Annotated in this window: 77 protein-coding genes, 3 tRNA genes, 1 other RNA gene and 2 pseudogenes; 54 read left to right on the top strand and 29 right to left on the bottom strand. The window is 57.8% G+C overall.

Annotated features, from left to right (window positions below; translation table 11 throughout):
• The 8 genes from BMY49_RS03825 to BMY49_RS03790 all read left to right on the top strand — a co-directional run.
• Positions 1-450, top strand: a 450-nt coding sequence (locus tag BMY49_RS03825) for an RNA-guided endonuclease InsQ/TnpB family protein (protein ID WP_143058109.1), incomplete at its 5' end; no start/stop codon positions are given.
• 32 nt (positions 451-482) lie between these two features.
• Positions 483-1976 carry a putative bifunctional diguanylate cyclase/phosphodiesterase gene (locus tag BMY49_RS03820; RefSeq protein WP_244154908.1) on the top strand — a complete coding sequence of 498 codons (1494 nt, stop codon included), beginning with the start codon at positions 483-485 and terminating at the stop codon, positions 1974-1976.
• Between the two features lie 9 nt (positions 1977-1985).
• The gene (locus tag BMY49_RS03815) at positions 1986-2258 is read left to right on the top strand and encodes a GIY-YIG nuclease family protein (RefSeq protein ID WP_054641749.1); all 273 of its coding nucleotides are present in this window, start codon (positions 1986-1988) and stop codon (positions 2256-2258) included.
• Between the two features lie 13 nt (positions 2259-2271).
• Positions 2272-3315 carry a histone deacetylase family protein gene (locus BMY49_RS03810; protein WP_062372969.1) on the top strand — a complete coding sequence of 348 codons (1044 nt, stop codon included), beginning with the start codon at positions 2272-2274 and terminating at the stop codon, positions 3313-3315.
• Between the two features lie 109 nt (positions 3316-3424).
• On the top strand, positions 3425-3811 hold the full coding sequence (locus BMY49_RS03805; RefSeq protein WP_074211161.1) for a hypothetical protein: 387 nt from the start codon (positions 3425-3427) through the stop codon (positions 3809-3811).
• Between the two features lie 32 nt (positions 3812-3843).
• Positions 3844-5523: a VRR-NUC domain-containing protein gene (locus tag BMY49_RS03800; RefSeq protein WP_089674897.1), complete on the top strand. Its 1680-nt coding sequence runs from the start codon at positions 3844-3846 to the stop codon at positions 5521-5523.
• On the top strand, positions 5520-7781 hold the full coding sequence (locus BMY49_RS03795; protein ID WP_089674908.1) for an ATP-dependent DNA helicase: 2262 nt from the start codon (positions 5520-5522) through the stop codon (positions 7779-7781). The genes BMY49_RS03800 and BMY49_RS03795 overlap by 4 nt, the downstream gene beginning before the upstream one ends.
• Positions 7782-7812: 31 nt before the next feature.
• A complete protein-coding gene (locus BMY49_RS03790) occupies positions 7813-8592 on the top strand; it encodes a sulfite exporter TauE/SafE family protein (RefSeq protein ID WP_054641746.1) in 780 nt (259 codons plus the stop codon).
• A 63-nt stretch (positions 8593-8655) separates the two neighbouring features.
• Here the strand turns inward: BMY49_RS03790 and BMY49_RS03785 are convergent.
• Positions 8656-8732, bottom strand: a tRNA-Pro gene (locus BMY49_RS03785).
• 111 nt (positions 8733-8843) lie between these two features.
• Entirely contained in the window at positions 8844-9848 is a 1005-nt protein-coding gene (gene ispB / locus BMY49_RS03780) for an octaprenyl diphosphate synthase (RefSeq protein WP_062360498.1), read from the bottom strand.
• A gap of 293 nt (positions 9849-10141) precedes the next feature.
• Here ispB and rplU point away from each other — a divergent pair, with 293 nt between their 5' ends.
• From rplU to proB, 4 genes are all read left to right on the top strand, one after another.
• Complete coding sequence (rplU, locus tag BMY49_RS03775; RefSeq protein ID WP_016915863.1) at positions 10142-10453, top strand: 50S ribosomal protein L21; 312 nt, start codon at positions 10142-10144, stop codon at positions 10451-10453.
• Positions 10454-10483: 30 nt separating this feature from the next.
• Complete coding sequence (gene rpmA, locus BMY49_RS03770; RefSeq protein ID WP_030071394.1) at positions 10484-10741, top strand: 50S ribosomal protein L27; 258 nt, start codon at positions 10484-10486, stop codon at positions 10739-10741.
• Between the two features lie 169 nt (positions 10742-10910).
• On the top strand, positions 10911-12101 hold the full coding sequence (gene cgtA, locus BMY49_RS03765) for an Obg family GTPase CgtA (RefSeq protein WP_089674895.1): 1191 nt from the start codon (positions 10911-10913) through the stop codon (positions 12099-12101).
• A 39-nt stretch (positions 12102-12140) separates the two neighbouring features.
• Positions 12141-13301, top strand: coding sequence for a glutamate 5-kinase (gene proB / locus BMY49_RS03760; protein WP_232068304.1), 1161 nt, complete (start codon positions 12141-12143; stop codon positions 13299-13301).
• 8 nt (positions 13302-13309) lie between these two features.
• Here proB and BMY49_RS03755 read toward each other — a convergent pair whose 3' ends face one another.
• Together BMY49_RS03755 and BMY49_RS03750 are read right to left on the bottom strand one after the other, a co-directional pair.
• Complete coding sequence (locus tag BMY49_RS03755) at positions 13310-14341, bottom strand: DUF1853 family protein (RefSeq protein ID WP_062360502.1); 1032 nt, start codon at positions 14339-14341, stop codon at positions 13310-13312.
• Positions 14342-14557: 216 nt separating this feature from the next.
• The gene (locus BMY49_RS03750; protein WP_044628767.1) at positions 14558-15034 is read right to left on the bottom strand and encodes a PepSY domain-containing protein; all 477 of its coding nucleotides are present in this window, start codon (positions 15032-15034) and stop codon (positions 14558-14560) included.
• 157 nt (positions 15035-15191) lie between these two features.
• On the opposite strand from BMY49_RS03750, the gene BMY49_RS03745 reads away from it, so the two are divergent.
• The 9 genes and pseudogenes from BMY49_RS03745 to BMY49_RS03705 all read left to right on the top strand — a co-directional run bounded on the left by BMY49_RS03745 (position 15192) and on the right by BMY49_RS03705 (position 26448).
• Positions 15192-15557: a PepSY domain-containing protein gene (locus tag BMY49_RS03745; RefSeq protein ID WP_044628766.1), complete on the top strand. Its 366-nt coding sequence runs from the start codon at positions 15192-15194 to the stop codon at positions 15555-15557.
• A gap of 62 nt (positions 15558-15619) precedes the next feature.
• Positions 15620-16294, top strand: coding sequence for a winged helix-turn-helix domain-containing protein (locus tag BMY49_RS03740; RefSeq protein WP_062360506.1), 675 nt, complete (start codon positions 15620-15622; stop codon positions 16292-16294).
• Positions 16291-17655 carry a sensor histidine kinase gene (locus BMY49_RS03735; protein ID WP_089674892.1) on the top strand — a complete coding sequence of 455 codons (1365 nt, stop codon included), beginning with the start codon at positions 16291-16293 and terminating at the stop codon, positions 17653-17655. Before BMY49_RS03740 ends, BMY49_RS03735 begins: the two co-directional genes overlap by 4 nt.
• A 42-nt stretch (positions 17656-17697) precedes the next feature.
• Positions 17698-19620, top strand: coding sequence for an alkaline phosphatase D family protein (locus BMY49_RS03730; protein WP_062360508.1), 1923 nt, complete (start codon positions 17698-17700; stop codon positions 19618-19620).
• Between the two features lie 119 nt (positions 19621-19739).
• On the top strand, positions 19740-21494 hold the full coding sequence (locus BMY49_RS03725; protein ID WP_089674890.1) for a bifunctional diguanylate cyclase/phosphodiesterase: 1755 nt from the start codon (positions 19740-19742) through the stop codon (positions 21492-21494).
• Positions 21495-21598: 104 nt separating this feature from the next.
• Positions 21599-21757 (top strand): annotated as a pseudogene (locus BMY49_RS03720) (histidine phosphatase family protein); the annotation flags it as partial.
• A 73-nt stretch (positions 21758-21830) separates the two neighbouring features.
• Positions 21831-22310 carry a C40 family peptidase gene (locus BMY49_RS03715; protein WP_062360512.1) on the top strand — a complete coding sequence of 160 codons (480 nt, stop codon included), beginning with the start codon at positions 21831-21833 and terminating at the stop codon, positions 22308-22310.
• Positions 22311-22534: 224 nt separating this feature from the next.
• Positions 22535-24451: a methyl-accepting chemotaxis protein gene (locus BMY49_RS03710; RefSeq protein WP_089674903.1), complete on the top strand. Its 1917-nt coding sequence runs from the start codon at positions 22535-22537 to the stop codon at positions 24449-24451.
• A gap of 284 nt (positions 24452-24735) precedes the next feature.
• Complete coding sequence (locus tag BMY49_RS03705; protein WP_244154906.1) at positions 24736-26448, top strand: putative bifunctional diguanylate cyclase/phosphodiesterase; 1713 nt, start codon at positions 24736-24738, stop codon at positions 26446-26448.
• A gap of 20 nt (positions 26449-26468) precedes the next feature.
• Here BMY49_RS03705 and BMY49_RS03700 read toward each other — a convergent pair whose 3' ends face one another.
• Complete coding sequence (locus tag BMY49_RS03700; RefSeq protein ID WP_062360516.1) at positions 26469-27095, bottom strand: putative metalloprotease CJM1_0395 family protein; 627 nt, start codon at positions 27093-27095, stop codon at positions 26469-26471.
• A 72-nt stretch (positions 27096-27167) separates the two neighbouring features.
• Here BMY49_RS03700 and BMY49_RS03695 point away from each other — a divergent pair, with 72 nt between their 5' ends.
• The 3 genes from BMY49_RS03695 (at position 27168) to BMY49_RS03685 (ending at position 28482) form a co-directional block, all read left to right on the top strand.
• A complete protein-coding gene (locus tag BMY49_RS03695; RefSeq protein ID WP_074211151.1) occupies positions 27168-27395 on the top strand; it encodes a DUF2835 family protein in 228 nt (75 codons plus the stop codon).
• 29 nt (positions 27396-27424) lie between these two features.
• Positions 27425-27787, top strand: coding sequence for a hypothetical protein (locus BMY49_RS03690; protein WP_228168860.1), 363 nt, complete (start codon positions 27425-27427; stop codon positions 27785-27787).
• Between the two features lie 116 nt (positions 27788-27903).
• Entirely contained in the window at positions 27904-28482 is a 579-nt protein-coding gene (locus BMY49_RS03685) for an antibiotic biosynthesis monooxygenase (RefSeq protein WP_062360521.1), read from the top strand.
• Between the two features lie 167 nt (positions 28483-28649).
• On the opposite strand, the gene nhaD is transcribed toward BMY49_RS03685, so the two are convergent.
• The 3 genes from nhaD to smpB form a co-directional block, all read right to left on the bottom strand.
• The gene (gene nhaD, locus BMY49_RS03680; protein WP_062360524.1) at positions 28650-30128 is read right to left on the bottom strand and encodes a sodium:proton antiporter NhaD; all 1479 of its coding nucleotides are present in this window, start codon (positions 30126-30128) and stop codon (positions 28650-28652) included.
• A gap of 486 nt (positions 30129-30614) precedes the next feature.
• Positions 30615-30994, bottom strand: a transfer-messenger RNA (tmRNA) gene (gene ssrA / locus BMY49_RS03675).
• A 44-nt stretch (positions 30995-31038) separates the two neighbouring features.
• Positions 31039-31530 (bottom strand): SsrA-binding protein SmpB, encoded by a 492-nt coding sequence (gene smpB / locus BMY49_RS03670; RefSeq protein WP_062360527.1) that lies wholly within the window; start codon positions 31528-31530, stop codon positions 31039-31041.
• Between the two features lie 127 nt (positions 31531-31657).
• On the opposite strand from smpB, the gene BMY49_RS03665 reads away from it, so the two are divergent.
• Positions 31658-32092 carry a type II toxin-antitoxin system RatA family toxin gene (locus BMY49_RS03665; RefSeq protein WP_062360530.1) on the top strand — a complete coding sequence of 145 codons (435 nt, stop codon included), beginning with the start codon at positions 31658-31660 and terminating at the stop codon, positions 32090-32092.
• On the top strand, positions 32082-32393 hold the full coding sequence (locus BMY49_RS03660) for an RnfH family protein (RefSeq protein ID WP_089674886.1): 312 nt from the start codon (positions 32082-32084) through the stop codon (positions 32391-32393). The genes BMY49_RS03665 and BMY49_RS03660 overlap by 11 nt, the downstream gene beginning before the upstream one ends.
• Positions 32394-32401: 8 nt before the next feature.
• On the opposite strand, the gene BMY49_RS03655 is transcribed toward BMY49_RS03660, so the two are convergent.
• Positions 32402-32866, bottom strand: coding sequence for an outer membrane protein assembly factor BamE (locus tag BMY49_RS03655; protein ID WP_089674884.1), 465 nt, complete (start codon positions 32864-32866; stop codon positions 32402-32404).
• A gap of 72 nt (positions 32867-32938) precedes the next feature.
• Here BMY49_RS03655 and fur point away from each other — a divergent pair, with 72 nt between their 5' ends.
• Positions 32939-33391 carry a ferric iron uptake transcriptional regulator gene (gene fur / locus BMY49_RS03650; RefSeq protein ID WP_016915905.1) on the top strand — a complete coding sequence of 151 codons (453 nt, stop codon included), beginning with the start codon at positions 32939-32941 and terminating at the stop codon, positions 33389-33391.
• A gap of 150 nt (positions 33392-33541) precedes the next feature.
• Here fur and recN read toward each other — a convergent pair whose 3' ends face one another.
• Entirely contained in the window at positions 33542-35215 is a 1674-nt protein-coding gene (gene recN / locus BMY49_RS03645) for a DNA repair protein RecN (RefSeq protein WP_089674882.1), read from the bottom strand.
• Between the two features lie 199 nt (positions 35216-35414).
• Between recN and grpE the strand changes: the two genes are divergently transcribed.
• The 8 genes from grpE to greA all read left to right on the top strand — a co-directional run bounded on the left by grpE (position 35415) and on the right by greA (position 46069).
• Complete coding sequence (gene grpE, locus BMY49_RS03640; RefSeq protein ID WP_089674880.1) at positions 35415-36044, top strand: nucleotide exchange factor GrpE; 630 nt, start codon at positions 35415-35417, stop codon at positions 36042-36044.
• 145 nt (positions 36045-36189) lie between these two features.
• Positions 36190-38121 (top strand): molecular chaperone DnaK, encoded by a 1932-nt coding sequence (dnaK, locus tag BMY49_RS03635; RefSeq protein WP_062360542.1) that lies wholly within the window; start codon positions 36190-36192, stop codon positions 38119-38121.
• Between the two features lie 109 nt (positions 38122-38230).
• Positions 38231-39370, top strand: a complete 1140-nt coding sequence (gene dnaJ / locus BMY49_RS03630) for a molecular chaperone DnaJ (RefSeq protein WP_044629463.1) — start codon at positions 38231-38233, stop codon at positions 39368-39370.
• 188 nt (positions 39371-39558) lie between these two features.
• Complete coding sequence (locus tag BMY49_RS03625) at positions 39559-39840, top strand: DUF2218 domain-containing protein (protein WP_044629464.1); 282 nt, start codon at positions 39559-39561, stop codon at positions 39838-39840.
• A 113-nt stretch (positions 39841-39953) separates the two neighbouring features.
• Positions 39954-40760 carry a 4-hydroxy-tetrahydrodipicolinate reductase gene (dapB, locus tag BMY49_RS03620; RefSeq protein WP_062372920.1) on the top strand — a complete coding sequence of 269 codons (807 nt, stop codon included), beginning with the start codon at positions 39954-39956 and terminating at the stop codon, positions 40758-40760.
• 384 nt (positions 40761-41144) lie between these two features.
• On the top strand, positions 41145-42290 hold the full coding sequence (gene carA, locus BMY49_RS03615) for a glutamine-hydrolyzing carbamoyl-phosphate synthase small subunit (RefSeq protein ID WP_208596166.1): 1146 nt from the start codon (positions 41145-41147) through the stop codon (positions 42288-42290).
• Between the two features lie 75 nt (positions 42291-42365).
• Complete coding sequence (gene carB, locus BMY49_RS03610) at positions 42366-45596, top strand: carbamoyl-phosphate synthase large subunit (RefSeq protein WP_089674878.1); 3231 nt, start codon at positions 42366-42368, stop codon at positions 45594-45596.
• A complete protein-coding gene (gene greA / locus BMY49_RS03605; protein WP_044629467.1) occupies positions 45593-46069 on the top strand; it encodes a transcription elongation factor GreA in 477 nt (158 codons plus the stop codon). Before carB ends, greA begins: the two co-directional genes overlap by 4 nt.
• Positions 46070-46171: 102 nt before the next feature.
• Here greA and yhbY read toward each other — a convergent pair whose 3' ends face one another.
• Positions 46172-46498 carry a ribosome assembly RNA-binding protein YhbY gene (gene yhbY / locus BMY49_RS03600; RefSeq protein WP_016915916.1) on the bottom strand — a complete coding sequence of 109 codons (327 nt, stop codon included), beginning with the start codon at positions 46496-46498 and terminating at the stop codon, positions 46172-46174.
• Between the two features lie 114 nt (positions 46499-46612).
• Between yhbY and rlmE the strand changes: the two genes are divergently transcribed.
• The 16 genes from rlmE to BMY49_RS03520 all read left to right on the top strand — a co-directional run bounded on the left by rlmE (position 46613) and on the right by BMY49_RS03520 (position 63660).
• Positions 46613-47260 carry a 23S rRNA (uridine(2552)-2'-O)-methyltransferase RlmE gene (gene rlmE / locus BMY49_RS03595; RefSeq protein ID WP_089674876.1) on the top strand — a complete coding sequence of 216 codons (648 nt, stop codon included), beginning with the start codon at positions 46613-46615 and terminating at the stop codon, positions 47258-47260.
• Between the two features lie 213 nt (positions 47261-47473).
• On the top strand, positions 47474-49471 hold the full coding sequence (ftsH, locus tag BMY49_RS03590; RefSeq protein ID WP_089674874.1) for an ATP-dependent zinc metalloprotease FtsH: 1998 nt from the start codon (positions 47474-47476) through the stop codon (positions 49469-49471).
• A 107-nt stretch (positions 49472-49578) separates the two neighbouring features.
• Positions 49579-50496 carry a dihydropteroate synthase gene (gene folP, locus BMY49_RS03585; RefSeq protein WP_089674899.1) on the top strand — a complete coding sequence of 306 codons (918 nt, stop codon included), beginning with the start codon at positions 49579-49581 and terminating at the stop codon, positions 50494-50496.
• The gene (glmM, locus tag BMY49_RS03580; RefSeq protein ID WP_044629470.1) at positions 50493-51842 is read left to right on the top strand and encodes a phosphoglucosamine mutase; all 1350 of its coding nucleotides are present in this window, start codon (positions 50493-50495) and stop codon (positions 51840-51842) included. Before folP ends, glmM begins: the two co-directional genes overlap by 4 nt.
• Positions 51843-51971: 129 nt before the next feature.
• The gene (gene tpiA, locus BMY49_RS03575; protein WP_074211096.1) at positions 51972-52721 is read left to right on the top strand and encodes a triose-phosphate isomerase; all 750 of its coding nucleotides are present in this window, start codon (positions 51972-51974) and stop codon (positions 52719-52721) included.
• 4 nt (positions 52722-52725) lie between these two features.
• Entirely contained in the window at positions 52726-53085 is a 360-nt protein-coding gene (secG, locus tag BMY49_RS03570) for a preprotein translocase subunit SecG (RefSeq protein WP_044629472.1), read from the top strand.
• 34 nt (positions 53086-53119) lie between these two features.
• Positions 53120-53206: transfer RNA gene (locus BMY49_RS03565), tRNA-Leu, on the top strand.
• Positions 53207-53353: 147 nt separating this feature from the next.
• Positions 53354-53430, top strand: a tRNA-Met gene (locus BMY49_RS03560).
• A 325-nt stretch (positions 53431-53755) separates the two neighbouring features.
• Positions 53756-54217 (top strand): ribosome maturation factor RimP, encoded by a 462-nt coding sequence (rimP, locus tag BMY49_RS03555; RefSeq protein ID WP_074211094.1) that lies wholly within the window; start codon positions 53756-53758, stop codon positions 54215-54217.
• Between the two features lie 70 nt (positions 54218-54287).
• Positions 54288-55802, top strand: a complete 1515-nt coding sequence (nusA, locus tag BMY49_RS18225) for a transcription termination factor NusA (protein ID WP_089674872.1) — start codon at positions 54288-54290, stop codon at positions 55800-55802.
• Between the two features lie 27 nt (positions 55803-55829).
• Complete coding sequence (gene infB, locus BMY49_RS03545; RefSeq protein ID WP_062372898.1) at positions 55830-58370, top strand: translation initiation factor IF-2; 2541 nt, start codon at positions 55830-55832, stop codon at positions 58368-58370.
• A gap of 19 nt (positions 58371-58389) precedes the next feature.
• The gene (gene rbfA / locus BMY49_RS03540) at positions 58390-58803 is read left to right on the top strand and encodes a 30S ribosome-binding factor RbfA (RefSeq protein ID WP_044629476.1); all 414 of its coding nucleotides are present in this window, start codon (positions 58390-58392) and stop codon (positions 58801-58803) included.
• Positions 58803-59723, top strand: coding sequence for a tRNA pseudouridine(55) synthase TruB (gene truB, locus BMY49_RS03535; RefSeq protein ID WP_089674870.1), 921 nt, complete (start codon positions 58803-58805; stop codon positions 59721-59723). Before rbfA ends, truB begins: the two co-directional genes overlap by 1 nt.
• A gap of 106 nt (positions 59724-59829) precedes the next feature.
• Positions 59830-60099, top strand: a complete 270-nt coding sequence (gene rpsO / locus BMY49_RS03530; RefSeq protein WP_009723734.1) for a 30S ribosomal protein S15 — start codon at positions 59830-59832, stop codon at positions 60097-60099.
• A 136-nt stretch (positions 60100-60235) separates the two neighbouring features.
• Complete coding sequence (gene pnp, locus BMY49_RS03525) at positions 60236-62401, top strand: polyribonucleotide nucleotidyltransferase (protein ID WP_054645008.1); 2166 nt, start codon at positions 60236-60238, stop codon at positions 62399-62401.
• Between the two features lie 89 nt (positions 62402-62490).
• Positions 62491-63660, top strand: a complete 1170-nt coding sequence (locus BMY49_RS03520) for an MFS transporter (RefSeq protein WP_089674868.1) — start codon at positions 62491-62493, stop codon at positions 63658-63660.
• Positions 63661-63734: 74 nt separating this feature from the next.
• Here BMY49_RS03520 and BMY49_RS03515 read toward each other — a convergent pair whose 3' ends face one another.
• The 11 genes from BMY49_RS03515 to dksA form a co-directional block, all read right to left on the bottom strand.
• A complete protein-coding gene (locus tag BMY49_RS03515) occupies positions 63735-64913 on the bottom strand; it encodes an acetyl-CoA C-acetyltransferase (RefSeq protein WP_089674866.1) in 1179 nt (392 codons plus the stop codon).
• A 212-nt stretch (positions 64914-65125) separates the two neighbouring features.
• On the bottom strand, positions 65126-65506 hold the full coding sequence (gene panD, locus BMY49_RS03510) for an aspartate 1-decarboxylase (protein ID WP_009723730.1): 381 nt from the start codon (positions 65504-65506) through the stop codon (positions 65126-65128).
• Between the two features lie 33 nt (positions 65507-65539).
• Complete coding sequence (panC, locus tag BMY49_RS03505; protein WP_089674864.1) at positions 65540-66400, bottom strand: pantoate--beta-alanine ligase; 861 nt, start codon at positions 66398-66400, stop codon at positions 65540-65542.
• A 21-nt stretch (positions 66401-66421) separates the two neighbouring features.
• The gene (gene panB / locus BMY49_RS03500) at positions 66422-67213 is read right to left on the bottom strand and encodes a 3-methyl-2-oxobutanoate hydroxymethyltransferase (RefSeq protein ID WP_062360564.1); all 792 of its coding nucleotides are present in this window, start codon (positions 67211-67213) and stop codon (positions 66422-66424) included.
• A 154-nt stretch (positions 67214-67367) separates the two neighbouring features.
• A complete protein-coding gene (folK, locus tag BMY49_RS03495; protein ID WP_062360566.1) occupies positions 67368-67895 on the bottom strand; it encodes a 2-amino-4-hydroxy-6-hydroxymethyldihydropteridine diphosphokinase in 528 nt (175 codons plus the stop codon).
• Complete coding sequence (gene pcnB / locus BMY49_RS03490; protein ID WP_089674860.1) at positions 67888-69276, bottom strand: polynucleotide adenylyltransferase PcnB; 1389 nt, start codon at positions 69274-69276, stop codon at positions 67888-67890. The genes folK and pcnB overlap by 8 nt, the downstream gene beginning before the upstream one ends.
• Before the next feature lie 897 nt (positions 69277-70173).
• Entirely contained in the window at positions 70174-71556 is a 1383-nt protein-coding gene (locus tag BMY49_RS03485) for a sigma-54-dependent transcriptional regulator (RefSeq protein WP_089674858.1), read from the bottom strand.
• Positions 71534-74479: an ATP-binding protein gene (locus BMY49_RS03480; RefSeq protein WP_089674856.1), complete on the bottom strand. Its 2946-nt coding sequence runs from the start codon at positions 74477-74479 to the stop codon at positions 71534-71536. Before BMY49_RS03480 ends, BMY49_RS03485 begins: the two co-directional genes overlap by 23 nt.
• Complete coding sequence (locus BMY49_RS17375) at positions 74469-74645, bottom strand: hypothetical protein (protein ID WP_044629487.1); 177 nt, start codon at positions 74643-74645, stop codon at positions 74469-74471. The genes BMY49_RS03480 and BMY49_RS17375 overlap by 11 nt, the downstream gene beginning before the upstream one ends.
• A 1-nt stretch (position 74646) precedes the next feature.
• Positions 74647-75546 carry a tRNA glutamyl-Q(34) synthetase GluQRS gene (gene gluQRS, locus BMY49_RS03475; RefSeq protein WP_089674854.1) on the bottom strand — a complete coding sequence of 300 codons (900 nt, stop codon included), beginning with the start codon at positions 75544-75546 and terminating at the stop codon, positions 74647-74649.
• A gap of 118 nt (positions 75547-75664) precedes the next feature.
• Entirely contained in the window at positions 75665-76102 is a 438-nt protein-coding gene (gene dksA, locus BMY49_RS03470) for an RNA polymerase-binding protein DksA (protein WP_044629489.1), read from the bottom strand.
• 186 nt (positions 76103-76288) lie between these two features.
• Between dksA and BMY49_RS03465 the strand changes: the two genes are divergently transcribed.
• Both BMY49_RS03465 and sfsA read left to right on the top strand, forming a co-directional pair.
• Entirely contained in the window at positions 76289-77449 is a 1161-nt protein-coding gene (locus tag BMY49_RS03465) for an aminotransferase class I/II-fold pyridoxal phosphate-dependent enzyme (protein WP_089674851.1), read from the top strand.
• A complete protein-coding gene (gene sfsA / locus BMY49_RS03460; protein WP_089674850.1) occupies positions 77446-78174 on the top strand; it encodes a DNA/RNA nuclease SfsA in 729 nt (242 codons plus the stop codon). The genes BMY49_RS03465 and sfsA overlap by 4 nt, the downstream gene beginning before the upstream one ends.
• Here the strand turns inward: sfsA and BMY49_RS03455 are convergent.
• From BMY49_RS03455 to BMY49_RS03430, 6 genes are all read right to left on the bottom strand, one after another.
• Positions 78171-78632: a DUF4426 domain-containing protein gene (locus BMY49_RS03455; RefSeq protein ID WP_044629492.1), complete on the bottom strand. Its 462-nt coding sequence runs from the start codon at positions 78630-78632 to the stop codon at positions 78171-78173. The two genes, sfsA and BMY49_RS03455, sit on opposite strands and share 4 nt — an antisense overlap.
• A gap of 36 nt (positions 78633-78668) precedes the next feature.
• Positions 78669-79265 carry a methionine biosynthesis protein MetW gene (gene metW, locus BMY49_RS03450; protein WP_044629493.1) on the bottom strand — a complete coding sequence of 199 codons (597 nt, stop codon included), beginning with the start codon at positions 79263-79265 and terminating at the stop codon, positions 78669-78671.
• A complete protein-coding gene (gene metX / locus BMY49_RS03445) occupies positions 79265-80461 on the bottom strand; it encodes a homoserine O-succinyltransferase MetX (RefSeq protein WP_062360578.1) in 1197 nt (398 codons plus the stop codon). The genes metW and metX overlap by 1 nt, the downstream gene beginning before the upstream one ends.
• 73 nt (positions 80462-80534) lie before the next feature.
• Positions 80535-81128 (bottom strand): YggT family protein, encoded by a 594-nt coding sequence (locus BMY49_RS03440; RefSeq protein WP_058578303.1) that lies wholly within the window; start codon positions 81126-81128, stop codon positions 80535-80537.
• Between the two features lie 100 nt (positions 81129-81228).
• Entirely contained in the window at positions 81229-82056 is an 828-nt protein-coding gene (gene proC / locus BMY49_RS03435) for a pyrroline-5-carboxylate reductase (RefSeq protein ID WP_074211081.1), read from the bottom strand.
• Between the two features lie 88 nt (positions 82057-82144).
• Entirely contained in the window at positions 82145-82843 is a 699-nt protein-coding gene (locus tag BMY49_RS03430) for a YggS family pyridoxal phosphate-dependent enzyme (RefSeq protein ID WP_074211080.1), read from the bottom strand.
• Positions 82844-82876: 33 nt separating this feature from the next.
• On the opposite strand from BMY49_RS03430, the pseudogene BMY49_RS03425 reads away from it, so the two are divergent.
• Positions 82877-83077, top strand: a pseudogene (locus BMY49_RS03425) (twitching motility protein PilT); the annotation flags it as partial.
• A 167-nt stretch (positions 83078-83244) separates the two neighbouring features.
• Here the strand turns inward: BMY49_RS03425 and BMY49_RS03420 are convergent.
• A partial coding sequence (locus tag BMY49_RS03420; protein WP_143058108.1) for a transposase occupies positions 83245-83378 on the bottom strand: 134 nt, incomplete at its 5' end.

The following is an 83378-nucleotide window of genomic DNA, read 5'->3' as shown; positions in this document are numbered from 1 at the left end:
CACCGCCGGAAAGTGGCACGGCTACATGCCAAGATCGCCGACTGTCGCCGTGACGCTACCCACAAAGCGACCCGCGCACTCATTAACGAAAACCAAGTCCTGTGCGTCGAGTCACTTAATATCATTGGTATGATCAAGAATAGACGGCTTTCTAAATCCATTAGCGATGCCGGGTGGGGTGAGTTCGTCCGGCAACTGGAATACAAGGCCGCCTGGGCGGGGCGCCAACTGGTGAAAGTGAGCCAGTGGTTCCCCAGCAGCAAGCGGTGTCATGGCTGTGGCTACAAGGTTGAGAAACTGCCGCTGTCGCAACGTCACTGGCACTGCGAAAGCTGCGGCTATCCCATTGACCGCGACATCAACGCGGCCAGGAATATACAAACCGCCGGGCTGGCGGGGTTAGCCTGTGGAGCGACCGGAGCGGAGGGCAGCGGCCTAGCTGCTATCTAGTGAAGGCGTGTGGAAGCAGGAAGGTTCTGGGGGTGATCTCAGAACCCTCGCCCAAAGCGCGAAGCGCGGCGGGCGGGGAGTGTCAGCGCAAAGATGGCACGCCGTTCTGGAACGACTTATATGTGTCTCCAGTGCGGGATGACCAAGGGCATATCACCCACTTTGTAGGTGTACAGCACGATATCTCACAGCATAAAGCTTATGAGGCACGCCTTGCTTATCATGCCACCCACGATGACCTCACTCGCTTACCCAACCGTATGCAGTTTGAAGAAAAGCTGCATCAACGGTTCGCCCATGCCCAAGAAAGTGGTGAGCGCATTAGCGTGTTGTTTGTAGATCTAGATGATTTCAAGCCAATCAATGACACGCTAGGGCACGCAGTGGGCGACCAAGTATTGATAGAGGTCGCTAAGCGCCTGCATGCTGCCCTGCGGCAAGCGGATACGGTTGCCCGGCTAGGGGGCGATGAATTTGTACTACTGCTTACTAATATCGTTGATAAAGGGCAAGTGATTGACGTGGCGGAGCGTTTATTGCCAGCGCTCGCTAAGCCTTACTGTATTGCTGGCCATGAGCTGTATTTGACCGCCAGCGTGGGTATTGCCATGAGCCAGCCCGATACTCCCCAGCCGCAAACCCTGATTCAGCAAGCGGATATGGCGATGTACAAAGCGAAGCAGCAAGGCCGTAACGCCTATGCGTGGTTCAGCCACGACATCAACGAAGTGGCCAACGAGCGGGTCAGCCTGCGTAACGACCTGCAGGAAGCCATCGACCACCAAGGCTTTGAATTGCATTATCAGCCGCTGTTTAACCGGCATGGGCGAATCGACAGCGTGGAGGCGCTGCTGCGCTGGCCGCACCCTATTAAAGGTTATATTTCCCCTGCCCGCTTTATTTCCTTGGCGGAGGCTACTGGGCAAATTATGCCCATCAGCGAATGGGTGCTGCAGCGGGCCTGTAAGGATATGCTCAAGTTACAGCGCAGCGGGTTGGGGGAGCTGCGGGTCGCGGTGAATCTTTCGCCTTTGCAGTTCCACCGTGACAGCTTTCTAGCCACGCTGCGTCAAACGTTATTGGATACTGGATTGCCAGCAGAGCAGTTGGCCCTAGAGTTGACCGAAGGCATCCTGATGGATAATACCGACGCAGCAATCAATATTCTTAATGAGTTACACACTATGCAGGTCAGTGTGTCGATTGATGACTTTGGTACTGGCTACTCAAGTTTGAGCTATCTCAAGCACTTGCCGATCAGCACGATCAAAATTGATCGCAGTTTTATCAGTGAGATCACCAACAGCGACGGTGATTCAGCTATTGTGCAGGGGGTGATCTCCATGGCTCATCACCTAGGCCTTAATGTGGTGGCTGAAGGCGTGGAAACCAACGAGCAGCATCAGCGACTGTTGGCGTACCGCTGTGATTTATTCCAAGGTTTTGGGCTAGCGAAACCCATGCCGCTGGCAGAGCTTGAGCGTTTAATGGCCGAACAGGAAGTGTCTACCTCTACGAACAGCTAACGAGCCGCTATGGAAAACACAGCCACTTCTCCATGGTATTTGTACCTGCTTGAGTGTAGGCGCGGTACCTATGTAGGGATTACTAACAACCTCGCCAAACGCTACCAAGCCCATGCAGCGGGTAAAGGCGCGCGTTATACCCGGGCAAACCCGCCGCTGGCGCTTCTGGGCGCGCAACCCTTTGCCGACCGTGCCGCTGCCAGCCGTGCTGAGTATCAGTTAAAGCAGCAGACCCCAGCCCAAAAGCGTCGCTGGGCAGCTGACTGGCCGTATCACGCATAAATAAGGAAACCGCATGCTAACGTTTTTTTCCGAAGGTAGCCGCCAGCGCCAAGCCCGTAGCGAACTCCACGATGGCGCTTTAGTTACCCCCTTTGAGCGCCCCGAGCGGATGGATTTGGTATTGGCTGCCTTGAGCAAAGCCGCGTTTGAAGTTCGTTCGCCCAGTGACTACGGCCTTGCGCCCGTACTGGCGGTTCACGATGCTGATTACGTCGCGTTCTTGGAAAACTGCTGGCAGGCATGGCAAGCGGCGGGCCACGCGGGCGAGGCCATCCCCAATATCTGGCCAGCCCGTACGATGCGCGGTGACCGTATTCCCCAGTCGGTGAGCGGCCAGTTGGGCTACTACGCCCTTGCTGCTGAAACCTCAATTACGGAAGGCACCTTTGCCGCTGCCTTGGCAAGTAAAGATACCGCGCTGGCGGCAATCGATCATACCCTCGCCACTGGCGAGCCGACCTTCGGCCTGTGCCGTCCGCCGGGCCACCACGCAGCGGTGGATCAATTTGGCGGCTACTGCTTTTTTAATAATGCCGCCATCGCTGCCCAGCGCGCGCTGGACGCTGGCAAGCGCCGTGTCGCGATTCTCGACGTGGATTTTCATCACGGTAACGGCACCCAGCAGATCTTCTATCGCCGTGACGACGTGCTGTTCGCCTCGCTCCACGGCGACCCTGACGTGACCTTCCCCTACTTTTCGGGCTACACCGACGAAACCGGCGAAGGAGTAGGTGAAGGCTTCACGATCAATTACCCGCTGCCGCCGGGCACCTCCGTTGCGACGTGGATGGCCGCGTTGGATGAGGCGCTGGCGCATATCCATAGAGCAGAGTGTGAATTGCTGGTGGTATCGCTGGGTGTGGATATTTTTGAAGGTGACCCGATCAGCGCGTTTACCTTTCAGCACGTCGACTTTATTGCCCTTGGGCAACGTCTCGCGGCCGCTGGGCTACCCTGCGTGTTTTTAATGGAAGGGGGCTACGCCGTTGAGGATATCGGGGTCAACGTGGTGAACGTCTTACAAGGGTTTGAGGAGGTCACGCAGGGCGTGAAATAAGGCATTAAGGTGACAGTTGCACGAAATTCGGGCAGTCTTATGCCTTTTTGGCCTATCCTGTAGGCGGTTATCTCTTTTTCACCTTATCGTTCAACGTGGGGAGCGGCGCGTGGCAGTTTACGGCGGTATTCAGGCACATGAAGTGGAGCGTTGGCTAAATGCCCTCACCAACGCGGCCTACGACCGACGCTGCCCGCTCTCTAAAGTGCACGGGGGCAACGCCCGTGCTCGCACGGCCCGCCAGGATTTACTTCATCTTGCGACCGCGTTTCGCGGCGGTGAGCGCAGCCGCGAAACGGTAGCGGATGGTTTAAGCCGCTGGTGCCAGCACTATCTGACCGAAGCAGAGTGGTACGTGCTGGTAGGCGGACGCCAGCCCGTTGCCCAGGCGAAGCCCACCCCGCGTGTGATGGAGCAACCTACCGAAGTGCCTACAGCCGACGAGCAAGCCGCTGACGATGCCTTGGAAGTGCTTTACCAACACCGCGTGGGTTAACCTACGGACGTTCGTGCTGTTACAATGGATGCATGAACAGTGCCTCTGCCGCTCCGGCGACCGCCTCCCTTGATGATCCTGTCTACTACTTAGCGAATTTTCGCTTCCTGGTCGCGTGGGTGCAGGCGCGCCACGGGGATTTACTCAGTGCCGATGAGCATCACGTTCTTCAGCAGTGGTCGCAGCTGCCTCGCGCTTCTCAAGCGCTATTAGTGCGGATGGTGATGCGTAAAGGCGAGCTGTTTCGTGTGGATAAGCTCAGCTACCCTGAAATTGGCGACACCCATCAGGCGTTGGCGCCGCTACTGGCGCTTGGCTGGGTGGATGACGCGCCGCTGTTAAGTGGGGAGGAGGTGTTTCGGCTGCTGCGCTTAAGCGAGCTGCGCCACGCCTTGCAAGCTCCTATCAGAGCCGCTGGGCTGTCGTCTAATGCCACCAAAACGGCGCTCCAAGCCGCGTTAATGCCGGTGCTTACCGATTCAATACCGCTGCGCCAGTGGTGGCCTGCCGCAACAACGCACATCGTGCGGCTCAACGTCATGGCGCTGTGCGACCGTCTGCGGCTGATGTTTTTTGGCAACCTGCGCCAAGATTGGGCCGAGTTCGTGCTCACCGAGCTTGGCTTGCAGCGTTTTGAACAAGTGCCGCTGACCGCCGAATCACGGGCGTTTCAGCATCGAGACGAGGTGGACACCTACCTAGCACTACACCACCTGCGCGAACGCCTAGAAAACGGTGAGCTGCCTGAACAGCTGGCCACAGAAGTGCCCGCGGCCTCCAACAACCGTTGGCTAGACGCACGCCGCTCGCGGCTGCTGCTGACCCTGGGGCAAACGGCGGAACGCAGCGGTGAAGCAGAACAAGCGCTTTTGTTGTACGCCGAATCGACTAACAGCGAGGCGCGCATTCGTAGGCTGCGGGTGTTAGAGCGGTTAGGCCGTTACCAGGAAGGTTACGAGCTGGCCCAGGCCGCGCTGGGGCAGGCGAGAGAGAGCGAAACCCAAGCGCTTGGGCGCTTGTTGCCGCGCTTGGCGCGCAAGTTGAACCAGCCCGCCCCCCAGGTAGTGAAAGCAGCCGAGGCCCCGACCTACGTGCTGGAGCTTCCTGGCCCTCAATCGGTAGAGCGCGCCGTTGCCGAACACTTATCCACCGCCAGTACTCCGGTGTTCTATGTGGAAAACTGCCTAATCACCGGGCTTTTTGGTCTGCTGCTCTGGCCAGCGATTTTCAAACCGCTGCCGGGGGCGTTTTTTCATCCGTTTCATAGTGGGCCTGCGGATTTGTACCGCGAGGACTTCGTTCGCCAGCGCCAAGCCGAGATCGACGCCTGCCTGGCACAGCTAGACGACGGGCGCTACCGTGAGACGATGCGCGCGACTTGGCACGCCAAGCAGGGCATTACCTCGCCGTTTGTGCACTGGGGTGTTTTGAGCGAACCGCTGTTAACAGCCGCGCTTAGCTGCCTGCCCGCCGCGCATCTGCACGCCTGCTTTACCCGCTTGCTGAGTGACCTAAAGCACAATCGGGCAGGCCTGCCGGATCTTATTCAGCTAATGCCCGATGCGCCCGCCGGGAAGCCTCGCTACCGTATGATCGAAGTGAAAGGCCCCGGTGACCGTCTGCAGGATAACCAGCGCCGCTGGATTGATTTCTTCTGCCGCCACGACATGCCGGTCGAGGTGTGCCACGTGCGCTGGCAGCCAACTTCATGAGCCGCTATCGGGTCGCGGTGCGTACGCTGTGCGATTTCACCGCACGCCAAGGCGACCTCGACCACCGTTTTACCCCCGCGCCCAGCGCCCAAGAGGGCATTGAAGGCCACGCGCTGGTGGCCAAACGGCGGGAAAACATAGCGGGCTACCTGGCCGAATTACCGCTCTCCGGCGAATATCAGGGGCTACGCGTGGTGGGCCGCGCTGATGGCTTTGATGTGGCGGCAAATTGCGTTGAAGAGATCAAAACCCATCGCAGCAGCCTAGCGCGCATGGCGGATAACCAGCGCGCACTGCATTGGGCCCAGGTGAAGGTATACGGCGCGCTGCTCTGCGCTGAGCGCGGGCTTTCATACATCACGCTGGCGCTGGTGTACCTGGATATTGCCAGCGGCCAGGAAACCCGGCTGACGCTTGATGCCCGTGCCGAGGAGCTAGCGGCGTTTTTTGCCGACCAGTGCCAGCGCTTTTTAGCCTGGGCCGAGCAGGAGGCCGCCCACCGCGAGTGCCGCGATGCGTGGCTCGCCACGCTGACCTTTCCCCACGTGGACTTTCGTCCAGGGCAGCGGGCGTTGGCCGAAGATGTGTTTAAAGCCGCCAGCACCGGACGCTGCCTGCTGGCCCAAGCGCCCACCGGCATTGGCAAAACCCTGGGCACGCTGTTTCCCATGCTCTCTGCGATGCCCCGTCAGCGGCTCGACCGCATCGCTTTTCTCACTATGAAAACGCCTGGCCGCCGCCTCGCGCTCGACGCCTTGGTGAGCCTAGAGGCTCCTGCCCAGCCGCTGCGGGTGCTGGAACTCGTCGCCCGCGATAAAGCCTGTGAATACCCCGGCACCGCCTGCCAGGGCGATACCTGCCCTTTAGCAAAAGGGTTTTACGACCGTTTGCCTGCCGCCCGCCAAGCGGCGGTGGAAAAAGGCTGGCTAACGCGCGATGCGCTGCGCGAAGTGGCGCTGGCGCATCAGGTTTGCCCCTACTATTTGGGTCAGGAGCTGGCCCGCTGGGCCGATGTGGCGGTGGGGGATGTAAACCACTGGTTCGATAGCCACGCGCTGCTGCACGGGCTTGCTCAAGCCAACGACTGGCGAGTGGGGCTGCTGGTGGATGAGGCGCATAACCTGGTAGACCGTGCTCGTGGCATGTACAGCGCCGCGCTCTCCCAACAGCGCTTGAGCTTCCTGCGCCGTCACTCCCCGTCCGCCTTAGCCAAGCCGCTGGCCCGCGTAGGCAGGCAGTGGCAGGCGCTCAATAAAGAGGTGGCCGCCCAAGCGCCGGAGCGGCGTTACCACTTGCTAGAAACGCTGCCCACCAAGCTGGTGAGCGCACTGCATACCCTGGCCGGGGCTATCTCGGATTATCTCGTGGAGCACCCCGACGGCGCGAATCAGGCACTCCAGGAACTGCTGTTCGAAGCGCTTGCATTCTGCCGCTTGGCGGAATCGTTCGGCGACCACTCGCTGTGCGATTTGGAGATTCAAGGCAAGGGAAGTGCAGTGCTTGGGCTGCGCAATGTGATTCCGGCGGACTTTCTCGCCCCGCGCTTTAAGCGCGCCCACTGTACGGTGCTGTTTTCCGCCACGCTGTCGCCGTTTCACTACTACCGCGACTTACTGGGGTTACCGGAGTGCAGCGTATGGCGCGAGGTGGAATCTCCCTTCGTGGCGCAGCAGCTAGAGGTCCATGTGCGTAGCGATATCTCTACCCGTTACCATCAGCGCACGGCGTCGGTGCCTCCGATTGTTGCGACACTGGCGGCGCACTATCAGCACAAGCCGGGGCACTACCTGGCGTTTTTCAGCAGTTTTGCTTACCTCGAACAGGTGATGGACGCATTCGAGCAGGCGCACCCTGAGATTCCCGTTTTCGCGCAAACGCGCAGCATGCAGGAGCCTGAGCGTGAGGCGTTTTTGGCGCGCTTTGCCCCCGGCGGTAAAGGCATCGGTTTTGCCGTGTTGGGTGGTGCCTTCGCGGAGGGCATTGACCTGCCCGGTGAGCGATTGATCGGTGCCTTTGTGGCAACACTGGGCTTGCCGCCGTTTAACGACTTTAACGAAGCGCTGAAAGCCCGATTGCAGGCGCGCTTTGGCCGGGGAGGCGACTATACCTACCGTATTCCTGGGGTGATCAAGGTGATACAGGCCGCTGGGCGAGTGATCCGCAGCCCCGACGATGAAGGGGTTGTGGTATTAATGGATGACCGTTTTGCCCATGCCCAGGTGCGCGCACTGCTGCCGCGCTGGTGGCAGTTAGTCTGATCCCATCACTGTAAGGAAACCTATCAACGCTATGGCAGATTTACTTTGGTATCAGTACGTGCTGATTGGGCTTATCTTTGCCTGGAGCGGTTTTGTGCGCACCAGTCTTGGCTTTGGTGGCGCGGTCTTGGCGCTGCCGTTTCTCCTGCTCGTCGTCAACGAACCATTGGTGTTCCTGCCGATTATTGCTATTCATCTGCTGATTTTTTCCAGTTGGATTGCCTGGAATGGGCATCGTCAGCTGCAGCAGGCGGGCAGCAGCGCTGCGGTTCAGAGCAACATCGACTGGGGCTATTTAGGCAAAGCGCTCAAGATCATGATCGTGCCCAAGCTGGTGGGGGTGGTTGGGTTGCTCACCCTGCCCGCCAATGTGATGACCAGTATTATCTTCGGTATCGTGATCATCTACGCCATCGGCTATGTGCTAAATAAGCCGTTTAGAAGTAACAATAAGTACGTGGATTATGTACTGCTGGGGCTGGGGGGCTACGTTAGCGGCACGTCGCTGATTGGCGCACCGCTGATTGTGTCCGTGTTCGCCACTCATGTCGCGAAAGAGCAGTTACGCGACACCATGTTTGTGCTGTGGTTTATTTTGGTCGTGATCAAAATGGTGTCGTTTGTGATTGCGGACGTTGACCTACAGCTCATTCATCAACTGTGGCTGCTGCCCTGTGCCTTTATCGGCCACTTGCTTGGTGAAAAAGCCCACCGCTACTTGCTTAATGCCGATACGGGGCTGTTTTTTCGCGTATTGGGCGCAGTGCTGATTGTGGTCAGTGTGGTAGGGCTGATTCACCCGCCGGGGTAACTTGCACACAAACAAAAACGGCCACTTGCTCTAAAAGCTAAGTGGCCGTTTTCATTGAATTCTTGGTCGGAATAGCAGGATTCGAACCTACGACCTCTGCCTCCCGAAGGCAGCGCTCTACCAAGCTGAGCTATATTCCGAAAGTTGCTGAGGCGTGCTCAACAACGGGACGAATCATACGCAGGCGAAGGGCTTTTTTCAAGCCTCTTTTTTCACGCCCTTTCTTTGTACAACGCGAAAAGCGTTGTCGGTTACGCTTGGCGATCTACGGCTAAGCGGGCAAGTTGAGCCATGCTATCGCGATAAGGGCTAGGGGGCAGGGCATCCAGTTCGGCTAGCGCTTTATCCGCCATCTCTTCTGCCCGTACGCGGGTGTACGCCAGCGCCCCGGTGTCGTGAATAATCGCCAGTACGTCGTCTAGCTGTTCAAGACCGCCTTTGCGAATCACCTGACGAATCAGCTTGGCTTGCTCAGGAGTGCCGCGCTCCATGGCGTGAATGAGCGGTAGCGTGGGCTTGCCTTCGGCCAAGTCGTCGCCAACGTTTTTGCCCATTGCCTCGGCGTCGCCTTGATAGTCCAGCAAGTCGTCAATCAGTTGGAAAGCGAGACCCAGGTAGCGGCCGTAATGCTGCAGGGCGCGCTCCTGCTCCGGCGTAGCTTCGGCGAGCACCGCGCCGCTGTGGGAGGCGGCTTCAAACAGCATCGCGGTTTTACCCTGGATGGTCTCGAAGTAATCCGCCTCGGAAATACTGGGGTTGCCAATGTTGGTCAACTGCAGCACTTCACCTTCTGCGATCACGCAGGTGGCACCGGATAGGATCGCCATGATGCGCATGGAGCCTACGTCCACCATCATCTGGAACGAGCGGGAGTAGAGGAAATCACCCACCAGCACGGAAGGCGCATTGCCCCAGGCGTCGTTGGCGGTTTTTTTGCCCCGGCGCATGTGCGACTCATCCACCACGTCGTCGTGTAACAGAGTGGAGGTATGCATAAACTCGATCAGCGTGGCGAGGGTGATGTGCTTGTCGCCCTCGTAGCCCAACGAGCGGGCTGCCAACAGTACCAGCAGCGGGCGCAGGCGTTTACCGCCGCTTTCGATGATGTACTGGCCGATGGTTTCCACCAGCGGCACGCGAGAATTCAACTGCGTCACAATGGTGCGGTTGACGGCCTCAAAATCGTCGGCCACCACGGCGTGCAGCGGTGAAGGCGAAGGGCTGGCAGGCGGGATTGAGGAGACGTTGGCTGTCATGGGTTCCGTTCATCGCGGCAGGTAAGAGTGGAGCTCATGCTATGGGGCTGCCTGTAAGGCGTCAAGGCATAGCCGCGCTAAGCAGGCCCAGGCCGGCGTTTGGAAGATTGACAAGCCCCGGTGGCCTTGTGGTATGAAGCGATAGTCGTTATAATCCGCGACCCACTCATCATGCTCCCTGTCAGATGGCTGCCAAAAGAGGCGCCACTCGCAGCAGGTCGATAAGAGCGGAAGGCGATGAGCGTTGGTTACGCGGGGCGTAACCGGCATTAACGACAAGTCCGGAGAGCGACATGTACGCAGTTATTAAAAGCGGTGGTAAACAGTACCGCGTTCAAGAAGGTCAAACCCTCAAGCTCGAGAAAATCGAAGTCGCTACCGGCGAAACGATTGAGTTTGATGAAGTGCTGCTGGTTGCAGACGGCGATGACGTAAACATTGGCGCACCTTTCATTAGCGGTGCCAAAGTTTCCGCTGAAATCGTTTCCCACGGCCGTGGCGATAAAGTGACGATCATCAAATTCCGTCGCCGGAAGCACCACATGAAGCGTCAGGGCCACCGTCAGTGGTTCACTGAAGTCAAAATTACCGGAATTTCTGCGTAAGCAGCCAATTCCCTTTAGGAGGATTTTGCAATGGCACATAAAAAGGCAGCCGGCTCCACGCGTAACGGTCGCGATTCCGAATCCAAACGCCTTGGTGTGAAACTCTTCGGTGGCCAAGCGGCAACCGCAGGTAACATCATCGTTCGTCAGCGTGGCACTCGTTTCCACGCAGGCACTGGCGTTGGCCTGGGTCGTGATCACACGCTGTTCGCTCTGAACGACGGCTTCGTGAAGTTCGAGACCAAAGGTCCGAACAACCGTAAATTCGTCAGCATCGTTTCTGCCTAAGCAACCTCGGTTGCTTTGAGTAAGTTGGTTGGTATGACTTACGCAGTGCGAAGATGACGAAAGAAAAGCCCCGCCATGGCGGGGCTTTTTTGTCTTTCGATCCCTTTTGCCCGCATGAGGCGGGTGGGGATAGTGCAGTGAGGGCGGCGGAAGCGGCCGGGAGAATCCAATGCAGTTCGTCGATGAAGCCTCGATTATTGTTGAGGCAGGTAAAGGCGGCAATGGCTGTCTGAGCTTTCGCCGCGAGAAATATGTGCCCAAGGGTGGCCCCGATGGTGGTGATGGCGGCCACGGTGGCAGCGTTTACCTGATTGGTGATGACTCGCTCAACACCTTGATTGATTTCAAGTTTCAGCGCTTCTACAAAGCTGAAAATGGGCAAGGCGGCATGGGCCGCCAGATGAGCGGTAAAGCTGGTGAAGACCTGCACGTCAAAGTGCCGGTAGGCACCACGGTGATTGATGAAGACACCCTTGAGGTGATTGCCGATGTGACCGAAATTGGTCAGGTCGTGCTGGTAGCAGAAGGCGGCCGCCGTGGGTTGGGTAACATTCACTTCAAATCCTCTACCAACCGTGCGCCGCGGCGCACCACGCCGGGCACCGAAGGCGACCGTCGTAACCTGCGCCTGGAAATGAAAGTGATGGCGGATGTGGGCTTGCTAGGCATGCCCAACGCCGGTAAGTCGACGCTGATTCGTTCGGTCTCTGCGGCCAAGCCCAAAGTGGCCAACTACCCGTTCACCACCCTGGTGCCAAACCTGGGCGTGGTGAAGCTGGGGATGCATGAGCACTTTGTAATGGCCGACGTACCGGGGCTGATTGAAGGTGCCTCCGACGGTGCTGGCCTGGGGCTGCGCTTCTTGAAGCACCTGACCCGCACGCGGCTGCTGTTCCACGTGGTTGATGTGGCGCCGTTTGATGAGTCCGACCCGGTGGAAGCCGCGCAGGCGATTATTCACGAGCTTGGTCAGTTCTCTCCGGCGCTCTCCGAGCGGCCCCGCTGGCTGGTGCTGAATAAGTTCGACCTGCTGCCAGAAGAGGAGCGCGAGGCGCGCGCCCAGGCGATCATTGATGCGCTGAACTGGGATGGCCCCGTCTTCCGTATTTCGGCGATCAGCAGTGAAGGCACCGATAAGCTGGTGCAAGCCGCTTACCGCTGGCTCACCGAGCAGCAGCGTCTGGAAAACGAAGACGAAGAGGCCCATGCCCGCGAGCAGGAGATGCGCCGTCGCATGGAAGAGGAGTCGGTGGCCCGTACCGAAGCCCGCCTTGGCCGTCGTCGTAAGCGCGATGATGAAGAAGACGATGACGATTTCGACGACGATGATTACGATGTCGAAGTGGAGTACGCCCCGTAAGCCAGCGGCGTACTAGCTAGGATAAATCGCGTGAGCGCAATGGAGTGGGAGAGTCGCGACGTGGAAAGCAACGAGCAGTTGCCGGGCCGTGAGGCGCTGAGTAGCGCCCGCCGGGTAGTGGTCAAAATTGGCAGCGCGCTGCTCACTAATGATGGTCGTGGGCTGGACGAAGCGGCCATTGGCGGCTGGGTGGATCAAATTGCCGCCCTGCATCAGCAGGGTAAAGAGGTGGTGCTGGTCTCCTCCGGTGCGGTGGCAGCTGGCATGGTGCGCCTGGGCTGGCAGGCACGCCCCAGCGCCGTGCACGAGCTGCAGGCGGCCGCCGCCGTGGGCCAAAATGGCCTGACTCAGTGCTACGAGCAGCACTTTGCGCGCCACGGCATGCTCACCGCGCAGATTCTGCTCACCCACGACGACCTCTCTAACCGCAAGCGCTACCTGAACGCGCTCTCGGCATTGCGCACGCTTGTCGAGATGCGCGTGGTACCGGTGATCAACGAAAACGATACCGTCGTCACCGACGAGATCCGTTTTGGCGATAACGACACCCTCGGCGCGCTGGTGGCGAATCTGCTGGAAGCCGATGCGCTACTGCTGCTCACCGACCAGGAAGGCCTGTTCGATGCCGACCCCCGCCATAACCCTGATGCCACGCTGATTGCTGAGGGGCGTGCTGACGACCCACGCTTGGCCGCCGTGGCAGGCAGCGGCGGGGCGTTGGGCCGGGGGGGGATGAGCACCAAAGTGCGCGCTGCCCAGCTCGCGGCGCGTTCCGGCGCGGTAACTGTGATTGCCAGTGGTCGCCAGCCGGAGGTAATTACTCGGGTAATGAACGGTGAAGCACTCGGCACGCTGCTGCGCCCGGATCAAGCCCCTATGGCAGCGCGCAAGCGCTGGCTAGCGGGTCAGCTTCAGGTGCGCGGTACGCTGGTGCTGGATGCGGGCGCGGTCAACGTGCTGCGTGGTAAAGGCTCTAGCCTGCTGGCCGTTGGCGTGCGTGACGTGCAGGGCAGTTTTAAGCGCGGCGACATGGTGCTGTGTGTGGATGAGCAGGGCACTCGCGTGGCCAAGGGCTTGGTCAACTACGGGGCCGACGAAGCTCGCCAGCTAGCGGGCCAGCCAAGCCACCAGATCGAAGCCATCCTTGGTTACGTGGAAGCCCACGAACTGATCCACCGCGACAACTTGGTAGTGGTTTAAACGGCGGGTTAGCCACGCCGCTTCGGCGGTAGCGGTACCTGGCGCGGCCAGTCATTGGGTACCACCATCAGCCGCGTTAGCGGTCTCTCCTGGCCACTATTTTCCTGGCAACTCTTTTCCCAGTAGTTCTCTTCCCAGCAGTTCTCTTCTCCCTTCGGGTCGTACAGCATCACTTGCTGCGGCCCGTAGCGGTTTACCTGTGCCATCACGGCCTCCATCCGCTCATTGGCGTTGCCAAACGCGTCGAGCGATGGCGGCGCTAACCAGTGGGGCTTTGCTAGCCACGCGACTTTTAGCGCCGTGCTGTAGCGTTCGGCCACGCTAGGCCAGTCGTATTGATGGCACCACCACCCCCGCCGATGCTCGGCCGTTGCCCCGACAGGTGGTGGCAAGTTGGGCTGCCATGGATAAAACAGCACGCCGGGCATGGCAAGCTGCTGGGTCAGCAGGTTGCTTAGCGTGGTCGCTTCGCCCGTATCTCTGGGCGTTAACCAGTGAGCAATATTCGCCTGCGCCGTGCGAGTACGGGAGAGCGGTAGCTGATGATGGAGCAGGTGACTGCACTTCAAGGCCAAACTGTCCAAACCACCGGGGCCAATCCAGCGGCTTTGGCTGTTGGCTTCGCCTGGCCCGTCGGGAAGACCAAGATAGAACTTGATCGCTACTTCCAAATGCACCGGCACTGGGTTTGTCCGCGTGCGATAAAGCATATCCAGCTCGCCCAGCGTTGTGCGGCGTTGAGTAATACGCAGATTATTGGCCAGCAGGCGGGTATTAGGGGCGTTATCCAGTAACAGCTGCCACAGCCGCTCATGGTAGTGGCCCATGCGCGTCGCTAGCTTGCCATTCAGCGCCTCAACGCCGGGCAGTAGAGCGGTCAGCCATGCATGGTGATTGTCTGCAAGGCCCAGCGTTAAGCCTGTGGGCCTCCCAGGATAAGCGCCAAGGGTGACTAAATCGGGGGTTGCTAACAGCCAAGCGAGATCGCGCAGCACTGTATGGCGTATCGCGTCGCTGACACCTTCGGCGGAGGTCGTCAAAAAGTCTCTCCTATTCGCTAGCTTGAGAGGCGGCTGTGCTAACCGCCTGTGGCTACGCTAACGACATTCATGTGGGATGCCAATCAAATCCTAGTGAATGCGTAGGTACAAAAAAGCGGCGAGCCCGAAGGCCCGCCGCAGAGAGTGTATGAATAGAGTGTCTTAACAGAGCGTACTAACAGAATGTACGGCTAGATGTACAAGACGCGAATGCGATTAGTCGCGATCCATCTGGGTGACTTCAAAAGAACCCTGGCGCAGGCTCAGTTCCAGCTCGCGGCCGTTTTGCTCGCGGCCTTCAACATCGATGATGCCGCTTTTATCGATATCGATGCTTTCAAATTCGGTCATACCTTCCTGGCTGGCAGCATTGAGTGCTTGGCGCACGTCATCTTCGCTCATGCCCCAGGCTCCGGTAATCAGGCGCTTACGCTCTTCTTGCAGGGTGTCGCCGTTATCCATGGAGAAGTCCACATCGGCGTACCACTCATCGTCTAACCAGCCTTCTAATTCTACACGGCCACGGTCATCAACATTGATCTCTTCGATGTGGCTGAACCCGTAGTCGGCGGCGTAGGTTAGAATGTCATCGATCCGGTCCATCGGCTGAGTGTCTGCTTGGGCGCTACCTGCAGCAGCGGCAAGCAGAAGAGCAGAAGTTGGGATCAGCAGCATTTTTTTCATAGCGTTCATATCAAATTCCTTCTTTGCTTAGTGAATGCATTGCCGGATGATGCCTAACGAAGGTCAGTTAGCGAATGCGACAGGGTATTTATATCACCGGGGTTCTTTCCTTAACCTGACAAAGCCGTTCATCTAGCGTTCATGTTGCCTTTGGCATCCTACTGTTATGAAAATGACGTCTCTTCTCTCTATTAAGCAGCGCTCCTGGCAACGGCTCCCCTATAAGGGCGGGCTGGTATTGGCGCTGGTCCTCGTATTGATGGGTAGTGCGACCGGTGACCAGCACTGGGAGGCCCTGCACAGCGAAGTGCGGCGAGGCGACGTGGTTCCCCTTGATACCATTCTCGACTGGCTCGACGCCCACTACATCGGCGACGTGTTGGAGGTTGAAATCGAGCGCGATGATGGGCTGGTCGAGTATGAAATCAAGCTGCTAGGCCCCCAAGGGCAGGTGGTGGAGTTTGAGTTCGACGGTCACAGTGGCCAGCTTATGCAAATAGAGGGCGTGCGCATCCGCGAGATGCAGCGTTAAGACGTTTGCCTGCGGTCCCCCATCTTCCTGCCTCCATTGGGTTTATTGATAAGGGGTTTTTGATGAAGTGTTTACTGGTAGAGGATGACCAGGCGCTTGCCCGTGAGCTGAGTCAAGCGTTGCAAGATGGTGACTGGATCGTTGAGCTGGCGGAAAACGGCCAGGAAGCAGATTTTTTGGTGCGCACAGAGGCGTACGATACGGTCATTTTGGATATTGGCCTGCCCGATGGCGATGGCACTCGCTGGCTCTCTTCTTGGCGGGAAGATGGTATTGATCTGCCGGTACTGATCTTAACGGCCCGTGAACGCTGGGCCGATAAAGCCGCTGGCTTTACCGCGGGTGCCGATGACTACGTCACCAAACCCTTCGAACCCGCCGAAGTGCTGTTTCGCCTGCAGGCATTGGTGCGCCGTACCCATGGCCATGCGCACCCGGTGCTTAAAGTGGGCGAGCTTAGCCTGGATACTCACACCCAACATGTCACTTTGGTGGGGCGTCCCGTGAGCTTAACTGCTCAGGAAACCCGCCTATTAAGCTACTTAATGCATGCTGCGCCCAGAGTGGTCAGCCGTAGCGAGCTGTCTGAGCACGTTTACGACCGTGACCACGAGCCCGACTCCAACGTCATTGATGTTCAGGTCAGTCGGTTGCGGCGCAAGCTAGGCGCGTGGCGCATTGCCACGCTGCGCGGTCAGGGGTATCGCCTGTTAGCCGATGAACCGAGCGATTCATGAACGCTAATGTGGTCTCTTGGAGTCAGCGCTGGGCTAGCCGCTCTATCAATCTACGCCTGCTGTTGGCGGTGCTGCTCATGGTGCTGCTGGCGCTGCCGGTTGCTGGTTGGTTATTGGCCCACCATTACCGCACTGCGGCGGTCAATGCGTTTGATGAACGGCTGGAAGCGACCCTCAACGTAGTGATTGCCGGGGTCACTTACGACCCGCTGGCCGGGCAGCTCAACTACGAGCGCGCGCTGGGTGATCCCCGTTTCGATCATGTGTATTCGGGTTGGTATTGGCAGATTACCGACGATGCGAACCACTCGGTCACGTCGCGCTCGTTATGGGATCAGCGCTTGCCGGTACTGGAGAGTGAGCGAGTGACCGCCCGCACGTTACCAGGCCCAAGGGGACAGCAGTTACGTGTCGTTGAACGCGATATTTATCTAGCGCCTTTAGAAACACCGCTGCACGTGAGCGTGGCTGCGCGGGACGATGATTTACGCGAAGATATTCAGGAGTTTCAGCAGATGCTGTGGCTGGGCCTGCTGGGCCTAGGGGCGCTGCTACTGGGCGTACTGGCGCTTCAGGTACGCTGGGGGTTAGCGCCGCTGCGGCGTATGAATGCTAATCTGCGCGAGGTGGAGCAGGGGCGAACAGAGCAGTTAGAAACTCGTTTACCCGACGAGCTGGCCACACTGGCTACATCCATGAACGCCGTGCTGGCTCGCGACCAGCGGCTCATCGAACGGGGTCGTCACACGGCAGGCAACTTGGCCCACGCCCTAAAAACGCCGATTAGCGTGATGCGGCTGTTGGCCAAGCAGCTACCGGGCGAGAGTCGCGATACCTGGGAGGCCGAGCTGTCGCGTATCGATAGCGCCGTGCGCCATCACTTGGCGCGGGCTTCCGCTGCGGGCGAGGGAGTACGCTTTGCTCCGGTGGCCCTCCAAGGCACACTGGCCCCGCTCATCACCGGGCTTGCCCGGCTAGCGCAGCGCCGCCATATTACCCTGCGCCAAACCGTGGATAGCGGCGTGCGGGTGCATATGGACGGTCAGGACCTGCAGGAGATGGTGGGTAATCTACTGGACAACGCCCTGCGCTGGGGCAAAAGCGATGTGCATATCCGCTTGCAGGCTCAAAGCGAGATGCTGTTGCTGGTTGTCAGCGACGACGGCCCCGGTATGACGCCGCAAGAGTGTCAAGCCGCTGTCCAGCGCGGCAAGCGGCTGGATGAGCAGCGTTCAGGCAGCGGATTGGGATTAGCCATCGTCACTGACCTTGTCACACTTTATCATGGCCAGATGCGCCTACAGCGCGCCGAGTCTGGCGGTTTAGAGGTAGTCATTGAACTGCCTGTGGTCGCTACTTAATGATCGTAAGAGCGATGCAACACACAGCACAGAGGGTGTGAAATGACGCAAATCGCCACGACGTTACCCGACGTACTGGTTGGGCCTTTGCTGCGTCGGCTATCGCCGTCGCGGCTCATCTTATGGCTGGTAGCGACCCGTCCGCTGACCATGCAGCTTGTGCTGAACCCCGAGCAAGAGGAGCAGCAAACCCACGCGTTAGATAACGCCCACCAGTGCGTGGCGATTGGTCGGCATGCTTATATTCACTGTATCGACCTTTCGCTGCCCACCGCGCTGCCCACCGACACCCGCATTGCCTACGACCTGCAGGTGCAAAGCACTGACGGCGCGTGGCAGCCCCTGCCGGAGTGGGCGCCGTGGCTATGCCACGATGACTATGACTACCCAGGGTTTGTGTTGGCCTCTCGCCACCACCGTCTGATGCACGGCTCCTGTCGTAAACCCCACCATGACAGCGCCGATGGCTTAGTGCGGGCCGATAACTGGATAGCCGAGCGCCAAGAGTCACCCGCCGAGTGGCCCGCGTGGCTGCTGATGACCGGCGACCAAGTGTACGTGGATGACGTGGCAGGCCCCATGCTGCGGGCGGTTCATGCGCTGATTGCCCGCCTGGGGCTAGTGGATGAACTGCTTGAGGGCGCTACCGTCGATGATAGCCAAGCGCTGTATAACGCCCCGGAAAGCTACTACCACCGGGAAGCGCTGCTGCCGGATGTCACCAGCAACGCGGCGCTGCGTGAGCGCTTTTTTGGTGGCGTAAAAAAGCCGGTATTCACCTCGGCGAACGCCCAGAACCACCTGATGACGCTGGCCGAGATGCTCGCCATGTACTGCCTGGTGTGGTCGCCCGCGCCGTGGCAGGTGATTGCCTATGACGCCCCGGCGTTAGGCGAAAAAGAGGCTGAGGCTTACCGGGAAGAGCAGGCGATCATCGAAGCGTTCGTAGAGGGTCTGCCTCAGTGCGCGCGGCTGATGGCCCACGTGCCCAGCCTGATGATTTTTGATGACCACGACGTGACCGACGACTGGAACTTGACTGCCGACTGGGAGCGCTGTGCCTACGGCCACCCGTTCTCAAAGCGTATTATCGGCAACGCACTGGTGGCGTACCTGCTCTGCCAAGGGTGGGGGAATGCGCCCGATAAACTTAATCCGTTGCTACACCAGGCGATCACCCTGTTCGACGATGTCGGCCCGCTGAAGCCTGACCACCAGGACGCGTTTATCGAGCGGCTGCTGCGCTTTCAGGGCTGGGAGTTTCAGGTGCCGGGCACGCCCGTACTCATCGTGCTGGACACCCGTACGCGCCGCTGGCGCAGCGAGCGCAGCCCCAACCGCCCGTCAGGCTTGATGGATTGGGAGGCGCTGATGGAGATGCAGCAGGCGCTGCTGGGCACTAAAAGCGCGGTGATCGTCTCGCCTGCGCCCATGTTTGGCGTCAAGCTGATCGAAAGTATCCAAAAACTCTTCACCCTGGCGGGCAAACCGCTGGTGGTGGATGCCGAGAACTGGATGGCGCACCGCGGTGCGGCCAACGTGCTGCTGCATATCTGGCGGCACTCCAAAACCCCCGGTAACTACGTGATCCTCTCCGGTGATGTTCACTACTCCTTTGCCTACGATATCGTCGTACGCCGCCAGAAGCGGGCTCCAAAGCTATGGCAAATCACTTCGAGTGGGGTGAAAAATACTTTTCCCAAGCAGTTGCTGAATACCTTCGACCGTTTGAACCGTTGGCTCTACGCGCCGTTATCGCCGCTGAACTGGTTCACCAAGCGGCGCAAGCTTAGCATCTACCCCCGGGACCCAGACCAAGCCAGCGCCGGAGAGCGGCTATGGAACGCCAGCGGCATTGGGCTGGTAAGCCTGGATGAGCAGGGCAACCCGACGGATATTCGCCAGCTCGATGCCAGCGGCGGTGACGTGGTCTTTCCGCCCCCTAAGGTGCCTGTCGACTCGTAGAGAACCGCTGTCTGTCATACAAATGTCATCACAATGACGCACGCTTGCTGCCCTAGAACCTTCCTCATGGAGCGTTACAAATCATAGGGATAGTTTACGTTTGATAGGGCAGCAGGCATATGACCGCACAAGAAGCGCAGTGGCTAAATCAAATTATTGCGGCAGAAGAGCTGCACGTGCTATTCCAACCGATTGTGGACGCCAATCAGCAGGCCATTTATGGCTATGAAGCGCTGATCCGCGGGCCAAAAACGTCCCCGCTTCACTCCCCTCTGCGGCTATTTGATGTGGCGACCCAGGCTGGCCTGCTGGTTGAACTGGACTTGCTGTGTCGGCGGCTCGCCATTCGCCGCTTTGCCGAGCTTGAATTGCCGGGGCTGCTGTTTCTCAACGTGATGCCGTTAACCATCGTGGAGCGTGACTTCCGCGAGGGGCTGACGCTGAGCTTTATTCAAGAGAGCGGCCTGCCCCCTGAGCGCGTGGTCATTGAGTTGACCGAGCACGTGCCGATTCACGACTACGAACTGATGCGTCAAGCGGTGGACCACTACCGCGATATGGGCTTTCAGGTGGCGCTGGATGATTTAGGAGCCGGGCACTCCAGCCTGCGCCACTGGTCAGAGCTGCGGCCCGACTTCGTCAAGTTAGATCGCCACTTTATCTCTGGTATTGATCAAGAGCCTGCCAAGCGCGAGTTTCTGCGCTCCATTTTGGATGTGGCGCGTAGTCTGGATTGCCAGCTCATTGCGGAAGGGGTCGAGACGGCTGCCGAGCATCTCTGCCTATGGGAGCTAGACCGCGGGTTGGCACTGCTGCAGGGGTTTTACTTTGCCCGGCCAAGCCTTCAGCCGCCCATGCAGCTCAATACGCTCCTGCCTGCCACGACCCAGCTTAAAAGTCCGGCGGGTCGCACCGCGCACTCCATTTTACGCCCCATTGAGAGCGTCTCGGCGAGCTGTTTGGTGCCAGCACTGGCCGAGCGCTTTCGCGGGGACCCGCGCTTGCGCTGCGTGGCGGTGATCGAAGAGGGCGTTCCCGTGGCGGTGGTGCGCCGCAATGCCTTCCTCACGCTGTTCACCAATCAGTACAGTCACGCGATGTACGCCAAGCGCTGCGTGCTGGAGATTGCTGACCCTAAAATGATCGTCGCGGATGCGGATCTCTCCCTGGAGGCGCTTAGCCAGCAGCTCACCGACAGCCGCGACATCGAACAGGAAGATTTCGTCATCGTCGATAGCGACGGTCATTACCTCGGCATGGGCAATATCGTCGACCTGCTGCGGGAAATTACCGCGATTCAAGTGCGCCAAGCGCGCCACGCGAACCCGCTCACTGGGCTGCCCGGTAATATTCTGATTAACGAAACCCTAGCCTCCTATTTAGCCCAAGGCAGCGGATTTGCGGCTGGCTATGTGGATTTAGATAACTTCAAAGCGTTTAACGATGCCTACGGCTACGCCCGCGGCGACCACGTGATTATTTCGCTCTCAAGGCTGCTACAGGCCCAGGTAGAGAGTGCGGGTGGCTTTATCGGTCATATCGGCGGCGATGACTTTATGATGCTGCTACCGCTGGGCCATTGGAAAAACGTTTGCCAGCAAATCCTTCACTCTTTTGAAGTGATGGCGCCTGGATTTTACGAAGAAAAAGACCGCCAGCAAGGGGGTATTTCGATAGAGAGCCGTCAGGGAGGCGTGACGTTCTTCCCCTTTGTCAGTGTCTCCATTGCGGTTAAACCGATTACCGACCCCGCCCCTTGCAAGGCGCTGGAGATCGCCGCGCAGCTCTCGGAACTCAAGCACCAGGCCAAGAAAACCGCGGGTAACAGCCTGTTTGTGGAGCGGCGCGGCTGCTGTGTAGGTGGCTGTCGCTAGGTTGTCACGCAGCCGTAATCAAGGCGTCACGAGAGTGTCCTGCCGCTGTCATATCAAAACATCACTATGGCGTTAACACTTCATAACTCGCTTAGGTGATGCATGCACACTTGTTCGTATGCAATGCGCTGCTGCGCCAAGTGCTGGAACAGCCGCTTAGCAATGGCTTAGTGATGGATTTGCCCTATGCGGCGATGAGCCGCCTGCGCCACGAGCGCCATGCACTAGGCGAAAGCACGTTTATCGAGTGGATAGGCCGTTAACGGCGAGTGATGCAGTAGCGGGTCAACGGCGCTTAGGCCATGATAAGAGCAACACGTTTTTTGGAGCGTTGCCATGTCATTGAGTCGCTGTTCATCTCTTTGTGCGCTGCTCATGCTGCTGCTCTTGGCAGGGTGTGCCAGTAAAGACGTAGCTATGACCCCCGCGCCCAGCCTGCCATCGGGCATCTCGATGGAGCGCGCGTTGATTCTCTCCCATGCGCAGCAGGCGATTGGTACTCCTTACCGCTTTGGCGGCAACTCTCCGGATGGCCTGGACTGCTCAGGGTTAGTTGAAATGACCTACCGAGCCGCAGGCATTTGCGTGCCACGCACTGCCGATAGCCAATTTCGTGCGCTTCCCCAAGTAGATGCCCCACGTCCCGGCGACCTGCTGTTTTTCGGCGATGGCCATAAAGCTACCCACGTGGGCATCTACGGCGGTAACCGCCAGATGATTCACGCTCCCGGTAGCGGCTGTGCCGTGGTAAGCGTACCGCTGGATATCGACTATTGGCAGCAACGCTTTTTAGGGGCGGCAGGTCCAGCCTGTTAAGTGAGCTGCCAGGGTGATACAGGTCAAGGTATATTTTTTCTTATCGCTATACACTCGGACTGTTTTGTCAGCTAATCGTATTTAATTGCCCGGCAAAATGCGGCAAACTTGGTAAATAAAGAGTCTATATAGGCCAATAAAAAAACGAGTACGCCGCTTACCTCCCTGAACGATGTAAATTGAGGCTAAGCAACGCGATGAAAGAGATTCTCCACCGCTTACCGATGCGGTTTAAGTTTGCCCTAGTATTGGTGCTGCCTTTGATAGCGCTGGGATGGTTTGCTGCCAGTGGTGCCATTGCCCGGCAGGCAGTGGTTAACGAGCTGTCACGTATGCAAGCACTAACTGCACTGGCTCAACAGGCAGGGGGCTGGGTACATCAAGTGCAGCAGGAGCGCGGCATGACGGCTGGCTTTTTAGGCAGCCAGGGGAAGGTGTTCGGAGATCGGTTGCGCCAGCAGCGTTCAGATACGGATGCTGCTGCGGAAGCTTTTTTCCAACAGCGTGATCAACTTGATGCAACGCTGCTGACCTCCACGATCAGCTCGCAGTTGGCTGCGGTTGAGCAACAATGGCAGCAAAACCAGTCGCTGCGTGACCAGGTAGACCTGCTTAGTGTGGCAACACCGGAAGCGCTAGGCCACTATACAGGGCTTAATAGCTTGCTGATGGTACTCGTTGGCGAGCTTGCCCACCTAACGGGAGAGGGCGCGATTACCCGTCAACTGGCAGCCTATTATAATTTGTTAGAGGCAAAAAATTTGGCAGGTATTGAGCGTGCGCTTCTTTCAAATGTATTTGCTGCCGATGCGATGCCTGAAGCGACCCTGCAGCGTCTCTTGTCATTAATAGGTGAGGAACGTGCATTTCTAGAAACTTTTCGTGCCTTATCTGGTGCTGCTAACCGTGAGGCACTGGAGACAGCTTTGAGTGGCCCGGAGGTTGAGCGCGTGCTGGAGCGGCGCGCACTAGCGATTCAGCAAACGGCAGGCTTCGGGGTAAACCCAGAAGAGTGGTTCGATTGGCAAACAGTAAAAATTGGCCGCTTAAAGGCGCTTGAAGATAGCGTGTCTGCATCTATCGTGAGCACCGCTGATGAGCTTAAGCGCCAAGCACAGCGAGATCTATGGTGGTACTTAGCGATTGCTGTAGTGGCTGCTGTAATTGCCATTGGCATGGCAATACTCATTGTTCGCACCATGACGAGACCGCTTCAGCGAGCGTTGGTAAGCATTGCCGAGCGCGGCGATGACTTGACGCAGCGCCTGCCGGTGCCCGGTAGTGATGAGCTTTCTAGGCTTTATCAAGCGGTAAACGATGCGTCAGCGCAAACAGAACAGTTGATTGCTGAAATGAAGCGCAATGCACAGTCGGTAGCGCTTGCCAGCAATGAAATTGCTCAGGGTAACCAAGATCTTGCTCAGCGCACTGAGGAGCAGTCAGCGTCACTCGTGCAGACAGCTTCCAGTATGGAGCAGATGACCGCCACCGTGCGTCAGAATGCAGATAATGCGCATCAGGCGCAGCGCATGACCGGTGATGTTGCTAACCAGGCACAAGAAGCTACTGAGGTGGCAATGCAGGCCCGGCAGGCAATGCAGCACATTCATCAGGCGAATGAGCAAGTGACAACCATCGTAACGGCCATCGATAATATTGCCTTTCAAACTAACCTATTGGCACTGAACGCATCGGTAGAGGCGGCGCGTGCGGGCGAGCATGGGCGAGGGTTTGCAGTAGTCGCTGATGAGGTACGCAAGTTGGCAAGCCGCAGTGCCGAAGAGGCTAGCCAGATCCGCCACTTGGTCAACAATAACGTAGCGCGTATTAACGAAGGTGAAGCGTTAGTTGCCACGACAAGTGACACACTGGAAAAAATTGCTGCGCGTGTGCAGCAGGTGGCGACACTGGTAGATGAGATTGCGACAGCTAGCCATGAACAGTCAGCGGGAGTTGAGCAGATTAGCCATGCGATGGCACAGCTTGAAGATGTTACCCAGCAGAATGCTTCTTTGGTTGAGCAAGTCGCCACGGCAAGCCGCTCGCTAGATGACCAGGCTGAAGAAATGACCACGCTGGTTAGCCGTTTCCGCGTTGCAGAAATATCGCCACGCCATAGTCAGCAGCTTGCCTACAGTTAATGGCGCTAAGTAAAACGCGAAAAAGGGAACCCGGTGTTCCCTTTTTGTGAGAGAGAGGGGCGTTGGCTTATGTCTGCTGAGGCTAAAGTAGCACGTTGATTTAACGCTATTTAATCTAAAACATCTGTAGCAAGACGGTGTTAATATAACCGAAAGTCATTAAATTTAACCAGCTTATACGAGGAGAGCAGAGACGTATGCGCCCGCCCTTGAACGACTCGAAGGAGCAGTCTTTGCCTCACCCCGCTGCCCAAGCAGTATCTTGGCCGTTTAGCGCCGCCACAATGTCAGTGACCGATTCTAGTACGCTTTTAGCGCCTGCTGAATCGGCATTTCGTTACGCTAATGAGGCCATCATCATTACCGATGCTGATAATCTTGTGGTGGATGCTAATCCAGCCTTCTGCGAATTAACGGGGTTGTCGCTAAGTGAAGTTCGAGGCCGGTCGCCGGAAGCGTTTAGCATTTTGCCACTTGATGATAGTCGCACCACGCGTCTGTTACGCGAGGAGCTTCAACTGCGTGACCGCAGTAAAAGTCAGATTAGTTATCGTAGCCACGACGGGCAGTTTTACCCCGGTATGATGTCAATTAACCGGGTACGGGATGAGCAGGGTCGAATTGATCATCATGTGATTGTGCTGGCAGATCTTTCTGCCATTCCTTCCCACGCCCGTCACTTGAACCGTGAAGTCTATTTTGATGCGTTAACAGGGCTGCCAAACCTGCAGCTGCTGACCCAGCTCATTCAAGAGTCCATCCAGCACGCAGAAAGTCGACAACTGCCGCTGGCGATTTGTTCTCTGGATATTGATCACTTTCACGCCATTAATGCCCGTCTTGGCCCTCCGGTAGGTGATGCTTTGTTATCGGCATTTGCACAACGCATCAGCCATCTACTGTTTGGTGATGATGTACTTGCTCGTATCGGCGGTGATGAGTTTGTACTGCTGCTTCACCATGGTGTCGAGGACTCGTTTTTTGAAAAGCTGTTGGCCTCCATTCGCCAACCGCTAATCGTTGAAGGCCAAGCAATTTACCTGACTGCCAGTTTAGGCGTTACTTCTTACCCAAGCGATCATGCTCAAGGCGATGTGCTTTTGCGCCATGCCAACCAAGCTATGTATCGCGCCAAGCAGCGCGGCCGGGATACCTACCACCTTTTTGATCCTACCCATGACCTTCTGCTTCAGGTACGCCATGAGCAGCGTCAGCGCTTTATGGATGCACTAAAGCATGGCGAACTACGACTTTTCTATCAGCCGCAGGTAGATATGCGCAGCGGCCAGGTTGTGGGTGTTGAGGCATTAATTCGCTGGCAACATCCCGAACGTGGGCTGTTATCTCCTGGGCAGTTTTTGTCAACTATAGATGCCACCCCGCTGGAAGTGGATCTAGGCGAGTGGGTGTTAGAGCATGCGCTACAACAGCTGACTCAGTGGCAAAATGACGGTATTGAAATGCCGATTAACGTCAATATCAGCCCTACGCACCTTTTGGCGAGCAACTTTAGCCAACGCTTAGCAGAGCTGCTTGCCCGCTACCCCACGGTGTCGCCTTCACTGTTAAAGCTGGAAGTATTGGAAAGTGCGGCAATGCATGATGTGAAAGCTGCGCTAAAAAATATGGCTAGTTGCCAAGCGCTAGGAGTCAGTTTTGCCATTGATGATTTTGGTACTGGGTTTTCGTCGTTAACTCATTTACGCCAACTGCCTGTCAATCTAATTAAAATTGATCAAAGCTTTGTGCGCGATATGCTGAGCGACCAGGATGATATGGCCATTGTCGAAAGCGTTATTTATATGGCGAATCGATTTAAACGCCCAATGCTGGCCGAAGGCGTAGAGACGCTTGAGCATGCCAAGGCGCTAATGGCGCTGGGATGTGAGTTAGCCCAAGGGTATGGTATTGCTCGGCCAATGCCACCAGAAGCCGTATCAGAGTGGCTAACACATTGGACCCAGCGTCATGAGTGGCGAGCGTTAGCCACGCTATAGTTGCTCAAATGATTTAGCGTTTAAGCCGCCTGCTCGGGCGGCTCGTCATTGGCAGGCTCACTATCATGCTCGCCACGCGCTTGGTTCATCTCGCTCTGTTTTTGTGCGGCCTCTAGCTTTGCTTCGAGTAAGTACTGCCGTGCTTGAGCGGCAACTTGCAGATCCTTTGGCGATGGATCAGCTGGTGCCATGGCGGCTGCAATCACTGTCTGCATCTTTTCGACTGTAGCTTGTGGATCGCCAGGAACCGGACCGTAATCAATCGGCACCTCACCGGCTACTGCATAGCGTTTGCCGTCTGGGCCGACCTCATAATCGTAAGAGGCACCGCCTGTGTAGGGCCCGCCTGCTGTTTGATGAGCCATTTCATGCTGGCGCACTTCTCGATCTGTCTGCTTTAACTGCTCAAGTTGCTGAATCTCTTCCGGGGCTAACGGAGTGCCATCAGGGCGAGTAGGGCCCGCCGTCTTTTCGCTACTCTCTGTACGCTCGTCTGTCTCTTTGCTTGGCTCAGCGTTGGAAAGCGGGCCGTCGGCCTTAGAGCGTTGACTGCCAGTCTCGTTCCGCTCTACCCGCGGAGTAGGCAGGTTGGAAGCCGACCAAGTCGCAGTGGAGCCGGAAAACGCATTTAAAGCAGAAATATCCATAAGCGATTACCGATGTTTAGGCCATTTCAGTTAGTATGGAGTATCTGCGAGCCAGCCGAATTGCGCAACGTTATGCTCTCAATAGACGTCATTATTCATCTAAGTGTCAACGAATGCCTTGCCCACTATGAAGGGCAGTACGACAATGTGCGTACACGAAGTGTAGATGGTCGCTGGGTTGTTTTCCCTGCTCAAGCGCTTAGACGCGTGGTGGGGGAGGAGGGGGTTCATGGTGTTTTTCGGTTAACGTTTACCGAGCAAGGTCGTTTTCACGATATTGTTCCACTTAATCGCCGCTGAGCCTGCTTATGCCCCAATATAATGCAAAAATGACGCTGAATGAGCTTGTTTACTCCGTCATACCTAATTTAAACACCGCCGAGCGTTTAGTGTGCAACACCTTAGATAGCTTGATTGAGTCTGCAGAAAACCCTCTTGATGTCTTTAAGCGCACCGAACAGCGCCAAGCATTTAATTTAGAGCTACACCGAATCCGCATGAATATTAAGCATTTGCTGGATCGCTATCGCGCCGATGTTGATGAAATAATGCGAAAAAATGGCGGTGTGGATGGCCCGGTGATTGAGCCAGATGCGTTAGAGGCCGATGCCATTCAAAGTGCCATTGATATTTATCAGCATGTTCGAGCGTTTCAGCGTGGCGAGCAGCGTCATCCAATCCCGCGCCGGTGATACATACATGGCATTAATATTGCCTGTATAATGTGGCACATGCTTCAGGACTACCCGCCTGAATGCTTGCAGCTCGCCTACCCGGCAGCAGCTGCTTACACATTAGGAGATTACCCATGTCTGCCTCACCTGTCACATTGATGGTGGCTCGTCGCGTCGCGAATAGTCGCTACCAAGACTTTAACCGTTGGCTAAATGAAGGTCGTGAACTCGCTGCTGACTTTCCTGGCTACTTGGGGTCCGGTGTATTGGCGCCCCCTAAAGAAGATGATGAGTATCAGATCATTTTTCGCTTTGACAGCCAGGAAACCCTTTCTGCTTGGGAGCATTCGGCCTCTCGCCATGCTTGGCTTGAGCGGGGTAAAGGCCTTTACGATGCGCCCCATGAGCACCGGGCAACAGGCTTGGATGCGTGGTTTAAGGTAAGCCCTGGAGCTACCCCACCGCGCTGGAAGCAAGCCGTAGCCGTCTGGCTGGCGTTTTTTCCCATTTCACTACTGTTTCAGTGGGCGTTTGGCAGTGTGTTAGCCGAGTGGCCGCTCATTCCGCGGGTGCTGATGAGTACCATGATGCTGACTCCCGTTATGGTGTTTGTGTTTATCCCGCTTTCAACACGTTTACTAGCGCCGTGGTTACAAGGAAAGTGGTCGCCCATGGATCTTTTTGCCCGCTTTCGACAGCAGCATAGAACGTGAGTGTTTATCAATTAACGCAGCTCGACTGGTTGAAAGGCCACGGTTGCTACCGCTATCAGGGCTATCTATTTGGGCGACCCACGCCCATTGAATATCTTTTCGAAGCGTATTAAAAAGCCCGCCCAGTGCACGAGCGCTGGGCGGGCTAGCGTGTTTACCTACTAAGGCTAGCCAAACAGCGCGAAGCTTTCGGCATTGAGCCACATATGAACCAGGATACTGGCGATATACCCCAGCAAAATCACGGGCGACCAGCGCAAGTGCCCCATAAAGGTATAAGAACCGCGCGCTTGACCCATCACGGCCACGCCAGCGGCTGAGCCAATCGATAGCAGGCTACCACCTACGCCCGCCGTCAACGTGATTAGCAGCCAGTGCCCATGAGACATTTCAGGTTCCATGGTAAGTACGGCGAACATGACCGGGATGTTATCAACCACTGCAGACACTACCCCTAGCGCAATATTCGCCCACGTAGCGTTCCAGCCGGTGTAGAGTGCTTCTGAAAGCAGCCCCAGGTAACCCATAAAGCCAAGGCCACCGACGCACATCACTACCCCGTAGAAAAACAGCAGTGTGTCCCACTCTGCCCGAGCAACGCGGTTGAAGACATCAAACGGCACGACGCCCCCTAGCTGTTCCAGCTTTTTGTTGTCACCCAGGCGGCTATAGCGTTCCCGCTTGCGTTCCAGTGAACGGGGTAGGCTCTGGCGTAGGTAGTAACCAAAAAACTGTAAGTAGCCTAGGCCGGTCATCATGCCCAGCACGGGCGGAAGGTTAAGCAGTGTATGACACAGCACCGCTGTGCCAATGGTCAGCAAGAAGAGCGCAATAATGCGTCGCGCTCCGCGCTTGAGCTGTACATCCTCATATACGCTGCTGGGCTTTTGATCTTTAATAAACAGGCTCATTACCATCGCTGGGATCAGAAAGTTAACCAGCGACGGAATAAACAGGATAAAGAACTCCTGGAATTCAATCAGACCGGCCTGCCATACCATCAGCGTTGTAATATCGCCAAACGGACTAAAAGCACCGCCTGCGTTTGCTGCGACCACAATATTGATACAAGCAAGGTTAATAAAGCGTTTGTCGCCTTCGGCTACTTTAGTGATGACGGCACACATTAGCAGCGCAGTGGTTAAGTTGTCGGCAATCGGAGAAAGAATAAAGGCAAGGCCGCCCGTTAGCCAAAAAAGCGTACGATAGTTAAAGCCTTTGCGCAGCATCCAAGAGCGCAGCGCATCAAATACTCGGCGCTCCTCCATGGCGTTGATATACGTCATGGCGACCAGCAGGAACAACATTAGCTCGGTAAACTCCAGAAGCGTCACGCGAAACGCGTACTCGGACGTATCCGACATGCCGTTCTGGACATATACCCAGCCAATGAGTCCCCAAATAATACCGGCGGCCACCAACACAGGCTTGGATTTGCGCATGTGGATTTTCTCTTCGGCCATGACCAAGGAATAGGCCAGGACAAAGATTGCCACCGCGAAGAACCCTACCGCAGAGGTGGTTAAATCAATCTCACCTGTGACCGCGAAAGCGGCTGGGCTAATAAAAAATAATAAGGCCGCTAACAAAAAAGGCCAGCAACGAGTCACTCGAAGCTGGCCTGGGTCATGATGTAACGTCATCATAGTGTGTTTATCCTTATAATGGTTAAAAGAAGGGGGAATAAGCGACGCTAGTTTAGCAAGCGATATTGCGCTGCAATACGGAATAAAACCGAATGAAAGACTGTGATAAATAAGTTATTGCGTCTTTTTTTTGGAAATTATCCGTTTCGCTAATAGTAAATTTCGCCAGATAATGTAATGAATTTAGGCTGAATTAGTTAGACGATAGTCGGCTATAAGTAACCCTACCATTACCAGTCAATGTGCTAGACACGGCTTATCGGCACAATGAAAGCCACTTCCAGCCGTCTCAGCACTCGTGAGAAATCAAGACGAAGGCCGGTAGGGGGGATCAACACACAGGAGGGGGGCGGCATGCACACAGGCATACACGGTGCGCAATGCTGTATAGAGTGATGCGAAAGCATACAGGCACAAAAAAACCCGCACGGGGCGGGCTTTTCAGCGTCATTCAGACCTATATGGAAGCATCTGAATTTAGGTAGGTGGTGGAGGCGGCGGGAATTGAACCCGCGTCCGCCAGCACGCGCCCATTGGCTCTACATGCTTAGATTCCGTCATTTGCTTTAGCGCGACTGACTCCGACGGTCAGGATTCAGCCACGCGAGCCTTCTAAAGTTTAACGGTTGACGAGAAGACACCGCCAACCGCGGTCCTATCAGCTTTAGCTCATATCCCCGCAGTGATGAATAGGCACATCACCTTGGGGCCAGACAAGAAGCTAGCAGGGTTTAAGCTGCCAGCGCGCCTTGAGCGTAGTTTTCGTCGTTTGCGACTATTTTTCGTGATGTGGTATTTACGAGATACATCACGCTCTCGGCATGCACCGCAGGGTTTGTCACCGGCGTCGAAACCATGTCGCCCCCTTAGTCAGAGCCGCATTCTAACGTGCTCATCGCTAATTGACCAGTTATGCCTTGTTATGTTCCCGCATAATTCGACCTTTTTGGCGATTCCAGTCGCGGTCCTTCTCAGTGGCCCGCTTATCATGGATTTTCTTACCGGTCACCAGCGCCAGCTCGCACTTCACCTTGTTGCGCTTCCAGTAGAGCTTGAGCGGTACACAAGTGTGGCCCTTGTCCTGGGTGACCGAAAAGATTTTGGCGATCTCTTTACGGTGAAGCAGCAGCTTACGAGTTCGCGTGGGGTCAGCAATTTCATGGGTGCTGGCCGTGTTCAGCGGCATAATATGGCTGCCCAGCAGGAACGCTTCGCCGTTGCGAATTAAAATGTAGGTGTCGGTGAGCTGCGCTTTACCAGCGCGAAGGCTTTTCACTTCCCAGCCAGCCAGCGCTAAACCCGCTTCGAAGGTTTCGTCGATATGGTACTCAAACCGTGCCTTCTTGTTCTGGGCAATGACACTGCTGCCGGGGCCCTTACTGTTACCTTTCTTAGTGGCCATGGAACCTCATCGTTGATCTGTCAGTAGCATCCCCCTTCGTTATGCGGGGAGGCGTGATACCATTCAAGGTCTGAAAAAATGTTTCCCATGATACGCTTTGGGCACTGTGAAGTCAGCGGAGAGGTCAATGCCAACCGTTAATCGTACCGCCTTGGTGCGGCACACCCCCCAACAAATGTTCGATTTGGTCAATGACTTCGAACGCTATCCCGAGTTCCTGCCGGGGTGCCGTCGGGCGCGTTTACTTGAGCACGACGCCGACCACCTGATTGGCGAAATGACCCTGGGGCGCGCCGGGGTGGAGCAAACCATTACCACCCGCAACAACCTATTCGCTCCCGAGCGCATCGAGCTGTCGCTGGTAAAGGGGCCATTCAAACAGTTGAAAGGACGCTGGCTGTTTACGCCGATGGGCGAAGATGCCTGCAAGGTAAGCCTGGAAATGGAGTTTGTGTTTGCCAACCGGCTGCTCAGCATGGCGTTTGGCAAGCTGTTTCAGCAAATTGCCGGACAGCTGGTGGATGCCTTTACCAAGCGCGCAGACGAGCTCTATGGCCGATAGCCTATTCAAGGTAGAGGTCGCCTTTGCGCTACCCCATAAACAGCGCATTGTGGCGCTAACGGTGCCGGAAGGCACCACCGCGCGCCAAGCGGTGGAGATGGCGGACTTGCCCAGCCTGTTCCAAGAAGTGCCTAGCGACACCTTTACACAGGCGCCGCTAGGCATCTTTGGCAAAGCCATTCGCCACCCGGAAAAAGAGCCGCTGCGCGAGGGCGACCGTGTGGAGGTGTATCGCCCGCTGCAGATCGACCCGAAGGCGGCCCGCCTAGAGCGGGCCAAGCGTCAGGCCAAAGAGCAGTAGCCTGGCGCTTACTCGCCAGTGATGATCGGCTGCGGCTCGGGGGCGGTTTCCGGCGTGGGTGTTCGCTGGCTGGGCAGTGCATCTAGCGGGTCGGCACCTTCAACGGCCGGCCCCATACCGCGGTCTGTGCTCACCGGCAGGTCGCGGGATAGGTCTCCCTCCTGCTCAATGTTGACCAGTCGGCTCGCATCATCAAACGTGAGCGTGACGCGGCGCTGCTCAACACCTCCATAGGCTTTATCGATGCGGTAAACGTAGTCCCATTCGCGGGAGTCGAAGGGCGCTTCCAGCAGTGGGCGGCCCATTACGTAGGCTACCTGCTCTTGAGTCATGCCCGGTTGGAGCTGGCTGACCATCTCCTGGGTGATCAGGTTGCCCTGGGGGATGTCACGCTTATAAACGCCGACATAGCTACAGCCACTGACAACGGTCAGGGCGACGGAAAGGGTAATGATACGAGTCAATTTTTGCATTTGAGCCTGTTCTTCACTATCGTGGTTTCGGTCGATGATACCCGACCTAACCTGTTACTGCGAAGAGCAACCATGGCCGATCAGAACCATGAACTACGCAAAGCCGGGCTGAAAGTGACCCTGCCGCGCGTCAAGATCCTGCAGATTCTCGAAAATGCTTCGGGCCAACACCACCTTAGCGCAGAAGAAGTGTATAAAACACTGATTGATGCGGGCGAGGATGTTGGCCTGGCAACTGTCTACCGCGTGCTGACTCAGTTTGAATCAGCGGGCCTTGTGATTCGTCACAACTTTGACGGTGGCCATGCAGTATTCGAGATGACCCAAGAAGACCACCACGACCATATGGTGTGTCTGGAAAGCGGTGAGATCATCGAATTTGTCGATGACATCATCGAGCGTCGCCAGCAAGAGATCGCCGAAGAGCACGGCTACGAGCTAGTGGACCATGCTCTGGTGCTGTACGTACGCCCCCGTGGGTCGGACGTTACGCGCCAGGACAGTGGCCCCACGAACCGCAAGTAGTCCGCTGCCACATGAAAACGCCCTTGGGGTGCCAGAGTAGTTCATCTGGCGCCTCAGGGGCGTTTTTGTAGGTCGCGTGATGGCCGAAGCGCTGCCTTCGCCCGGCGAAGGGCAAAGGCTTGGCGTGGGCTTGGTTGAGTTTGGTTGAGCTTAGTGAGGAGGGCGCTGGCTGGCGTGAAGCATCTCACGTGCATGGGCCAGGGTCTGGTCGGAAAGTGTCACGCCGCCCAGCATCCTCGCCAGCTCGCTAATCCGGCCGCGTTCGTCCAGCAGCGCCATGTGGGTGAGCGTGGTGTCTCGCTTGGCGCGCTTTTCGATGTGCAGATGCTGGTGCGCCTGGGCAGCCACTTGAGGCAGGTGGGTCACGGTCATTACCTGGCCGTTTTCGCCTAGTTTACGTAGCAGTTGGCCGACGATTTCCGCCGTTGCCCCAGAAATACCCACGTCCACTTCATCGAAGACCAAGCTCGGAATCGTCGAATGCGACGCCGCTACCACCTGAATGGCCAGGCTGATGCGCGACAGCTCGCCACCGGAAGCGACTTTGGTGAGCGGCCGGGCGGGTTGGCCCGGGTTGGCGCTGATCAGGAATTGCACATGGTCCAAGCCCTCGGGGGAAGGCGTTTCGCGTGGGGTGACGTCCACGTCGAAACGTGCTTTGCCCATGGCCAGGAAGGCCAACTGCTGCTGCACCTCTTTGCCCAAGCGAACAGCAGCCTTTTGGCGTGCTTCGGTGAGCTGTTTGGCTTCGCTGCGGTAACGCTCGCGGTACTCGGCCACTTGACTGCTGAGAGCTTCTAGATCGTCATCGCTGGCTTCGAGCTGCGCCACCTCTTGTTTGAGTTGGGCATGCAGCGCGCAAATCTCTTCGGGAGCGACGTGGTGCTTACGGGCAATGCGGTGTACGTCGCCCATGCGCTCCTCGACCCACGCCAGTCGCTCTGGGTCCAGTTCGGTGGTGCTGGCCAATCGGTGCAGCTCGCTAGCGGCTTCTTCGACTTGAATTCGGGCATCGCTCAACATGGTGAGCGTATTGGCCAGCGTGCCTTTATCGCTGCCGGGCAGCGCACTCAAGTGGGCGTAGGCTTGGTTGAGAAGCGACAGCGCGCCCCCTTCATCGCTTTCGCAGCAGTCGGCGGCAAACTGGGTTTCACGTAGGGTCTCTTCGGCGTGGGCCAGGGTGTGCTGCTCCTCTTCCAAGGTTTGCAGCTCGCCTTCGGCAAGGCCCAACTGGTCCAGCTCCTCGACTTGATAGCGCAGCAGTTGGCGTTTGGCCTCGACTTCGCTGCCCTCTTCACTGAGTTTTTTCAGCCGACGGCGGGCACTGCGCCACTCGCGGAACGTCTCGGCTAGCTGCTGGCTGCGTTCGCGAAGCCCGGCGTAGTCATCCAGTAGCGCCAAGTGCGTCTCTTCCCGCATCAAGGCTTGGTGGGCATGCTGGCCATGAATCTGAATCAGCTGTTCACCCAGAGATTTCAAATCGGCAATGGTCGCTGGGTGGCCATTGATCCACGCCTTGGAGCGCCCGTTGGCAGTAACCACGCGACGCAAGAGGCACTCATCGGCAGGCAGCTCGCGGGCGTCGAGCCACTCGGCTGCTGCGGGCAGGTGCTGGATATCGAAACGGGCGGAGAGGTCGGTTCGCTCGCAGCCGTGGCGCACGCTACCCGCATCGGCGCGCTCGCCCAGGCAGAGCCCCAGAGCACCCAGTAGAATGGATTTACCCGCCCCGGTTTCCCCCGTAATGGCGGTCATGCCACGGGTGAGGTCGAGTTCGAGACGATCAACGATCGCATAGTCTTGGATCGCTAGCTGCGTAAGCATAAGGCCTCCTGAGGCGGTGCGGCACAGAAGCTGGATACTTATCCAATAATTGTTGTTTTATACAGTAGTCGATAACTCACTTCAATGCCCCTCTTGAGATGGCTTTGATGGCCCCCATATAGGCTGCATACGTGGTTAACACCCGCTACTTACCTCAGGTGGCCGCCACCGGCACCGTTACTTATTTCAGGAGCAAGGCATGGCAAAAGAACCGCAAACCCCGTTGGAAGATGAGCTGGCACGCCAAGAGCAGGAAGCAGAGGTCACCGACCAGTCTGCCGAAGAACGGTTGGTGGAAGGCGAACTGGAAGGGTTGATCGATGACGATGCACCGCTGAAAGATAGCGCTAGTAGCCCCGAAGCCGACGTGCTGGCCGCTCAGGTAGAAGAACTCGAGCAGAGCCTGGCGGAAGCCAAAGACCAAGCGCTGCGGGCTGCTGCCGAAGCTCAGAATGTTCGCCGCCGGGCGGAGCAAGAAGCCGAAAAGGCGCGCAAGTTTGCCCTAGAGAAGTTTGTCAAAGAGCTGCTGCCCGTGGTGGATAGCTTGGAGAAAGCGCTGGAAAGCATGCAGGACGATGCGTCCGAGGCGCATCGCGAAGGTGTCTCCATGACCCTCAAGATGCAGCTCGACGTGCTGAGCAAGTTTGGCGTCGAAAGCATCGAGCCTCAGGGCGAGCCCTTCGATCCACAGGTGCATGAAGCCATGGCGATGGTGCCGAACCCAGAGCTCGACCCCAACACCGTGATGGATGTGATGCAGAAAGGCTATCTGTTGAACGGCCGCCTCGTGCGTCCTGCCATGGTCGTGGTCAGCCAAAAAGCGAATTAAGCCGCGTTGACGCATTGCCGCAAAAAAAGCCCTTGAAATGCGGCAAGCGGCCCCCAAATAAAGGTCAACCCCGCGGGATAAGCCCGCAACTTGTTTAAAGAGCAAATTTTTTAGTTTTGTAACAACTGAATTCGAGGTTTTTGCTATGGGACGCATTATTGGAATCGACCTGGGCACCACTAACTCTTGTGTGGCCGTGCTCGATGGTGATAGCGCTAAAGTCATTGAAAACGCCGAAGGCGGTCGTACCACGCCTTCTATCATTGCCTACACCGACGACGGTGAAATCCTGGTAGGCCAGGCCGCCAAGCGCCAGGCCGTGACTAACCCGGAAAACACTCTTTACGCCATCAAGCGTCTGATCGGCCGTCGCTTCAAAGACGACGTCGTTCAAAAAGACATCAAGATGGTGCCCTACAAAATCGCCGAAGCCGACAACGGTGACGCGTGGGTAGAAGTAAAAGGCAAAAAAATGGCGCCGCCGCAGGTGAGCGCGGAAGTGCTGAAGAAGATGAAGAAAACCGCCGAAGATTATCTCGGCGAAGCGGTCACCGAAGCGGTCATCACCGTACCGGCCTACTTCAACGACAGCCAGCGTCAGGCTACTAAAGATGCAGGCCGCATTGCCGGTCTAGACGTCAAGCGTATCATCAACGAGCCGACCGCTGCTGCTCTGGCCTACGGCATGGACAAAGCCCGTGGCGACAAAACCATCGCAGTCTACGACTTGGGTGGTGGTACCTTCGATATTTCCATCATCGAAGTCGCCGACGTGGATGGCGAAACGCAGTTCGAAGTATTGGCAACCAACGGTGACACCTTCCTGGGTGGTGAAGATTTCGACCTCGCGCTGATCAACTATCTGGTCGATCAGTTCAAGTCGGACAGCGGTATCGATTTGTCTGGTGACAATCTGGCCATGCAGCGTCTGAAAGAAGCCGCCGAGAAAGCCAAAATCGAGCTTTCCAGCGCCCAGCAGACCGATGTGAACTTGCCGTACATCACCGCCGACAACACTGGCCCGAAACACCTCAACGTGAAGGTGACTCGTGCCAAACTGGAGTCGCTGGTCGAAGACCTGGTACAGCGTTCGCTCGAGCCGTGCAAAATGGCGCTGAAAGATGCAGGCTTATCCGCTTCTGAAATCGACGAAGTGATCCTGGTCGGCGGTCAGACCCGCATGCCGTTGGTTCAGAAGAAAGCGGCAGACTTCTTCGGTAAAGAAGCCCGTAAAGACGTGAACCCGGATGAAGCGGTTGCCGTGGGCGCTGCGATTCAGGGCGGTGTATTGGGTGGCGACGTAAAAGACGTTCTGCTGCTTGACGTTACCCCGCTGACCCTGGGTATCGAAACCCTGGGTGGCGTGATGACGCCGCTGATCGACAAGAACACCACCATCCCGACCAAGAAGACGCAAACCTTCTCGACCGCGGATGACAACCAGACCGCCGTGACCATTCACGTCGTTCAGGGTGAGCGTAAGCAAGTGTCGCAGAACAAGTCGCTGGGTCGCTTCGACCTCGCCGACATTCCGCCGGCACCGCGCGGTGTGCCGCAGATCGAAGTGGCGTTCGACCTCGATGCCAACGGTATTCTGAACGTGTCTGCCAAAGACAAGGCGACCGGTAAAGAGCAGTCCATCGTCATCAAGGCGTCTAGCGGCCTCTCCGATGAAGAGATCGAGCAAATGGTACGTGATGCCGAAGCCCACGCGGACGAAGACAAAAAGTTTGAAGCGCTGGTGCAGCTGCGTAACCAAGCGGACGGCATGATTCACGCCACCCGTAAGACCGTTCAAGAAGCGGGCGATAAGGCCACCGATGACGAGAAACAGGCCATCGAAAACGCCATCGCCGAACTGGAAGAAGCGGTGAAAACCGATGACCAGGACGACATCCAGAAGAAACTGGATGCGCTGACCGAAGTCTCCGGCCAGCTGGCGCAAAAGATGTACGCCGAACAGGCAGAAGCGGCCCAGGCGGGTGGTGAAGGTGCTGAAGAAGCCAACACCAAGCAGGACGATGACGTGGTTGACGCCGAGTACGAAGAAGTCAACGACGACAAGAAGAAGCAGTAACCCACCTCTTTCTGCCAAGGAAAGTGGTGACGCGGGAGGCAACTCCCGCGTTGCTGTTTCCGCGGCCGAGACGCCTATAGTGTGTAGCTAACCAGGAGGCGTAGGACCCATGTCCAAACGCGATTATTACGAAGTCCTGGGTGTCGAAAAAGGGGCCGATCAGAAAGAGATCAAAAAGGCCTATCGCCGTCTGGCGCAAAAATTCCACCCTGATCGAAACCCGGACGATACCTCCGCAGCGGAAAAATTCCGCGAAGTGTCGGAAGCTTACGAAGTTCTGAGCGATGGTGAGAAGCGCGCGGCCTACGACCAGTTCGGCCATGCCGGTGTGGATGGCCAGGGCGGCGGCTTCGGTGGCGGCGGCGCTGGCGATTTCAGCGATATCTTCGGCGATGTGTTTGGCGATATCTTCGGTGGCGGCGGTGGCCGTCGTCGTGGGCCCAACGCACCTGCACGGGGTTCCGACCTGCGCTACAACCTAGAGCTGGATCTAGAGAGCGCAGTGGCGGGCACCACGGTGGATATTCGCGTCCCGCGTCATATTGAGTGTGACCGCTGTGACGGTGGCGGCGCCGAGCCGGGCTCCACCAAAGAGACCTGCCCGACCTGTCATGGTCACGGCCAAGTACGCATGCAGCAGGGCTTCTTTGCGGTTCAGCAAACCTGCCCGACCTGTCACGGCAGTGGCCAGCACATCAAAGTGCCGTGCCACAAATGTAACGGCGAAGGGCGCGTGCGCGAAACCCGCACCCTCTCGGTGAAGATTCCGCCGGGTGTGGATACGGGAGACCGTATTCGTCTCAACGGCGAAGGCGAGAGCGGCGTGAACGGTGGCCCGGCGGGCGATCTGTACGTTCAGGTGTCCATTAAGCCGCACCACATCTTCAAGCGTGACGGTAAGCACCTGCAGTGCGACGTGCCGATCAACTTTGTTGATGCAGCGTTAGGTGGCGAGCTGGAAGTGCCCACGCTAGATGGTCGCGTGAAGCTGAAGATCCCGCCGGAAACCCAAACCGGCAAACTCTTCCGCCTGCGCGGCAAAGGCGTGAAGCCGGTACGCGGCGGTGCCCCCGGCGACCTGCTGTGCAAAGTAGTGTTGGAAACGCCCGTCAACCTCAACGACGAGCAGAAAGACCTGCTTCGCCAGCTGCAAAAGAGCTTTGATGACAGCAATAGTCATAGCCACTCGCCGAAAAAGACTGGCTTCTTCGACAGCGTGAAGAAGTTCTTTGAAGAGATGAAGCCGTAAGGTCTTTATCTATTTCATACAGTTTGTGTAGCAACGCTAAAAACCAGCATCCATTGGGTGCTGGTTTTTTGTTGCGTGTAGCTAGGTGGCTGCACCGTTGCAACGAATTCTCATGCAACGCTTGGTTCTTATCGCGGTGGGGATTAGGCTAGTGGGTGCTCACCCGCCACCTATATGGAGAGATCTCTATGCCTTTATCCCGAGCAGAAATTGCCACCCCATCCGGCGCGCGGTTGATCAACCGCCTGTGTAAACATTGGGCGCATAAGCTTGAGGTGGAGCACAGTGAGCAGGACGCCAAGATCGTGTTTGCCAGCGGTACTTGCCTGATGCACGCCGAACCTGATCGGCTACTGGTCTCCATCGAAACCCTGGAAGAAGAGCACTTGGACCAGCTAGAGGGCGTGGTCGAGAGCCATCTAATGCGTATGGCGAAAGACGAGTCGCTGGAGATTGTCTGGGAGAATTGAAAGTGCATGAAGGCGCTGCCGTTAGCGCCGCATCGCTAAGGGTGGTCTGCTATAATCGCGGCCACCTTTTTTGTTTCTAGTTGATGCCAAATAGCGCACGCGTAGGAGTTTCCATGACCCGAATTGCCATTGTAGGCGTAGCTGGCCGCATGGGCCGCACGTTAGTTAACGCTGTTGAGCAACAGGCTGATGCCTCGCTTGCAGGCGGTATTGTGGAGCCGGGCAGCTCCCTGGCGGGCGTAGATATCGGCGAGCTGGCAGGTGTGGGTAAGCGTGGTGTGGCCGCCGTGGATTCGCTCGACGCCATTGTGGATGACTTCGACGTGCTGATCGACTTCACTGCGCCCCAAGTCACCTTGGCGAATCTGGCATTCTGCGCCGAGCACGGTAAGTGCATCGTGATCGGCACCACCGGTATGAACGATGAAGAGCTGGCCGAGCTAGATAGTTACCGCGATAAGGTGGCCATGGTGTTTGCTCCCAACATGAGCGTGGGCGTGAACCTGACGCTCAAGCTACTGGAAACGGCGGCCAAGGCGCTGGGTGATGAAGGCTACGATATTGAGGTGATTGAGTCCCACCACCGCCATAAAGTCGATGCGCCTTCCGGTACGGCCATTAAAATGGGTGAAGTGGTGGCCGAAAGCTTGGGGCGTACCTTGAAAGAGCACGGCGTGTTTGAGCGGGTTGGGCAGTGCGGCCCGCGTACTGATAAAGAGATCGGCTTCGCTACCGTGCGGGCGGGCGATATCGTCGGTGAGCATACTGTCATGTTCGCCACCGAAGGCGAGCGCATCGAAATCACTCATAAAGCTTCCAGCCGTATGACCTTCGCCAAAGGGGCCGTGCGGGCGGCGCGCTGGGTGGCCGCTCAGCCGCATGGCCGTTATGACATGCAGGACGTGCTGGCACTGAGCTGAGCCGTGGGCTTGTGTTAGACAAGGTCGGCATAAAGCGCTGGCCCTGGTGCGCTAAATGCTGTAACATTCCAAAAATTTTGGCCCAGTGGCTGCAAAGAGCAGCAAAATATCTACAGTAGTGAAGAGCTGTAGAGAGAGCACCGCGCTTGTTGCACTGGCCGTTAAGTGGGAAAAGTAGTCAGCTAAATGCTGCGCCATGGCTAACACCGTTATGAAGGCCAAGGAAAGAGAACAACAAGCGGGATGAAACCGATTTTTTATTATCGGCTTCGTCCCGCTTTTTTACGACCCGACGTTTGCACGCAAACGCCGACAACCGGATCGCCGAGCCTGCGCCCACAGGCTCCCACCAGCATGGGAGAACTTGTCTTGAATAACCCCGCATTGAGCAAACCCGCGATATTGGCCCTGGAAGATGGCAGTGTGTTTCATGGAACTGCCATTGGCGCGGATGGAGTCACAAGCGGTGAGGTGGTGTTCAATACAGCCATGACCGGCTACCAGGAAATCCTCACCGACCCCTCTTACACCCGCCAAATCGTCACCCTGACTTACCCGCACATCGGCAACACTGGCATTAACTCTGAAGATGTAGAGTCCGCCTCGATTGCGGCAGCTGGCTTGGTAATTCGCGATCTCCCCCTGCTGGCCAGTAGCTTCCGTTCTGAGCAAACCCTCTCTGATTACCTGAAAAGCCAAAACGTGCTGGGTATTGCGGATATCGATACCCGCCGCCTGACGCGTATTTTGCGCGATAAAGGTGCCCAGAACGGTGCGATTCTGGCGGGTGCCGATGCAGAAGGTGAGGATGCCGTCGAGCGGGCGCTGGCGGCGGCGAAGGCATTTCCGGGCTTGAAGGGCATGGATTTAGCCAAGGAAGTCTCCTGCAAAGAGGCTTACGAGTGGTCGGAAGGCGAGTGGGCCTTGGGCGAAGGCTATGCGGATGCGAGCCAGGGCGAGCGCCCTTACCATGTGGTCGCGTTTGATTACGGCGTGAAGTTCAACATCCTGCGTATGCTGGCGGCGCGCGGCTGCCGCTTGACCGTGGTGCCGGCGCAAACGCCTGCGGCAGAGGTGCTGGCGATGAACCCGGATGGCGTGTTCCTGGCTAACGGCCCCGGCGACCCCGAGCCCTGTGACTACGCCATCAAAGCGATCCAGGAAGTGTTGGAAACCGACACGCCGGTGTTCGGCATTTGCTTGGGCCACCAGCTGCTGGCGCTGGCCTCCGGTGCCAAAACCGTCAAGATGGGCCACGGCCACCATGGTGCTAACCATCCGGTACAAGACCTAGATACCGGCACGGTGATGATCACCAGCCAGAACCATGGCTTTGCCGCCGATGAAGCCTCCCTGCCCAGCAACGTACGTGCCACGCACCGCTCGCTGTTCGATGGCACCCTGCAGGGCATTGAGCGTACCGACCGCCCGGCGTTTAGCTTTCAGGGCCACCCGGAAGCCAGCCCTGGCCCGCGCGATGTAGCGCCGCTATTTGATCGCTTTATCGCCATGATGCAGGCGCGCCGCTAAGTTAGCCGCGCTGCCTCTCATTGCCTAGTTACGCCGTTTTGATGCTCATCGTCACCACTTTTTGCGGGAACCGTTATGCCTAAGCGTACCGATATCAATAGCATTCTTATCATTGGCGCTGGTCCGATTGTCATCGGCCAGGCCTGCGAATTCGACTACTCTGGCGCTCAGGCGTGTAAAGCGCTGCGCGAAGAGGGTTACCGGGTTATTTTGGTCAACTCTAATCCGGCCACCATCATGACCGACCCTGCCATGGCCGATGCCACCTACATCGAGCCAATCACCTGGCAGGCGGTTGAGAAAATTATCGAAGTCGAGCGCCCGGACGCCATTCTCCCCACCATGGGCGGCCAAACCGCGCTGAACTGTGCGCTGGATCTTGAAAAACATGGCGTACTTGCTAAGTACAGTGTTGAGATGATCGGCGCCAACGCCGACGCCATTAACATGGCGGAAGACCGCGACCTGTTCGACCAAGCCATGAAGCGCATTGGCCTGGAGTGCCCCAAGGCCAAAGTGGCGCACACCATGGACGAGGCCTGGGAGATTCAGGCGGAGCTGGGCTTCCCGACCATCATCCGTCCTTCCTACACCATGGGCGGCTCCGGCGGCGGCGTGGCGTACAACAAGGAAGAGTTCGAAGAGATCTGTACCCGCGGGTTCGAACTTTCCAACAACCACGAGCTGCTCATCGACGAGTCGCTGCTGGGCTGGAAAGAGTACGAGATGGAAGTGGTGCGTGACCGCAACGACAACTGCATCATCGTCTGCGCCATCGAAAACTTCGACCCCATGGGCGTACACACCGGCGACTCGATTACCGTCGCGCCTGCCCAGACGCTGACCGATAAAGAGTACCAGATCATGCGCGACGCCTCTCTGGCCGTGCTGCGCGAGATCGGCGTGGAAACCGGGGGGTCGAACGTGCAGTTCGGTATGGACCCGAAAACCGGTCGTCTGGTCGTGATCGAGATGAACCCGCGTGTGTCGCGCTCGTCGGCGCTGGCATCGAAGGCCACCGGTTTCCCGATTGCTAAAATCGCCGCGAAGCTGGCGGTGGGTTACACCCTTGACGAGCTGCAGAACGATATTACTGGCGGTCAAACACCAGCGTCGTTTGAGCCGTCCATCGACTATGTCGTGACCAAAATTCCGCGCTTTACGTTCGAGAAATTCCCCCAAGCGAACGACCGCCTGACCACCCAGATGAAGTCGGTGGGTGAAGTGATGGCGATTGGCCGCACGTTCCAAGAGTCGCTGCAAAAAGCGCTGCGCGGTATGGAAACCGGTAACGACGGCCTCGACCCGATCATCACCGAGTTCACCGATGAAACGATGGCCCAGATTAAGGGCGAGCTGCAGGCCGCGGGTGCCGAGCGTATCTTCTTTGTGGCTGATGCTATGCGCGCTGGTATGAGCGTGGAAGAGATCTTTGCGCTGACCAACATCGACCGCTGGTTCCTGGTGCAAATGGAAGACCTGATTCTCACCGAAGCCGCCGTGTCCAAGCGCGCCCTGGCAGAGTTCTCGGCGCGTGAGCTGTTCCAGCTCAAGCGCAAGGGCTTCTCCGATGCGCGGCTGGCGAAGCTGCTGGGCGTCTCCGAGAAGGAGTTCCGCAAGACGCGTCAGGCAGCAGGCATTCGCCCGGTGTACAAGCGCGTGGACACCTGTGCCGCCGAGTTTGCTTCCGATACCGCCTACATGTACTCCACCTATGAAGAGGAGTGCGAAGCGGACGTGTCGGATCGCCAGAAGATCATGGTGCTGGGCGGTGGCCCGAACCGTATCGGTCAGGGTATCGAGTTCGACTACTGCTGTGTGCACGCCGCCTTCGCCATGCGCGACGACGGCTATGAAACCATCATGGTCAACTGCAACCCGGAAACCGTCTCCACCGACTACGACACCTCCGACCGTCTCTACTTCGAGCCGGTGACGCTGGAAGACGTGCTGGAAATCGCCGACAAGGAGAAGCCGGTGGGCGTCATCGTCCAGTTCGGTGGCCAAACCCCGCTGAAGCTGGCTCGCGAGCTGGAAGCCGCAGGCGTGCCGATCATCGGTACCACGCCGGACGCCATCGATCGCGCCGAAGACCGCGAGCGCTTCCAGGTGATGATCGACAAGCTCGACCTGAAGCAGCCGCCCAACGCCACGGCCCGGAGCTTCGAAGAAGCCTTCACCAAGGCCGAGAAGATCGGCTACCCGCTGGTCGTGCGCCCCAGCTACGTACTAGGTGGCCGTGCCATGGAGATCGTCTACGATGCCTCTGAGCTCGAAAACTACATGACCAACGCGGTGAAGGTCTCTAACGACTCTCCGGTACTGCTGGATCACTTCCTGAGCGCGGCGGTGGAAGTGGATATCGATGCGGTCTCTGACGGCCAGCAGGTCGTGATTGGCGGTATCATGCAGCACGTTGAGCAGGCGGGCGTTCACTCCGGTGACTCCGCCTGCGCGCTGCCGCCTTACTCGCTGCCTGCCGACGTGCAGGACGAGATGCGTGAGCAGGTCAAGAAAATGGCCGTGGAGCTGGGCGTCAAAGGCCTGATGAACGTGCAGCTGGCCTGGCAGGAGGGCGAGATCTACGTGATCGAGGTCAACCCTCGTGCATCGCGTACCGTGCCGTTTGTTTCCAAGTGCATCGGCACCTCGCTGGCGCAGATTGCCGCGCGCTGCATGGCTGGTAAGACGCTGGCCGAGCAGGGCTTCGAACGTGAGATAGTGCCGCACTTCTATAGCGTCAAAGAAGCGGTCTTCCCGTTCAACAAGTTCCAGGGCGTTGATCCAATTCTCTCGCCGGAAATGAAATCCACCGGTGAAGTGATGGGCTCGGGCGATACCTTCGCGGAAGCCTTTTTCAAGGCGCAGCTGGGCGCGGGCGAGGCGATCCCGGCGCTGGATGGCGACCGTAAAGCGTTCCTGTCGGTGCGTGAGCCTGATAAGCAGGGGATTATCGAAGTGGCCCGTTCTCTGCTAACATTGGGCTTCACGCTATGTGCAACACGCGGTACCGCTGCGGCCCTCGAAGCCGCCGGGCTGCCCGTGGAGCACGTCAATAAAGTCTACGAAGGCCGTCCCCATATCGTCGATCTGCTGAAGAACGACGAAATCGCCTACATCGTGAATACCACCGAAGGTCGTCAGGCAATCAACGACTCTTCGATCATTCGCCGTACTGCTCTCGCGCGCAAGGTGCCCTATGCGACCACCTTGGCGGGCGCTAATGCTGTTTGCATGGCGCTAGAGTACGGTAGGGAGATTACGGTGCGGCGCCTTCAGGATCTGCATGCAGGAGCAAGTCAATGAACAAGGTCCCGATGACGGTAGCGGGAGAAAAAAGTCTTCGCGAAGAGCTCAACCACTTGAAGGGCGAAGCTCGCCCTCAGGTGATTGCGGCCATCGCTGAAGCGCGTGAACACGGCGATCTCAAGGAGAACGCCGAGTACCACGCCGCCCGTGAACAACAGGGGTTTATTGAAGGCCGTATTCAGGAAATCGAGAGTAAGCTCTCTGGCGCCCAGGTGATTGATGTCACCAAGCTGCCGAAAACCGGCAAGGTGATTTTTGGGGTGACTGTGTCGCTCTTGAACCTGGATAGTGATGCCAGCGTTACCTATCGCATTGTTGGCGAAGATGAAGCCGACATTAAAGCGGGGCGTATTTCGGTCACTTCACCCATTGCGCGCGCGCTGATTGGTAAAGAAGAGGGCGATGTGGTGGTGGTGAAAACGCCCGGCGGCGACGTTGAGTACGAAATTGAGAGTGTTGAACACCTCTAATATTGTGCGGATAGCGCCATAAAAAAGGCCCGATGCAGGTAGCTGCTTCGGGCCTTTTAGCTTAGCGGCGCTTGGCACCGTGTCAGCATAGTACTGTGTGCTTTAGTGCCGCCCGTGATGGTTTTCGAAGCGGGTAACGTTGGAGAGCTTGGGGTTAGCCTTTGGGTTGCGGCGATAAAGCAGCGCCATTTTGCCAATGGTCTGCACCAGCTCGGCCTTGCTGTCAGCCAGCAGCTCGTTGATCATCGCGGCGCGATCATCCCGCTCGGGCAGGGCGAGCTTCACTTTGATCAGCTCGTGGTCGTTGAGCGCGCGGCTGAGTTCTGCGAGCAGGTTTTCGGAGACGCCGTTCTCAGAAACGGTGACCACGGGGTTCAAATGGTGGCCAATGCTACGAAATGCTTTCTTTTGTGCCTGTGACAAGCTCATGGTATCTTGCGGTATCCCGGTTAGCGCTTAACGTTCCATCTTACGGTGAAATGCCGCTAAGTGAAAGCAATCACGTGAACGCACCCATCTCTTATTCCAGTGTCAGATTCCCACATGCAGCAAAAGCCTCCAAGCCGTAAACATTCAGTGAGCAAAACCAGCAACAACTGGAAGAAAGAACATTTCGACGACCAGTACGTAAAACAGAGCTGGCAGGATGGCTACCGCTCCCGGGCGAGCTATAAGCTGCTAGAGCTGGATGAGAAGGATAAACTGTTTCGTAATGGTATGACGATCATTGATCTGGGGGCAGCCCCCGGTGGATGGAGCCAAATCGCCGCCGAAAAAGTCGGGCCAGAGGGCGTGGTCATCGCCTCTGATATTCTGGAGATGGATGCGCTGGCAGGGGTGGACTTTATTCAGGGCGATTTTACCGAGGAGAGCGTACTTAACGCGATTCTTGAGCGCCTGGGAAATCGTCCGGTAGACCTTGTTATGTCGGACATGGCCCCCAATATGAGTGGTATGGCAGCCATCGATCAGCCACAGGCCATGTACCTTGTCGAGCTTGCTCTGGAGCTGGCGCGTGAAACGCTCTCGCCCAAGGGGCGTTTTCTGGTCAAAGTGTTTCAGGGGGAGGGCTTCGACACCTATTTGAAGGAGCTGCGCGGCAGCTTTCAGCGCGTAGTGACCCGTAAGCCGGATGCTTCACGGGCCCGTTCACGAGAAGTCTATTTTCTGGCCGAAGGCTTTCGCGGTTAGCAAGTGACCGCGTGCATGGCCACGATAGCGACGATTTATCACCACGATTGCCAGACAGGCAGGCGTAAGGTGTGTCACATTATGCACATTGGACGAGCGTGACACAGATGGCCCAGGGCGTTATGCGCTTTGGCAATGGTTGAACGTTAAACTCTAGTGTAAGGTCTGAGTACTAACGGTTAACTGACGGATTCTTGTAATGAGGGTAGCCCCTTGAACGATATGGCGAAGAACCTGATTCTGTGGTTGGTCATCGCGGCCGTTCTACTGACAGTGTTCAATAATTTCAGTACGGAAAGCGCACCGCAAACCACTAACTACTCCCAGTTTGTGCAGCAGGTGCAAAATCAGCAGATCCGCAGCGTCACCATCGATGGGTATACCATCACCGGTGAGCGGATCGATGGTTCGCAGTTCCAGACCATCCGCCCTGCCGCAGAAGATCCCAAGCTGATCGACGACCTGCTGAGCAACAATGTCACGGTGGTCGGCAAGGCGCCGGAGCAGCAAAGCATCTGGACGCGGCTACTGATTGCCAGTTTCCCGATCCTGCTCATTCTGGCGATCTTCATGTTCTTCATGCGCCAGATGCAAGGCGGTGCCGGTGGTGGCAAGGGTGGCCCGATGAGCTTTGGCAAATCCAAGGCGAAGCTGCTCTCCCAGGATCAGATCAAAACCACCTTTGCAGATGTCGCAGGCTGCGACGAAGCGAAGGAGGAAGTAGAAGAGCTGGTCGACTTCCTGCGCGACCCGACCAAGTTCCAGCGTCTGGGGGGTACCATTCCCCGCGGCGTACTGATGGTGGGCCCGCCCGGTACCGGTAAAACGCTGCTGGCCAAGTCTATCGCGGGCGAAGCTAAAGTGCCGTTCTTCTCCATCTCGGGTTCCGACTTCGTTGAAATGTTCGTCGGTGTGGGTGCGTCCCGCGTACGCGACATGTTCGAACAGGCCAAGAAGCAGGCGCCCTGCATTATCTTTATCGACGAAATCGATGCTGTTGGCCGCTCGCGCGGTACCGGCATGGGTGGTGGTAATGATGAGCGTGAGCAGACGCTGAACCAGCTGCTGGTCGAGATGGACGGCTTTGAAGCCAACGAGGGCATTATTGTCATCGCCGCCACCAACCGCCCGGACGTTCTTGACCCCGCGCTGCTGCGCCCGGGCCGCTTCGACCGTCAGGTAACCGTGGGCTTGCCGGATATCCGTGGCCGTGAGCATATTCTGGGCGTTCACCTGCGCAAGGTGCCGCTGGCGGATGACGTGAAGCCGCAGCTGATTGCCCGTGGTACGCCTGGCTTCTCCGGTGCCGACCTGGCCAACCTGGTGAACGAGGCTGCCCTGTTTGCGGCGCGTCGTAACAAGCGCCTGGTAGGCATGGAAGAGCTTGAGCTGGCCAAGGACAAGATCATGATGGGCGCTGAGCGCAAATCCATGGTCATGACCGATAAAGAGAAGCTCAATACCGCTTATCACGAAGCAGGCCACGCGATTATTGGCTTGGTCATGCCTGAGCACGATCCGGTCTACAAGGTGACGATTATTCCCCGTGGCCGCGCGCTGGGTGTGACGATGTTCCTGCCGGAAGAGGATCGCTACAGCCTGTCGCGCCAGCAAATTATCAGCCAGATCTGCTCGCTGTTTGGCGGTCGTATTGCCGAAGAGATGACGCTGGGTGCTAACGGTGTGACCACTGGTGCATCTAACGACATCAAGCGTGCCACTGAGCTGGCTCACAACATGGTGGCCAAATGGGGTCTCTCGGATGAGATGGGGCCGATCATGTACGATGAGGACGAGTCTCACCAGTTCCTCGGTGGCCCTGGTCAGGGCGGCGGTAAGCTGAAATCTGGCGAAACCATCACGCGTCTTGATAAAGAAGTGCGCAAGATTATCGATGAGTGTTACGAGCAGGCGCGTCAGATTCTGCATGACAACCGCGACAAGCTGGATGCCATGGCAGAAGCGCTGATGAAGTTTGAAACCATCGACGCCAGCCAGCTTAAAGACATCATGGAAGGACGTGACCCGCGTCCGCCGGAAGGCTGGAACGACGGTGACTCCTCTGGTGGTGGAATGCGCATCAGCGACGATAAGCCAGAAGCGAAAGCGGATGAGCAAGCACCTAACGCGTCAAGCGATGAAGGCGAAGAGGATGACGATGAGCCTCGCCGTCGCCCATCTGACCCGCTAGGTGGCCCGGCAGGTCCTTAATCAAGCCATACTGCTGGTGTTAGCAAAGGCGTCCCATATTGGGGCGCCTTTTTGTTATGCTGTGGGCCAATAGCAGTTACGTTTCTTTTCTATTTTTAGGCGGTAGCATGACACCGAACGTTGACCCTTCATCGCCTTCGCGCCAAGCAGAGAGTGCTTTGCAGCTGCGCTGTGGGCGCCATACGCTTGATCTTTCGTTTCCACGGGTGATGGGTATTTTGAACGTCACGCCTGATTCGTTCTCCGATGGTGGTCAGCATGTTGCCTTAGACGATGCGCTACGCCACGCCGAGCGCATGCTGGCCGAAGGCGCTGCCTTGATTGATGTGGGCGGCGAATCGACCCGTCCAGGCGCTATGGCGGTTTCTGAGCAGCAAGAGCTAGACCGTGTCGCACCCGTAGTGGAAGCTCTGGTGCGCGAACTAGATGCGTTGGTATCGGTGGATACCAGCAGCGCCACGGTAATTCGTGAAGCCAGCGCCTTAGGGGTGGGGATGATTAACGATGTGCGTGCGCTAGAGCGCGAGGGCGCACTGGCAGCTGCTGCCAGCAGCGGTTTGCCTGTGTGTCTGATGCACCGCCAGGGCGAGCCGCAGAACATGCAGCACTCTCCTGAGTACAGCGAGCCCGTAGAGCGTGCGGTCGCGGCGTATTTATCCGAGCGTATCGATGCTTGTGAAGCAGTAGGGCTGCGCCGTCATCGTCTTTTGATCGACCCTGGCTTTGGGTTTGGCAAAACCGTCGAGCATAATCTGCGTTTGCTCAAGTATATGGAGTCGCTGCTCGCGCTTGATCTGCCGATATTGGTAGGCATGTCACGTAAAAGCATGATTGGCAAAGTACTGGGTCGTCCGGTAGAAGAGCGGTTAGCTGGCGGCTTGGCTTTGTCGGCTATGGCGGTTGAACGTGGGGCGAGCATTCTACGAGTGCATGATGTTGGGCCTACAGTGGATGCTGTGAATATGGCTTGGGCGGTGCTACAAGAGGGCTGTGAGCCGCCCGTTGATAAGGAACTCTCGTTATGACACGACGCTATTTTGGTACTGATGGTATTCGCGGTACCGTTGGGCAGTCACCGATTACCGCTGATTTTATGCTCAAGTTGGGGTGGGCCGCTGGGCAGGTGCTGCGCCGTGAAAAGGGCCGCACGCGGGTATTAATTGGTAAAGACACGCGTATTTCTGGCTATATGTTTGAGTCGGCGCTGGAAGCGGGGCTTTCAGCCGCCGGTGTGGATGTTTCCCTGTTAGGGCCGATGCCCACGCCTGGGATCGCTTATCTCACACGTACCTTCCGGGCGGATGCGGGCATTGTGATTTCAGCTTCTCATAATCCGTTTGACGATAACGGCATTAAGTTTTTCTCCGCAGAAGGCAAAAAGCTGCCGGATGACGTGGAAGGCCGCATTGAAGCGATGCTGGAAGCCCCGTTGACCACCGCCGATGCAGCGCAGCTAGGTAAGGCGGCACGCATTGACGATGCCGCAGGCCGCTATATTGAGTTCTGTAAATCTACCCTGCCGGACCGACTTAGTCTGCACGGACTGAAAGTGGTATTGGATTGCGCCCACGGTGCCACTTACCATATCGCGCCCAGCGTTTTTCGCGAGCTAGGGGCGGAAGTGAGCGTGATTGGCGCCGCGCCAGATGGATTAAATATCAACCACCATGTGGGATCGACACACCCAGCAGCGCTGCGGGCGGCGGTAATTCAGCAAGGGGCGGATTTAGGCATTGCTTTCGATGGCGATGGCGACCGTGTACTGCTCGTTGATGCGGATGGTCGTGAGGTCGATGGCGACGATATTTTGTACTTAATCGCCCGTGACCGTTTTGAGCGCGGCCTTCTGGAAGGCGGAGTGGTCGGCACGCTGATGAGTAACTTCGGCCTGGGGATGGCATTAGACCGGCTCGGTATCCCGTTCCAGCGTGCCAAAGTAGGCGACCGCTTCGTGATGGAAATGATGGCAGCCAACGGCTGGGAGCTGGGCGGCGAAGCGTCGGGACACATTGTCTGTGGCCACGTACAAACGACCGGTGATGGTATTGTGTCAGCCTTGCAGGTGCTGGGGTTAATGGTGCGGGAGCAAAAACCGTTACCATCGCTGCTGAAAGGGCTGGAAAAAGTGCCGCAATCACTGGTTAATGTGCGCTTGCCCGCAGGGTCGAATGCCAAAGAGGTTATGGCTGCCCAACCGCTGTTGGATGCTGTGGCTGCATTAGAGGCTGAATTAGGGGACCAAGGGCGGGTACTGCTGCGCCCATCCGGCACCGAGCCATTAATCCGCGTAATGGTGGAAGGACGCGCTCATTTGGATGTGGATCGCTTAGCTAATAAGCTGGCAGGTCAAGTGCAGGCGCTACTCGGCTAGCATGCTGGGTCGTGAATAGCCGTCCTTGCTTGGCAGAGCGCGTCCTGCTTGTCACTGGGCTTGCAACAGCGGTTGTCTTGACAAGGCGGCTCCTATACCATTTTGCTCCACCTTGAGTGAGGATTATCCATGCGTACGCCATTAATCGCCGGTAACTGGAAAATGAACGGTTCTGCGGCGTTGATTGAGTCGTTTGGCAAAACGTTTGCTTCTGCTGCGCTGCCCGCCAATATCGACGTGGTGGTCATTCCGCCGTTTCCCTATCTAGACGCTGCGCGCCATGCGTTCAGCAACACGCCGCTGCAGTTAGGGGCGCAAACGCTTAATCCTCATCACTCCGGGGCACATACCGGGGAAGTGAGCGGTAGCATGCTCAAAGAGTTTGGTGTGGCCTACGTGTTGGTGGGGCATTCTGAGCGCCGCCAGCTTTACCGCGAAAGCGACGAGCAGGTGTTTGACCGTCTGTTGGCAGCCCTTGATACTGGGCTGACGCCTATTCTATGCGTGGGTGAAACGCTGGAAGAGCGCGATGCAGGCCGCACGATGGACGTTGTGTTGCGCCAAGTAGGCTATATCATGGCTCGCTTAGCACCAGAGCAGCGTCTGCAAATCGTTATTGCCTACGAGCCTGTGTGGGCGATAGGTACCGGCCGTACGGCCACGCCAGAGCAGGCGCAAGAGGTCATGGCAGGCATTCGTGCCTATCAGGCAGGGTTTGATGCGTCGCTTGCCGAGCAGCTGAAACTGCTTTACGGCGGTAGCATGAACGCAAGTAACGCGGCTGAGCTGCTCGCCCAGCCGGACATCGACGGCGGTTTAGTGGGCGGTGCCTCGCTTAAAACCGACGATTTCTACGCCATTTGTCAGTCAGCAGGATAACTCCATGCAAGTTGCAATTCTTATGGTTCACGTGGTGATTGCGGTCGCCTTGGTTGTACTCATCCTGCTCCAGCAGGGAAAAGGTGCCGAAGCAGGCGCAGCCTTTGGTGGTGGTGCGTCGCAAACGGTTTTCGGCTCGCGGGGCAGTGGTAACTTCCTGTCGCGTACCACCGGTATTTTAGCCGCTGGCTTTTTTGTGACCTCGATGGCTCTAGCATACTTTGCCACTCAGGCAGGCCAAGCGCCGGAAGCCGGTATTCCTGATGCGCGGCTGATCGAACAGCAGCAAAACATTCCAATGCTTGACGACTCCCCTGCAAGTATGGATAATACCGCGCCAGTGCTAGAGGAAAGCAGCGAGTAACTTCTTGATGTCGCTTTCTTTAGCCTCCCCTGATGCCGAAGTGGTGGAATTGGTAGACACGCTATCTTGAGGGGGTAGTGACCGTATGGTCGTGCGGGTTCAAGTCCCGCCTTCGGCACCATCTGTTTCGCTGGTTTACCAGCTTCCCAGAATGTCAGGATTGGCACCTGAGGCGAAAGACGCATTTGAAAAAGTTTTTGAAACAAGTTCTTGGAATGAGTTCTTGACGTAAGCCTTTCAAGTGTCTATTATCGTCGACCTAGATTGATGCGGGGTGGAGCAGTCTGGTAGCTCGTCGGGCTCATAACCCGAAGGTCATCGGTTCAAATCCGGTCCCCGCTACCATTTATCTAGTAGCATGGTTTAGGATCAACGGCATGTATTAAGGTGCTTTTGAGCTGCGAAAAATTCGCGACATGTTGCTAAAATGGTACTACAGGTTTCTTTTGAAAAGCCCCTTCCTGTGAAGGGGCTTTTTGTTAGTAGCTTTTTGTAACTGGTTTTTTGTAAACAGCTTTTATGAAGAGCTTTTTGCGAGCCAAGCGTGTCTCAAGAGCGGATGTTGTTCGAGTAGCCAGAGACACATTCCCAGGTAATGCCAATCAGCCACCTAGCTTTTCTTACGACTCCTGGCCAGGTGCCTGATGCAACGGCTATAGGAGCTTTGTCTGTGGCCACAAAACACGCTGCGCTTCACGCGCTGATCGAACCTGTCGTTGCCGCCATGGGCTTCGAGCTATGGGGTATCGACCATATTTCCCAGGGCAAGCATTCGCGGCTGGTGATTTACATCGAGCGCGAGAGCGGTGTCAGCGTGGAAGACTGCGCTGATATTAGCCGCCAAGTCAGTGCCGTGATGGATGTGGAAGACCCCATTCCCGGCGAATACCGCTTGGAAGTCTCGTCGCCCGGCATGGCACGTCCCCTTTACTCCCTGGATCACTTTATCCGCTATCAGGGCCACCAGGTCGCTCTGAAGCTACGTGTCGCGTTCGATGGGCGACGCAAATACCAAGGGCTCCTCGCAGGTGTCGATGGCGATGAAGTGCTACTGCAACTGGAAGGCGAAGAGTACTGCTTTCCTATCGAAAGCATCGATTCTGCGCACGTTGTCCCGCAGTTCGACGAATAACACGGGTCGCGGCTTCCGGCAGGCGCCGGGATGATGCACAAAAGGACAGGTTTTCTGGCGAGGCAAACGCATGAGTAAAGAAATTTTAATGGTCGTGGACGCGATCTCTAATGAAAAAGGCGTCCCCCGCGATGTCATCTTCGAAGCGGTAGAAGCCGCGCTGGCCAGCGCGTCGCGTAAGCGTTTTGAGCACGAAGAAGCCAATGTGCGCGTTCATATTGATCGCCGCACCGGTGACTACGATACGTTCCGCTACTGGACCGTGGTCGAAGATGACGAATTCGAAACGCCAGACTATGAAATCAAGCAGAGCATTGCCGAGCAGCGCGACCCGCCGCTGAAGCTGGGCGATGTGGTCGAGCAAAAGATCGAAAACGCCGTGTTCGGGCGTATCGCCGCGCAAACTGCCAAGCAGGTCATCGTGCAGAAAGTGCGCGAAGCCGAGCGTGCCGAAGTCGTGCGTCAGTACGCTGACCGTGAAGGCGAACTCGTTGCGGGTATCGTTAAGAAGACCACCCGTGACGGCCTGATCATTGATCTGGGAGAAAACGCCGAAGCGTTTTTGCCGCGTAACGAGATGATCCCCGGCGAGCGCTACCGGATGAACGAGCGTGTTCGCGCGCTGCTGGTCAAGGTTGACCCGGACGCTCGCGGTGCGCAGCTGCAACTCTCACGCACCTGCCCTGAATTCATCATTGAGCTGTTCAAAATTGAGGTGCCGGAAATCGCCGAGCAGCTGATTGAAATCAAAGGTGCTGCTCGCGACCCCGGCTCACGTGCCAAGATCGCAGTGAAAACCAACGACCGCCGCATTGATCCGGTCGGTGCCTGCGTCGGTATGCGTGGCTCACGGGTTCAGGCGGTATCATCTGAGCTGAAAAACGAGCGTGTAGATATCGTTCTGTGGGACGACAACCCGGCTCAACTGGTGATCAACGCCATGGCGCCGGCCGACGTGGCCTCGATCTTGGTGGACGAGGATGCGCACGCTATGGACGTCGCCGTGGCACAGGACAACCTGGCACAGGCCATTGGCCGTAGCGGCCAGAACGTGCGTTTGGCGTCTGAATTGACCGGCTGGCGGATCAACGTCATGACCGAAGATGAAGCGGAGTCCAAGCGCGAGCAGGAAATCGACAGCCTGGTGGATTCCTTTGTTCATCATCTGGGGGTCGATGATGAGGTCGCTCGCCTGCTAGTGGAGGAAGGGTTTACCACCCTGGAAGAAGTTGCCTACGTGCCGCTGGAAGAGATGCTCGAAATCGAAGAGTTCGACGAAGAGCTGGTGGAAGAGCTGCGTGCACGCGCAAAAGACGAGCTGCTGACGATGGCGATTGCCTCGGAAGAAGCGCTGGACGGTGCCCAACCAGCGGATGACCTGCTGGAGATGGACGGTATGGAGCGCCACCTGGCCTTCATTCTGGCCAGCCGCGGTATCGTCACAATGGAAGATCTCGCCGAGCAGTCTGTCGACGATCTGGTCGATATCGAGGAGTTGGACGAAGCGCGCGCAGCGGCACTGATCATGACTGCCCGTGCGCCCTGGTTTGAAGTTGATGACACATCGGATTCAAACACACAGTAAACAGGTCACGGGCTGAGGAGGGTCACTATGTCAGATATGACAGTTAAAGATTTTGCAGTAAAGGTGGGCCGCGATGTGCCCCGCCTATTGGAACAGATGAAAGAAGCTGGCTTGAAGCATGCTTCAGAAAACGACGCCGTATCTGAAGATGACAAGCAGACACTGCTAAGCTTTTTGAAGAAAAGCCACGGCGGCGGCGACAGCGAACCGAGCAAAAACCGTATTACGCTGACCCGTAAAACCCGCAGCCGCATCAAGACCGGCGAGCGCGGTAAAACGATCGAAGTACAGGTTCGTAAGAAGAAAACCTACGTTAAGCGCGAAGAAGATGAGAAGCCGAAGGCGCCTGAACCCAAGCACTCTGGCCCGCGTCAGTTGGTAGGCGATATGGCGGAAGCAGAAGCAGAGCGTAAAGCGCGCGATGCCCGCGTCGCTGAAGAGAAAGCCGCCGCTGCGAAAGCCAAAGCTGCCGAAGACGCCGCGCGTAAAGAAGCGGAAGAGAAGGCCAAAGCCAAAGCCGCTGAAGTGCCGGATATCGAAGTGCCCGAGCTTGAAATCGACGACACGCCGGTAGCCGATGATCTGCCGCCGGCACCGCCGAAAGAGGGCCGTACCGATCGTCGTACTGCGCCGCCGAAAAAGGCAGCCGCGAAGAAGAAAGGCCGTGACGACGACGATGATCGTGGCGATCGCGAAGAGCGTAAGCGCGGCGGCGGCAAGAAAGTGAAGCGTGCCGAGCGCCGTGGCGGACGTCGTGGTGGTGCTAGCCAAAGTGGTAATGGCAAGCACGGCTTCCAGAAGCCGACGCAGCCGATCGTTCGTGAAGTCTCGATCCCTGAGTCGATCAGCGTTGCTGAGCTGGCCGACAAGATGTCGATCAAGGCCAACGAAGTCATCAAGGCCATGTTCACCATGGGTGCTGCGGTGACCATCAACCAAACAATCGACCAGGATACAGCGGCGATTGTGGTGGAAGAGATGGGCCACAAGGTCAAACTGGTGAAAGATGACGCGCTGGAAACGGAAATGCTGGAAGGCATCTCCTACGAAGGCGAAGAGATCACCCGCTCACCGGTCGTCACCGTCATGGGTCACGTTGACCACGGTAAGACCTCGCTGCTGGACTATATCCGTCGTGCGAAAGTCGCCACTGGCGAAGCGGGCGGTATTACCCAGCACATCGGTGCCTACCATGTGGAAGATGACCACGGTGGCGTGACCTTCCTGGATACCCCGGGTCACGCGGCGTTTACCGCCATGCGTGCTCGCGGTGCGAAAGCCACCGACGTGGTCATCCTGGTGGTGGCGGCCGACGACGGCGTCATGCCGCAAACCATCGAAGCCGTCGAGCACTCGAAAGCTGCTGGTGTACCGATGGTCGTGGCCGTGAACAAGATCGATAAGCCCCAGGCCGATCCCGATCGTGTCAAGAACGAGCTGTCGCAGCACGGCGTTATCTCGGAAGAGTGGGGCGGTGATACGCAGTTCGTTCACGTCTCTGCGAAGAGTGGTGAAGGCATCGAAGATCTGCTGGAAGCCATCCAGCTGGTATCTGAAGTACTCGAGCTCAAAGCCGTTCCGTCGGCACCGGGTAAAGGTGTGGTAGTTGAGTCGCGCTTGGATAAAGGGCGCGGTCCGGTCGCTACCGTGCTGGTTCAAAACGGTACGCTGAAGAAGGGTGATATCGTCCTGGCTGGCCTGCATTACGGTCGCGTACGTGCGCTGACCAACGAGCTAGGCAAGCAGGTCGATACCGCTGGCCCCGCCATGCCAGTAGAGATCCAGGGTCTCGACGGCACGCCGGATGCTGGTGACGACTTCATGGTCGTGGCCGACGAGAAGAAAGCCCGCGAAGTAGCTAACTTCCGTCAGGGTAAATACCGCGAAGTACGCCTGGCGCGTCAGCAGAAGGCCAAGCTGGAGAACATGTTCAGCCAGATGGGCCAAGACGAAGTGGCCAAGGTCAACATCGTCCTCAAAGCCGACGTACAGGGCTCGCTGGAAGCGATCAAAGGCGCCTTGGAAGAGCTCTCCACCGAAGAAGTGCAGGTGGCCGTGGTCTCCTCCGGTGTAGGTGGTATCACCGGTACCGACGCCAACTTGGCGCTGGCCTCGGAAGCCATCGTGGTGGGCTTCAACGTCCGTGCCGATGCCGCTGCTCGTGAGATCATCGAGCGTGAAGGTCTGGATCTGCGCTACTACAGCGTCATCTACCACCTGATCGACGAAGTCAAACAGGCGATGAGCGGTATGCTCGCCCCCGAGTGGAAAGAAGAGATCGTGGGTGTGGCCGAAGTACGCGACGTGTTCCGCGCGCCGAAGATCGGTGCGGTGGCTGGCTGTATGGTCGTCGAAGGCACCGTGTCGCGCAGCAAGCGTATCCGCGTTCTGCGTGACAACGTGGTCATCTACGAAGGTGAGCTCGAATCGCTGCGCCGCTTCAAAGACGACGTACAAGAAGTGCGTAACGGCATGGAGTGTGGCATCGGCGTGAAGAACTACAACGATGTCCAGGTCGGCGACAAGATCGAAGTCTTTGACCAAGTGAAGGTCGAGCGCAGCCTGTAAGGCCGCGCGAGGAGCAACCATGCGCGAATTTAAGCGTACCGACCGAGTAGCCGACCAGCTCCAAAAGGAGCTGGCGGTACTGATCCAACGCGAAGTGAAAGATCCGCGCTTGGGCATGGTCACGGTGAGCGGGGCCACCGTTAGTCGTGACCTTGGCTACGCCGATATCTACGTCACCCTGCTGGGTGAACAGGATCCCGAGCGTATCAAGGAGAACCTGCAGGTACTGAAACGTGCAGCAGGGTTTCTGAGAAGCCAAATCGCCCAGCGCATCAAGCTGCGTCACGTACCCGAACTGCGCTTTCATTTCGATGAAAGTGTGGTGCGCGGCCAGCACCTCTCATCGCTGATCGACGAAGCGGTCTCTTCTGACCGTGCCCGTCAAGCGGAAGACGAGGGCGGCAGTGAAGAGCAAGGTGAGGAGGCGCGCTAATGCCCCGTCGCCGTCGCGGATTACCGGTCAATGGCGTGGTGCTGCTGGATAAGCCGAAAGGCCTCTCCAGCAATCACGCGCTGCAGCGTGTGCGCCGTCTCTTTGAGGCGCAAAAAGCCGGGCATACCGGCACGCTGGACCCGATGGCGACAGGCTTGCTGCCTATCTGCCTGGGGGAGGCCACCAAGTTTTCCGCGCATCTGCTGGAAGCCGACAAGATGTATCGCACCCGGGTCGAACTGGGGGTGATCACCGATACCGGCGATGCCGAAGGCACTGTGCTGGAGCGGCGCGAGGTGCCAAACCTTGCGGTCGAGGACATCGAATCTGTCTTGACGCGTTTTCGCGGCGAGATCGATCAGGTGCCGCCCATGTACTCGGCGCTGAAGCATCAGGGTAAAAAGCTCTACGAGCTGGCCCGCGAGGGTAAGCAGGTTGAGCGTGCAGCGCGGCGGGTAAGCGTGTATGATGCGCGCCTGCTTTCGTTCGAGGGCACGGCGTTCGAGCTGGAAGTCAGCTGCAGCAAAGGCACGTACATCCGCACGTTGGCGGAAGACATTGGCCACGCGCTGGGCTGTGGTGCCCATATCAGTCAGCTACGTCGGCTCAAAACCGGGCCGTTCGATGGTGATGCGATGTGGACACTCGAGGCACTGGAAGCACTGGCTAGCCAAGCCGACCGCGAGGCGGAACTGATGCCCGTGGATGTGCTGGTCGATCACCTGCCGTCGCTTAGCGTCGATGACACCTCGTTTGGAAGGCTTGCCCACGGGCAGTCTGCCCATCTAGCCATTGGTGAATTAGCACCAGATGCGCTAGCACGACTTTATTACGCCGAGACGTTTATCGGCCTTGGCGTTGTAAAAGGGCCGCAGGAAGTGGCCCCCAAGCGGCTGTTAAGTACGGTCGCTATCTCGTAAAGCGTTGCAAGGATGTGGCGATTTGCGCGAAAATAGTCGCTTGAGACTGCAAATATGCGTGGTCTCACCCATTCATTTTTAGGCATATTGCTTACTGGAGAGACAGATGGCATTAACCGCTGAGAAAAAGGCCGAGATCGTCAACGAATACGGCCGCGGCGATAACGATACCGGTTCCCCTGAAGTTCAGGTTGCACTGCTGAGCGCCAACATCAACGGCCTGCAGGACCACTTCAAGACCAACAAGCAGGATCACCACTCTCGTCGTGGTCTGATCCGCATGGTAAACCAGCGTCGTAAGCTGCTGGACTACCTGAAGCGTAAAGATTTCGAACGCTATCAGTCTCTGATTCAGCGTCTGGGTCTGCGCCGTTAAGTTCTTAACGGCCATGATCTAAAACGGGCAGCTCCTTGTGGGCTGCCCGTTTTTTGTTTCTGGTAGCCGTACGGCGCGTCAACGCCTAGAATGGTGGCGAGTCAAACGACCCAAGCGAAAAGACAAGTAGCTATTAATGTTAAAGGAAGTAGCCGTGAATCCGGTCAAAAAAACGTTCCAATACGGTCGCAGCACCGTCACCCTCGAAACTGGGCGTATTGCTCGCCAAGCCACTGGTGCCGTGATGGTCACCATGGACGACACCGTCGTCCTGTGTACGGTGGTGGCGAAGAAAGACGTCAACCCAGGCCAGCCCTTCTTTCCGCTCTCGGTACACTACCAAGAGAAAACCTACGCCGTGGGTAAAATCCCCGGTGGCTTCTTCAAGCGTGAAGGCCGCCCGACGGAGAAAGAGACCCTCACGTCGCGTTTAATCGACCGCCCGATTCGCCCGCTGTTTCCGAAAGGCTTCATGAACGAAGTGCAGGTGATCTGTACCGTTCTATCCACCGACCGTAATCACGATCCGGACATCGCGGCCATGCTGGGCACCTCGGCGGCGCTGAGCATCTCAGGCGTTCCGTTCAATGGCCCGATTGGTGCCGCCCGTGTTGGCTTCAACGAAGAGCAAGGCTACTTCCTGAATCCCACCGTCGAAGAGCTGACCACCTCCGAGCTGGACATGGTGGTGGCCGGTACCGAAAACGCCGTGCTGATGGTGGAGTCCGAAGCGCAAGAGTTGCTCGAAGACGAAATGCTGGGTGCCGTACTGTTTGGCCACCAGGAGATGCAAGTCGCGATCGACGCCATTAAAGAATTGACTGCCGACGCTGGTAAGCCGCGCTGGGAGTGGCAGGCGCCGGCAGAAAACGTTGCCTTGAAAACGGCCATGGCCGATGCTTTTGAAGCCAAAGTGGGTGAGGCGTACCGCATCACCGATAAAATGCAGCGCCAAGATGCACTCGCAGCGCTGAAAGACGCGGCCGTCGAACAATTAGCGGCTGCCGAAGGCGAAGAGGAAGCGGAAGGCAAGTTCAGCAAGGATGACGTGAAAGGCGCGTTCGCAGCGCTTGAGAAGCGTGTGGTGCGCTCCCGCGTGGTCAAGGGCGAGCCGCGTATCGATGGCCGCGACAACGTCACCGTGCGTCCGCTGAACATCGAAGTCGGCGTGCTGCCGAAAACTCACGGCTCAGCCATCTTCACCCGTGGTGAGACCCAGGCCATTGCGGTCGCAACACTCGGCACGCTGCGTGATTCGCAGCTCATCGAGTCGCTGGAAGGCGAGCGTAAAGACCGCTTCATGCTGCACTACAACTTCCCTCCCTACTCGGTGGGTGAAGCGGGCTTCATGGGTGGCCCAAAGCGCCGTGAAATCGGCCACGGCCGTTTGGCGCGTCGCGGTGTCCAAGCGATGCTGCCGTCCGAAGAAGAGTTCCCCTACACCATCCGTGTGGTGTCGGAAATCACCGAATCCAATGGCTCTAGCTCCATGGCGTCCGTGTGCGGTTCCTCGCTGGCGTTGATGGATGCGGGCGTTCCGCTGAAAGCCCCGGTGGCGGGTATTGCCATGGGCCTCGTCAAAGACGAAGACGGCTACGCGGTGCTGACCGATATCCTGGGTGACGAAGACCACCTGGGTGACATGGACTTCAAAGTGGCCGGTTCTGAAGAGGGCGTCACTGCCCTGCAGATGGACATCAAGATCGAGGGCATCAACGAAGAGATCATGGAGACTGCGCTGCAACAGGCCCACGATGCGCGCATCGGTATCCTGGCGCAGATGAACGCCGTGATCAGCCAGAGCCGTAACGAGGTGTCGGAAAACGCCCCCTCCATGGCGACGATCAAAATCGATCCGGACAAGATTCGCGACGTCATCGGCAAGGGCGGTGCCACCATTCGCAAGATTTGCGAAGACACCGGCGCATCGATCGATCTTGATGACGATGGCACCGTTCGCATCTACGCCGAAGACAAAGCCGCTGCCAAGAAAGCCATCGATACCGTACTGGCGATCACCGCCGAAGCGGAAATCGGCAAGCTGTACAAAGGCAAGGTCGTACGTATCGCCGACTTTGGTGCGTTCGTGAACATCATGCCGGGAACCGATGGCCTGGTGCACATCTCGCAAATCGTCCAGGAGCGCGTCAATAACGTGCGCGACTTCCTGAACGAAGGCGACGATGTCATCGTGAAGGTGTTGGATATTGACAACCGCAACCGCGTGAAGCTCTCGATCAAAGAGATCACCGAAGAAGAGAAAGCAGCGTTTGAAGCTGCCGAGGCGGACGTCGCTAGCTAACGAGCGCTCAGCGTAGGATTTACCGCCCCCGCAGCCCTTGGCTGTGGGGGCGGTGTCGTTTTGATAGGTCAGGAATGTGAGGACATAGCATGGAGCAGCAGGAATCGCCGCGTTGGTGGGCGGTGGTGGCCGTGATGATCGGCATTTTTTTGTTGGTGACCGCAGAGCAACTACCCATCGGTTTGCTCTCTCAGGTGGCAGAATCGATGGGCGTGACCCCAGGTATGGCAGGGTTGATGGTGACGGTGCCCGGCGTCGTGGCGGCGTTTTCAGCGCCGCTGCTGCCGGTGGCGGTAGGGCGTCTCGATCGCCGTATCATGCTGACGCTGATGATGGCAGTGATGGTGCTGGGCAGCGTGCTCTCCGCCATGGCCAGCAACTTTGCCCTACTGTTGGCGGCGCGAGTGTTGGTGGGAATCAGTATCGGCGGTTTTTGGGCCATTGCGGGCAGTATTGCGCCACGTCTGGTGCCTAGCGATCAGGTGTCGCGGGCCATGACCATCATTTTTGGCGGCGTGGCGGCGGCCTCGGTGCTTGGCGTGCCGCTGGGCACGCTGCTGGGTGATATCAGTAACTGGCGTGTGGCCTTTGGTGCCTTGGGGGGCTTGAGTTTGCTCACGGCGTTGGCGCTTTGGCGCTGGCTACCGCCACTGCCGCCCCGAGAGCCGGTGCGGCTTCGGGTGCTGGCGCAACAGCTAAAGAATCGTGGCGTGCGGGTAGCCGTGTTGACCACGGGGTTTGTTGTGGTGGGTCACTTTGCGGCCTACACCTTCATTAGTCCCATTTTGCAAGAGATCAGCGGGGTCGCGCAGCGCCATGTCGGAAGCCTGCTGCTGCTGTACGGTGCGTCGGGGATTTTGGGCAATATCGTTGCAGGGATGTTTGCTGGCCGTCACCCGTACCGTGCGGTGCTCGCGATTCCTAGCGTACTGCTGGTGGTTGTGGCGATCTTCCCGGTGGTAGGCGTAGAGCCGACCAGTGGCGTGCTGCTGTTAATGCTGTGGGGTGCTGTATTTGGCAGCGTATCAGTGAGTATTCAGACATGGATACTACGCACGGCGCCCAATACGGAAGCCGCCACGGCGTTAATGGCGTTCGTGTTCAACATGTCGATTGGCCTGGGAGCCATGGTAGGTGGCCAAGTGGTTGATACCACCAGCCTGCCCATGGCCATGTGGGCGGCATCAGGGCTGTTTCTGCTGGGGATGCTATTGGTATGGCGCACACCCTCGCGCATTGTGGGGGAGAGGCGTCGCTAATGGCTTGGCAAGACCAGTGAAAAAAATGCCCCCGCGTGGCGGGGGCACTCTCTCTACGTTCCGCTTAAGAGGTGTTACGGACGCTCAATCGCCAGTGCAACCCCTTGGCCACCGCCAATACATAGCGTCGCCAAGCCTTTTTTGGCATCGCGGGCGATCATTTCGTGGAGCAGTGTCACCAGCACGCGGCAGCCCGACGCACCAATAGGGTGACCTAGCGCGATGGCGCCGCCGTTGACGTTCACCTTCGACGTGTCCCAGCCCAGCTCTTTATTGACCGACAGCGCTTGAGCAGCGAAGGCTTCGTTGGCTTCAACGAGGTCCAGGTCATCCAAGCTCCAGCCCGCTTTTTCTAGGCAGCGACGGGTGGCGGGGGCCGGCCCGATCCCCATGATGGCCGGGTCGACGCCTGCGTTGGAGTAGGCGGCAATGCGGGCTAGGGGCTCCAGGCCAAGCTCTTTGGCTTTTTCCGCCGAGCAGAGCATAACCACGGCCGCGCCGTCGTTCAGCGACGAGGCGTTACCCGCCGTCACGGTGCCGTCTTTCTTGAACGCAGGACGCATCCCGGCCAGCTTGTCTGCCGTGACTTCACGAGGGTTTTCGTCGGTATCGAAGACCACCGGGTCGCCTTTACGCTGCGGCACCTCGACCGGGACAATCTGGCTTTTGAATTTGCCCTCTTTGATGGCGGCAGCAGCTTTTTGCTGGGAAGTGGCGGCAAATTCGTCCATGGCTTCTCGCGTGATGCCATATTTCTCTGCCAGGTTCTCGGCCGTGATGCCCATGTGGTAGTTATTGAACGCATCCCACAAGCCATCATGCACCATGGAGTCGATAGCCTTCCAGTCGCCCATGCGCTGGCCGTTGCGCGAGTTCGGCAGAATATGGGGAGAGGCGGACATGTTCTCCTGACCACCGGCCAGCACGATCTCGGCATCGCCGCAGCGGATGGCTTGAGTCGCCAGGTGCAGCGCTTTGAGGCCAGAGCCACATACTTTGTTGATCGTCATGGCCGGTACGGTGTCTGGCAGGCCTGCCTTGATGGCTGCTTGGCGCGCCGGGTTTTGGCCAACGCCTGCGGTGAGCACTTGGCCCAGTAGCACTTCATCGATTTGCGCAGGAGCCACCCCAGTGGAAGCCATAATATCTTTAATCACTAGTGCGCCCAGGTCGCTGGCAGGAATACCAGCGAGTGATCCACCAAAGCTACCTACGGCGGTGCGGCGTGCCGCCACAATGACCACGTCTTGCATACGATGACTCCTTGAGTAAGTGTTGCATCGTTCCTATGGCAGATAGACGTCGCTGCCTATCCGTTGTTATTAACATCGTTATTAGCGTGTATTGACAGGCTTGGCTATCAGCATAGGGGAAGGTTGTGCATTGCGGCAATACGCTTTTTTGGCAAATAAAAACAGGCCGATCAACGGCCCGTTAAATAACAACGCATTCTCAGATGATTAGCTTATGCCAATTGGACCGGAATGGCGTTGCTGGTATGGCTAACGTGGTTGCCTTCTTGGAGATACACCAGCGCAGGCTGATGGTTTTCAAGTTCGGCTTCTGAGTAGTGGGCGTAGCTGCAAATAATGATGCGGTGCCCTGGCGAGGCTAGGTGCGCCGCTGCGCCGTTGATCGAGATCAAACGTGACCCCTCTTCGCCACGAATGGCATAAGTGGTGAAGCGCTCGCCGTTCTCCACGTTATAAATCTGAATCTGTTCATTTTCGCGGATACCGGCCATATCCAGCAGTTCGCCGTCGATGGCGCACGAGCCTTCGTAATTGAGAACGGCGTGGGTAACGCGGGCCATGTGCAGCTTGGCTTTGAGCATAATGGTATGCATAGAAACTCCTGGGTAAAGAGCTAGCCTGACGGGCTAGTCAGTGGCAGCGCTAGGAAGCTGCACGCTGAGATTGTCGATAAGCCGGGCTGGGCCGAGCTTGGCGGCGGCTAAGAGCACGGCATGGCGCGTGGAGACCGCCACAGGTTTTAGGGTGGCATCCCGCAGCTCAAGATAGTCCGGCGTAAAACCGGCATCATACAGCGCGGTTTTACCCCGTTGTAGTACCTGTTCGGCGGATTCGCCTTGGGCCAGCGCATCACGTAGCTCGCACAGCGTACGGTAGAGCGTGGGCGCTATGGCGCGCTCCTGCTCGCTGAGGTAGCCATTACGTGAGGAGAGCGCCAAGCCATCGTCGGCGCGCACAATCGGCACGCCAATAATCTCGATGGGCATGTGCAGATCAGCCACCAGCTTGCGGATCACCGCCAGCTGCTGGTAGTCCTTTTCACCAAAGCAAGCGACATCTGGCTGCACTAGGTTAAACAGCATGCTCACTACGGTGGAGACACCGTCAAAATGCCCAGGGCGTGAGCCACCGCAAAGCCCTTCGCCGACCTCGGGCACGTGAACACGGGTTTGCGCATCCAAGCCGTTGGGGTAAAGGGCGCTCACTGTCGGGGCAAACAGCAGATCACAGCCTGCTTCGGTGAGCTGGCGCTGGTCAGCTTCAAACGTGCGCGGGTAGGCGTCTAAATCTTCGCCAGGGCCAAACTGCATTGGGTTAACAAACAGACTGGAGACGACCACATCTGCATGCTGGCGGGCGGTCGCAATGAGTGCCAAATGCCCAGCGTGCAGGTTGCCCATGGTAGGCACCAGCGCAATGCGCTGGCCCTTTAGGCGATAGTCGCGCAGAGTGGCGCGTAGCTCGTTAATATCTCGCAAAGTGCGCATAGGGGATTCGCTGTCACTCACTTAAAAACAGTGTTCCAGAGCGGGAAACGTGCGGGTTTTGACCGCTTCATGGTACTGCTCAAACGCACCTTGAATAGAGTGTGCGTCCGCCATAAAGTTCTTCACAAAACGCGGTGTGCGGCCATGGGTAACGCCCAGCACGTCGTGCATTACCAGAATCTGGCCGTCGGTATCCGGGCCTGCGCCAATACCGATGACTGGGACATCGAGGGCGTCGGTAACCGCTTTGCCAAGGCTAGCGGGCACGCACTCTAATAGGATGACCGACGCTCCCGCCTCGACCAGCACTTTGGCATCATTAATGATTTTTTCTGCCTGCTCGGCCTCGCGGCCCTGCACTTTATAACCGCCCAACTGGTAAACGGTTTGCGGCGTTAAGCCTAAGTGGGCGCACACCGGTACGCCACGGCGCGTCAGTTCGCGTATGCCGTCGGCCATCCACGCCTCGCCCTCTACCTTCACCAGCTCCGCACCTGCGCGCATGAGTGCCGCGCCATCTTCCAACAAGCGCTCGGTGGTGGCGTTGCTCATAAACGGCAGGTCGACCATTAGCAGGCTGTGGCCTTTGCCACGTGCTGCACAGCGGGTGTGGTAGCAGATGTCGTCAATAGTCACAGGGAGGGTGCTGCTATGGCCTTGCAGAACCATGCCCAGGGAGTCGCCTACCAGTAGGACATCAATACCTGCCGCGCTAGCGGCATGGGCAAAGGAGGCATCGTAAGCAGTCAGGCAACTGAACGTTTCACCGGCGCGCTTATACGCCTGCAGAGTGCTCAGGGTGACGGTTTTCATGGCGTGCTCTCATTCAATCTTTATGGGGCCGATGCGGCAGGGGGGTGTGACGCGCCTGCTTTGCTCGGCCATTATTATCGCAGCGTCCCTGCCTGCGCGATGTGGCGTAACCGGCAATTGTTACCTGATTGGGGGCGTGGTGTCGAGATTTGTGTCAGATGGTAGCAGTCGCGGTGACGCCGGTATCATTTAAGTGCCGAATATCGCTCATATTTACAGCTGTTAGCCAGTGATTAAGCGGCTGCTGATGTAGGGTGATGGGGTGCTGAAGCGCTGTGGCCACTTCCACCAGTGGGACTAACACGAAAGCGCGGGCGTGCATCTGCCCATGGGGAACGGTCAAGCGTGGCTGATGAAGCGTGAGTTCGCCGTAGAGCAGCAGGTCTAAATCCAGCGTGCGCGGCCCCCAGTGGCGCAGCCGCCGCCGGCGATGGCGCTGCTCCAGCGCCTGCAGTTGATCCAGCAGTGCCAAAGGCGAAAGATGCGTCTCGAGGCAGGCGACCGCGTTGATAAAGTCAGGCTGGTCTTGAGGGCCTACAGGGGGGGTGGCGTAGAGTGACGAGCTAGCCACCAGCCGAGACAAGGGCAGGGCAGCTAGCTCTTGAAGCGCCTGCTGCACCTGACCTTTGGGGTTCTCCAAATTGCTACCAAGGCCGATGTAACTACGAATGGCGTTATTCACTGTTCGCCTTCCGCGGCTTGCGGCGTTTTTTGCGCCGGCGGTCACCTTGGCTGGCAGGATCGCTGCCGACTTTTTGCAGTAGGCGGAGCTGTTCGTGCTCATCGCCTTTCTGAAATGCCGTCCACCAGTCGCCCAGCCCACGGGGAATTTCACCCGCCTGTTCACGTAGCAACAGGAGGTCATAAGCAGCACGGAAGCGCGGATGCTCGCGGGTTTGGAAAGCCCGTTTGCCCCGGCGCATCGGCAAGCGTGCTTGCAGCTCCCAGATTTCACGCATGGGGATACCAAAGCGCTTGGGAATCGAAATATGCTGCAGCTGACGCGAGACAACCTCTTGCGCTGCTGTTTGTAATGCAGGCACGGCGGGCATACCTTCGCGCTCAAGCGCCGCTTGGCGATGGGCCACAGGTGCCCATAAAAAAGCCGCTAATAAGAACGCTGGCGTGACTGGACGGCCGTCAGCAATACGCTTATCGGTATTGGTCAACGCTTGTTCAATCAGCTCTTCTGCCCAAGCGGCATCGGCCATGGCTTCTTCTGATTCCGGGAAGAGCATGCCAAACAGATTGTAATGGCTGAGCAGGCGGAAAGTGATTAATCCGTGGCCCGCCATAAACAGCTTGAGCACTTCATCAAACAGGCGCGCAGGTGGAATTTGCAGCAGCAGCGGCGCCAAGTCGTACATCGGCGCTTCGGTGGCGGGCTCGATGGTGAAGTCGAGCTTGGCTGCAAAGCGAACCGCGCGCAGCATCCGTACCGGGTCTTCACGGTAGCGGGTCGTGGGGTCGCCGATCAGCCGCAGCGTGCGTGACTCAATATCCCGCGCGCCGTTGGCAAAGTCGTGGATCGTGAAATCAGCAATATTGTAGTAGAGCGCATTGACGGTGAAGTCACGGCGCAGCGCGTCTTCTTCGATATTGCCCCACACGTTGTCCCGCAGCAGCAGGCCATCGTCCGACTGGTGAGCGATATGGTCGCCGTGCTCGTCCTGGGGTTTACCACGGAAGGTGGTCACCTCGATGACTTCGCGGCCAAAGCGCACGTGAACGATGCGGAAGCGGCGGCCAATCAGGCGTGAGTTGCGAAATAGGTCGCGCACCTGCTCGGGCGTTGCGTTGGTGGCAACATCGAAGTCTTTCGGCATTTTGCCCAGCAGCGCGTCGCGAATGCAGCCACCGACAAGATAGGCATCGAAACCAGCCCCATTGAGGCGGTACAGCACCTTGAGCGCGGCTTCACTGATTTGCTGACGAGAGACGGGATGCTCGGAGCGCGGAATAATACGAGGACTGAGCGCATCAGAGGCGCTCTCAGGGGAATCGAGCAGGGATTTCAAGTGCTCTCCCGGGCTATGTAATAAACGGGTAAATCCTTTAAACATGCGGCGATATCGACTCGCAGTGTATCGAAAACAGTTTCGAAAAACGTGACCGTATGGAGGACGGTAAAGGGTTGAGTGTATCCGACCCCCTGGGGCTTGCAAAGAGCGGTTTGCAATGAGCCGTCGGACCTGATGTCAATGCCACCCGTAAACGCGGAAAGGGGAGGCTACGTGAGCCTCCCCTATAAAGCAGACAATCAGCATCCATGCTGCTGTTTTTATTCATGATGGCACATCGCCCTGAATACGCACCGCAGTCGGCAGGCGTAAAGAACCACTCTGATTCCGACCGCCTCGTATTCAAAACAATAATCCAACCGCGAACTTTTCTCTCCCGGCGAGTTGTTATTGGCTCCGGGGGTGTACACCTATGCTGCTATTGTTGTTGTTTGGGTGCAGACCTTGTGTACGTCGCGTCCTTATTTGGGCACTTGCTGTGTATTGTTATTGTTTGCTGCGCGTTTGCTTGGCTCCGCTAGGTAACCCTGTGCTGCGCGTGCAAGTCATGAGACTCAAGCCTGTTGTTCTTGTTCGTGCCGTTATCTCTACCTGGCCTTGTTGTTTTTGTTTTGGCTCAGGTCGGGGCGGTGTCATGTTGTTTTTGTTAGCGACTAACCGCGCTGCCCAGTTTGTTCTTCTTACCCAGTAATATTGCACTCGCCGTGCCACTCATTTGATACGTTATGTATTTCAATGGTTTGGCGATTTTTGGGTGGGCCAGGGAACTAATTGGAAGGGAAAGTGTTACCCGTTTTTGACCCTATTTTTCGCTTCGTTGTGTGGGAAGGTAACAGTGTCTGGGTAACGATATTTTGAGTATTTCTTATGAAAATCAATCTATTGGACGTTAGTCTTATGATCAGGGGGTAGCCCCTGCAAAAACAGCCAATCGGTACGCTAATTCTGGCGGCGGGCAGTTTTTTTCCGCGGAATGCCCAGTCGCTGGCGACGTTCCCATAAGTTTTTACGGCTAATACCTAGTTTCTGGGCCAGCTCGGTTTCGCTCATTTGGTCCTGGTGTTCCAGCACAAAATGCTGGAAGTAATCTTCGAGGGAAAGGTCGTCTTCGTCAGCCGTCGTGGCGTCGTCATTTGTGGAAGCCCCAGGGCTAACGGCAGGTGGGTGAGGTCGGTTAGTCGCCGGGCCAAGTCCCAAATCATCGGGGTGAATCAAATGCCCTTCGGCGAGAATAACTCCGCGCTCCAGAGCATTTTCAAGCTCGCGCACGTTACCGGGCCAGGGGTAGTCGCGTAGATCCTGACGAGCCGCTCTAGAGAGCCGCAGCCCGGGGCGCTCGTGGCGCTTGCAGGCCTTTTCCAGCAGGATGTCGGCGATTTTAAGTACGTCATCTTCGCGCTCGCGTAGCGGTGGCAGGGCAATCTGCATCACGTTCAGCCGGTAGTACAAATCAAGCCGGAACTCGCCGCTTTTGGAAAGCGCGCGCAGGTCACGGTGAGTGGCGGCAATCAAGCGAACGTCCACATGGCGGGTTTCCACGGAGCCAATTTTGCGGATTTCGCCCTCTTGCAGTACCCGCAGCAATCGCGCCTGGGCGTCCAGGGGCAGCTCGCCAATTTCATCGAGAAAAAGCGTGCCGCCGTCGGCGGCTTCGACCAAGCCGGTGCGCGCCGCGCTGGCACCGGTAAACGCTCCTTTCTCATGGCCAAACAGCTCGGACTCGATCAGCGTTTCGGGGATCGCCGCGCAGTTCACGCAAATCAGCGGCGCTTTGGCGCGCTTGCTCTGCTGATGGATGGCGCGCGCGACCAGCTCCTTGCCAGTGCCTGATTCGCCTTGGATGAGCACGGTGACGTCCGCAGGCGCGGTTTTACGAATGCGCGTGTAAACCTCCTGCATGGCGATGCAGTCGCCAATCATGGTTTGACGGCCGCCACCTCCGTCGGTGATATCAGGCGGCGTGCCCTGCTGCATCGACTGCTTATGCAGAATGCGTTCAACCGTTTCCAATAGCTCGGTGTGGTCGAAGGGCTTGGCAACATAATCAACGGCGCCCTGCTTGAGCGCATCCACCGCCGAACGCATGCTGGCGTAGCTGGTCATGATCAATACCGGGGCGGGGGCCGCTAGCTCAATGAGCGTCGTGCCCGGCTCCCCCGGCAGGCGCAGGTCGCTGATGATGAGGTCAAAGTCGCTGAGCGGCTGCGTACGGGCCTCTTCGGCGCTGGCCGCTTCGCTGACGCTGTAGTGATGACGTTCCAGTAAGCGCTTTAGCGCGCTGCGAATAATCGCTTCATCTTCAACAATCAGTATCCTGGGCATGGGGCAAGTGATCATCCTGTTGGTAAAGCGGTAGCCATAGCGTAATGGCCGTGCCGCGAGGCTTTCCGGGAGGTGGTGAAGCGACCTCTATTTTGCCTTGGTGCTCATTGATAATTTGATACGCCAACGATAACCCAAGTCCGGTGCCTTCACCCGGGGGTTTGGTGGTGGTGAACGGTTCGAACAGACGGTGTTTAACGCTGGGATCAATCCCATGGCCGTCATCGACGACGCGCCACCAAGCGTGGCTGGCCTGGGTGCCTGCCTCAATACGTACCGTACCCTGTGGCTGGCAGGCGTCCTTGGCGTTGCTCAGTAAATTTACCATGACTTGGGTCAGGCGCTGTGCATCACCGCGCACCACAATGTCACTTGGGCAGGCGTTGGTAAAGGTGACATCCTCGCCTGAGCGGGCTAAATGGATCAAGTGCAGCGCATCTTCGCTGACCGTTTTCAGCGATGCTGGCGCGGCGGGAAGCGGTAGCGCGGGGCGTCCGCCATGGGCAAATCCCACCAGGGAGTTGACGATTTTAGTCACCCGCTGAGTGAGCTGCTGAATTTGGTCGGCGGTTTCCAGCAGCGCCGGGTCTTCGGTGTCGTAGCGCAGGTTTTGCGCCAGCGATGAGATGCCGGTAATCGGGTTGCCAATCTCGTGGGCTACACCAGCGGCGAGCTGGCCAATGGAGGCGAGCCGCGCGGCGTGCACTAGCTCCTCTTCCAGCCATTTCATCTCGGTGTGATCCTCTACCAGAATGACGCTGCCGCCACGACTATCGTGGCCGCTGAGCACCGCTTTGTGCAGCGTCAAAAAGTAGTCTTTGCCGTGCAGCGTGACCGCCTGTTTGTACAGCGGTGTTTGGCTGGCATTCAGCACGCTGCCCAGTAGGGTGGGCCAGGGCGGCGGCAGGCTGTCGCGTCGGGAGCCGATCACGCTTTCGCCGCTGATGCCGGAGAGCTGGGAGAGCGCTTGGTTCCACATCAGAAGCTCATCGTCGTCGCCCAAAACGCACAGCCCCACCGGCAGATAGGCTAGGGTTTGACGGTGGTGGCGGCGCAGCCCGTCGAGTTCTCTGGCAAGCCCGGTGAGGCGCGAGCGGTAGGCTTCTAAGCGGCTCTCTACAAAGTGAATATCATCGGTGACGGGAGCATCGTCGTGGCGATAGGGCAGGTATCTATCCACGATATCCCGCGCCACCGACGGCCCCATGAGCCCTGATAAGTTGGCTTGAATGCGGTCGCGTAAACGGCGCAGCGCATAGGGACGGCGCTCTTGCGGGGTCAGGTTGAGCGCTTTTAAGGCGCGGTCCACCTCGCGACTGGCGGCTTCATCACCAAGTGCCTGAGCTAAGTGGGCGGGGAAGTCACCCGCCGTGGCGGCTTCCAGCGGTAGGCGTTTCGAGCGGATGACCGCATCCACCGAGCAGGCTTCTGCCGCCGAACGCTCGCCCTCTGAGATGCGCGTAAACAGCGACACCACAATCAGCAGGACGATATTCACCGCTAGCGAAATCAGCGTGGCGTTGTACCACGCGGGGGCATCGGCGGGCATCAGCAGAGTGAACGGGAGCGCGGGCATGGTGATGTCGAATAGCAACGGCAGCCACAGCCCCCATAGCCAGACGCCAATACCACCGATAAGGCCAGCAATCATGCCTTTGCGGTTCGCGCCGGGCCAGTAAAGTAGCGCCAGCAGCCCCGGTAGGCACTGGGCCATGCCCACAAAGGCAGCCAGCCCAAGGCTAGTGAGAGAGTGGTAACGCCCGACGCTTTCAGCAAATAGCCAACCGCCGAAGATTACGGCCCCTACCAGCGCACGGCGCAGCCACAGCAGCCAACCGTAGAGGTCGCTACGCGCCTCTGGCGGGCGGGCGACCAGCACGATGTGGTTCAATACCATGCCGGAGAGTGCGAGCGCGATCATCATCATGGTACCGCTGGCGGCCGCTAGGCCGCCGATAAACGCCAGTGCGCCGACCCACCAGTGCTCGGTCATCAGATACGCCGCGTAAGCGGCGAGCGGCACGCTCTCGTTGGCCGACTGCGCCGCCCATAAGATCAGCGGCACCGGTAGCGCCATCAGTAGCAAAAAGAGTGGCAAGGTCCAGCTCGCCTGCAGCAAGGTATGGCGAGAGAGGCTTTCGGCAAAGGTGATCTGAAATAGGTGCGGCATCATAAAGGCCGCCGCGAAAAACAGTAGCAGAAGCGTGCGCCACTGGGGGGCTTCTAGCTGTGGGGTGGCGCTCTGGAGTGCCGCGCCCGGGCCTTCCAGCCAGCGCTGTAAATCTTGAGGGCCGTTAAACACCCACCATAAGGCAATGGCACCGAGCCCGAGCATGGCCAGTAGTTTGATCACCGATTCGAAGGCGATGACGCTCAGCAGTGTATCGTGGCGGTGCCGATGGCTGTGGCGGGCGCCAAACAGCACGGCGCAGCCTGCAATGACCGCGCAAAACAGCAGCGCTACCGCTGAGCTGTAGCGGCTGCCGGTTAGCAGTTGCACGGCGTCGCTCAAGGTGTGTACTTGAATGCCCAGCAGCGGTAGTACGGCAATCAGACTAAGCAGCGTGACAAGCGTTCCCGCCCAGCGGGAGCGGTAGCGAAAGGCGAACAGATCCGCCAACGAAGAGAGCTGGTAAGTGCGAGTAATGCGCTGAATCGGTACCAGCAGCACAGGGGCGAGTAAGAAAGCTCCCGCTGGCCCTAGGTAGTAAGCGAGGTAGCCAAACCCGGCATTCGCGGCTAATTCGATGCTGCCATAAATTGCCCAGGCGCTGGCGTATACGCCGAGCGCTAGGGTATACACCATCGGGTGGCGAGTAATACGCACTGGCACCCAGCCCCGCTCGACGGCCATGCCGCAGCCAAACAGCAGCCCCAGGTAGCTAAGCCCCAGTAATACAACGCCTATCAGCTCAGCGTTCATCTAACTTCCTCTTCTGCTCAAGCCATAGCGTCAGGGCAATCAGGACGCCCCAAATCGCAAAAGGGCGGTACCAGGCCACGCTCGGGTCGCCCCAGCCATCCATAAACAGCGGTGATAGCAGGTAGCCGCCAAACACAAGAAATAGCATGATGCGGTAGATGTACATCTTACTGCTCCGGTGGAGTGGGGCGATGGGCAAGCGGTGCCAGGCGTGACACCGACCAGTTCTCTATTGCCCAGCGTAGTTGCGCTTCCGGCGATTCATCGACAAGCGCTGGCGGTGGCGCTTGGTCGAGTAGCTGCAGCGCCTGAAAGAGCTGGCGGCGTATCCCGGTGCTCTCTTCGGCTAGGGCGGGTGCTAGGTTCTGCTTGGAGAGCTTTTGGCCATCCGTAGTTACCACTAATGGTAGGTGCAGGTAACGAGGTGTTGGTAGGCTTAGCGCTGCCTGTAACTGCTGCTGCCAAGGCGTGTTATCCAGCAGGTCGTACCCGCGCAAGATATTGGTAATGCCCTGGTGGGCGTCATCCACCACCACCGCGAGCTGGTAGGCCCATAATTGATCTTTGCGCTTTAATACTACGTCGCCCAGTTCGGCGGGGTCGAAGTGCTGCTCGCCGAACAGCCGATCATTCCAACCTACGGGGCGTTTGGCGAGGTCGCTGCGCAAGCGCCATGCGACCGGCTTGGTGGCATCGCACACGCCGTTTCGGCACCAGCCGGGGTAGATGTCAAAGGCCTGCCACTGCTTGCGCGAGCAACTGCATGGATACGCCAGCCCCTGTTCAACGAGCTGATCCAGCGCGTGCTGGTAGGCATCATGACGATGGCTTTGCCATATCACCTCCCCATCCCACGTTAGTCCAAAGGCCTCTAGCTGGCGCAAAATAGTGCTGTCCGCGCCTTCTGGGCAGCGTGGCGGGTCGATATCTTCGATGCGTACCAGCCACTGGCCGCTAGCGGCGCGGGCATCCAAATAGCTGCCTAAAGCGGCAACCAGCGAGCCAAGGTGCAGCGGCCCGGAAGGGGTGGGGGCAAAGCGCCCTCGATAGTGAGTGGTGGCGGTCATGGCAACCCGTCGTTTGGGAAACTGCGTAGCGATGAGAAGAGCACAAGATGACAAACAAAAACGGGCACCTCAAGGGTGCCCGTTGGCTGTCATCTTAGGATGACGAGGCGTTTGGTACTTAACCGCCCAGTTGCTTCTCTTTCAGCTCGGCCAGGGTTTTGCAGTCAACGCAAAGCGTGGCGGTGGGGCGTGCTTCCAAACGGCGGATGCCAATTTCCACGCCGCAGGCTTCGCAGAAGCCGTAATCGTCTTCGTCGATCTTCTCGATGGTTTCGTTGATCTTCTTCAGCAACTTACGCTCGCGATCCCGGGTACGCAGTTCAAGGCTAAAGCCCTCTTCTTGCGTCGCGCGGTCAGCGGGGTCGGCGTAGTTGTTAGCATCTTCCTGCAGGTGGCGTACGGTACGATCCACCTCTTCCATGAGGTCCTGTTTCCAGTCCAGAAGCAGCTGGCGGAAGTGCGCGAGCTGCTTCTCGTTCATATACTCTTCACCCGGTGCCGGCTCATACGGGATGAAGGACTTGGACGCTTCCGGTTTCTTTTCCGCTACTGGCATGGGAGTGCCCCTTACGTATGTGACTGCTGATCGACCATGAGCGTGTGTCACGATCTCACGCCAAAGGGATGCTTGTTTAGCTGAAAATTGCGCGCGATGCAAGCATAATAGTGCGCTTTCGACCATGGTCCCACATCGTGTGCGACCTGCGTCATGGTTTAACTACTGCTAGGTGAAGGAGCCGTTATGGCCTGGAATTCGCGTGTCGATCACGTTGCGCCTTTTCGCGTGATGCACTTACTAGAAATGGCTCAGGCACGTGAGGCGGCTGGGCATGACGTGATTCATCTGGAAGTGGGAGAGCCTGATTTTGCCACTCCCGCACCCATTGTGGCGGCGGGTCAGCAGGCGCTTGCCGAGGGAAAAACGCGCTACACCCCCGCTGCCGGTTTGGCGTCGTTACGTGAAGCCATCGCTGGGCACTATGCCGAACACTTTAATGCCAAGGTGGACCCTGCGCGTATTCTGGTCACACCCGGCGCTTCTGGCGCGCTGCTGCTGGCTAGCCAACTGTTGGTCGAATGCGGCGACCGGGTATTAATGGCCGACCCTAATTACCCCTGTAACCGCCACTTTATGGCCCTGGCGGGCGCGGAAATTGATACCGTGCCCGTTGGGCGTGACAGCGGTTGGCAGCTCACCGCGCCGCTGATTGAGCGGCACTGGCAGGCCAAGACGCGGTTAGCGATGTTGGCAAGCCCTTCCAACCCTACCGGGCATACGTTGGATGCCGAGGCGCTCACGAAGGTGAGCGACACGGTAGCCGCCAAGGGCGGTGATGTCATCGTCGATGAGATTTACCAGGGGCTGAATTACGATGACGCGCCGCTATCGGCCACGTCGCTGTCGGATGACGCCTTTGTGGTGAATAGTTTCTCCAAGTACTTCGGCATGACCGGCTGGCGATTGGGCTGGCTGGTGGCGCCAGAACAGGCTGTCGAGCCGCTGACTCGGCTGGCACAAAATGTGTTCCTTGCCGCGCCAACACCTTCCCAGCATGCGGCGCTGGCAGCGTTTACTCCCGAGTGTCGGGATATTCTGGAAACCCGTCGCGCCACCCTCAAACAGCGTCGCCAGGTGCTGCTGGATGGCCTGGCCGAGCTAGGGCTTGCGCCTGATCTACCACCCCAGGGGGCGTTCTATCTCTGGCTGGATATCTCCCGCTACAGCCGCGACAGTCAAGCGTTCTGCGAGCGCCTGTTGGTGGAGGAGAACGTCGCCATCACCCCCGGCATCGACTTTGCGGTTCAGGGCGGCGAGCATCATGTGCGCATCGCGTTCACCAACGACGTGGCACGTCTGCAGGAGGCGGTGGTGCGCATCGCGCGTTTTGTGAGCCGCTTATGATGACCTATCCAGGGCTGGTGCCCGGCATTCTGCTGCGCCGCTATAAGCGCTTTCTGGCCGATGTCCGCCTGGACAGCGGTGAGGAAGTGGTGGCCCACTGCCCGAATACTGGCTCGATGAAGGCGGTGAACGTACCCGGCTGCCGTGTATGGCTGTCGCCCAGTAATAACCCTAAACGCAAGCTTGGGTGGACCTGGGAGTGGATAGAGCTGCCCGAGCCAGATGGTGGAACGGCGCTGGCATCGGTGCACACAGGCCGTGCTAATCGATGGGTCGAAAGTGCCATTGAGGCCGGAGATATACCGCCGCTGTCGGGCTATCGAACGTTAAAGCGCGAGGTAAAGGTCGGCGAAGCGCGGCTCGATTTTCGCTTGGATGACCCTGAGAAGGGGGTTGCCTATGTGGAGGTCAAGCAAGTCACGCTGAAAGAGGCGGATGGGCATGGCTACTTTCCCGACTCCGTGAGCGTGCGCGGCACCAAGCATTTGCACGCGTTGGCTGCGCTGGCTGAGCAGGGTAAGCGGGCGGTGCTGCTGTTTTGCGTGGCCCATGAGGGGATTGCGGACGTGGCACCGGCGACGCATATCGACCCTACCTATGCGGCAGCGTTAGCCGATGCGGTAGAGGCGGGCGTGGAAGTGTTGGCGTACGGCGTCACGGTGGAATGGCAGCAGGGCGTACCGGTAGCGGCCCGCTTGGCGCGGGCGCTACCGGTACGGGGTTAGCGTTCGATATAAAAGCGCTGGATAAAGCTCACCGGCTCGGGGTTTTCATTGCGGTCGTAGCGCACGTCGAGATTGAAGCGCATCGGCTCGTCTTGGCGCAGCGTGAACGTGGCCAGATGGTAGGTGGCATCGCCATCGTGCACGGTGCGAAAGCTGAGCGGTTCGCGGGTGTCGGTGAGGTCGCTAACGTAGCCTTCAACGCTAGCGTTGACCGGTCGCGTGGTGCCATCTGGCTGACGCTCGCGCACGCTGACATTCACTAAGCCGTGCCCGATGCTGCGCTGGATACTGTTCGCCTGCGCCACTTCTGGTGTGAGAAAGCGCGTTTCAATGGCGTTGTAGTGGATTTCGTACTCGCCCACTCGCACCATCTGCTCGGCCGCTGCCTGGGTGGCGCTGAGCAGCGTCCCCATTAGCAGCGTTAGCAGTGAAAAGCGTCGCAGTGTCGCGATAGCCATAGCGTGTCTCCTCTCATGGGTGAGGTAAGTGCGGTATTAGGCGCGTCGGCGCACTCGGAAAATGGCGATTTCACCAAACAGGTTCGGCCACCACTTCGAGGTCCAGTGCCCCTTGTGGTCGCCCACTCCTACGGCACGGTCAACAATCACCAAGCCTTTCTCTTTGCATAGATGCTCGAAGTCGTTAAACGTCGAGAGGTGGATATTGGGGGTGTCGTACCACGCGTGGGGCAGCGATTTCGATACCGGCATGTAGCCGCGCAGCCCCAGGTGAATGCGGTGACGCCAGTAGGCGAAGTTAGGGAAGGTGATGATGCCCTCCTCGGCTACTCGAAGCATTTCATCAAGCATCTTATCCGGGCGGCGCAGCGCTTGCAGTGCCTGGGTCATGATGACTTGGTCATAGCTATTGTCGCAGAAGCTACTCAGGCCATCGTCCAGGTTGTGCTCGATGACGTTGACGCCGCGCGCCACACACTGGGTGATACCGTCGGGGTCGATCTCCAACCCGTAGCCGGTCACGCCTTTCTCTTGGGCCAGCCGCTCCAGCAAAACGCCGTCGCCGCAGGCGAGGTCAAGGATGTGTGCACCTTGGGGAACCCAGTCGTAAATCAGTTCAAGATCCGTGCGCATTAGCGTGTCTCCTCCGCGCCTGCGGCGTCGATGTGCTGCTCTCGTGCGACGCGGCCCATAAAGGCGCTGAACAGCGCTTGGTAACGCGGTTCTGGCAATAAGAAGGCATCGTGCCCGTGGGGCGATTCAATGTTGGCATAGCTCACCGATTTGCCCGCGCGCGTTAGTGCATCCACCAACTCCCGGGAGCGCGACGGCGGGAAGCGCCAATCGGTGGTAAAGCTGACGATCAAAAAGGGGCACTGCGCTGGTGCCAAGGCGCAGGCAAGATCGCCGTCGCAGCTGGCCGCCGGGTCGAAGTAGTCCAGCGCTTTGGTCATTAGCAGGTAGGTATTGGCATCAAAGGCGGTCGAGAAGGTATCGCCCTGATAGCGCAGGTACGACTCCACCTGAAACTCGACGTCGAAGCCAAAACTCAAGTCGTCGCTGCGCAGGTCGCGGCCAAACTTGCTGCCCATGGCATCTTCGGAGAGGTAGGTGATATGCCCGACCATGCGGGCCAGCTTCAGCCCCCGTTTGGGTACGGTGTCGTGCTCGGCGTACCAGCCGTCGAAGAACTCCGGGTCTGAGCGGATGGCTTGGCGGGCGACCTCGTTGAAGGCGATGTTCTGCGCCGAGAGGCGCGGCGTGGCCGCAATGACGACGGCATTGGCAACCCGTTCGGGGTAGGTGATCGTCCACTGCAGCACCTGCATGCCGCCCAAACTGCCGCCCACTGCCGCTGCCCAGCGCTCAATGCCCAGATGATCGGCGAGGCGCGCTTGGCTGGTGACCCAATCGCTCACCGTGACCACGGGGAAGTCAGGACCCCACTGGCGGCCGGTGTCCGGGTTATGGCTCGCCGGGCCAGTACTGCCGTGGCAGCCGCCTAGGTTGTTCAGCGACACCACGAAAAAGCGATTGGTGTCGATGGATTTGCCGGGGCCGATATGGGCATCCCACCAGCCAGGTTTGCGATCCTCGGCCGTGTGGTAGCCCGCAGCGTGATGATGCCCCGACAGTGCGTGGCAAATCAGCACCGCGTTTGAGCGCTCGGCGTTCAGCGTGCCGTAGGTCTCATAGATTAGTTCGTACTCCGGCAGCGTCTTGCCGCAGGCAAGCGGCAGCGGCGTCTCGAACTTAACCACGTGAGGGGTCACAAGGCCAACGGAGTCCGCTGGCCGGTCGTCATAAGCAAGAGTGTCTGAATCAGGCATCGAAAGCGCTAGTCCTGCAAAAATAAGTCCTGCAAAAAGTAAGCTCGGGGCGATAGTCGAGTCGATAGGGCCTTTATAGGCCTACGAGTGCGCCCGAGATGCCCGCCGCGCGGATCAGCGAGCCAACCACTAAGCCGTCTACTAGGTTAATGGCGATAAAGACCACGATCGGCGAAAGATCAATCATGCCTAGCGGCGGAATCACCTTTCTCACCGGAGCCATGATCGGCTCGACCAACTGCATCACCAGCAGCGCGCCGGGGTGGCTGGCATTCGGCGCGACCCAGCTCAGAATGATCATCACGATCATGGCAAAGAAGTAGATCTTCAAGATGGCGTTGGCCAGCGCGGCCACCCCAGCAATCAGCAGCCCTGCAATGGGCGGCATACCCACGCCGATCACCATGAAAATGGCAATCATACTGACGACTTTCAGCACGAAACCGGCCGCCAGCGTGGCGAGGTCAAAGCGCCCACCCACGGGGCCGAGGAAGCCTTGAAACAGACCAACAACAGGCTGGGTGATTTTCACCACCGACTGGCTGAGCGGGTTGTAGTAATCCGCCCGGGATGCCTGCAGCAAAAAGCGCAGCATTAACAGAAACAGATAAATATTGATCAGCGAGTTCACCAGCATTAACCCGGCGCTGCCTAATTGACTTCCCATTGCGGCTTCTCCTAAAAAATGTCGTTCTTGAGATGAGCGGCGTGCCTGCAGTTCATCTCGTTCTTATGGTGTGATTCACGGTCGGTTGCCTACGTAAGACTCAATCGTTACCGCTTAGCTCTTTGGACATGGCATCGGCGCGCGCGGCGCAGGCCTGCATGGCGTCGGCAATGATCGTGCGCAGGTGCGCATCTTCCATATGCGCAATAGCGCGCTCGGTGGTGCCGCCCGGCGACATCACGTTCTGCTTCAACGTGGCCGGGTCTTTATCGCTGCGCTGGGCCATAGTAGCCGCGCCTAGGGCGGTTTGAATGGCCAAGCGGCGGGCGGTTTCAGCAGGCAGGCCGAGCTTCACGGCGGCCTCTTCCATGGCTTCAAACATTAAGAAGAAGTAAGCCGGGGCGCTGCCGGAAACCGCGGTCACCGCATCTAGTAAACGCTCTTCCTCGACCCACTCGACAATACCCACGGCTTCCATTAGCTGCGTGGCGAGGGTGCGCTGGGCATCGCTGACCGCCGCGTTGGCGTACAGGCCGCTGGCACCGATGCCGACCAGTGACGGGGTGTTGGGCATGCAACGCACCAGGGCGTTGCCGCCGCCCAGCCACTGGTCGATGGTGTTGGCATCCAGGCCTGCAGCAATGGAAATTACCAGCGGCGCCTGCTGCTGAACGCTTTCACGCAGGGCTTCACAAACGCCGCGCATGATCTGCGGTTTGACCGCCAGCACGACCACATCTGCACCGTTAACCGCTGCACTGTTGTCGGTGTGGGTATGAATACCCAGGCGCGCCTTCAGCGGAGCCAGTTCGCTTTCGTTGGGGGCCGTGGCGGTGATGTCGCTAGGTGAGACACCGCTTTCGATCAGGCCGCCGATAATGGCACCGGCCATATTGCCTGCGCCAATGAAGGTGATCTTGCTCGCCATGGGGGTATCCTTTTTCGCAAATGGCTGCGTCTTGCAGCGTGTAAAGTAAACCGTGAGTTGTGTGAGCCGCGTGCTGTGTGAACCGTAGTTAGCCCCGAGCGCCAAAAATGGCGGTGCCTAAACGTACCAGCGTGGCGCCTTCTAAGACAGCCGCTTCTAAATCGTCGCTCATACCCATCGAGAGCGTATCCAGCGGTGCTTCAGGCAGTGCCGCTTGGAGCTCTTCTAATAGCTGGCGCAGCGCTGCCAGCGGCTGGCGTTGTGCTTCTAGCGTCTCCGTCGGGGCGGGAATCGCCATCAGCCCGCGCAGGGCGAGGCCTGGCAGGGCGGCAATCTCTTGGGCCAGTGCCAAGGTACCCTCGGGCAGCACGCCGGATTTCGTGGCCTCGCGGCTAATATTGACCTGCAGGCATACGTTTAGCGGCGGTAACGCTGCCGGGCGCTGTTCGCTCAGGCGTTTGGCGATCTTTAACCGGTCAACGCTGTGTACCCAGGCAAACTGCTCGGCCACAGCGCGGGTCTTGTTCGATTGCAGTGGGCCAATGAAGTGCCACACAATGCCGTCAAGATCCTCAAGCGCCGCTTGTTTATCCAGCGCCTCTTGCAGGTAGTTTTCACCAAACTCGCGCTGGCCGTGCTGCCACGCTTCGCGCAGCATCTCGGCGGGCTTGGTTTTGCTCACCGCCAGCAGGGTGGCGCTGGTGGGCGAGCGTCCGGCATCCTCAAGCGCCCGGCGCAGGCGTTCACGCGCAGATGCAAGTGACTCGGGGAGCGCGTTGTCTGTCATACTCAAGCACCTTACCGCAGCTGGGAAAGAGAGATGGATATTACCGAACTGCTGGCATTCTCGGCAAAGCAGAATGCATCCGACTTGCACCTTTCGGCGGGTCTGCCTCCCATGATACGTGTTGATGGCGATATTCGTCGGCTTAATGTGCCCGCCATGGAGAACAGCGACGTTCGGCGGCTGATCTACGACATCATGAACGATCGGCAGCGCCGCGACTATGAAGAGCACCTAGCAGTCTGTCGGACTTGAGGTTAATGGATGAGCTGAGGCGTGGGTTCTTCACCCCCCCCTGTGTTGGTGTTGGTGTTGGTGCTGTTGTGTGGCTCTTAACCTGCCCCTCAGCTTCTGCAAGGCGGTTCTGACGCCTTGCCTGCTGGCCGGTTGGGCGCGGCGAGCCCTCAGCCCGCCGTCAACCGGTGCATCCGCTTGATATTCCACGCCATGGTGGCCAATCGCCACTCGCCGCTGACCTTATCCAGTCCGCGTAGCGAGAACTGCCGGAACCCCATCACGTGTTTGATGATCCCGAAGA

The organism is Vreelandella aquamarina, assembly GCF_900110265.1.
Lineage (GTDB): Bacteria > Pseudomonadota > Gammaproteobacteria > Pseudomonadales > Halomonadaceae > Vreelandella > Vreelandella aquamarina.
The sequence above is the reverse complement of the archived record's forward strand: the minus strand, read 5'-3'. Positions and strand labels throughout refer to the sequence as shown.

Bases quoted from the DNA above. Each gene is read 5' to 3' on its own strand.
- BMY49_RS03815 (WP_054641749.1), top strand. From the start codon at position 1,986: ATGGAAAACACAGCCACTTCTCCATGGTATTTGTACCTGCTTGAGTGT.
- BMY49_RS03810 (WP_062372969.1), top strand. From the start codon at position 2,272: ATGCTAACGTTTTTTTCCGAAGGTAGCCGCCAGCGCCAAGCCCGTAGC.
- BMY49_RS03800 (WP_089674897.1), top strand. From the start codon at position 3,844: ATGAACAGTGCCTCTGCCGCTCCGGCGACCGCCTCCCTTGATGATCCT.
- BMY49_RS03795 (WP_089674908.1), top strand. From the start codon at position 5,520: ATGAGCCGCTATCGGGTCGCGGTGCGTACGCTGTGCGATTTCACCGCA.
- BMY49_RS03790 (WP_054641746.1), top strand. From the start codon at position 7,813: ATGGCAGATTTACTTTGGTATCAGTACGTGCTGATTGGGCTTATCTTT.
- ispB (WP_062360498.1), bottom strand. From the start codon at position 9,848: ATGACAGCCAACGTCTCCTCAATCCCGCCTGCCAGCCCTTCGCCTTCA.
- rplU (WP_016915863.1), top strand. From the start codon at position 10,142: ATGTACGCAGTTATTAAAAGCGGTGGTAAACAGTACCGCGTTCAAGAA.
- rpmA (WP_030071394.1), top strand. From the start codon at position 10,484: ATGGCACATAAAAAGGCAGCCGGCTCCACGCGTAACGGTCGCGATTCC.
- cgtA (WP_089674895.1), top strand. From the start codon at position 10,911: ATGCAGTTCGTCGATGAAGCCTCGATTATTGTTGAGGCAGGTAAAGGC.
- proB (WP_232068304.1), top strand. From the start codon at position 12,141: ATGGAGTGGGAGAGTCGCGACGTGGAAAGCAACGAGCAGTTGCCGGGC.
- BMY49_RS03750 (WP_044628767.1), bottom strand. From the start codon at position 15,034: ATGAACGCTATGAAAAAAATGCTGCTGATCCCAACTTCTGCTCTTCTG.
- BMY49_RS03745 (WP_044628766.1), top strand. From the start codon at position 15,192: ATGAAAATGACGTCTCTTCTCTCTATTAAGCAGCGCTCCTGGCAACGG.
- BMY49_RS03740 (WP_062360506.1), top strand. From the start codon at position 15,620: ATGAAGTGTTTACTGGTAGAGGATGACCAGGCGCTTGCCCGTGAGCTG.
- BMY49_RS03735 (WP_089674892.1), top strand. From the start codon at position 16,291: ATGAACGCTAATGTGGTCTCTTGGAGTCAGCGCTGGGCTAGCCGCTCT.
- BMY49_RS03730 (WP_062360508.1), top strand. From the start codon at position 17,698: ATGACGCAAATCGCCACGACGTTACCCGACGTACTGGTTGGGCCTTTG.
- BMY49_RS03725 (WP_089674890.1), top strand. From the start codon at position 19,740: ATGACCGCACAAGAAGCGCAGTGGCTAAATCAAATTATTGCGGCAGAA.
- BMY49_RS03715 (WP_062360512.1), top strand. From the start codon at position 21,831: ATGTCATTGAGTCGCTGTTCATCTCTTTGTGCGCTGCTCATGCTGCTG.
- BMY49_RS03710 (WP_089674903.1), top strand. From the start codon at position 22,535: ATGCGGTTTAAGTTTGCCCTAGTATTGGTGCTGCCTTTGATAGCGCTG.
- BMY49_RS03705 (WP_244154906.1), top strand. From the start codon at position 24,736: ATGTCAGTGACCGATTCTAGTACGCTTTTAGCGCCTGCTGAATCGGCA.
- BMY49_RS03700 (WP_062360516.1), bottom strand. From the start codon at position 27,095: ATGGATATTTCTGCTTTAAATGCGTTTTCCGGCTCCACTGCGACTTGG.
- BMY49_RS03695 (WP_074211151.1), top strand. From the start codon at position 27,168: ATGCTCTCAATAGACGTCATTATTCATCTAAGTGTCAACGAATGCCTT.
- BMY49_RS03690 (WP_228168860.1), top strand. From the start codon at position 27,425: ATGACGCTGAATGAGCTTGTTTACTCCGTCATACCTAATTTAAACACC.
- BMY49_RS03685 (WP_062360521.1), top strand. From the start codon at position 27,904: ATGTCTGCCTCACCTGTCACATTGATGGTGGCTCGTCGCGTCGCGAAT.
- nhaD (WP_062360524.1), bottom strand. From the start codon at position 30,128: ATGATGACGTTACATCATGACCCAGGCCAGCTTCGAGTGACTCGTTGC.
- smpB (WP_062360527.1), bottom strand. From the start codon at position 31,530: ATGGCCACTAAGAAAGGTAACAGTAAGGGCCCCGGCAGCAGTGTCATT.
- BMY49_RS03665 (WP_062360530.1), top strand. From the start codon at position 31,658: ATGCCAACCGTTAATCGTACCGCCTTGGTGCGGCACACCCCCCAACAA.
- BMY49_RS03660 (WP_089674886.1), top strand. From the start codon at position 32,082: ATGGCCGATAGCCTATTCAAGGTAGAGGTCGCCTTTGCGCTACCCCAT.
- BMY49_RS03655 (WP_089674884.1), bottom strand. From the start codon at position 32,866: ATGCAAAAATTGACTCGTATCATTACCCTTTCCGTCGCCCTGACCGTT.
- fur (WP_016915905.1), top strand. From the start codon at position 32,939: ATGGCCGATCAGAACCATGAACTACGCAAAGCCGGGCTGAAAGTGACC.
- recN (WP_089674882.1), bottom strand. From the start codon at position 35,215: ATGCTTACGCAGCTAGCGATCCAAGACTATGCGATCGTTGATCGTCTC.
- grpE (WP_089674880.1), top strand. From the start codon at position 35,415: ATGGCAAAAGAACCGCAAACCCCGTTGGAAGATGAGCTGGCACGCCAA.
- dnaK (WP_062360542.1), top strand. From the start codon at position 36,190: ATGGGACGCATTATTGGAATCGACCTGGGCACCACTAACTCTTGTGTG.
- dnaJ (WP_044629463.1), top strand. From the start codon at position 38,231: ATGTCCAAACGCGATTATTACGAAGTCCTGGGTGTCGAAAAAGGGGCC.
- BMY49_RS03625 (WP_044629464.1), top strand. From the start codon at position 39,559: ATGCCTTTATCCCGAGCAGAAATTGCCACCCCATCCGGCGCGCGGTTG.
- dapB (WP_062372920.1), top strand. From the start codon at position 39,954: ATGACCCGAATTGCCATTGTAGGCGTAGCTGGCCGCATGGGCCGCACG.
- carB (WP_089674878.1), top strand. From the start codon at position 42,366: ATGCCTAAGCGTACCGATATCAATAGCATTCTTATCATTGGCGCTGGT.
- greA (WP_044629467.1), top strand. From the start codon at position 45,593: ATGAACAAGGTCCCGATGACGGTAGCGGGAGAAAAAAGTCTTCGCGAA.
- yhbY (WP_016915916.1), bottom strand. From the start codon at position 46,498: ATGAGCTTGTCACAGGCACAAAAGAAAGCATTTCGTAGCATTGGCCAC.
- rlmE (WP_089674876.1), top strand. From the start codon at position 46,613: ATGCAGCAAAAGCCTCCAAGCCGTAAACATTCAGTGAGCAAAACCAGC.
- folP (WP_089674899.1), top strand. From the start codon at position 49,579: ATGACACCGAACGTTGACCCTTCATCGCCTTCGCGCCAAGCAGAGAGT.
- glmM (WP_044629470.1), top strand. From the start codon at position 50,493: ATGACACGACGCTATTTTGGTACTGATGGTATTCGCGGTACCGTTGGG.
- tpiA (WP_074211096.1), top strand. From the start codon at position 51,972: ATGCGTACGCCATTAATCGCCGGTAACTGGAAAATGAACGGTTCTGCG.
- secG (WP_044629472.1), top strand. From the start codon at position 52,726: ATGCAAGTTGCAATTCTTATGGTTCACGTGGTGATTGCGGTCGCCTTG.
- nusA (WP_089674872.1), top strand. From the start codon at position 54,288: ATGAGTAAAGAAATTTTAATGGTCGTGGACGCGATCTCTAATGAAAAA.
- infB (WP_062372898.1), top strand. From the start codon at position 55,830: ATGTCAGATATGACAGTTAAAGATTTTGCAGTAAAGGTGGGCCGCGAT.
- rbfA (WP_044629476.1), top strand. From the start codon at position 58,390: ATGCGCGAATTTAAGCGTACCGACCGAGTAGCCGACCAGCTCCAAAAG.
- truB (WP_089674870.1), top strand. From the start codon at position 58,803: ATGCCCCGTCGCCGTCGCGGATTACCGGTCAATGGCGTGGTGCTGCTG.
- rpsO (WP_009723734.1), top strand. From the start codon at position 59,830: ATGGCATTAACCGCTGAGAAAAAGGCCGAGATCGTCAACGAATACGGC.
- pnp (WP_054645008.1), top strand. From the start codon at position 60,236: ATGTTAAAGGAAGTAGCCGTGAATCCGGTCAAAAAAACGTTCCAATAC.
- BMY49_RS03520 (WP_089674868.1), top strand. From the start codon at position 62,491: ATGGAGCAGCAGGAATCGCCGCGTTGGTGGGCGGTGGTGGCCGTGATG.
- BMY49_RS03515 (WP_089674866.1), bottom strand. From the start codon at position 64,913: ATGCAAGACGTGGTCATTGTGGCGGCACGCCGCACCGCCGTAGGTAGC.
- panD (WP_009723730.1), bottom strand. From the start codon at position 65,506: ATGCATACCATTATGCTCAAAGCCAAGCTGCACATGGCCCGCGTTACC.
- panC (WP_089674864.1), bottom strand. From the start codon at position 66,400: ATGCGCACTTTGCGAGATATTAACGAGCTACGCGCCACTCTGCGCGAC.
- panB (WP_062360564.1), bottom strand. From the start codon at position 67,213: ATGAAAACCGTCACCCTGAGCACTCTGCAGGCGTATAAGCGCGCCGGT.
- pcnB (WP_089674860.1), bottom strand. From the start codon at position 69,276: ATGTTTAAAGGATTTACCCGTTTATTACATAGCCCGGGAGAGCACTTG.
- BMY49_RS03485 (WP_089674858.1), bottom strand. From the start codon at position 71,556: ATGCCCAGGATACTGATTGTTGAAGATGAAGCGATTATTCGCAGCGCG.
- BMY49_RS03480 (WP_089674856.1), bottom strand. From the start codon at position 74,479: ATGAACGCTGAGCTGATAGGCGTTGTATTACTGGGGCTTAGCTACCTG.
- BMY49_RS17375 (WP_044629487.1), bottom strand. From the start codon at position 74,645: ATGTACATCTACCGCATCATGCTATTTCTTGTGTTTGGCGGCTACCTG.
- gluQRS (WP_089674854.1), bottom strand. From the start codon at position 75,546: ATGACCGCCACCACTCACTATCGAGGGCGCTTTGCCCCCACCCCTTCC.
- dksA (WP_044629489.1), bottom strand. From the start codon at position 76,102: ATGCCAGTAGCGGAAAAGAAACCGGAAGCGTCCAAGTCCTTCATCCCG.
- BMY49_RS03465 (WP_089674851.1), top strand. From the start codon at position 76,289: ATGGCCTGGAATTCGCGTGTCGATCACGTTGCGCCTTTTCGCGTGATG.
- sfsA (WP_089674850.1), top strand. From the start codon at position 77,446: ATGATGACCTATCCAGGGCTGGTGCCCGGCATTCTGCTGCGCCGCTAT.
- BMY49_RS03455 (WP_044629492.1), bottom strand. From the start codon at position 78,632: ATGGCTATCGCGACACTGCGACGCTTTTCACTGCTAACGCTGCTAATG.
- metW (WP_044629493.1), bottom strand. From the start codon at position 79,265: ATGCGCACGGATCTTGAACTGATTTACGACTGGGTTCCCCAAGGTGCA.
- metX (WP_062360578.1), bottom strand. From the start codon at position 80,461: ATGCCTGATTCAGACACTCTTGCTTATGACGACCGGCCAGCGGACTCC.
- BMY49_RS03440 (WP_058578303.1), bottom strand. From the start codon at position 81,128: ATGGGAAGTCAATTAGGCAGCGCCGGGTTAATGCTGGTGAACTCGCTG.
- proC (WP_074211081.1), bottom strand. From the start codon at position 82,056: ATGGCGAGCAAGATCACCTTCATTGGCGCAGGCAATATGGCCGGTGCC.
- BMY49_RS03430 (WP_074211080.1), bottom strand. From the start codon at position 82,843: ATGACAGACAACGCGCTCCCCGAGTCACTTGCATCTGCGCGTGAACGC.